Raw genomic sequence first — 115,343 nt, 5'->3', positions numbered from 1 at the left:
GATATTCGGCAGGCGATTGGACGGTTCATTGCGATTATCCTGATTATTTTAATGGGTGTCTTACTGTTTGTGGGGATTAAATCGATTGGCCCGAACTTAGAAGAGACTGTGGATCATTTTGTCACCACGCAACGCGTATCCGATTTACAGATTAGTGGGACCGCTGGCTTAACGGAACAGGACCGTGCGGTGGTCGAAAAAATGCATGGTGTCCAAGCTGAATTGGGTTATCGGATTCCGTATCGCGATGAAGCGCGGGATGTTAACTTACAATTATATAATTACCAACCAACTGCACGGCAAAATCGCTTAACGCTGACTACCGGGCGCTATCCGCAACGAACGAATGAAATTTTAGTGGATAACGCGGTCAAGACGCATTATCGTCTGGGGCAGAGGGTGACGGTTAAGAGTCAGCAGCTATTGACGCACCGGTTTAAAGTGGTCGGTTATGTGGACTCACCGCTATATATCGACCGTCAGGAACGTGGAACCGTACCGGTCGGGGATGGTCAGCTAGATGGCTTTATGTATTTGCCACAAAAGGCATTTGCACCTCAACCGTATTCGGTGATGATGGTGCGCTTTAGTGATTTGGATCGTCACAGTAGCTTTTTACAGGCTTATCGCACCGGCATTGCGACTAAAGAAACACAGCTCATGCGCCAATTAAAAGCACACACAACTCAGCCGCAGCAACAGTACTTATTAACTGCGCGCAGTGCTAATCCGGGTTTTAATGAATTTACGAGCTTGTCGGATCGCATCGATGCGATAGGGAATGTCTTTCCGGTCTTCTTTTTCTTAATCGGGATTCTAATTACCTTTACAACCATTACGCGGATGATCGAAGAAAATCGTAAGGAAATCGGGACATTGAAGGCACTAGGCTATCGTAATTGGGAAATTGCGCAGAAGTATTTACTATATGCGCTACTAACAGGTAGTATCGGCACCGTGCTTGGCACCATTTTGGGCACGAAGTTATTACCGCTAGTCGTCTATCGAATCCAAAAACCGGTCTACACCTTTGCGCATTATCCAACCCATTTTTGGACAGTTCCAATTTTATTAGCCACTGGAGCGGTCTTGATTGCGACAGTTGGGGCCACGGGGTATGTTTTAATCCGCGATTTACGCGAGAAGCCCACCCAATTACTCCGACCAAAAGCGCCGAAACCAGGCCAACGGATTTGGTTAGAAAGAATCACACCGCTCTGGCGGCGATTGAGTTTCCATCAAAAAGTAACTTATCGTAATCTTTTTCGCTATAAAGCACGGATGATTCTGACCATCTTAGGCATCGCTGGGTGTACCGGTTTAATGGTTGCAGGCTTTGGTTTAAAGACGTCAATTGGCGAAGTTGCTGACCGTCAGTTTAAGCAATTGACCCATTACCAAGCAATTGTGACGCTTAAAATACCGAATAGTACAGCCCAAACGAAGTCGATTTTAACACAGACTGAGAAGGTTCGGTCTTACTTACCGGTCACAATGACCCAGGTTAAGTTCAAGCAAAAAGGGATTACGGATCAAGCGGCGACAGTCTGTGCGGTCGCTGATCAAGCAAAACTTGCACAGTACGTCGCTTTGCAAACACCGCGAGAACAACAACGACTCACATTGCCGAAACACGGTGCGATTATTGCTGCGAACCTCGCTAAAACATATGCTGTTCAAAAAGGCGATTGGTTAACGCTACAAACGGCACAGGGGAAACGTGCTCGCATTCAAGTTGCAGGGATCAGTGAAAATTATCTCGGTAATAGTGTCTATCTCCGCCAATCTGCTCTTTCAAAAACGCTACAACAACCAGTTGCGGCTAATGCCTATCTCGTGCGCACCGCTAAGATGACTACCAAGCAAGAAAAACAGTTGGCGACCCGTTTGCAACAAACAACGGAAGTGGCGGCCACAACGTTTATCAGTGATCAAGGGGCTAAGCAAGCAACGGCTAGTGCTAATTTAGACCCAATCGTTTTTATTTTCATCGGGTTATCAGCGGTTTTAGCGTTTGTCGTCTTATTCAACCTTACTAGCATCAACGTTTCAGAGCGGGAACGTGAATTGGCAACAATTAAAGTCCTGGGCTTTTTCGACAAAGAAGTGACGGCCTATATTGTGCGAGAAAATGTAATCTTCACCGTTGTTGGGATTGTGCTTGGCTTTGGAATCGGTAAATTACTGACTTGGTTCATCATCACGATGGCCTCGTCAGAACAAGTGGCCTTTCCACTCATCATTCCAGCTAGCGGCTACCTGATTGCGGCAGGGATGACGGTGCTATTCTCACTGATTGTGATGGGGATGACCCATCGCAAGTTAAAAGGGATTGATATGATTGGTGCATTAAAGGAGAACGAATAAAAGTTTTAGCAAATAATACTTTTTTACTTGCTTGTGACGTTACGTCATCGGCTAGTATCAAGGTATGGAGGTGATATTCTATGGCGCAATATACAACAGGTGAACTCGCTAAATTATGTAATGTTTCGGTGCGGACGGTGCAATACTACGATCAGGCGGATTTGTTGAAGCCGGCAAGCTTAACTGAAAATGGACGACGGCTGTATGGGGATGCGCAAGTGCAGACGTTAAAAGTCATTCTAGGCTACAAGCAGCTAGGCTTTTCACTGAAGGCAATTCAAAAAGTGATGGCGAGTCAAGCTTCGACGGATACACTGGCATTGTTAGTCGAACAACAACTCAATCAGTTAGTCCAAAAAGAAACAGACTTAGCTAACCAGAAAGCAGCGTTGCAGTTTGTACTGCAATCGATTCAAAATACTAGCGCGGTGCCTTTTGAAATGACAATCAGCGACATAGAAGACGCAATGGCTAAAACAACACAGTTAAAAAGATTACATCGGCGAATGCTGATGTGGGGCTTATTGATTGATGGTGTGGAAATTGGCTTATTAATTCTTGGGTTTCTAAGTGGAATTTGGTGGCCAATGTGGATTGGGATACCGGTCATCATTGCGATGGCCATTTATGTGACAACATTCTACTATCAAGAAACTGTCTATCTATGTCCCAATTGCAAGACGGTCTTCAAACCACGCCTAAGTAAAATGTTCTTTGCCCGTCACACGCCAAAGACAAGACAACTAGTGTGTCCAAGCTGTGGACAAAAAAATTACTGCATAGAACAGAGTGCGTAAGCAGGCGTTCGTATTTTTAGGATTAACTGGATTTGCCGAATTGGCGACGCAATCGCTAATTTGGCAAATTTGGTTAGCCACAGAAATATGCCTGCTGAAGCACGTTTAAGAACAGAGTGCGTTTGGTCGCGGTTAGCAAATGAGCATTAAGACAAAATCACCAGTAATCCGTTTTTGGAATTACTGGTGATTTTAGCTTAAGCGGAAGTTGTTGCGACCAAAAAGCACGTTTGAACCAGGCGTGCGCATCAAACCGAAAACCATCTAAGCTGGGACGATTTCGTCTCAGTTTTTTTGAGTCAGATACTTTATAATAGAAGTATTACAAAAATAAGGAATGATGCAAATGGAAACGACAGTGATCATCTCGACGCTCTTTCGGTTGGCAAAAGTCTTCGATGACATGGGTAAGTTATTGTTCAAAGCGCATTTAGATGTGCCGTTGACGTTTGACCGTGCGCAATCGCAGGCCTTATTACGGCGCAATAACCGACTAGAATTCAGCTATCAACAACTTAAAACAAGTAAAATAAAACTATTAAATCAATTATTGGCGACGGCGGGAGCCGATCCCTATTTGTGGGCCAAGTTACGGCGACTGCAGGCATTGGATGTGGCGAGTTTGGCAGCCGTTCAAGCAAATCCGCAATTTAACCGCCAACGCAAGATTAATCGTTTGAAACAACTGATTATCAATTTACAAAATGAAAAAATCAATGAGAGTACGGTACTGACGAAGCAGGCGCTCGCCTATTTATACTATATAGCCCCTGATAAAGTGGCGGCCACGAGTAAGCCAGGACCGATACTGGCCGATCCATTTGATAGCCGCGCTTTTAAAATGGACATGATGGCTCTTAATTATTTAGATCAGTATTTTAACGTGCAGGAATTGCAATATTACGTGAAGTACCTCGTGTTTATTCATGCGCATCAAGCGGCGGAAGCGGTGATTCACTATGATGCGCGAACGGTTTTGCCGAATGCGGAACAAACTGGTTTTTCGGCAGTTGCCTATTACGTCACGCTTAATCGCCAATCGTATACCTACATTTCCTACAAGGGGACTGAGGGGACGATGGATGATCCGCGGATTAAGTCGTTTACGCAGCGGCTGGATAATTATGTCCGTGAGAGTTATCAAGATTGGAAGTATAATATTGATGCGATGCTGATTGGCAATACCGAAAATGATGAGCAACTCCAACTCGCACGGCGGTTTACGCGGTATGTGGTCCGGCGGGTGCGCCGAATTAATCCGGCAACAATCATCTATGGACTGGGTCACTCACTCGGGGGGCATTTTGTGCAGACGGTCCAATTATTGGATGAACCGTTTGATGGTGGCTATACCTTGAATGCTGCCCCGGTTCAGTTAAAACAAATAAAGCATTATCGGCCGGATCTTTTATCCGCTTCAAAATGGCAACAATTATTCGCATTGACTAAGCACAACAATACGCAAGATCCAGCTGTAGCGATGCAAGTCCACGCGATTTTGGGGCACAATTACGCTACAATTAAAAATGAATGGTTCATTAAAGATTTAACGCGGATCTATTTTGGCTTTCCGTATACGTTCTACATTGGGACGGCGCGCTATTTGAATGCTAAAAATTGGCATTACCCGTTTGTGACTGACGTAGCACCATATCTCCGAAAAGATGAGATTCAGGCGTATAGCCAGTTCTGGGGTAATCTAATTCGCTATTTGAAACGTGTTGAGACTAGAAATGGGTCGTTGATGTTGGCAAGTCTGATGACATATGGACTGCAGACACTCCGTGAAGTGTATGCCGCGATTAAAACGGAACAGGCCCAACAAATTTTTGCGGCATATGCGCGCTATTTATACGATGCGCACATTTTTAAAGACACCCCCGTTCAGGTACAGACCAATTTTGAACGGGAATTATCACGACCGCGCACGGCACTCCGTGTGTTACAAGGCGAATGGCCATTTTTAAAAAGCGTCAACAATGAGATGGTCGAAACGGTGATTTTCTTCCACACGATTGAAGGCGCTCAATACTTTACACGCTAGACAGATGGGATGTTAACTAATGGATATTTATTTGAAACAAGCAATTTTACAAGTGGTCGACCGCGAACTCGGCGATCCAATTTACTCACAACAGGTGCTAGATCTTACCAATGGGAACACACGCGACTATTTGACCAACAAGATTAAGAAATTATCGTCTGCCCAGAGTAAGACCGGCGTGCTGCGCCAAGATGCTGAGCTCGCATCTTTTCTGCGCGATGCGACAGCTGATTTTATCGGCGCTAGCCAACGCCTCGTTGAAAAATGGTACACGGTCTATCAAAAAAGTGACGATGCACCGAGTGCGGATGCGTTTGTTGTCTTGTATGAACAAGATGCGCAAGCTTACTTGGCTTTTTTGAAGGTCGATTATCATCAAGCCTTCACCCATTATGTCAATGCTGAAGAGGGACCATTGATGAATCAACTGATTATTCACCAATCGATTCTATCGAATAAAACGCAAAAGGCGGACGAAGGGTTTGCGATTAACCTCCAGACGTTTGGCTTTGAATTGATGGAGAAGAAGTACACCTTCTCCGGTGAAAAGATGACCTACTTATCAACGAACGTGATTGAAAGCGAACCAGCGCCATCGCTAGAAGAAAACGTCAAGGTCGTTAAAAAGGCCGCTGAAAAAATCGGCAAGAAGTTCGAAGTTGCCAAACACGATGTGGTCGCCAACGTCAAAGAAGCCATCTACGATACAATCGAAACTAATGGTGAAATCGACACGAGCCAGATGGCGGCGAAGATTTTTAAAGACAACGTTTCAGCCCAAAGTGAGTTCAAAACAGAAATGACGGAAAACGCGCCAGCAGCACCAGCGCCAATCTCACCAGCCGTCCGCGAAATCGCCGAAAAGAAATACGGCAAACAAAAACTCAAACTCTCAAACGGCATCGAACTAATCGTCCCAATCGACGTTTACCAAAATCCAGCGCTATTCGAATTCATCAACCACCCAGACGGCACAATGTCGGTGGAGATTAAGAATGTAGAAGAAGTGATTAGTAGATTATAGAGTGCGTAGGCAAGCGGTTATATTTTGAGCATTAACTGGATTTGCCCAATTGGCGATGTAATCGCCGATTGGGTGAATTTGGTTAAGTACAGAAATATGCTTGCCGAAGCACGTTTAGAGTGCGTTTGAAGCGGGTCGACTTTGAGGATTAACCTAAAAATGTGACTTATGACGGGTTTGGTCATAAGTCACATTTTGTAGTTAACCGGAAAAGCCAGTTTCGAAAAGCACACCAAAAAAGAGCATTTCTCTCATCCTATCGAGAAGAACGCTCTTTTACTATGCCTTTCTTTTTGCCCAGATTAAACGGATAATCTTATCGAATTCCGTGATGATTAGAATCAAGAAGCCTGCGCCGATCGAAACGCCCCATTCTAATAAGGTAAGCGGTTCGGTGTAGAAGGTTTGTTGCATGAATGGCACGTAGGTCAGGATCAATTGGAGAATAATCATCAGTGCGATAATGCCGAATGCCTTTTGGTTGGTGAAGAAAGCTTTTGAAAAGGCGAGTTTCGCAGTCCGAATATTGAACAAGTAGAAAATCTTGCTGATGACAATGATATTGACCATCATTGTGCTGGCTGTGACTTGATCGACACCGCGGCCGAGTAACCAATCGTAGGCTAACAAGCCGATTAAGGCCATCAAGACGGAAACATATGCCATTTGGAAAACATCGTGTTTATTCATCAGCGCTTGGCCGGTCTTACGTGGCTTGCGGGTCATTAAGCCATCTTCAGCTGGTTCGAAGATGAAGGCGAATTGAATCGTAATCGCCGAGACCATGTTAATCCAGAGTAACTGCGTCGCTTGCAACGGCATATCTTGTTGCATCAAAATCGTGAAGGCGATGATTAAGCCTTCCGCGAAGGAAGTCGGGAGTAAGAAGAGAATACTCTTTTTGATGTTATCGTAAATCCGGCGGCCTTCACGAATTGCGACGGACATTGTTGCGAAGTTATCGTTGGTTAAAATCATATCCGCGGAATCTTTGGCAACATCGGTTCCTTTAATTCCCATGGCAACCCCGATGTCAGCGCGCTTCAATGCGGGCGCATCATTGACACCGTCACCGGTCATTGCGGTGACTTTGCGACTGGCTTGTAAGGCTTCGACAATTTCGAGTTTGTTATGTGGTGTGGTGCGGGCAAAGACTTGGTGTTCTAAAGCGGCTTTTGGTTTTTCAGCGTCCGACAAGCGATCCCATTCCGGCCCGGTAATCGCATTAATCGTTGGTGCTAAGCCTAACTTTTCACCAATTGCTTTAGCCGTCAGTGGATGGTCACCGGTAATCATCTTGACATCGACCCCAGCAGCGTTCATTTCGGCGAGCGCTTGAATGACTTCATCGCGTGGCGGATCGATAATCCCGGCAACCCCTAAGAGTTGAATCCCTTGTTGGAGTTGTTCATGGGTAATTGTAGCAGTCGTTGTTGGCACGTCGAGATAACCGACCGCCACAACCCGTTTGCCTTGTTCTGATAAACGGGTCACATCGGCATTCCAGTCATCGATTGGGAAATCGACCATTGCCTGTTGGGCCATTGGGAATAATTTATCTGGAGACCCTTTGATATAGATTCGGTGCGTACCATCAGTTAGTTGCACGAGTTTAGCAATGTAGCGGTAATCCGAATCGAAAGGTAACATGTCAATTTCTGTATTTGTTGGTAAGTCGTCGATACCATGAACCTTATGATATAAGGTTAAAAAGGCACCGTCAGTTGGTTCACCGTTAATGGTCCAACCATTGTCGGCTTGATAAAGCGTCGTATCGTTGGCTTCATAACTAGCCTCTAAGAATTGTGTGAGGGTGGTATCCAATTCAGCAGGTTGGTCATTTAATAAAATCTGACCTTCGGGCGCATAGCCATTCCCGCTGACTTGGTAAGTCGTTTCGGCGGTGATAATTTCGGTCACGGTCATTTCGTTTTTAGTTAGCGTCCCCGTTTTGTCGGTCGCAATCACGTCGACGGAGCCCAACGTTTCAACGGCAGGTAAGCTCTTGACGATGGCGTGTTTGTGCTTGGCCATGTCGCTGACCCCCATTGCGAGGATTACGGACATTGTTGCGGGTAATCCTTCAGGAATTGAACCGACCACCATCGTGACAATCGCGATTGCTAATACTGAGAGTGAGTAATGTTCGCCAAGTAAGCCGAAGAGGAATAAAAAGACAGCCGCACCGATGACGACAAATGAAACGCCGGTCCCTAAGCCGTTGATTTCGCGAGTCAATGGGGTTGGGCGGGTTTTCGTTTCGGTGACAGCAACTGAGATTTGCCCGATTTCGGTATCAGCGGCGGTTGCGACGACCACGCCTAAGCCGCTCCCGTTAGTGACGGAAGTGGAGGCAAAGGCCATGTTGACTTGATCGGCAAGGGCAACTTCTTCTTCGGTTAAGCGTGTTGCAATTTTTTCAACTGAGTCTGCTTCCCCGGTTAAGGCTGATTCTTGAATACGCAGATTATCGGCATCAACGATTCGTAAATCCGCTGGTACACTATCGCCAGCTTCTAGGAAGATAACGTCGCCGACCACTAAGTCTTCAGTTGGGATGTCGATCCGCTGACCGTCACGATAAACGGTTGCTTCGGTTGCCAACATTTCTTTGATTCGTTCCAAAGCATCAGATGCGTTCGCTTCTTGATAATAACCAATGATGGCATTAATGATGACTACTAGACCGATGATGATGGCATCCGAATAGTGACCCATCATGAGTGTTAATAGGGCTGCGACGATTAGGATGTAGATGATTAAGTTGTTGAATTGGCGCACGAAAAGTTGCCACTTCGGGGTGTGATGGCTCTCGAGTTTATTCGGACCATTGGTTGCTAAGCGGTTAGCCGCTTCTGTTTGCGAAAGCCCCTGTTCAAAATCTTGGTGGGCATAATTGGTTTGCAGTTCGTCTAATGTTTGTTGATAAGCGTGTGTTTTAGTCATGGTAAGCTCCTTTTAATTATCGAAAGTCAAAATGCGGTCGTTCGTGATCGTTATTCTTGCCGATAATAAGGAATAATCTGATGAATTAAACAAAACGCTTCGTCCGAGCCGTCATCCAAAAATACTCACCTCCAGTTAGTTATTACTCTAAAATTATCAGGAAAAAGTAGCGATGTCAATCTAATGAACACTATTACCAATTCAACGTTTAAACTTTGCGCCCAGTGCGGCTTTGTGGTAATATTATTACATAAGTTAAAAAAACGGTTGAAGCATTGCGCGTTCAAGATTTCCTTCTTTAGGGTGGTAGAAGGGAATTTTGGCGTGCTTTTTTTATGGAGGGAAATGAATCAATGGCAACTTTAGCAATTATTTTAATCAGTACTTTATTGGCAGGACACATGAGCAAACGGATTGGAATGCCAGCTGTGATTGGGCAACTCCTGGTAGGGATTATTCTTGGACCCGCGTTGTTCGGTGTCTTACATGAAAATTCTTTTATCCACACGTTTTCCGAAATTGGTGTCGTATTATTGATGTTCATCGCTGGCTTGGAGAGTAACCTGACCTTGTTGAAGAAGTATTTCAAACCAAGTTTAGTGGTCGCCGTCTTAGGGGTGATTGTCCCGGTAATCAGTATGTATGGGATGAGCTTGGCCTTTGGCATTAGTCAGCTCGAGAGTTTATTCATCGGGGTGATTTTTGCAGCCACCTCAGTATCGATTTCAGTCGAAGTTTTACGTGAATTAAACGTGTTAGAAAGTAAAGAAGGGACGATTATACTAGGTGCTGCGGTAGTGGATGACTTACTGGCCGTAATTATCTTGAGTGTCTTGACCAGTCTTTTTGGGGCGCAACTGGCTGCAGCTAGTTCAACCCACATGAGTTTAGGGTTGAGTTTATTGCTGCAAGCTTTATTCATGGTTGCGGTCTACTTTAGTGTGAAATGGATTGTGCCATTTGTTATGCATTTGAGTCGTCGTTTGTTAGTACCATATGCGAGCGCCATTACATCGTTAATCATTTGTTTTGGATTTGTTTGGTTCGCTGAGGCCGTTGAATTGAGTGCGGTAGTGGGCGCGTTTTTCGCAGGGATTGCGATTTCGCAAACCCCGTATAAGAAAGAAATTAATCGCCATATTGAACCGATCGGGTATACCGTGTTTATTCCGGTATTCTTTGTCAGCATCGGTTTATCGATGAACTTAGCAAGCTTGAATCAACATATTCTATTTATTACGATTTTAACCGTGTTAGCTGTTTTCTCGAAGTTAATTGGAAGTGGTCTCGGTGCGCGTTGGATGAATAATTCGCCACAAGGAGCCTATACAATTGGTGCGGCAATGATTTCGCGGGGCGAGATGGCGTTAATTATCGCGCAGATTGGGTACAACGCTAAATTGTTGAGTGAACTTTATTACTCAGAGATTATTTTCGTGATTATCATTACCACTGTTTTGGCACCGCTGATTCTTAAACACGCGGTGAAACGCCAATTAGCAACTGAAATCAATTAAGAAAAATCGTCAGCTATTTGCTGGCGATTTTTTTTGCCCTTTTTTAAAGTTGACAAAAAAAGGATTGAGCAGTACTCTTATCAAGTTAAGAAAAACATGTATTTAATTACATGATATGGAGGTTTTTAAAATGACAAAACAATTTAAAGAATTAGAAGATTTCTTAGGGACGCATTTCATTTACACTTACGATAATGGTTGGGAGTATGAATGGTATGCAAAGAACGACCACACAGTTGACTACCGAATTCATGGTGGGATGGTTGCAGGTCGTTGGGTTCGTGATCAAGAAGCCAACATCGTTAAGTTAACGGACGGCGTCTTCAAGATTACTTGGACAGAACCAACTGGGACTGATGTTGCGTTGGACTTCATGCCAAACGAAAACAAGTTACACGGCATGATTTTCTTCCCTAAATGGGTTGAAGAACATCCAGAAATCACAGTGACCTACCAAAATGATCACATTGCACTCATGGAAGAATCACGTGAAAAATATGAAACATATCCTAAGATGTTAGTGCCTGAATTTGCCACAATCACTTATATGGGTGATGCAGGACAAAATAACGAAGACGTAATTAGCGAAGCGCCTTATGAAGGTATGATTGAAGATATTCAAGAAGGCCGGTATTTCGATGCTGACTATCGCAAGATTCAAAAATAGGCAATCTGCTTAACCAATCACAAGCATCTACTAATTATGACGATAAGTAAATAGTTGATTTTATAAAGCGGTTTCGTTATAATGAGGTCATGGTTAAATAAATTAACGAGGTGAACTGGACATGGCGATTCAAGTAGGTGATTTAGTTCGCGGCCAATCAAACGAAATTATGTCTGCGACGTATATCGGTAAGGTCATTGAGAAATGTGAAGAAACTGTGCATATCTTAATCTTGAACTATGCACCAACTGATCGTTTTACGGTTCACGAGTTGATGCAACGAATTCTAGTGAATTCACAACAACTTCGTGCAATTTCGTTAACGAAATAACTCCCTAATACCCATAGATTTCTCCCTATAAAAAAACGACCACTCCCAAGAAAAGGTCGTTTTTTTTATGCGCAAAAAGCGGTCTAATCACAAAGGTGGCGCTTGCATCTTGTTGCTCGCTCACTTATAGTGAAAGATAAGTGATGGCAGGAGGAATGTGCAGTGGTTGAAAAAAGAAAGTTAATTGAAACAGATGAACCAGCATTTTATGAATTAGCACAATATGCGTTTAATAAACCGGATAGTGCTAAGCGCCAAGAATTCTTCAAACAGTTGTATACACATAGTGCAGGGTTTGGCGTTTTTGATGACGGCCGGTTGGCAAGTGGCTTATTAGCGACGCCGTTTGACGTACGGCTCAATGGGCAAACCTTTAAGATGAGTGGCATTGGTTATGTCGCGAGTTACCCCGAGTTTGCGGGCAAAGGTGGGATTGCAGCATTGATGCAACTCGCGTTTGAACACATGCGTGCAGAAGGTGTGACGCTTTCGTATCTCGCGCCATTTTCATACGGCTTCTATCGTCGGTTTGGCTATGAACAAACTTTTGATCGGACGCACTTTGAAATTCAAACGGCTGACTTACCACGATTGAAATTTGCACCGAGTGCAGGACAAGTAGTACGGATGACATTGGCGCAAGCGGTGCCGTTGATTGATGCGTTCTTCAATCAGCATCCGGACAATCAAGTCGGTGGTGTGCAGCGGACTGATTGGTGGTGGCAATATGATGTTATGAAGCATAGTGATTGGGAAGTGGCGGTCTATCGAGAAGATACAGGACGGGTCGCGGGGTATATGATTTATACGCGCCAACCAGAGACGTTTGTGATTCAAGAACTGATGACCTCGACAGTTGCAAGTCAAGAACAGCTATTGAGCTTTATTCTTAAGCATCAGTCAGCTTATGCGATAATTCAGTATGAGAGTGCACTGACTGAGTCGCTAGCTGATTTATTGCCTGATCCCACAATCGTAAAGACGACAACCGTCCCTTATATGATGGCACGGATTGTGTCACTAGCTGATTTCTTCGCGCGTTATGCCTATCAAGTAGCGGAACTATCTGCGGTAACGATTGCGGTTCAAGATGATTTCTTACCTGAAAATGCCGGCTTATGGCAGTTAAGTATTCATGCAGGACAAGCTGCTGTGACAAAATTAGCAACGGGGACCGCAGACATCACCGTTACGATTCAAAATCTAACTAAGGCGATGTTGGGGTATCGCACACTTGAGAGTCAAGCACACTTTGGGCATGTGCAAGGGACACCGCAGCAAATCGCTCAACTCAGTGCTGCGTTTAGTCATACGAAACCGATGTTATGGGATTATTTCTAAATTGAACATCAAAAAAGCCAATCATCCAGGTAATATCTGAATGGTTGGCTTTTTTTGAATTAAGCAGGTTGGACAATCTGCACGTTGGCATTTAAGACACCGGCAGAGGGGATGTCACAATTTGGCATTGCGACGTCTAATTGTTGTGAGTTAGAAGCGGCAAATGTTCCGGTGTCGTTGACAACACGGTACCACACTTCACCGGTACTTAATGTGATCTTGATTTGTGAGCCGCGGGGGATAACGCCTAAGTGCGCAGCAACCCCAGCATACATTCCGCCGGGCATGCTTGTTGCACCAAGAACCGCGGGATCGTAAAAGGTTAATTTGAATGTCCCTTTGTCAATTAAGGTTGGTTCGGCAGGTGCTGGGGCCGCAACTGGTTCTGGCTCAGGGGCGGGCGTTGGTTCCTTAATTTCTGCGGAATCAGGATCTGGATGAATCGGACAGCTAACGGGTTTGTCTGTTGGTAGAACAGTTGCGTGTTTGACCAGTGACGTTTCAGTTGCTTGGGCAGGTTGCCCCGTGAATTGTTCAATGGCTTTAGATGACATCAGCTTTTGGACAGGGTGGTTCGTTTCTGGTGCTGCTTCATTGGTAAATGCGGCACGCGCGATATTCGTTGTAATTAGCATCAGCAATATAAGGCCGATAGCTAACAAGAATGGTTTGTTTTTGATAATAAAGCGTCACTCCTAGGTAAGTTTTGGAACTAGGAGAGTATATCAATGCTGCATGTCAATTAAATAGCAGTTTCTTTACAGAAATGGGGTAATTTGTCATGTTAGTCATATGTTTGTAAAATTTAGGAGCTTAATTAAAGGGCGTCACGATGGCGTTGATCGGCAGTAAGACGCGAATGGGAATGCTATCATGACGATTACTGTTAAAATGACAAAAAACAGGGCAACTATCGTAAAGATAGTTGCCCTGTTTTTAAGAATTAGATGAGAAAATAGCCGAATACCCCTAAAATGATTAAGAATAAGAAGTTCATGCCAGTGAAAACGACAAGGAACTTACCAAGGTCTTTGCCCCAGCCTTTCTTAAATCGTTTGTAAGCAATCAAGTTTGCAAGTGAGGCAAACATTGTGCCGACCCCACCGATATTGATGGCTAAGAACATTGCGTGGCTGTGGTTAGTGAAGCTTGAAAGTAAAATTTCAGTTGGGACATTTGCAATCAATTGACAACTGATAATCCCGGTGATGTAAGTTTGTTTTGCTGTTCCGACAATTGATCGCATGAATGTGGCAATCGTTGGGATGTGACTTAAATTCCCAACAGCGATGAAGAAACAGAAGAATGTGAGTAATAAGCCGTAATCGACTGTTTTGAATAACTTAGGATCAAACGCTAGAATCGCGATAATCACTAGAATTGGTGTCACCCATAATGGAATTAATGAGAACACTGCGAGGAAAACGACAACCGTTAATGGAACGAAATACCACAGTGGCCCTTTTTCAACTTCAACGGGATGTAACCCGTGAAGTTTGATGGGTTCTTTTGGGAAGAGGAAGGTCGTTGCTGCCAACATAATGACGCTGACAATCAAGACGGAAATTGAATATTCGAAGAAATGGCGAATCGTCATATGGTAAAACGAAACAAGAAAAATATTATGCGGGCTCCCAAACGGTGTTAATGAAGAACCGAGGTTAGCCGAAATCGTGATGAGCGTCACCGGTAAGATTGGTGAAAATTCAAGTTGACGCGCAATTAAGATGAATAATGGGACGAACGTTAATACCGTCATATCGTTGGTTAAGAACATCGCGCCGACAAACGTTAGTGCTAATAACATCTGCATCAAGGCTCGTTTGGAACGGCTTTTGATAATTAATTCGCGAGCGAAGTAATCAAGCACGTGGAGCCGTTGATAAACTTGAACGAGCGTCATAATACAAAAGACGCTAACGATCACGTGGAAATTAACGTAACTAAGTTGTGGGCGGTTGAAAAATGAGGTGACAATGGCTGCGATGGCAGCGGCTAAGAGTAGTTTGTCATCTAAGAAAAAATCTCGGATGTTCAAAGCAATGTTTTTCATATAGATTCAATTATCCTTCTTAATATAGTTATATTATTCAAAAAAGCACTACTACAATTCTAGACTGTTTACGGGGATAAAAACAGAAAAATTTACAATATATACACAATTTTTACAATACATAGCCTCCCATTCTAGTAAACGTGGTTGACTGTCTCGCTTGACGTTAGCGGTTTTTAATTTGAAGAATTAAGTGATTTTACTGCTTATCGCGGCTAAAATTAGGTATAATATAAATGAAATGTAAACGATTAATCATTATTAAGAAGGTGGAGCAGATGAAAGACGCCCCAAGACATACAATCATATTAGGAATAGTGGCCACGGTCATTGCGTTTATTTGTGGCATGTTAGTTTTAAAGACGATTTTGAATTTCAATTTATGGCTTGCGATTCTAATCAGTGCAGTACTAGGCTTATATGTCGGGTTTAATGCATTCTATAGTACGTATTTAGCAGAAATGATCAAAATTGAAGTGGCTAATCAAGGATTAACAAGCCAAGACTTAGCGACAATGATGCATGGTAGGGCTAAGGATTATCCAATTGTCCGCGGTGAATTGCGTCTAATCATTTCTCGGCGCAAACGCGCACAGCTGTTAGCGAAGTTGCGTGCACGGGTTAGCTAAGGCTTTTGCATGAACGATTGTTCTATGTTAGGATAGGACTAACTTATTGAAGGGTACGATTACATGTTAATTGAACGACCATTAATTATGAAGCTTCGCTCTGTATATTTGAAGATGACGCATCGTGCAGAGCCTAATATTGATTAAAAGTCATCTATAGGACATTACTGGATTTAACGACTGGTGACAGTGGTTTATTTGGGTAGTGACTATGGATGGAGTGGTCGATAGTCAATGATTGTAATCATGACAGGGGTAGCGGATGCTGCCCCTGTTTTTTATTTGGAAAGAAAGTAGGAATAAAACAATGAGTATTTTAAAAGTCGAAGGCCTAACACAACAGTTTTTAGATAAACAACTTTATGACGACGCCGGGTTTCAAGTGAATAAAGGCGAACATATGGGGATTACCGGCCAAAACGGGGTGGGTAAGAGTACGTTAATCAATATCCTCACGGGCGTCATTCTTCCGGATGAAGGAAAAGTGACGTGGCAAAAGAATTTGAAGATTGGTTATCTCGATCAGTATGCGAAGTTAGCACCAGGATTATCGATCTTTGAATTTTTGAAGACGGCTTTTGCGGATTTATATAAGAAAGAAAAATTAATGAGTCAATATTATGCGGACTACGCAGAGAGCCTTGATGACCAATTGCTCGAAAAAGCGGGTGCGATTCAAGAACTATTAGAGGCAAAAAGCTTCTATGATATTGATACACGCGTTATGCAAGTCGCCACTGGCTTGGGGATTGATGCATTAGGGATGGATCATGATGTATCACAACTAAGTGGGGGGCAACGTTCGAAGATTATTTTAGCGAAACTACTATTAGAAGAACCCGATATGTTATTACTGGATGAACCAACGAACTATTTGGACACGAACCACATTGATTGGCTGAGTGATTATCTCAATCATTTCGAAGGCGCCTTTATCACAATCTCCCATGATTATGACTTTTTGGAACGGGTGACAACCTGTATCGCCGATATCGAATTCGGTAAGATTACGAAGTATACCGGCACACTACAACAAGCCTTTCGGCAAAAGGAAGAGAATAAGGCTAGTTATTTAAAGGCCTATGAGAACCAACAAAGGAAGATTGAAAAAACGAAAGCTTATATCCGCAAGTATAAAGCTGGCTCCCGTTCGACAATTGCCAAGAGTCGTGAGAAACAATTGGCACATATGGATATTTTGACGCCACCAAGTAATCGCGTGAAGGCTAACTTCCGCTTTCCATATCATGCAACGGCCAGTCAGATTCTATTGACGACTAATGATTTGGAGATTGGTTACGATCGCGCGTTACTACCAGCGTTGAACTTTTCAATTGGTCGTGATCAGAAGGTGGTCTTGAAAGGTTTTAATGGGATTGGGAAATCAACGTTGATTAAAACGATCATTAAAGAAATTCCAGCAATCGATGGGGACTTTGAGATTGCCAGTACGGTGAAGTTTGGTTACTTTAAACAAGACTTGAAGTGGCCGAATAATATGGTAACGCCATTACAGTATCTACAAGGCGAATACCCTGATCAGAAACAAAAGGAACTACGCCAAGTTTTATCGCGGACTGGTTTAACTGCCGAAGAAGCGATGAAGCCTTTGAAACAACTTAGTGGTGGCGAACAATCGAAGGTGAAGATTGCCGAACTACTATTAACATCAAGCAACTTTCTTCTATTAGATGAACCAACGAACCATTTAGATGATGATACGAAGAATGCACTACGAAAAGCAATCCAAGCCTTCGAGGGTGGCGTACTCCTTGTTACTCATGAAGAAGACTTCTATCAAGGTGACTGGATTGATAAGATTTTGGATGTTGAATCACTCATTAAACAATAGGGATACCGTAGAGCTTTGAAGGGTTATTGGTAACGATGAAACGTTGCTGGTAACTTTTCAAAGCTTTTTTAATAAAAAGCTTGACCGCGCCTGTTAATCTTGGTAATATATAAAAGTTGTCTCGACGAGGGACGTATGGTTGATGACTCAGCGATACGAAATAAAAAAGATTTTAAAAAACGCTTGTTATTTAAACCTTATCGTGATAATATATTATATGTTGCTTACGGAGCTATAACTTCTAAGTAATAATTAATTAAAAATAGTTGTTGACAGACGATAAGTTGTGTGATATAATTAAAAAGCTGTTTCAACACAGTAGATCTTTGAAAACTGAACAAAGTTTCGACAAACCAAATGTGTAGGGTCGCCCTTCGGGGCACAAAACATATTTGCAAAGTCAATTTCGCTAGCAAATAAATTAAGTAACAAAACAAGAGCTACAAACTTTTAATCGAGAGTTTGATCCTGGCTCAGGACGAACGCTGGCGGCGTGCCTAATACATGCAAGTCGAACGCACTCTCGTTAGATTGAAGAAGCTTGCTTCTGATTGATAACATTTGAGTGAGTGGCGGACGGGTGAGTAACACGTGGGTAACCTGCCCTAAAGTGGGGGATAACATTTGGAAACAGATGCTAATACCGCATAAAACCTAGCACCGCATGGTGCAAGGTTGAAAGATGGTTTCGGCTATCACTTTAGGATGGACCCGCGGTGCATTAGTTAGTTGGTGAGGTAAAGGCTCACCAAGACCGTGATGCATAGCCGACCTGAGAGGGTAATCGGCCACACTGGGACTGAGACACGGCCCAGACTCCTACGGGAGGCAGCAGTAGGGAATCTTCCACAATGGACGAAAGTCTGATGGAGCAACGCCGCGTGAGTGAAGAAGGTTTTCGGATCGTAAAACTCTGTTGTTGGAGAAGAACGTATTTGATAGTAACTGATCAGGTAGTGACGGTATCCAACCAGAAAGCCACGGCTAACTACGTGCCAGCAGCCGCGGTAATACGTAGGTGGCAAGCGTTGTCCGGATTTATTGGGCGTAAAGCGAGCGCAGGCGGTTTCTTAAGTCTGATGTGAAAGCCTTCGGCTCAACCGAAGAAGTGCATCGGAAACTGGGAAACTTGAGTGCAGAAGAGGACAGTGGAACTCCATGTGTAGCGGTGAAATGCGTAGATATATGGAAGAACACCAGTGGCGAAGGCGGCTGTCTGGTCTGTAACTGACGCTGAGGCTCGAAAGCATGGGTAGCAAACAGGATTAGATACCCTGGTAGTCCATGCCGTAAACGATGAGTGCTAGGTGTTGGAGGGTTTCCGCCCTTCAGTGCCGCAGCTAACGCATTAAGCACTCCGCCTGGGGAGTACGACCGCAAGGTTGAAACTCAAAGGAATTGACGGGGGCCCGCACAAGCGGTGGAGCATGTGGTTTAATTCGAAGCAACGCGAAGAACCTTACCAGGTCTTGACATCCTTTGACCACTCTAGAGATAGAGCTTTCCCTTCGGGGACAAAGTGACAGGTGGTGCATGGTTGTCGTCAGCTCGTGTCGTGAGATGTTGGGTTAAGTCCCGCAACGAGCGCAACCCTTATTACTAGTTGCCAGCATTTAGTTGGGCACTCTAGTGAGACTGCCGGTGACAAACCGGAGGAAGGTGGGGACGACGTCAAATCATCATGCCCCTTATGACCTGGGCTACACACGTGCTACAATGAATGGTACAACGAGTCGCGAGACCGCGAGGTTTAGCTAATCTCTTAAAACCATTCTCAGTTCGGATTGTAGGCTGCAACTCGCCTACATGAAGCCGGAATCGCTAGTAATCGCGGATCAGCATGCCGCGGTGAATACGTTCCCGGGCCTTGTACACACCGCCCGTCACACCATGAGAGTTTGTAACACCCAAAGCCGGTGAGGTAACCTTCGGGAGCCAGCCGTCTAAGGTGGGACAGATGATTAGGGTGAAGTCGTAACAAGGTAGCCGTAGGAGAACCTGCGGCTGGATCACCTCCTTTCTAAGGAATAATACGGAAAACCTTGTACATTTGCGAAGTCGAAACTTTGTTTAGTTTTGAGAGGTCTACTCTCAAACTTTGTTCTTTGAAAACTGGATAATAAGTAATATATTAGTTTTAAAAGCCGAGAAAACATTGCGTTTTAAAGAGTTTTTTAATAGAAATATGAATTAGTTCATATCGCTAAACTCAAATAATAACCCTTTACCGTAGGTAAAGTTAGGTTAAGTTATAAAGGGCGCACGGTGGATGCCTTGGCACTAGGAGCCGATGAAGGACGGTACTAACACCGATATGCTTCGGGGAGCTGTAAGTAAGCTTTGATCCGGAGATTTCCGAATGGGGGAACCCAATACCTTTAGTCGGGTATTATCATTAAGTGAATACATAGCTTAATGAAGGTAGACGCGGGGAACTGAAACATCTAAGTACCTGCAGGAAGAGAAAGAAAAATCGATTCCCTAAGTAGCGGCGAGCGAACGGGGAAGAGCCCAAACCAAGAAGCTTGCTTCTTGGGGTTGTAGGACAGAACATTGGAGTTACCAAGTTAAGTTGTAATCGAATCAGCTGGGAAGCTGAGTCAAAGAGTGTGATAACCACGTAGATTAAACAACTTAACCTCCGTTCTGGATCCTGAGTACGGCGGAACACGTGAAATTCCGTCGGAATCCGGGAGGACCATCTCCCAAGGCTAAATACTCCCTAGTGACCGATAGTGAACCAGTACCGTGAGGGAAAGGTGAAAAGCACCCCGGAAGGGGAGTGAAATAGATCCTGAAACCGTGTGCCTACAATTAGTCAAAGCTCGTTAATGAGTGATGGCGTGCCTTTTGTAGAATGAACCGGCGAGTTACGTTTATATGCGAGGTTAAAGTGAAAAGCTGGAGCCGTAGCGAAAGCGAGTCTGAAATGGGCGAGTGAGTATATAGATGTAGACCCGAAACCAAGTGACCTACCCATGTCCAGGTTGAAGGTGTGGTAAAACACACTGGAGGACCGAACCCACGTCAGTTGAAAATGGCGGGGATGAGGTGTGGGTAGCGGTGAAATTCCAATCGAACTTGGAGATAGCTGGTTCTCTCCGAAATAGCTTTAGGGCTAGCCTCGGAATATTGGATCATGGAGGTAGAGCACTGTTTGGACTAGGGGCCCGTCATGGGTTACTGAATTCAGATAAACTCCGAATACCATTGATTTAGTTCCGGGAGTCAGACTGCGAGTGATAAGATCCGTAGTCGAAAGGGAAACAGCCCAGATCACCAGTTAAGGTCCCAAAATTTATGTTAAGTGGAAAAGGATGTGGCGGTGCACAGACAACTAGGATGTTGGCTCAGAAGCAGCCACCATTTAAAGAGTGCGTAATAGCTCACTAGTCGAGTGCCGCTGCGCCGAAAATGTACCGGGGCTAAACATAATACCGAAACTGTGGGTGGACACGTAAGTGTCCGCGGTAGGAGAGCGTTCTAAGGGCGATGAAGCTAGATCGTAAGGACTAGTGGAGCGCTTAGAAGTGAGAATGCCGGCATGAGTAGCGAAAGATCAGTGAGAATCTGATCCACCGTATGACTAAGGTTTCCTGGGGAAGGCTCGTCCTCCCAGGGTTAGTCGGGACCTAAGGCGAGGCCGAAAGGCGTAGTCGATGGCCAACAGGTTGAGATTCCTGTACTAGTTTATTTTGTTTGAACGATGGAGGGACGCAGGAAGCTAAGGAATGCACACGACTGGAAATGTGTGTCTAAGCAACAAGTCTTGAGTTGAGTGAAATGCTTGATTCTTTAAGGACAAGTTGTGATGGGGAGCGAAATTAAGTAGCGAAGTTCCTGATGTTACACTGCCAAGAAAAGCTTCTAGTGAGAAATAAACTACCCGTACCGTAAACCGACACAGGTGGTCGAGGAGAATATCCTAAGGTGAGCGAGTGAACTCTCGTTAAGGAACTCGGCAAAATGACCCCGTAACTTCGGGAGAAGGGGTGCTGACCGTCAGGTCAGCCGCAGTGAATAGGCCCAAACAACTGTTTATCAAAAACACAGGTCTCTGCAAAATCGAAAGATGACGTATAGGGGCTGACGCCTGCCCGGTGCTGGAAGGTTAAGAGGATGAGTTAGCGTAAGCGAAGCCCAGAATTGAAGCCCCAGTAAACGGCGGCCGTAACTATAACGGTCCTAAGGTAGCGAAATTCCTTGTCGGGTAAGTTCCGACCCGCACGAAAGGCGTAATGATTTGGGCACTGTCTCAACGAGAGACTCGGTGAAATTATAATACCCGTGAAGATGCGGGTTACCCGCGACAGGACGGAAAGACCCCATGGAGCTTTACTGTAGCTTGATATTGAGTGTTTGTACAGTTTGTACAGGATAGGTAGGAGCCGTAGAAATCGGAACGCTAGTTTCGATGGAGGCGTTGGTGGGATACTACCCTAACTGTATGACCACTCTAACCCGCGCCACTTAGCGTGGCGGGAGACAGTGTCAGGTGGGCAGTTTGACTGGGGCGGTCGCCTCCTAAAGTGTAACGGAGGCGCTCAAAGGTTCTCTCAGAATGGTTGGAAATCATTCGTAGAGTGTAAAGGTATAAGAGAGCTTGACTGTGAGATTGACAAATCGAGCAGGGACGAAAGTCGGACTTAGTGATCCGGTGGTTCCGTATGGAAGGGCCATCGCTCAACGGATAAAAGCTACCCTGGGGATAACAGGCTTATCTCCCCCAAGAGTCCACATCGACGGGGAGGTTTGGCACCTCGATGTCGGCTCATCGCATCCTGGGGCTGTAGTCGGTCCCAAGGGTTGGGCTGTTCGCCCATTAAAGCGGTACGCGAGCTGGGTTCAGAACGTCGTGAGACAGTTCGGTCCCTATCCGTCGCGGGCGCAGGAAATTTGAGAGGAGCTGTCCTTAGTACGAGAGGACCGGGATGGACATACCTCTGGTGTACCAGTTGTGCCGCCAGGCGCATCGCTGGGTAGCTATGTATGGACGGGATAAACGCTGAAAGCATCTAAGTGTGAAGCCCCCCTCGAGATGAGATTTCCCATTCCTTTATGGAAGTAAGACCCCTGAAAGATGATCAGGTAGATAGGCTAGGAGTGGAAGTACAGCGATGTATGGAGCGGACTAGTACTAATCGGTCGAGGACTTAACCAAAGGTGCAATGTTAGGCTTTTGAAATGAAATATTACTTATTATGCAGTTTTGAGAGAACGAAGTTCTTCTCAGTGCGCAAGCACAAAATAGTGTGGTGGCGATAGCAAGAAGGATACACCTGTTCCCATGTCGAACACAGAAGTTAAGCTTCTTAGCGCCGATAGTAGTTGGTGGGAAACTACCTGCGAGGATAGGACGTTGCCGCGCAAATATAAAAAGGTTGAGCCGAAAGGTTCAACCTTTTTTGTAGTAATTAAATAATAAGTTGGGAGAAATCAGCATGATTCAAACCGTAACAGAACAGAACATCGCAAGCTTTGTTCAAACACAACCGTTAGTGATTTTAGACTTTTGGGCGGATTGGTGTGCACCTTGTCGGATTATGACACCGATGATTACTGAACTACATGAACAATTAGCTGATCAGTTTGGCTTAGGAACCGTTGATGTAGAGGATCAAGCAGCGTTAGCTGAACAATATGCGATTCAATCCGTTCCAACCCTATTAATCTTCAAAAATGGTCAGGCGACAGAAAAGGTAACTGGCGCTTTTCCAAAAGAGAAGTTAAAAAGATACTTAGATAAGAAAATCGCTGAAATGTAATCAGCGCATTAATAGTAGCCCGCAACTTTCATTGGAGAGTTGCGGGTCTTTTTTGATAAGTAGAAATAAAATAACCCCCTTAGCTATTGTCTAAGGGGGAGATGATTATTGACGAACCATGTGGATAACACGTTGATAAAGGATTAATGCGCCAATCTCACAAAGTAAAATCAAAACAGCTAATGGAAGATAGGTATAACTGCCCATCACGCCAACTAATGGGGAAAGAAAAATGCCGAAAACATACATACCAAGTCCAAGCACTGAAGAAGCAATCCCTGCATGTTGTCCTTGGCGTTGTAAGGCCAGTGAGGTGACAACGGCATTAATTAGACCAAGTGTTGCGACCACTAGGAATAAACCAATTAAAGCTAACCAGAGACGATTAGAGCCAAAGCCACTAATTAAGACGCAGATGGCACCGATTAAACCACCAATTAAGCCGATTTTTAATTGTTGTAATTCATCAAACCAATGGATTAAAATGGTGGACATTTCAGCCATTAAGATAATCCCAATCCCATTGATTCCGTAGATTAGACTGAAAGTTGATTTAGAAAGACTAAAGACATTTTGAAGCATGAAACTGGAACCTGAAATATAACAGAACATTGCCCCATAAACGAGGCCTTGAATTAAAACAAATAGGATGAATGGGCGATCTTTAAAAATGGCTTGAATACCAAGGCGCGATTGTTGTGCCGATTGCGCGCTTGTGGATACTGTGTGTGTTTCTTTGAATCCCAAAATGATGCCTAACAATAGAAGAAGGCCAACAATCCCTAAAAAGCCGAAAATACCTTCCCAAGAGGTGAAACGGAGCAAAGCACTTCCTATTAATGGTGAAATGATGGGGAAGATACCGTTGATTGCCATGAGTAAGGCAATGAATTTTGTCAATTGTTTACCGTCAAATAAATCTTTAGCGACTGCTCGAGTAATGACCTGTCCTGCAGAGCTCGCTAACCCTTGAATAAACCGTAAAAGGAAGAATAGCCAAATATTGTGGGTGACTAACGATAATAGACACGCTGTAAAAGCAAGGGCGGTTCCGATTACGAGTGGCTTTTTACGGCCAACACGATCGCTCCAGGCACCCATGAAGATGGGGCCAATCGCAAGTCCAGCCAAACACATAGTTAGACTCAGTTGAATCATGGAAGCAGATGAATGAAAATCAGCTTCCATAATCGGAAATGCTGGTAGATACATATCCACTAGTAGGGGTCCATAAGCACTCAGTGAACCAAGTAAAACAGATAACCATAGTGTTCTTTTTTTTGTTAAAACCATGTTAATAAACCCTCCTAAATAAAAAAGTGTAAAAAAATAGCCCGTTGAAAACGTAGCTAGCGCCGAACGAATTTAATTAATTACTATTCATGTTGCTTCTTAGTTACACTAACATAAGAAGTCGGGTTTGTGGCGATATATGAGCAATTTTTAATATGTAAATGGTTTCTATTTCAGTTTAAACAAGTTATGATGGAGATAATGAAAAAAGTTGTCGAATGAGGTTTTGCCATGAAAATTGCCCAAAAAAATAAAATATTAGAAACCTGCCTAATTGCGGGACGGATTATGATTGAAAGTGGTTCTGAAATGTACCGGGTTGAAGATACAATGAACCGGATTGCTTATAATGCAGGCATTCAAAAGAGTGTTGTGTTTACGACACCGACCGGTTTATTTATCGGAATTGAAAATCAACCTTATGTGCAACTAGGCGCTGTTGCGGTGCGGACGATTAACCTTGGAAAAGTTGAAAATGTGAATACTGCTTCACGGCAATTTGCGACTAAGGAAATTACGTTGGATCAGTTAATGTTACGGTTAAAACAAATTGATCAGGATACAGCTCATTTTCCGTTGTGGTTACAAATTACAGCTGCAGCAGTCATTTCAGCGTTTTTGATGATTATTTTTTCTGGTGAATATGATTGGTTAGACATCATACCGTCAGCGGTAGCCGGTGCTTTAGGCTATGCCGCCTTTGCGGCGGTCAATCGGGTCACAACGATTCGCTTTATCGGTGAATTTTTAAGTGCGACAGTGATTGGGATAGTCGCCTATCTATTAACTAGGTGGCACTTAGGAGTCGATATCGATAATATTATCATTGGGGCTGTAATGCCATTGGTACCTGGTGTAGCGATTACCAACTCGATTCGAGATTTGCTAGCAGGGCATTTATTATCTGGTATGGCACGTGGGATGGAGGCCATCCTGAGTGCCTTTGCAATTGGAACAGGGATTGCGCTCGTATTTAGATTCTTTATGTAAAGAGAGGTTCATCAGATGCCATATTGGGTTCAGTTTATTATTCAAGCGTTATTTAGTTATATTTCAACGGTTGCGTTTGGAATTTGTATTAATTTACCAAGACGCGCATTATTATGGTGTGGCTTTGCCGGTATGGCAGGGTGGCAGGTCTATTGGATGCTCTTTAACTTTGGTAGCGGGCGGATGCTTGCTAATTTGTTGGGTGCGTTAGCTGTTGGGATTTGTGGCAATATTATGGCCCGTTATAAGCGGATGCCGGTGATTATCTTTAATATTCCAGGGTTAGTACCCTTAGTGCCCGGTGGAACTGCGTATCGTGCGATTCGGAATCTCGTGCTAGGCAACTTAAATGAAGCTTCGACACAAGGTGTTTCAGTAATCATGATTGCTGGTGCGATTGCCGTTGGCTTTATGTTAGCGCAAATTTTAGCCGATATAACACGAAAACGAGCGATTACGCCGAAATGGGTATCGCGTCACTAAAAAGTATGCTATAATAAGTTTATGCGATGAGTCGAGTAAGTCTCGGTAGGCAACTATTCTGCGAAGGCAGCTAGGAGACCCAAAGATACAGGATACCACGGTTATTCATTTAACCACTTGCCGTATTGCAAGGGTGTTTTCGCCCGCTGTGTTGTGGAGCACAAGGTGTTTATTCTTCGGAATACTGTGAAAAAAGCCCCTTCCGTCAGGAAGGGGCTTTTTTTGTGCGTTCATTTTCTTGCATGACAGCGTTACTGATGGTGCGATGGTCGACTAATTCACCAATCCGTTTTAGATGTTTGAGATGTGCATCGTAGTGTTCCGAAAAAACGAGCGCGTATAAAACATTTAATAGGAAGATGATGGAGGTATTAATGGTAAAGTTGCCGATTTTCGAGTAGAGTTTTTCACGGGTTGTAATCGGTAAAAGCAAGTGCATTCTTGCGAAAGTCGATTTTCACCGATACTGGTAATCGCAATCGTCGGGATGTTGCGGGTGCGTAAAATAGTGTTAAGTGCTAGTAAGTTGGGATTCTCGCCAGAATAGGAAATTAAAATCGCGCAAGCATCCGGACTAAGATTATAGGCATCGTAGTTTTCCTCGCCACGAACCGCAGATAGCGTAACGTTTTTTTGAATAGGCAAATTCTATAATTAATCCGAACAGAAATTAAAAAGCCCAAAGCAATCACTTACAATGGTAGTAGCTAATTCCAACCAATATAGGGAGTGATTACTTTGGGTACATCTACTTTATCACGTTTTCAACGTGGCGCACTAGCACAACTGGTCAATGAGGGGAATAAATCTTACCAAGTAATGGCTGACGCCTTAGGCGTCGCCAAAGCTACGATTAGCTATGAGTTGGACCGAGTTAAACCTTATGATCCAGAATTAGCTCAGCAAGATGCAGATCGCAAAAGGCGGAATTGCGGTCGTCGTTCGATGCTGACGGCAGCATTAGCGACTTTAATTACCAATCACTTACGATTAACCTGGTCACCAGAAACCATTGCGGCCGCTTATAACTTGAGCACTGCGTCAATTTATAATTGGCTTAATCGTGGCTGGCTCCCCTTCAAATTGACTGATCTACCCAATCGGAATGTCCGCCAGCACCGAGTGAGCGAAAATCGTGGGAAATTTACAAGTGGGACTTCCATCGAACAACGGCCAACAACTGTTAATCAACGGTTAGCTTTTGGTCATTGGGAAGTAGATACGGTGCTTTCTAGTCGAAGTGAGTCACGATCATGTCTGGTTACATTCGTAGAACGTAAGACCCGACTTCTATGGGCCATCAAAGCCCCTAATAGAACGGCTAAGGCTCTAAACACCGCCTTTGGCAAGTTTATGGGGGCCTTCGGTCCCCAAGTAAAATCCATTACTGTTGATCATGGTAAAGAGTTTGCCAATTATCAGGCCTTAGAACAGGATTATCAGATCAAAGTTTATTTTTGCCATCCATATTCACCATGGGAGCGAGGTTCCAATGAATATTTTAATAGACGGTTACGCTGGTTCTTCCCGAAAAAGACCAATTTTAGCCAAGTAACGACTGATGAGATCCTAGCAGCACTTGAACTAATTAATCAACGACCATTAAAAATACATCATCAACAGACTGCCATTGAAAGATTCCGGGCTTGTTCGGATTAAACTTGTAATTTACCATTATGAAATAAATTATGAGAATTAGGGCTTATCTAATGCAAAAATAATCACTATCGTTTACAATAAGTAAGTATTAAAAATGGAATGGGGTAAAGAAATGACAATTACATATGTCGTCATCAACATCGTGATCATGCTCATCATGTTATTTGTTTTAAACAAGATGGCCCGGATTCACGTTAAGTTTAGTCGCCGCGTTTTCACGGCATTGGGGGTCGGGATTTTATTCGGCGCACTCTTACAGATTATCTTCAAAACAGATTCAACGGTTGTCAAACAAACAGCTGATTGGGTCGGCATTGTCGGCAACGGTTATGTCTCGTTCTTAAAGATGATCGTTATGCCGTTAGTCATGGTTTCGATTATTCAAGCCATTACGAACTTGGAATCATCTAAAGGCTTAGGGAAGATGGCCGGCATGGTCATTGGAATCTTAGTCTTTACAACCTTAATCGCAGCCACAGTTGGTTCAGTGACAGCGGATGTTTTCGGCTTAAATGCGAGTGATATTCAATCAGGCCAAGTCGAAAAGGCCCGCTCGAAAGAATTACAAACGAAGCTAGGCGATGTACAGGAACAAACTGTTCCTGAAAAAATCGTTAGCTTCATTCCTGAAAATCCATTCATGGATATGACGGGTTCACGACCTACATCAACATTAGCTGTTGTGATTTTCTCAGCTTTCTTAGGAGTGGCAGCATTACAATTACGGCGTAAAAAGCCGGAACAAGCAGAAATGTTTAATAAAATCGTTAACGCCTTGTACACGGTTATCATGCGCATGGTAACTTTAATTTTACGGATGACACCTTATGGGGTGTTAGCCTTAATGACAACGACCGTAGCACAAACTAATGTTAAAGGAATTCTCAGTCTAGGTGAGTTCGTGATTGCCTCTTACGTGGCATTAATCATCATGTTCTTGATTCACTTCCTATTAATTACGTTCACGGGGTTAAATCCAATCAACTACATTAAAAAAGTGATTCCAACGTTAATCTTTGCGTTCACGTCACGGACGAGTGCGGGTTCAATTCCAATGAACATTGAAACCCAAACGAAACGTTTAGGGGTTGAAGATGGGATTGCTAATTTATCGGCTTCATTTGGGGCTTCAATCGGTCAAAACGGCTGTGCGGGTGTTTATCCAGCAATGTTAGCTGTGATGATTGCACCAACTGTTGGGATTAATCCTTGGAGCATCGGTTTCTTGGTTAAATTAATCTTGATTGTGGCAATCAGTTCCTTTGGGGTTGCTGGTGTCGGTGGTGGCGCAACATTTGCCGCTTTAATCGTACTTTCTTCAATGAACTTACCAGTCGGGTTAGCCGGACTATTAATCTCAGTTGAACCATTAATCGATATGGGTCGGACAGCCTTGAACGTTGATGGCTCAATGACTGCTGGGGTCTTAACGGCTCACTTATTAGGTAAATTGGATAAGAACAAGTTTAATGATATGAGTTTGACGGAAGATTCAGACGAAATGGCTTAATTTCAAAAAATGGAGGGTTTAGTGATGCGAACGATTATTATCGGTGCCACAGCTGCCGGAACAAGTGCAGCTGCAAAAGCAAAAAGAACGAATCCAGATTTAGACATTACGTTATACGAAAAACGGGACTATGTGTCCTTTGGGGCTTGTGGCTTACCTTATTTTGTTGGCGAGCACTTTGAAGATCCCAACCAAATGATTGCCCGGACACCTGAAAAATTTGCTCAACAAGGTATTGATATTGCGCTTGAACACGAAGTACTATCAGTTGACTTTGATGCGCAAACAATCGTGGTTCGGGATTTGAAAACCAATCAAGATCGCACAGAATCTTATGATCAATTAATGTTAGCAACGGGAGCCACAGCTGTGATGCCACCGATTAAAAATGTTGATCTCAAAAACGTCTATCATCTACGGACGATGGCAGATGGACAAGCCTTACGTGAATTAGGACAAGACCCAAAGGTTCAATCTGTAACGGTGATTGGTGCGGGCTTTATCGGGTTAGAAATTGCCGAAGAGTTCCATCAATTAGGGAAGCAAGTCCGGGTCATTCAACTAGAAGACCGAATTTTACCACTGGCTTTTGATCCAGAACTAACGGACATGTTCGCGGATGACTTACGTGATAACGGCATTGAATTACACTTATCAGAAGCTGTTCAAGCCTTAGAAGGAACTGTTCAGGTGACTGGCATTGTGACTGATAAGGGGCAGTATGCGACAGACTTAGTGATTGTAGCAGCTGGGATTCGGCCTAATACGCAATTCATCACGGATGATCGATTGAAGAAGTTGCCAAATGGTGCGATTATTGTCGATCAAGCAGGGCGGACATCGATTGAAAATGTCTATGCCGCTGGCGATAATGCAACGGTCATTAACAGCGTGACGAACCAACCGATGTATTCAGCACTTGCCACTGGTGCCAATAAATTAGGCCGAATTGTCGGCACGAATTTAGGCGGGCAAGCCGCTCAATTACCAGGGATGTTGAATTCAGCCGGTGTGAAATTAATCACGCTAGAAGCGGGCCGAACAGGTTTGACTGAAAAAGAAGCGGCAGAGGCTGGTATTGATTTCAGTACTGTTTTAATCCACGACAAGAACCAAACGAATTATTATCCAGGCCAATCAGATTTAACGATTAAATTGATTTACACCAAAACAGAGCATATCTTAATTGGTGGCCAGGTGGTTGGTCAAAAAGACGCAGTGTTGCGCGTTGATGTACTCGCAACTGCGATCCAAGCGAAGATGACAACTGAACAACTCGGGTTACTCGACCTTGTTTATGCACCACCGTTTGCAAGAACGTGGGATGCACTGAATGTGGCCGGCAATGTTGCCCATTAATTAAAAAAAAGTGACACCGCACAAACCGTGTAGTGGCGCTTTTTTTGTTGCATGCTTAAACAGTTGTTCATAGTGTTTACTTGAATGTTTACTCGGGTCTGTGCTAAAATTGCATTTAGAAATTAAATTTTTGCAAAGTTAGTTATGAATTAATTACGATGATTAAGAAAACACAAATAAAAAATTTATCGACAGGAGACAGTTTAATGAACAACACAAAGAGTTTGATTGCATTGAGTTCTGGAATTTTAGGGGCAGCTGGGATCGGTTTATTGAGTGCAGGGCAAGTACAAGCAGCAACGACAGCAACCGTCAACTACGCAGATGGTGCAACAACTGTTTGGACAAGTCCAACAACTGGTCAAACTGCTAAACGATACATCTTTAAGGGCCAATCAGTAAATCTTTTAGCATCACAAAAGATTGGCGCTGAAACATGGTACCGAATTGGAAACGGCGAATGGGTACCTGAACGTTACTTAACAACCAGTGACGCTACACCAGCTGAAACAACACCAGCAACAGAAGCACCTGCTGCTCAAAAGACAGCTCGGATTGCCTATGCCGGTGGCGCAACAACTGTTTGGTCAACAGCAACTTATACAGCCCCAACAGGCCAATACTTAGGTTATGGTCAAACCGTCAACGTTGTGAAAACAGAAACTGTTTCTGGCGAAGAATGGTATCAACTTGAAAATGGTAGCTGGGTACCAGCTCGCTTTACAGGTGATGGTAAGATTGAAGCCACACCAACGCCCGTTGCACAACCGGTAGCACCAGCACAACCTGCAACAGCGACTCCTGTCGAAACACCAGCTGCGCCAGCACCAGTTGCAACAACACCAGCGCAAACAGAAAGCACGCCTACAACACCAGCACCTGTCGCAGAAAGTGAATCAACACCAGTTGAAACGCCTGCCACACTAGAAAGTACACCAGCTGTAGCAGAAAGTAGTGCGCCTGCTCAAGCAGAAAGTACAACTCAAACACAACAACCAGCTACTCAAGAATCATCAGCTCCTGTCCAAGAAACTGCACCAGTTGAAACAACACCAGCCCCAACTCAAAAGGCACCAGTTGAAACAACACCAGCCCCAACTCAAAAGGCACCAGTTGTAACGACACCAACACCAGCCCCAACGGCACCTGCAGCAACGACTGGTAATGCGCAAGCTGTTATTAATTTAGCGATGGCTCAAATTGGTAAACCTTACGTTTGGGGTGCCCATGGTCCAAGTAGTTTTGACTGTTCTGGATTAATGGACTATGTCTTCAGAAATGCTGCTGGTAAGAGTATCGGTGGTTGGACAGTCCCTCAAGAAAGTGCCGGTTATGCTGTTTCATTAAGCAACTTGCAACCTGGCGATTTATTATTCTGGGGTTCACAAGGTAGCTCACACCACGTTGCGCTATACATTGGTGGCGGACAATATATTCATGCCCCAAAACCTGGCGAAAACGTTAAGATCGGTTCAATGCAATACTATGCACCAAGTTTTGCACGCCGTGTCTTTTAATGATTGCAATTAAGCGAACATCTCACCTAGGTGGGATGTTTTTTGTATTTTAGCCCTAAATAAGCTATGATATGTAGAGATTTAAAAAAGGACTGACGAGATGAAGATAGAAGTACAAGCATTTATCAATCAAATTCAAGATCAAACATATTTAACGGATGAATACGAGCTCCCCACGCCAGATCCTTTTGTGGCGGACGGTATTTTGGCACAGTTAAAACCCGCTATTGATAAAGCCATTGAAAAACAAGCTTTGGCCTCTTTTTCGGTGCTGACAGAATATGCTGGCGAACCCGTTAAGGTGACATTGGAAACGGGGATTGTGAATCTACCATTACAATACATTAAAAAAGTAAATCAATTTTTTGAACTCGACGACCAAGCAGAGGTGAATCTTTATTTATATGTGACATCGCCACTCATTAATCGCTCGAACATGCGGATTGACTTAATTGGGACGGTAGCTTCGTTTGAAGAATCGGCAGCTGCTAATTGGACGAAGATTGCCGACTTGCTAACAAAGGACTTGGAAGCCGTCGTAATCGGTTCACAGGCGCCTAAAGAAGAACCAGTCGAAAAGAAGGCGCCCGCTAAGAAGAAAGCCGCACCTAAGAAAATGGCAACGACTAAGAAAAAAGCGCCTGCCAAGAAGACAACAGCTAAAAAGACAGCTACCAAAAAAGCAACGACTAAGAAAACAACCACCAAAAAAAAGACTACGAAAAAAGCAGACTAATTTAGTCTGCTTTTTTGATGGCGTCTATTAAAGGCAAGTCGCCGTTAACAAACGAGAATTTCTTGTGGATTGTTTCGGTCGGATGTTCTAAGACGGTGCAAATCATCGCAGCGACATCAGCACGTGCAACTTGTCCACCAGATGGTTGCATTGTCACTAGGCCGGTAGCTTCGTCGTTTGTAAGTGTCCCAGGACGCAAGATGGTCCAATCTAAACCAGAGAATTCAAGCCAGTGATCGGCATAGTATTTTGCAGCGTAGTACGGTTTAATACTTTCAGGCCATTTAGTTCGATCCTCAACAAAGAGTGCACTGACCATGACGTAGCGACTAACTTCAGCAATCTTAGCTGCTGCCATACTCTTAACGGCGCCATCGAGATCAACCAACAGTGTTTGATCATCGCCTGTTTTACCGCCAGAACCAGCTGTAAAGACAATCGCATCATGATCGGCAAATAGTGGTGCTAAAGCCTTAGGTTGTTTGGTTAAATCGAATAAGACAGGCATGGCCCCTAGTTGTGCAAGTTCATCCGCCTGTTGTTCGACACGAATGCCGGCTGTAACGGTGTGACCGGCAGCAACGAGTTGGCTAATTAGGAGCTGGCCAACGTTACCATGGGCGCCAATAACAAAAATCCGCATAGTAAAACCTCCAATATAAATGTGTGTGCTGTCCATTATAGTAGTTATTGAACAGTGACGCAAAGATAGTGGATTTAAAAACCTGTGTTGTAGTACAATAAAATTCGGCACCTTGCGAAAAAATGAGTGTGCTTTAGGGTATATAATCTTGAAAGTGGCTGATGGCAACCTTTAAATAGGCAAAGCTAATTATGGGATTCGTTTTATAAATAAATCTAAGAATCCTCTCATTTTTTCACAAAGTTGCTTATTAGAATATCATGAAGCCGTGTTTGTTTTGTGTTATGGTACAGATATAGAGATTGTGATTTATTGGATAAGTAGTCCTATTTGTTAATGCTATCTCAGAAAGTAGGAGGAGAACATGACAAATCAATATCGGAGCGTTTTTGATATCATTGGACCGATTATGATTGGCCCTTCAAGTTCACATACTGCTGGCGCAGTTGCCATTGGACATGTTGCTAATCGTCTTTTTCATGCACCGATTAACAAAGTTATTGTGCGTTACTACGAATCTTTTGCACAAACCCACCAAGGGCACGGTACCGATTATGCAATTATTAGTGGCGTGCTAGGATTCGATCCGGCCGATCAAAGGGTACCAATGGCAGTTGATTTAGCGCGACGTCAAGGTATTGACGTTGTCTTCATTGAAGATCCAGGGAATAGTCCAGTGCACCATCCCAATACAGCGGAATTAACGTTAATCAATCGTGAGAAGGAACTAACGATTTGGGGCTGTTCAATTGGGGGCGGGACCATCGAAATCCGCCAAGTGAATTTGAATGGCATTGTGATTAAAACGGATGGCCCGTTACCATTGGTTTTTGTCGAATCGGAACAAGAAATCGGCGATGCTTTAGACCAGATATTTGAAGGCAACTATCGTGATAAGCGCATATCGGTTAAAGTGCCAGATCGGTTTTTGTATAAAATCGAACTGATTGATAAGCCGTACCCGGAACAGATTGAACAGGTCCGCGGAATGAGCCAAGACGTTATTGTGTTATAGAAAGTGGTGGGAAGATGTATACAACAATTCACGAATTAGTCGAGACAGCGCAAGAACGGCAACTACCAATCTCGGAATTGATTATCGAACAAGAGGTTGCGATGAGTCACACTAGTCGTGAAGTCATTTGGGCAACCATGGGGAAAAACTTGGATGTCATGATTGCGGCCGAAGAAAAAGGCGTGACCGGTGAAGGTGTTCAGTCTGCCACTGGGATTACAGGCGGTGAAGCGGTTCTGTTGAAGCGGTATCGGGAAAAGGGAAAGTCGTTATCAGGTGATGTGATGTTGACCGCTATGCAAAATGCGGTAGCTACCAATGAAGTCAATGCTTCAATGGGAATCATTTGTGCGACGCCAACTGCTGGTTCAGCAGGTACTTTACCTGGTGTTTTGTCTGTTATTACTGAGCGCTTGGCGCTTGATCGGGATGCGCAGATTCGGTTCTTGTTTTGTGCGTCAGCCTTTGGGATGATTGTTGCCAATAAGGCGATGATTGCCGGGGCAACTGGAGGCTGCCAAGCCGAAGTGGGGAGTGCTGCCGCGATGGGCGCCGCCGCTGCAGTTGAAGCTGCTGGTGGCACACCACAACAATCGTCGGAAGCATTCGCGATGGCGATGTCTAATCTATTGGGATTGGTTTGTGATCCCGTTGCTGGATTAGTTGAGATACCATGTGTTAAACGAAACGTGATTGGGGCCGTCGATGCCTTGACCAGTGCTGATATGGCATTGGCAGGGCTAATCAGCAAGATTCCAGCTGATGAAGTGATTGGTGCCATGAAACGAATCGGTGAAGATATGCCATCTACATTACGTGAAACTGGTTTAGGTGGATTAGCTGCTACACCAACCGGGGTTGCATTGAAGATGCAAATCTTTGGTAAGGATAAGAGCCTTAAATAAAAGCGACTTTTAGGAGGAACAATTATGCAAAAGAAACTTTCAAAATCCGCATACGGCGGTGTTTCAGGTGAGAAATATGTACCGTATGTCAACCAAGGCGACAAAAAGGTCGGCAACTTAGCGATTCTAATAATGGGGAGCATTTTAGCCATTATTTTTGCTGCTTCAACAGCTTATTCTGGGATGAAGGCCGGTTTAACCGTTGCAGCCGGGATTCCAGGTTCAATTATTGGGTCTGGGTTAGTCGGTGCCTTTGCCAAATCAAAAGGGATTTTAGGCAAGAATATTATGCAAGGGATGTCCAGTGGTGGTGAATCAATCGCCAGTGGGATGATTTATGTTTTACCAGCTATTATTTTAATTGGTGGCCACATCAACTTCATTCAAGGGGTCATCGTTGGGGTGCTCGCAATTCTTTTTTCAATGGGGACAGCCTCATTAGTGCACAACTACTTAATGGTTGAAGAACATGGTAAGTTGGTTTATCCAGAAGCCATGGCGATTTCAGAAACCTTAGTTGCGTCAGATACTGGTGGCGATTCGCTTAAATACATGGGCGTTGGCTTTGGTATCGGTGGGGTTATTACGATGCTAACTTCATCAGTGTTTGGTGTCGTCAACAACATGATTAGCTACGTTGGTTCATCATTTTATAAATGGAAATTGGACGTTGAAGTGAATCCATTACTTGCAGGAATTGGTTTTATCGTTGGATTAGAAGTGTCATTAACAATGTTTGCGGGTGCGATTTTATCCAACTTTGCGATTGCACCGTTAATCGGTTATTTCACAGATATGGCGGGCAACAGTGCGCATGTTTGGAATAACACGAGTTTAGCCGTGAATCAAATGGCCGTTAACGATTTATCAAGTTCATACGTTAAATACATTGGTGCCGGAATGATGCTTTGTGGTGGTTTAATCGGTGCGATTAAATTAATCCCAACTATCGTGACATCAATCAAGAAAACACTAGCTGCTAAAAACGTAGCAGGCGAAGAAAAGAATACACTTGGTATGATTGCCATTGTTGTTGGTGGTGTTGGGATCTTCGTTATTGGTATTATCATTGCGCAAAACTTCTTAATGGGGATTGTTGGTGCATTACTAGCAGCCATCTTAAGTTTACTCTTTGTCATTGTTTCAGCCCGGGTTGCTGGGACGATTGGTTGTTCTAACTTGCCTGTATCAGGGATGACAATTGCGTCATTAGTGATTATGACGGTAGTCTTCGTATTATTTGGTTGGACGGACAATAACCATACGCAAATCTTATTGATGTTCGGGACATTCGTTGTGACCGCCGTTGCTGTTGGTGGTGGCTACATGCAATCTCAAAAAGTAACATATGTCATTGGTGGTTCAAAATCTGAAATGATGAAATATTTCATGATTGCCGGGATTGTCGGCGTAATCGTAACTGTCGGCACAATCAGCATCTTATCACCACAATTCGTTACAGATAGTGCAACACCAGCCTTTGGGTTACCACAAGCGAACTTAATTGCTACATTAACATCTGGGATTATGACGGGTAAATTACCATGGATCATGATTATCGTTGGGGTTATGATGGCATTAGCTTTCTACTTTTTAGATTTACCAATCATGACCGTTGCAATTGGTTTTTACTTACCAATTTCAACCACTTCAATCATCTTGATCGGTGCTTTGATTAAAGTCTTTATTGAAAAAGCAACGCGTGATGAAGCGATTAAGAATAATCGGGTTCAAAGTGGGATTAGTTTATCATCCGGTTTAATTGCTGGTGGTTCAATTATTGGTTTAATCGGGATTATTCTCCACGTAACCGGTGTGTTAAAAGATCGCGTAATTACTGGTTTTGCGAATACCAATGCAATGGGGATTATCTTATTGGTTGTCATGGTTGTTTCGATTACTGTGCCACTTATGATGATTCATAAAGGAGGGGCAACAGAAGATGGGACGACAGAAAGCGGAGATTGATTTAGAACAACTCATCTATGAAAAAAATCCGCAAGTTCAGTTTAAGTTACAAGCTGGCCAGGTCACCATTATTCGGCCGCAGAATCACTGGATTCAACGGACATTACGGCGTTTGCATGTGAAGATTCCGCTAGAAACACAGCTGGAACTTGATGATTATGGTAGTTTTGTCTTTAGGCATGTGAATGGAAAACGCAGTGTCCACCAGATTGGCCAAGCACTGGCAGGACAGTATGATGAAGCCGGTGAATACCTGTATGAACGATTACTCGTGTATTTGAATCATCTAGAACACACAGAACATTTGATCCGGCGGGTAACCGACTAAGTTTTATTAATCAATTAGTGAATCACATTTTTAATAAAAAGGAGTTTTTCAAATGACAGACAGAATCGAATTATCAGCATGTACTTCAATGATGGTAGGGAAGAATGCGTCAATTGATGGCTCTACGATGATTTCGCGAAATGAGGATCGCTTCTATGCAATCCATCCTAAACGGTTCTTCGTACAACCAGCAGTTCATGATCGACATGAGACATATGTTTCAAAATATAACGGCTTAACCATGCCGTTACCGACGGACGGTTATCGTTACACATCAACCCCCAACGGCGATTTAAGTGATGGTTTAAATGAAGAAGACGGGATTAATGAAAAAAATGTCGCCCTCTCCGCAACTGAAAGTGTTTATGCCAACGAACGGGTATTAGCTTATGATCCGTTGGTCAAGCAAGGTTTAGCTGAAGATTCAATGTGTACGTTGGTTCTGCCATACATCGATTCTGCACGTCAAGGGGTTCAATTGATGGGGGATTTGATTGCTAAATACGGTTCAGCTGAAGGTAATGGCGTTCAATACAGTGATCAAAATGAAGTTTGGTATCAAGAAATTGTTACTGGGCATCACTGGGTTGCTGTTCGGATTCCGGATGATTGTTATGCAGTTGCCGCTAACCAAATTGCCATCGAAGATGTCGACTTTAATGATCCAGAAAATTACATGTAGTCAGAAGGTATTCAAGAATTCGTCAGTGAAAATCACTTGAATCCGAGTGAAGCTGAATGGAACTTCCGTAAGATTTTTGGGACGGATACTGAATTAGATCGTCACTATAACACACCACGGGTTTGGTATGCACAACGCTATTTGAACCCTGAAATCAAACAAGAACCTGAATCGAGTGACTTGCCTTTCATTCGCAAGGCTAACCGTAAAATAAGTGTGGAAGATGTTCAATATGTGTTAAAATCACATTATAACGAAACTATTTACGATCCACTTGGTAATGGGACAGAAGAACAAAAGACGATTTATCGGTCAATTTCACTTTCACGGACGCAAAACTCACATATCTGTCAGATTAGAAACAATGTGCCAGATGCTGTGCGTGGTGTTCAATGGTTAGGTTTGGGGGTACCAACATTCTGTCCACACGTACCATTCTTTACGAATGCGATGGATACGGATGAAAGTTATCGCGAACTACCAGCGAAGATGCAGTTGAAGAACGCTTACTGGTTATATGAAGCATTAGCAATGATTGTTGAATCACACTACGGGGCCTTTAAGAAAGCTGATATTGACTACCAAAAAGCATTATCAGAATGGGCAAGAACTAAGATTGCTACGGTGGATGCTGCTGTAAAGGCGGAAGCGAATGCCACTGATTTCTTAACCCAGCAAAATCATGAAATTGCTGCACATTACCATGAAGCAACAACCGATTTGTTAGCGCAATTGGTGACAGAAGGAACGCAACTTTCTAAGTTGACCTTCGTCATGGATAAGAACCTATAGCCAAGTGCGCACTTTAATCATTTGTCACACTCTTCCAAGGGGGGAGTGTGGCTTTTTTAATCGATGGAGGTGCTACAGTGATTGCTTTAAAAGGAAATTCGAAAAAAATTATTATCGCGATGGTATACGGTTTTTTGGCGGCGGTGAGTGTTAATCTGTTCTTGATTCCGGCGAAGACGTATTCGAGTGGGGTCACGGGGATTGCCCAATTACTAACCTCGTTAGTCAGCTATATGGGCGGCTCATTAAGTGTTGCGATGTTGGTCTTTATTTTGAATGTGCCATTATTGATTCTGGCATGGTTCAAGATTAATCATCAGTACGCGATTTTTAGTATCGTCGCTGTTTTTACGAGTGTCCTTTTCTTGAAGGTCATTCCAGTACCTGTTCACCCAATTGTCACCGAACGATTTGCAGGTGCCTTGTTCGGGGGCGCATTGATTGGTTTAGGGGTTGGCTTGTGTTTTAAAGCGGGTTTTTCAACTGGTGGCACGGACGTCATTGTGACGTTAGTTGGGCGCTTAACTGGCAAACGGGTTGGTGTTGTGAATAATATCATCAACGGAATGATCATTCTTGCAGCGGGCATCTTCTTTGGTTGGGGTGCTGCCTTATACAGTATCGTCGAAATCTTTGTTTCAAGCTTGTTGATGGATTATATCTATATTCAACAACAAAAGGTGACTGTGACGATTTTTACCAAGCGACCTGAAGAATTGAAGAAGCGAATGCGTGACTTTATTCATGGTGCGACTGAATTAGATGGAACTGGTCTGTATACCAACCAAGAAACAACAGTGATCATGACAGTTGTTTCAAAATACGATCTAACGGAATTAAAACGGGTCGTTAAGGATGCCGATCCGAATGCCTTTGTTAATATTCAATCCACAATGAACTTGTGGGGTAAATTTGAAAACGTCGAATAATAGTAGCTATCCTCTGGAACTAAAAAACGGTCCTTTCAACAACGCTAAGTTGTGAAAGGACCGTTTTTTTTATGTGGTTTGGCGGAGTTGACCGTCTTCGATACGCCAAACGTGATCGACGAGATCTAAAACCCGTTCGTCATGTGTTACCATGACAGCTGTGCGTTTTTGTTCATGAACTGCATCGCGAATTAAGTGGACAATTTCACGACCACGTTGCGCATCTAAACTGGCGGTTGGTTCGTCTGCTAAAATGAGTGCAGGTTGATTGATAAGTGCCCGAGCAATGGCAACCCGCTGCTTTTCACCACCAGAAAGCATAGCGGGATAACTATGTAATCGATGGCCTAATCCAAGTTGTGTCAGTAATTGTTCAGCGGCGGATTGATCGCGATGACGGGCGATTTTTTGTAAAAAAGTCAGCTGCTGAGTGACCGTTAGATAGGGAATTAATTCTGAACTCTGAAAAATAAAACCAATTGATTCGCGGCGGATTTGTGTTTGACGATTACGATTGAGTGTTGCAAGTTCTTGACCGGCCAAGGTAACACGACCGGCTGTGGGTTGCAAGAGCGCGCCCATAATCGTCAACAAAGTACTTTTACCAACACCGCTGGGACCAACGATGGCGCTAAATTCACCTGGCTGAATCGTGAAGGAGATATCTTTTAAAATGTGATTAATTTGATCACCATCGGGATAATCTTTGGTGATGTGTTCGAGTGTTAAAATCGGTGCTGACATATTAATGACCTCCAATAGCTGTGATCGGGTCAATCCGAATCACTTGAATAAGGGATAATAGGGCGCTTAGGATGGCGACGGCTAAAAATAGAACGCTGGTGCCGATGATCGTTGGTGCTGTGAGCATAAACGGCATGCTGGCAGGCATTGACTGGGCGATGACACTAATGATACCGCCAGCCAAAAGAATCGCCACTGCCGTTAACAAGCCAATCTCAGAGATGATGTGCTGGCTGAGATAGCGTGTGGTTGTGCCCAATGCTTTTAAGGCCCCAAAGTCCCGTAATTTCTGTAGGGTAATGATATAAAAGAAAATTGCGAGGACAAACAGTGAGATGACGTATAAAAAGCCGATCATCAAGTACAATGAACTTTGTTCTGCAGAGTAGCCAGGGATGTTATCAATCAAGGTTTGTTTGCTGATCACTTGGTAGTGCTTGTTAACCGACAAGGGCCGTTTGCTAGCAAACGCGTTATAGGTCGTCTTTTGCGTTGGAAAAATGGTTTGCCACTGGTGGTGGTTTAAATAAATAACAGGCGTATGGGCATAAGCCATCTGCTTGCTAAAGCCGCCGATTTTAAATTGCTGACCAGTGGTACTGTCTTTAAAGGTGTCGCCTAATTGGTAACCATTGGCTTGTAACTTGCTGCTGACCACCACTTTTTGGGTGGCTTGGTTGGACAGCTTTTGACCTTGGGTGACTTTGGGTGTCATGAAGCTCGTAGCGTCAACTGCAATGTAGGCAATGTCAGTTTTTGTTTGTTTTTTAGGCCGCTCGATGGTGGCTTGGGTGACGTTGATGGGTGTCAGTGATTGGTGTTTGAGAGCTTGCCAATCAGATTGGGTGAGTGCCGAGCGACTCAACCGACTTTCCGAACCGGCTTGTAAAACAAAATGCGTCGCCGGCGTATTTTTAATAGCCGCGCCACTATCGTTTGCTAAACCGGCAGCTAGTCCGGTGATGAAGAGTACTAGGAAAACGATTAAAAAGATGATAAAACTCAGTGCGCCAAATTTTAACTTATTACGGCGTAATTCTTGGATTGTTAGAAACATATGCCGACCTCCGATGACTTGTTATTAAGGCTACTATAACGATGGTTAGTTGATTCAACAATAATCAATCTAAGTGTTTCTGTGTTATAATGCACACAAGTTAGTCAATTGTGATGTAAATGGAGGCTGAAAGATGGTTAATCTGCAAGACAGACGGGTTAAACGGACACATAAGTTAATTCGCACAAGTTTTATTGAGCTCCTGCTAAAACACCCAATTAATGAGATTACAATTCAGATGATTGCCGACCGGGCTGATATTAATCGGCGGACGTTTTATTTGCATTATACGGATATCTACGATCTTTTAAGCCAGACAGAAGATTTTACCTTAAATGAGTTCAGCCAGTTGCTAGAACGTTTTGAGTTGCCTTCTGAACCACAGATTGTTGGCCAAACTTTCTTTAGATGGGTCTTGTCATATGTGCAAGACAACGAGTCTATGTTACGGGTATTGTGTCGTAATCCCGATTCACAGTTAATGAATAAATTAGTTGCGTTGACCGTGACTCACGGCAAGCGGGTGATTCCATTTCAGCAGCCGGAAAACGCTGATTATATTTTGAATTATTGTTGTTGGGGTCTAATCGGTGTTTTGCACACTGCATTGTTTAAACCAGCGTTTGACGCCCAGCAATTGGCGCTCGTTGCTGAACAGTTATTGAATGCTTCTTTACAAGTCAGCGAAATTAAAGCATAGAAAAAAGCCCACCGGTAAATAAATGTCGGTGGGCTTTTTTCTATTTTATTTTGCTTTAGCAGCTTTTAATTGCTTGAGGTTAACAACGATCTTGTTGTTTAATTCCGAAACGTTGGCCTTGTCGGCTGCATCGAAATCCGTAATGCTAATTAAAGCGGAGTTTTCATATACTTTTTCAACAGTTCCTGTAAATGCACCATCTAGGTCTTCGTTCACTTTGCCGGTTACTAAATCACCGATATTGAGATTTTCTTTATCCATAGCCAAAAACTCCTTCAGACATTATTAAAATTACCAAATAAGGTGATAATAAACTATGTCATGGTAAATAGCAAGACTTACTGCTATAAATTAATCGTTTGATTGTGAATGAAACGAAATTGGCTATTTAATTCCCCATCTAAATACGCTAAAACGAAGAAGTGTTACCGGTTACAAATCAAAATTGAGGGGAATTCATATGGAACCTTACTTAGTTTTTTCAGATATTGATGGAACGTTGGTCCTTGACCATCAAATCGTGACACCTTTGACCAAACGCGTGATTCGAACATTACAAAAACGCGATGTGATTTTCTATATTGCCACCGGCCGAATGTACAATCTTGGCCGGGTAATTTCGCGGCAAATTAACGATGATGTCCGGATTGTGGCTTCTAACGGTGCTGTCTTTGAAAATGGCCATCAGATGAACAAGCATTATTTAGGTAAAAAAGCGCTCAAAGCTGCTTACGAAGCATGTTTAGCAGATCCCAATTTATCTGCGCACTTTTTTACCACTGACACAGCTTACTATACCCAAGAAATCCCCAAGTTTGTTGCGCGCGATGCGGGGAATTTATTGTTGAATGCCGATATTGATAATCAACCGGTGACTGATTTAGAAATGTTGTTGAATTTAAGTGATCAGATTACTAACGGGATTATCATTGGTCGCGGTCATCCAGAGAGTTTAGCAGCCGCTAAACAACGATTAATGGATCAAGCTGTGATGAGCTTGTCTTCTTCTGGTCCAGACAACATCGAGATGATTCCAACCGGGATTGATAAAGCCACTGCAATTCGCCAGATTCAAATGATTCATGGCATTGATGCCGATCATACAATTGTCTTTGGGGATGGGCAAAATGATTTGGGAATGTTGCAATCAGCGAAGTACAGTGTTGCGATGGACAATGCCTTACCAGAGGTCAAAGCGGCTGCAAATTATGTAACAGAAACGAATACGAATGACGGGGTCGCTAAATTCTTACAACAACATTTTGAATTAGCACTTTCTGATACAGAAGTTGGTCTCTAGGGGCTTGACCCGCTTTTTATTTTTCGATATACTTATATCACGGTTGTTAATCAACCGTGAAATGCTGTTTTAGCTCAGTAGGTAGAGCATCACCATGGTAAGGTGGGGGTCGTCGGTTCAAATCCGATAAACAGCTTAAAAAAAGAGTGTGACTCGAACTGGGTAGGCTTTGAGGATTAACAGAGAAAAGGGCATTATGGCGGGACTTGCCATAATGCCCTTTTTGCAGTTAACCGGAGAAGACTGTTCGAGGAGCACGTTAAAAAATGAGTGCATTCAAGCTTGGTCAACTTTTGAGCATTAAGTCGAGAATAAAAGGCGGACAACATTTCTAACATGTTGTCCGTCTTTTTTAGGCTTTTCTGGTTAATAAACGTTCAGTTAATTGTTGTAGCGTTGTTTTTGCGGGCATGTCGGGTAGTTTCGCAAGACCAGCGAGTGCGCGGTTTGTGTAATCTTGTGCGAGTGCTTGGGCTTTTTCGACACTTCCAGATTGACGGACGATGCCTTGAACAGCGTGCACATCGGCATCAGTCATAGCTGCTTGTTTTTCCAAGTAGGGTGCTAATGTTTGGCGATTGGATTGCAGTGCCATGATTAACGGAATCGAGTAGACGCCGCGTCGCATGTCATCGAGAACTGGTTTGCCAAAATCGACATCGGTCTGAGTGTAATCTAAGATATCGTCCAGAATTTGGAAGGCGAGACCGATATTTAAGCCGATTTTCTCGGCTTGGCGGGCAAACTTCAAGCCCTTTTGGCTTTCGTAAGCACCGATGAAGCAACTGAGCGCGAACAGTTGGCCGGTTTTACCGTTAATTTGTTGTAGGTACTGTTCGGGGGTTAAATCGAGATTATATCGGGTTGTCATCTGACTGAGTTCACCGTCAAGAATTTGATCCATCGTTTGGCTGTTAAATTGGATGCTCTTCAAATCGCTCGCATAATTGGCTAGTAACTTGAAGCAGACAACGAATAAGTAATCGCCAGCGTAAACGGCGACATCTTTGCCGAAACGGGCTTGAATCGATTCTTGATGGCGACGTAAATTGGAATCATCAACGATGTCGTCATGAATTAATGTCGCAGTGTGTAGCGTTTCAACAGCGGCGGCTAATGCGATCATCTTCTGTCGATCGACTGCATTAAACTGTGAAAATAATAAGCAGTAAGCAGGGCGGAGCAACTTGCCGCCAGCACTAATCATCTTTAAAATGGCGTCGGTGACGGCTTGATTTTTGGTGTGAATGTTGTCTTCAATGAGCGCAAGACTTTGCGCAAGTTCGGTTTCGATTTCTGGATAGTTCTGCCACATGGCATGTACTTTCGCCATAATTAACTCCTTGTTAAATTAAATTTCGTGTTGGGCTTTTAAAAAAGTCAGGGTTTTGACATGTTCGAATAAAAAATTCGCGGCTACGCCGACCGCAATTCCGGCGAGAATACCGAGAAAAGCAAGCACTGGTAGATAGAGGAGGACTTGCCAACTCTGGGCAATGAAACTCGCGACGCAGAGTTGACCGACATTAAAGAGCAGACCACCAGCAGCTGAGATGCCAATCATACTCATAAAGCGGCGGCTAAATTGCTTGAGGAGTACCATGCCAAAGAAACTTAGCGTTGCCCCAGCAATGCTATACATAAAAGTAGAGAGGGTTCCCCCTAGCAAGGCGGATAAAACAGTTCGCATCACCATCAATAAAAAGCAGTCGCTGACCGGTAGGGTAAATAACGAAATGATGGTAATTAAATTGGCTAGTCCCAACTTAGCACCCGGGGCTACGGCAAATGGAAATGGAATCGCGCGTTCGACAAGGCCAATAATAATCCCTTGAGCGCACAAGAGTGCAATATAGATGTATTTACGCGTTTGATCGTTAGTCATCGCTGTACTCCTTTTAAATCAGGCAGAAACCATCCCGCCCGTGTCGGTCCCATCCTTGGCTTTAATTTCAATCAGTAACTTGTGTGGTAAGCAAACAATGGTTTGGCCTGGCTTAGAAATTTTGCCACGCTTAACATCAATCTGATTGAAGCAATTGGCTTCAGTGACCTCAATGGCATGATCGGTTACCTTAATTTTGTTGTAATCACCGCCGGCATCGCGATAAGTGAAGTGGCTAACACCATGGTGGGTGGTTAGGTTCACTTTGTAGACGGTTTTGCCATCGTGTTTGACGTAGGCCGTCAATACCTGCGCGTTTGAATCCGCTGCTTGCGTCGTTTGCCATTCGTGCCAACTAAAAACAGCAACTGGGGCAAACGATAGAATAAACAGGCCGATGACTACTATTATATCACCAGGGCGAATCATTTTGATGTAACGGTTAGCGCGAATTTGTTTAAACATAGGCGTCAGTCTTTCTCTCTAAAATAGCAATAAAAGGGGTTATGACAAAAGCCTGTCTGTCATAACCCCCTCCTTTTGATAGCTGTGAATTGCTTTTATAATGTGCTTTCAAAAGCATTCTATTGCGTTTAGCACTATTAGCCAAACAACTAGCTACGCTAGTTATTCGTCTAATTTTGCTAATCCGCATAGAATAAACGCTTTTGACGCACTCAGTTTTATAACGTGCTTTGAAGTTAACTTTCTGCGTTTAGCGCTGTGAATCAAATCATCGACTATGTCGCTAATTCGCTTCCCTGTGCTAATGCTTAAAGTCAAACCGTTTCAAACGCACTCATTGATTTTTGTATAGTGCACGTTGTTGGCCGTAGCGCCAGTGACCGAGATGTTTTTGTAAATATGGAACAACCCATTTATCTAATCCGAAGGCACGGCCTGAACCGTTCATGCAGGCGAGGGCCATTGGAATAATCCAAATGTTAACCCAATAGAACATCCCTGAAAGGCAGAATGTGATAACCATTGCAACGGTTACTGCGCTCGTTAACCAAGTGAAGAGACCAGCAATTAAAGCTAAGCCAATTAAAATTTCAATGATGGTCATTGTTTTTTGCATGAAGAAGGCGACTTCTTGGTTTGGAATCAAGACCTTCGTGATGCTGTAGAACCAGTGGGGCATCTTATCGAAGACGGGCATTGGATCATGACCGAATAAGTAAGAAAGGCCGAATGTGACTTTAGCAGTTGCTGGTTCAGCAGCCCCGCCTGCAGCGGCACCGCTAGCAGCACTTGTTGCATCCGCCGCTTTAGAAGCACCGCTGGTGACAGCTGGTTGAAGCCAGTCAAAAGGTAACCGGAGCTTATTGGTGAACCAAGAACCTTCACCTTGAACCTTGTCCCAACAATCAACAAGCCACATTGCGCCTAAGAAAATTCGCGCAGGAACTGTCCATAAAACATTACCATACCGTGAAATATGACCGCGCATCAAGTTGCGATCGTTCTTCGTTCTGAAGAACTCATTCATTGAATAGTGGAATAAATCGTAGCCAGAATAAATCTGAACAAAATAGAGCATGTTGACTAAATGTTTAACTAATGTGGCAAAGAACCCACTGAGATGGAAGAAATTCATCAAGTTGGCAACCGCATAGCGAGAACCAATTGAAACCATGAAGCCGGAATAGCTCCCTTTGTATGGGACTTTTGCTTTACCTTCTTCAGTTGCGATGATGTTCTTTAGGGCTGTTGCAGCAGATGCTTCGGCGCCTTGAACAATTTGGGGTTGACCGCGGCCGTCATCAGTTTCATCGAAGAAAGCCACATCGCCGACAACGTAAATCTTGTCATCGTCAACAGATTGCATGAATTCGTTTGTCACGATTCGGCCGGCTTTACCGGTTGTTAGGCCAAATTGTGCCGTTTGTGAGGAAGCTTTGACACCAGCTGTCCAGATTAGAGTGGCAGTTGGGAAAGTTGAACCATCATTTAAATCAACATGCATTTCGTGAACACCTGTAACACCGGTATTCTTGCGAACATCAATTTTTTGTTTAGCCATGTAGCGTTCTGCTTTGGCTGCATCGTTGCGGTCGAGCATGTTCATGATGGTTGGTGCCATTTCCATCATTGTAAATTGGATTTCTTCGGGATCAATCTTGTTATCAGCTGCTAGTTCATCACGCCAGTCGCGTAATTCGCCGATAGTTTCAGTTCCGGTAAAGCCAGAACCAACAACCACGATATTCAAAAGGGCCCGGCGTTTTTCTGGGTCGTGTTCAATTGCCCCACGACGAACAACATCGATAATATGTTGCTTCAATTCAACAGCCTGTTCCCATGAACCTAAAGTGAAACCATGTTCGGCAACCCCAGGTGTGCCAAAGTCGTTAGGTTCACTCCCAATCCCCAACATAACTTGATCATAGGCGTAGCGTCCATGTTCAGTAATGACGGTTTTGTTTGCTTGATCGATGCGGGTTACCGTATCGGTCACCAACTTAACGTTTTTGCGGCGACAGAAGAGATGTTGCAAATCGTGTTGAACGTGGTCTTCTGGCACGCGGTTAGCAGCTACTTCGTGTAATTCCGTTAAATACGTAAAGTAGGAATGTTTGTCGATTAATGTAATTTGATAATCTGGATTCTTCTTGTAATATTTCGCAAGTTTTTTAGTCGCATAGATCCCGGCAAAACCGGCACCGATGATGACGATGTTTTTTTGAGCCATGATGAGCCACCCCTAAATGAAATAAATGCGTTTTCAATCAGTATCCATTATACAGAATAAACTAAAGATTGTCTATTTATTCACGGATAAGATTAATGGGATTGATGACTATTAAGGAAACCGTTTTAAATTGTGTAAAACCAAAGTTAATCGCCGTAAAATAAGTGATTTAAAAGACTTGAACTTTTTACATAAAAAAGATAAACTGACTTTGTGTGAAGGTTGATACAAACTATATGATTATTTATGAAAAGGGCGGGAAAATTATGAAATTAAGTAAAGCATTAGCTAGTTTATCAGTTGTTGCAATGTCAGCAATGGTATTAGCAGCTTGTGGTAATAGTAATAACGCTAAAGATTCATCTTCAAAAGAGGCAAAATCTAGTTCAGTCAAAGAATCATCAAGCAAAAAAGCAACCGCTAAGAAACAAGTTGCCGGCGGTGAATTAAAAGACGGCACTTACAACTTAGAAGAAAAGAACTACGAAAATAATTATCGCGTTAAGATGTCAATGACCGTTGCCGGCGGCAAAGTGACAAAGACAACTTACGATTACGTTGATAAAGATGGCAAGTCAAAACAAGATGACAAGACATACAACGAAAAAATGAAGAAAGTTTCAAAAACAAATCCTAAAGAATATATTCCTAAGTTGAACAAAGAATTTACAGATAAAGGTGCAGATGTTTCAAGCATCGAAGTCGTATCAGGCGCAACTCATAGCTCAAATTCATTTAAGAATTACGCACAACAATTAGTGCAAGCTGCTCAAGCTGGCAACACTGAAACAATCGAAATCGACAATGGTGCTAAGATGCAAGATGGCACATATAAGTTAGAAGAAAAGAATTACAGCCATGACTATCGAACAGTTTTCACAATGGTGGTTAAAGACGGTAAAATCACTGAATCTAAATTCGATAACATCAATAAAGATGGCAAGTCAAAAGCTGACGATGCTGCATACAACAAACAAATGAAGAAGATTGCTAAGACTGATCCTAAGGAATACATCGCTAAGTTGAATTCTGAATTCGTCAAAGCACAAGAACCAGGCAAAGTAGATGTTGTTTCTGGTGCAACAGAATCATCACACAGCTTCGTCAACTATGCTGAACAATTAGTCAATGCTGCACAAAAAGGAAATACAGCAACGATTACAGTTGATAACATCGTTTACGGTGAATAAAACGGGACTTCGGCAGTCAGCTGCCAATGAATTAATGGGTAACTGTCTGCTAGAAGGTACGATGAAGCTAGGACAAGTCAATTTGTCCTAGCTTTTTTAATGGAAGGAAGTCCGAGATGTCTTTTAAAACGTTTTTAGAATTTGTCCGGATTGAGGTCAAGACAGCGAGTGTCTTGCCTTTAATCTTAGGGATTGTTTATTGTTGGTACGTTAATGGCCAGCTGAATCCAGTGACGACAGTTGTTTATTTTGTCGCCCAGTTTTCGATTGCATTATTTGTGACTGGCTTTAATAATGTGATGGATTACTACAAAGCAGTTGATCTGGATTATCGGGCACAGACGAATATCATTGGGCGCAAACATTTGTCGCCAACCAAGGCACTGCATTTAATGCTCTATTTTTTATTGTTCAGCATGGCGGCTGGAATTTGGTTGGTTTGGCAAACGAATATTTTATTACTATTAATCGGTGGCGCCTGTATTTTTGTGGCCGTCTTTTACACGTTCGGGCCAGTTCCGCTGTCGCGGATGCCGGTTGGTGAATTGTTGAGTGGTGTGACAGAATCATTTGGTGCATTTTTTATCATGGTCTATGTCAACGTACCAAGCGACAGCATCATGGCGCTCCATTTTGATTGGCCAACGTTTACCCTTAAAGGTCAATTACCAACATTGCTTAGTCTATGCCTAATCGGTGTGATTATTGCAATCCCTACTTCGAACATTATGTTGGCGGATAATATCTGTGATCTAGATCAAGATCGGCGCAATGAACGTTATACACTGCCGCATTATTTAGGAACAACCTGGGCGTTGCGGTTGTATAATACGTTGATTTGGTTCTCACTAGTGGCCGTTGTTGTGGCAGTGATTACGAAGGTCTTACCGATTGAATCGTTACTATTGTTATTATTGATTCCTGTCATTTTGCGCAATAATCGCCGGTTTAATACACGGCAACTGAAGGATATCACCTTTATTACCGCGATTCAAAATGCGATGGCGATCAATATTAGCTTGATTGTCAGCTTGTTATTAGCGATTGTCCGCACGACCTGGTGGGGATAATCCACCACATTGACAGTTTGGTCAACACATGATAAAGTAAATGGGATAAACGTCAATTAGAGAGGGGCTTTTCATATGGGTGTTAAGAAAGTCGCCTTAGCCTGTACTGTCTGTGGCTCACGTAACTACTATGTTGCTGAGAACAAGAATCGGACAGAACGTCTAGAGTTAAACAAATTCTGTAAACATTGTGGGCAATACTCACAACACAAAGAAACGCGCTAATTAGGAGGAAATAAGATGATTAAGTTTTTTAAGAGTGTTGGTCAGGAAATGAAAACTGTTAGTTGGCCAGATGCCAAACAAACACGTAAAGATACATCAACAGTCGTCATGACCTCCGTTTTATTCGCCATTTTCTTTGGCGTTGTTGATTTTGCAATCTTAAAAGTACTACAATTATTTATCTTTTAGAACTGGCTTAATTAAGTCGGATTTGCTATACTGATGGCAAGCAAAAAACTTCGCGTGGTCGGAGTTTTTTTATTTTGGTATTTAAAAGGAGAATTCACATGGTTGAATCAATCGAAAAAAGTTGGTATGTCTTACACACATATTCAGGTTACGAAAATAAAGTGAAGGCAAACTTGGAATCGCGTGCCCAATCAATGGGGATGGAGAACAATGTTTTCCGCGTTGTGGTGCCTGAAGAAGAAGAACATGAAATCAAAAACGGTAAGGAAAAAGTCGACATGAAGAAGACTTTCCCAGGCTATGTTTTGGTTGAAATGGTGATGTCAGACGAAGCTTGGTTCGTTGTGCGGAATACACCAGGTGTGACAGGCTTCGTTGGTTCACACGGTGCCGGCAGTAAACCAGCCCCATTATTAGACGATGAAATCACACAAATTTTGCGTCAACTTGGCATGAGCACCCGTCATTTGGATGTTGAGTTCAAAGTCGGCGAATCTGTGAAGATTATCGAAGGGGCTTTCGCTGGCCTTGTTGGTCAAATTACAGAAGTTGACGATGAAAAGATGAAATTAAAGGTTAACATCGACATGTTCGGTCGTGAAACAGCAACAGAATTAGACTACGACCAAGTAGACGAACTAGTTTAGAGTGCGACTTCAGGCGGGATGACTGAAGGAGCACGTTTCGAAAAAAGAGTGCGTTTGAAACGGATTGACTCTGAGCATTAACCTAATTTGGCGAATTGGTGCTACAAGCGCCGATTTGACAAATGTAGTTAAGCGCAAGAGTCAGTTTCAAAAAGCACGTTTCAACAATTAAAGTAGGGGCTAGGATTTGTCCCAAGCCCCAACAAGATAGGCGGCTGAGACGAAAGATGATTTGTCTCAGCCGCTTTTTTTGAATAATCAATAGTGTCTATTTCGAAAGAATGATGTGATGACGATGTGGTATATCATTGATCAAATATTAATTGCAGTGGGCTTAGTCATTTTTTTGTTAGTCTTACTGGCAGGACTGGATTTTTACAAATTAATCCGGGTTTCGGCACATTGGCGGCCGCGCGCACGTTTATATACAAAACAACCAACGCTATTCATTCATGGCTATCGGGGGAATCGCTATTCATTCGGTCACTTACTCGGGCGCCTACAAAAAGCCGGAATTGCTAAGAAGAGCATGGTCATTTGGGTGGGCAGAAACGGTCGATTGCATGTGGATGGAGACGCAGCGTTGCAGGCTAATAACCCAACGATTCAAGTCTTATTTGCTAATAACCGCGCCGATGTGCAAGATCAAGTCCGTTGGTTAGCTACGATTATTGAACACCTAAAAGAAGCGTATGGCGTTACGCAAGTTAATTTAGTAGGGCATTCGATGGGCGCAATTACGGTGTTGCGTTATTTGTTGACATCAGACCATGCCGTGGTGGACAAAGTGATATTGTTGGCAGCGCCAGTTAATGATCCATCAATTGGTCCGGATACACCACTTGTTTTTTGGAGCGAGTTAACCAGTCGTGGACCAGTTAAACGAACACGTAATTATAATTATTTAGCCGTGCGGGCCAAGTATTTTCCAACTGCGATCAGTGTCTTAAACATTGCTGGCGAGTTACTAGGAACTAATCGACACGATGGTTCGGTAGCAGTCGATAGTAGTTTTGCATTGCGTAGCCTATTAAAAGGACACGTGCGCCATTACCAGGAGATGTTAGTTCGTGGACCGGGTGGAGCACATAGCATGTTGCACGAAAATCGTTTAGTTGATCAAGCCATTGATGATTTCTTGTGGCGCGATTAATGGAATCGCCTTGCTTTTTCGGCAATTGCTTGGTATATTATTAAGGTATGTTTTCATACACTAGTGGGAGACCAAATATAATGGCCATCTTAACCACATCACGGACTTAAGGAGGTATGTTTCGTGGCTAAAAAAGTAGCAAACATCGTTAAACTTCAAATTCCTGCAGGTAAAGCAACTCCAGCACCACCAGTAGGTCCAGCTTTAGGTCAAGCTGGTATCAACATTATGGGCTTTACAAAGGACTTTAACGCTCGTACAGCTGACCAAGCTGGTTTATTAATTCCAGTTGTGATCACTGTTTATGAAGATCGTTCATTCGACTTTGTAACAAAGACACCACCAGCAGCAGTTCTCTTGAAGAAAGCTGCCGGTGTTCAAAAAGGTTCTGGCGAACCAAACACTAAGAAGGTTGCAACTGTAACTAAAGCTCAAGTGCAAGAAATCGCTGAAACTAAAATGCAAGACCTAAACGCTGCAGACGTTGAAGCTGCTATGCGCATGGTTGAAGGTACTGCAAGAAGCATGGGATTCACTGTCGAAGGTTAATTCATGCTTGACACTTTCAGTCGGATTTTCAATGAAAGTTGAAAAATCAAGTGGGAGGTCAAAAACCGTTCACCACAATTGCAAGGAGGAAAACCCTAATGGCTAAAAAAGGTAAAAATTATTTAGAAGCTGCAAAGCAAGTGGATGCTACTAAAGCATACACTGTTGAAGAAGCAATCGACTTAGTAAAGAAAGTTGATTTTGCAAAATTCGATGCATCTCTTGAAGTTGCATATCGTTTAAACGTTGATCCTAAACAAGCTGATCAACAAATTCGTGGTGCTGTCGTACTACCAAATGGTACAGGTAAGACACAACGCGTGATTGTTTTCGCTCAAGGCGAACAAGCAAAACAAGCTGAAGCTGCTGGTGCTGACGTAGTCGGTGCAGAAGATTTAGTTGAAAAGATCCAAGGCGGCTGGTTAGACTTTGACGTTGCCGTTGCTACACCACCAATGATGGCTCAAGTAGGTCGTTTAGGCCGTGTCTTGGGACCTAAAGGCTTAATGCCTAACCCTAAGACTGGTACAGTTACAATGGACGTTACTAAAGCAGTTAACGACATTAAAGCTGGTCAAGTGGCATACCGTGTTGATAAAGCTGGTATCGTTCACGCACCAATCGGTAAGGTATCATTCGATGCTGCTAAATTAGTAGAAAACTTTAAAGCGATGCAAGACGTGATCATCAAAGCTCGTCCTGCTTCAGCTAAAGGTCAATACATTACAAGTTTATCAGTTAGCTCAACATTTGGCCCTGGTGTCAAAGTTGACGTTGCTAGCTTCTAAGTTGGTAATGCAAAAAGCGCTCATCCGAAAGGATGAGCGCTTTTTTTGTTGCTATAATTAAGCATTAATGTCGATAATTTCGAATTTTGTGACATCCACTAAACCTTTATCTGTAATCCGCAAGTTCGGGATGACGTCGAGTGGCATTGCGCCGAGCTTCATAATCGGATCGAAGTGAGCGGTGACGTGGAGTTTATCGTGGCAAATAGCATTGAAGGCCTTTTGATGTTCAATTAAAGTGTCGATGGGTTCGTTACTCATTAAGCCGCCGATGACAAATGGTAATGTTGCGATGACTTGGCCATCCCGAATGGCAACGCCACCGCCTTGGCTTTCTTTGAGCGCTTCGATGGCAACGACCATGTCAGCATCGTTGGTACCGACTACTACGAGGTTGTGGCTATCGTGGCCGATGCTGGTGGCAATCGCACCGTTCTTGATGCCAAAGCCGTTAAGCAGGCCAACGCCGACATTACCAGTGAGATGATGTCGTTCAACTACGGCCACTTTAGCGATGTCTTCGTCAGGATGATATTGGAAATCACCGTCTGCAGTGTGAGCGACCGGTAAGACGAGATTTTGTGTCCGACTGATGCTTTGTAAGCCGATCACGTGGGCTTTATCGCTTGTGAGGTTGAGTTTTAATTGGTCAGCGGTGAATGTATCGAGGTGTACGGTTTGTAACAAGTCATCAAAACCAGTAACTGAATCTTCAGTTGTTAGTAGGTATTCGCCGCTAGCAGCAACTTTTTGACCATTGATAAAGGTTTGATTCACACTGAATTGTTCGAGATCATCAACCAATAGGAAATCGGCCTTCAAACCAGGTGCAATCCCGCCGCGGTCAGCTAAGCCGGTACATTGGGCAGTGTTGATGGTGGCCATTTGGATTGCCATGATGGGGTCGATCCCGTTTGCGATAGCAACGCGGATACTTTCATCCAAGTGGCCAGTTTCACGGAGGGTTACGGATTGTAAGTCGTCACCGCAGAGACAACAGAAACGTGCGTTTTGCGGCGTCACGCCTTTCAAAAGGGTTGGCATATTCTTAGAGACGGTGCCGTAGCGGAGATAAACATACATACCGCGACTGATGCGATCGAGCATTTCATCGACTTGGGTACATTCGTGATCGTTACGAATACCAGCAGCGGCATATGCGTTTAAGCCTTGTTCTTTTAAAGTGGGTGAGTGACCGTCGATGAGTTTATTTGCGTTGAGTGAAACGAGTAATTCGTCTAAAACGCCATCATCAGCATTGACAACACCGGGATAATTCATGAATTCGGCAAGGCCGTAAGTGAGATTGCGGTCGTAAGAATCTTGGATTTCAGCAGCGGTAATCACAGCACCAGATGTTTCGAGGCTTGGATTAGCAGCAGGCACACACGAGGGCATGGTGTACTTGATATCAAGTGCTGTCTTTTTGGCAGATGCGACCATGTATTCAAGCCCCCGCATGCCAGCGACGTTCACGATTTCGTGTGGGTCAGCCAAGATCGTCGTTGTGCCATGTGGTGTTACAAGTGATCCGAAGACAGCGGGTGAGACATTGGCAGATTCGATATGAATATGCGGATCAATCAAACCTGGCACAACATATTGGCCGCGTGCATCGATAACTTTTGGTGCAAGGTAGTCGTCGCTGATACCGAGGAAGCGACCATTACCAATTGCGAGTGTGCCTTCAATAATGCGGCCATTATAGACATCGACGACCTTTGCATTTTTAATGACCATGTCGGCAGCTTGACGGCCGGCAGCTTGATCAATTAGTTGTTTTAAAGTTGGTTTATCCATGAGTAATCTCCTTTATTTAGCAGGTAATTCGTGCATTGTGAAGAGTAATAATAGGAATAAGAGCGCAGCGACATACATAATCGGATGCACTTTTTTACCTTTGCCAGCAGCAATCATGGTGATGGGGTAAGTGATCAGCCCGAATGCTAAACCGTATGAGATATTATAGGTTAATGGGACGCACAGAATAATCATGAAGGCTGCAAAAGAAGTTTCGAATTCTGACCAGTCGATGTTGGCAATTGACTTCATCATGAATGAACCCACGATGATTAAGATTGGGGCAGTCACTTGCGACGTCACAACGGCCAGTAAAGGTGAGAAGAATAAGCTTAAGACGAACATGATGGCGACGACCACGGCGGTGAAACCAGTCCGACCACCAGCAGCAATCCCAGTTGATGATTCGATGTAACAAGCAGTTGGGGTTGAACCGAAAACGGAACCGGCAATCATTGAGGTTGAATCGGCGAAAAGGGCTTTGCCGACTTCCTTAGGCATCTTGTTGCCCTTGATGAAACCAGCTTGTTGAGCAAGTCCGATTACCGTTCCAGTTGTATCGAAGAAGACGCTGAAGAAAAAGACGAGAATTACGACGGCCATTTGAACATTGAAGACGTTGTGGATGTTCATGATTGAGACACCGAAAGTGGGTGCTAAGCTTGGAATTGAAGCGATGATGCTGTGAGGCATTGCGATTAGACCAGTCACGACTCCCATGATGGCTGTGGCCGCCAAACCGATGAATAAAGCGCCAGGGACTTTGCGGGCTAATAGAGCAACGGTGACGATTAAACCGAAGACGGTCAACCAAACGTGCGGATCTGACCAACTCGTAATGGTGACGAATGATTTAGCACTACTGACGACGATGCCCCCTTGTTTTAATCCGGTAAAGGCGATGAATAACCCAATCCCGACGGCCATGGCGGCTTTTAAATTAGCGGGAATCGCGTTAATCACGACTTCGCGGACTTTTAAGACCGTGACAAGCATGAAAAGGAGGGAAGCGACGAAAACACCGGCAAGTGCTGTTTGCCAAGGAATTCCCATGCCTAAAACGACGGAATAGGCGAAGAAAGCATTGCTGCCGAGTCCGGGTGCAACGGCGATTGGGTAGTTGGCGATGAAGGCCATGGCTAAACAGCCGACCACTCCAGTTAATGCGGTGGCGACAAAGACGGCCCCCTTATCTAGGCCGGCGTCGCCTAATATAGTTGGGTTGACGAATAAAATGTATGACATCGCAATAAAAGTGGTAATTCCGGCGATGATTTCGGTTTTAATGGTCGACCCACTTGCTTTAATTTTGAATTGACGTTCGAACCAGTTCGTTCGTGATTCTGTTGCAATATCAATATTTTTATCCATTATGCACCTCTGAATTAGTATTTTAAGAACCTTGGCATTATTGTACAACAAAACAATCGTGTTTTTAAGAAAAATGTGAAAAATATTTATTATTTTGTAAATATCGTTCGTGATTTGGTGATGAAAAGGGTTTATTTTATCAAAAAAGAGCCATTAGCGTGAAAAACGCTAATGGCTCTCTCATAATTCGCGATTAATTTAGATGGTTGCTAGGACGTGATTAGCAATCGCTAATTCTTCGTTGGTTGGGATCATCAAGACTTTGATAGTTGAATCGGGGGTACTGATTTGACGGGCACCTGAGCCGTTTTCGTTCAATTCAAGATCGATTTGAACGCCTAAAACAGCCAGCTTGGCACAGATATCAGCACGTAAACGGGCGTCGTTTTCACCGATGCCGGCTGTGAAAGTGATGACGTTCGCACCACCGAGTTCAACGTGGTAGCTCGCGATGAACTTCACAGCAGAAGTGATGAACATGTCGTAGGCGAGTTTAGCCCGTGGATTGGTAGCGCGTGTTGATTGAATATCGCGCATGTCAGCGGAAACGCCTGAAACGCCGAGAATCCCTGATTTGGCGTTCAAAAGCGTGATGACGTCATCGGCACTCTTATCCAATTCGTTCATTAAGAATGGGACGATGGCCGCATCTAATGAACCAGCGCGAGTGCCCATTGGAACGCCTTCTAACGGTGTGAAGCCCATTGATGTATCGACAGGCTTACCATTTTGGCTGGCCGTAATTGAAGAACCGCCACCCAAATGAAGTGTAATTAATTTTAAATCGGCAACGGGTTCTTTCAAAAAGTCAGCTGTTGCTTGTAAGATATAGCTGTGACTAATGCCGTGTTCGCCATACTTGCGGATTTGATAGTCTTGGCTGTATTCATAAGGTAAGCCATAAAAACTAGTTTCATCTGGCATATCGAGATAGAATTGACTATCAAAGACAGCCACTTGAGGGACATTAGTTGGTAAAATATGCATCAAGGTTTCAATGCAGTCAACTTGCACGGGATTGTGTAAAGGTGCATACTTGTCGAGTTGTTTTAATGTATCTAAGTTGGTGCGATCAATAATGGTTGGTTTTTCGAACGTGGTAGCACCGGCAACGACCCGGTGGCCGACTGCAATGATGTCTGCGGGTGAATGAATGATGCCATTGTCTTCAAGTTGTTTCAAAAGTCGAAGAACACCATCTTCATAGGAAAGATTAGCAATGGCGACTTGTTCTTTTTGACCTTGGAACTTGAAGGTGAAGCTAGCTTCTGGTGTGTTCATGCGTTCCATGAGCCCGCTTGCCAGTAAGGTTAAATCAGATTGTTGGAATAGTTGCCATTTCAATGATGAACTACCCGCGTTAACGACTAAAATATTATTCAAAAAACTGCACCTCTTACGATTAATTTTCTTGATAGTCTCAATTTTAAACCGTTTTTTCAGAAAAATAAAATAAGTAAAACGTAATGCTAGGATAACTAAAATTAAGTGCCGATAATGATTGACGCTTTATGGAATCCATGCTATATTTGTAGTTGGTTATTTATGCTACCGAAGACTCAGGTGCCAATAGGCTTAATATCCTGCCGAGGAAGATACGTTGAAATCCCTCTCTATGTCTTGGTGGACATGGAGTTTTTTATTTTTATAAGGAACTCTTGACCACAAGTTTTACAAATCTAATGGAGGTGAATCAATTGAGCGAAACAATCATTGCAAAAAAAGCACAAATTGTTGACACAGTTGTTGAAAAATTCAATAGTGCTGTTTCTATCGTCGTTATGGATTACCGTGGCTTAACAGTAGAACAAGTAACTGAATTACGTAAACAATTACGTGAAGCTGGCGTACAAATGGAAGTTGTTAAAAACACTTACTTGCGTCGTGCAGCAGACAAAGCTGGTTACGAAGGTTTGGATGATACATTCACAGGCCCTACAGCAGTTGCATTTTCTAACGAAGATGTTGTTGCACCAGCTAAGATCATCGCTAACTTTGCTAAGAGTGCTGATGCACTTGAAATCAAAGGTGGTATGATCGAAGGTAAAGTGGCAACACTTGATGAAATCAATGCCTTGGCTACATTACCAAGTCGCGACGGTTTATTATCAATGTTACTTTCTGTATTACAAGCACCAGTCCGCAATGTCGCATATGCTGTTAAAGCAGTTGCCGACAGCAAAGACGAACCAGCTGCATAATTTAAAATTGTGTAGTTAAAAGTGTTATCAAAAAATATTACCCACAAAATGGAGGAAACAAAAATGGCATTAGACGTAAATGCAATTGTTGATCAATTAAAAGAATCATCAATCTTAGAATTAAACGACTTAGTTAAAGCAATCGAAGAAGAATTCGGTGTTTCTGCAGCAGCTCCAGTAGCAGCAGCAGGTGCAGCTGGCGCAGACGCAGCAGCTGAAAAAGACAGCTTTACTGTTGAATTATCAGAAATCGGCCAAGAAAAGGTTAAAGTTATCAAAGCCGTTCGTGAAATCACAGGCTTAGGCTTGAAAGATGCTAAGGGCTTAGTTGATAACGCTCCTTCAGCTCTTAAAGAAGACGTTGCTAAAGACGAAGCAGAAGAAATGAAAGCTAAATTAGAAGAAGTTGGCGCTGTCGTTAACTTGAAATAATTTAAATAGAGCGCCCTTGGCGCTTGTTTAGATTTTGAGCACTAACCTAAAATCGGGCATCGCGGCGATCTAAGCCATGATGCCCGATTTGTAGTTAAGCGCAGAAATCTAGCGCCAATGGCACGTTTCAAAATAAAGTGCGTCATTAACGGGTTGTTTTTGAGCATTTGCCTAATCAGCCGGTGATTTGACTAATGTAGCAAAGCGCAGAAAGCAGTTAATGAAAGCACGTTTTATTTCTAAAAGAACCCCACTAATGTGGGGTTCTTTTTTTACATATTTTTTTGTAAAACATAAATGGCGAGTTGCACAAAATAACACGATGCTAAATATGGATTCCATATCTTAAGCGACAGCCATTGCTGTTGAGAATTAAAAAGGCAATCAGAGGATATTGATTGTCGGGTGAACGGGAATCGGATTGTGCTCCGGGTAAGTAATAAGCGAAAATCATAATCTAACAGCCATCTAACATAATTGTCATTTTACTGTGTTTTGCCTTGGGATAGCTTATAATTAAATTAATTAAGTTAAGGAGCGGTTGATATGCGAAAATGGGGCAAACACATATATGAAGGAATTCAGCGACACCTAACGTTGTTAAAAGGCATCTTCATCCTTTCGGTGATGGTCTTTGTTATCCTAGAAGTCGGCCGGATTTTCCGGGACTTGAACGGGGAACAATTGAAAGCGAGTTTAACGACACAAAGTCCGTGGACCTTGCTAGCGATGCTGGTGATTGGGTTTGTGGCGGTCTTGCCAATGCTCAATTATGATTTCGTGATTGCGGAGTTGCTGCCGGAGGACTATTCATTCTGGTATAAAGTCAAATCTGGTTGGATCGTCAATACGTTTACGAACATTGCCGGATTCGGGGGCTTCTTAGGTGCGAGTTTACGGGCCAATTTCTATGGTAAAAAAGCGTCACAAAAAGAAATCTTAATTGCGATTTCAAAAATTGCGCTGTTCTTATTAGCCGGCCTGTCAATCTGGTGTCTGATTAGTGTCGTTTTGATCTTTGGCTTTGGTATTGGTGGGATGTATGCCAACTACTGGTTATGGCTAGTGGGCGGTTCGTTGTATTTCCCTGGTCTGATGATTAGTACGCGCTTTAAAAATGCGGCCTTTTTCAAAGATCTTTCGATGCAACGCGTTTTACGCCTAACATTAGGGTCTTTCTTAGAATGGGGTTTTGCGGGCGGCTTTTTCTTAACGATTGGTTATTTCTTAGAGATTAAGGGTGACTTATTACAAGTCTTACCACTTTTCATGATTGCCAACATCATTGGTGTTATTTCGATGGTACCAGGGGGCTTAGGAACGTTTGATTTGTTCATGATCTTTGGTCTGAGTGCAGTCGGCGTTCAAAATGCGGACGCCGTTGTCTGGTTGTCATTTTACCGAGTCTTTTATTACATCGTGCCGTTTTTAGTCGGCGTTGGTTTATTTACTCACGATGCAGGCAGCCGGTTAAATCATTATTTACAGGGCTTACCTCGGCAGGTGATGCAAAAAATCGCTCATCACTTCATTGTTTTCTTCCTTTATATTTCAAGCATCATTCTATTATTAGTAGCAACTGTCCCGAACTTTGCGATTACCAACACAGTGATTGGACAGCTCTACCCATACACGTTCTTCTTCTTAGATCGTGTGACAAACATCATTGTAGCGTTTGTCATGTTGGCCTTAGCCCGCGGCGTTGCCAACCGCGTTCAAAAAGTTTTCTGGCCGTTGATGGTGCTATTGGTGATTGCGATTACCAATACACTATGGCGGGATTTCTCAATCAAACTCGCTGTCTTTTTAACTTTTGTGCTCGTAGCTAGTTTCTTATTGAAACGCGAATTATACCGTGAACGGATCGAATTTTCATGGAATGATCGGATTGTGGATGGTGTACTTTTCGTGGGCGCCTTCTTGTTATACGGCTTTGTTGGGATTGCCAATTCGCCACACTTACGGCATCGAAAACCCGTACCAACAGCGCTTTTATTTCCATCCGAAAGAGTCTGGTTGGCTGGTTTTATCGGGATGTTGGTTGCCGCAGGGACCTTATATCTCGTCTACCGTTATCTCAGTCGAGGGGGCCGTTCAATAGCAGCGCCATATGATGAAGCACGAATTGCTAACGTGATTAACACTTACGGCGGCAATGAGGTCAGTCATTTGGCATACTTACGGGATAAATCAGTTTATTTCTATCAGGAAGAAGGAGAAGATCAGGTATTCTTGCTTTATCGTAAAAAAGCGGATCGCTTAATTGTAATGGGTGAACCAGTCGGAAATCCGGCTAAAATTTTACCGGCAATTGAACAGATGATGCACGACGCTGATTTGATTGATTGTCATTTAGCGTTCTACGAAATTTCAAGTGAATTAACGATGCAACTGCATGAAATCGGGTTTGACTTTATCAAGTTTGGTGAAGAAGGCTACGTCCGTTTGGCGGACTTCACGATGACTGGTAAGAAACGGCGGGCTGAACGCGCCTTAATGAATAAGTTTGAACGTGAAGGCTATCAATTTGAAATTTTAAACCCACCATTTAGTGCCGAATTAATGGCAGAACTCAAAGCGGTTTCTGATGATTGGTTGGGTAGTCGCGTTGAAAAAGGCTTCTCGTTAGGCTTTTTCGATGAAGCATACCTCCAAAAAGCCCCAATTGCAGTTGTCTATAATGCCGATCACCAATTAATTGCTTTCGCTAACGAAATGCCAACAGGAACCAAAGAAGTCGCAAGTATTGATCTAATGCGTCACAGACAAGACGCGCCATCTGGTATAATGGATGAGATCTTTATTAACCTCTTTGAACAAAATCGAACGGATGGCTACACGTACTTCAACCTCGGCATGGCGCCTCTTGCAAATGTAGGGACTTCCGAGTTTAGCTTTATTGAAGAACGAATCGCTCATCTGATCTATGAATACGGCTATCACTTCTACGGATTCCAGGGATTACGGACCTATAAGAAGAAATATACGACGGAATGGCGTTCGAAATATATCGCTTATCAAAAACGGACCTCATTAATTTTCACGATGGTTCAAGTTTTAATGGTCGTTAATCAACGGGTTGCGGATCAACCGCATCCTGGTGGCTTGCTAGGTCGTTTGATGAAGTCAGTTCAAATTGGGAAATTTTCAGATAACTAACGACAAATGAGGAAAAAAGATGACAGAGTATTACTATTCTAAAAATCCAGACGTTGAACACGCTGAGCGGCAATGGACGTTTGAATTACGCGGCTTTAATTTTAAATTTATAACGGATAACGGGGTATTCTCTAAAAGCACTGTTGATTACGGTTCACGGGCATTGCTAGCAGCGGTCGATCTGAGTGAAGCGCCAGCTGGTCCAGTGCTTGATATGGGGTGTGGATACGGGCCAATCGGGATGACGATTGCTAAGCTCGCACCAGAGCGCCGAATCGACATGGTCGATGTGAATGAACGGGCATTGGATTTGGCACGTAAGAACAGTGAATTGAATCAGATTACCAACGTTACTGTATTCGAATCAGCTGAATATCAAAACGTAACGGATCAATACGCCGCCATCTTCACCAACCCACCAATCAGAGCGGGAAAAGATGTGGTGCAAAATATTTTGACTGGTGCCTATGATCACTTATTACCAGATGGTGAATTGAACGTTGTGATCCAAAAGAAACAAGGTGCCCCATCAGCGAAGAAAACGATGATGAGCATTTTTGGCAACGTGCAAATTATTCACAAGGATAAGGGGTATTACATTCTCCAAAGTATTAAATTAAAGTAAGGACCGGGGTTGAAAGCGGTAAATTCAGGCGAATTGTGCTAAACTATGATTAAAGTACAAGGAGGTTGATACGATGAAAACCAGATATAAAATTTTAATCGGCGTAGGGGTGACTGCAGCAGTTGGCGCAACGACCGCTTTTGTCGGTTCTAAGGCAGTAATCGATAAAGTATCGCGCTATCGCAAACGATTAGCAGTTAAAAGTTTTGTAAAAGACAAATTACATGGTAATCAAAAGGCGTTAGAGTTGGTCGATCAACTCTCCGATGCGGATGTGAATAACTTGTTGACTGCGGCAGACAGGTTAACCCAATTAAAAGATAAGCTCGGAGAACACGCAGACAATCTACCAGATATGATGGATGATTTGCGCCAAACACTAATGGCTTACGCAACAAAGGTGAAAGAAAAACTATAGAGTGCGACTCGAGTTGGTCAGGCTTTGAGCATTAACAGTGAAATGAGCATTATGGCAGTCCTTGCCATAATGCTCATTTTGCAGTTAAACGGAAGAGGATGGCTTATGGAGCAATTAAAAATGGTATCGACAATCCGTCGGCACCATTTTTAATTGCTCGACTAGCGCGACTGTGTTTTAATAGTTGAGAAGTAAAATAAAGGGGCGACTAACGCGTGAGTGAAACACAACAAGAGATCGATCAATGGATGCAAGCCGCCATCGATGAAGCTAACCAAGCACGCATCATTGGCGAGGTACCGATTGGCGCCGTGATTGTTAAAGACGGACAAATTATTGGACGGGGGCATAACATTCGCGAACACGCGCAAGATGCGACGTTACATGCTGAAATTCTCGCGATTCAAGAAGCCTGTATGGTTGAAAAGAGTTGGCGTCTGGAAGATACCGCGATTTATGTCACGTTAGAACCATGCCCAATGTGTGCAGGCGCGATTATCAATAGCCGGATTCCCAAAGTTTATTTTGGCGCGAGTGATCCTAAGGCTGGTGTGACCGGCACGTTGATGAATTTATTAACTGACAAACGGTTCAATCACCAAGCTGAAGTGGTTGGCGGGGTGCGAGAAGCTGAATGTGCGAGTTTATTGCAGACTTTTTTTAGAAAGATTCGCGAAAATCGCCGTAAAAAAAAGAAAATGGCTGGTAATTAATGCTTGAATCAGGTAGAATAGGAATTGCCGAAAGGCCTTGAGACAATGATGAGCCTACGAATCGTGTCAGGTTCGGAAGAAAGCAGCACTAAGTTTGTTTTATCATGTGTCTTAAGTTTTGTGAAAATTAACCAGACCCAACGGACAATTAATTTTGTCGGTTGGGTCTTTTTTCATGCAACGCAATCAAAATTGACGGTAAAATATGCTAAAATGGAACAAGTAGTTTTAAATGAATCGGACTTTAAATTGCAAAGGTGGAGGTCATTAAATGAGCTATCAAGCTTTATACCGGGTTTGGCGCCCGCAGCGTTTCGATGACGTGATTGGGCAAGAAACAATGACCCAAACATTGAAAAATGCCATTATGACGCACCAAACAAGTCATGCTTATTTATTTACAGGCCCACGTGGAACAGGGAAAACATCGGCTGCCAAGATTTTTGCCAAGGCAATTAACTGTCATTATCAAAAAGATGGCGAACCATGTAATGAATGTGAGACATGTCGGGCCATTACGGCTGGCGCCCTCAATGATGTGATTGAAATTGATGCGGCGTCTAATAATGGGGTCGAAGAGATTCGTGATATTCGGGATAAGGCCAAATATGCGCCGACCCAAGCTGATTATAAAATTTACATCATTGATGAAGTCCACATGTTATCCACTGGTGCGTTCAATGCACTGTTGAAGACGTTGGAAGAACCACCAACAAATGTGGTATTCATCCTCGCAACAACGGAAGTTCACAAGGTGCCAGCAACCATCATTTCGCGGACGCAACGCTTTAATTTTAAGCGGATCACGGCCGCTGATTTATTTAAGCGAATGGCTTATATTTTAGATCAAAAGGAAATGACCTATGATCCAGCAGCTCTGAAAGTGATTGCCAAAGCTGCTGAAGGTGGGATGCGGGATGCTTTAAGTATTCTCGATCAAGTGTTATCCTTTAGCGACAATCACGTCACGTTGGATAATGCGTTGGATGTGACAGGCAGCTTAACCGAAGCGTTGTTGGCGGATTATGTCCAAACAATTCAGGATAATGCGCCTAAACAAGCGTTGCAATTGTTGCAACAGATTTTGGCTGAAGGTAAAGATGCCCAACGTTTTGTGGAAGACTTAATTGAATATGTGCGCGACTTACTGTTGTATCAACAAGCACCCGAATTAGTCGCCGCAAGTGAAATGGATCTATTGGATGAACACTTCAAAGCGCTCAGTGCAGCGATGCCGGCTGACCGTTTGTACGGGGTGATTGATATCCTGAATGAAACGCAACAGCAATTGCGTTTCACGAACCATCCAGAAATCTATCTGGAAGTCGCAACGGTCCGCTTGACGCAAGTCCAGACAGCCCAAGTAACGACTACGATGGTTGCCGCACCAGCTGCTGATAATGAACAAGTCGCAGCGTTGAGTCAACAAGTTGCACAATTACAAGCGGCGTTACAAAAATTGGAAGCGGCGGGACCAGTGAGTGCTCCAGCTGCCAAGCCTGCTAAGAAGATTAGTAAAAAGGTCAACCGTAAGGCGATTTATCCGGTATTGGCAGATGCGACGCGGACCAATTTGGAGAATCTCAAAGAAGTCTGGCCGGATCTGTTGAATATGTTGGACGTTACCAAGCGCGCCGTGATGAAGGTTTCCGAACCGGTTGCAGCGAGTCAAAGTGGCGTTGTCGTCGCGTTTAACTACGCGATTTTATTCGAGCGAGCTAGCAATGATCAAGATCTTTTGAACATTTTAGAAAACGGCTTGAATCGTTTGACTGGCAACCCCTTCAAGGTGGTTTTAGTGCCCCACGGTGTTTGGCCAGAAATTCGCCAGGAATATTTACAGAATCACGCAGTACCAAGTCAACAGGTAACAACTGATGACGAAGCAGAAGCAACGCCGAAACCAGAACAAAAACCGGCCGTTGTCGAACAAGCACAAGCTTTGTTTGGCGATGCGGTGGTTGTTAAAAAAGATTAACGTTTAAATTTGAAAGGAAGTAATGAAGATGCGCGGAATGGGTAATATGCAAGGTATGATGAAACAAATGCAAAAGATGCAAAAAGAAATGGGGCAAACACAAGAAGCCCTCAACAATACAGAATTTGTCGGCAAAGCAGCCAACGATTTAGTCGTGGTCACAATGACTGGCGACAAGAAGATGAAAGACATTGCCATTAAACCAGAGGCCATCGATCCAGATGATGTTGATATGTTACAAGACCTCATTATCATGGCAACTAACGAAGCGATGACTGAAATCGATAAACAAACACAAGCCCAAATGGGTAAATTTACTAAAGGCCTCCCATTTTAAGTGAGACATTAAGGAAGTGCATTAATGCAATATCCAGAACCAATTGCGAAGCTGATCGAAAGCTACATGAAGTTACCTGGGATTGGGAACAAGACCGCAACCCGATTAGCTTTTTACACGATTGATATGAATGAAGACGATGTGACGAATTTCGCCAAGAACTTAATTTCGGCACGTCGTGATCTGCATTATTGTAGTGTCTGTGGCAACATTACGGATGAAGACCCGTGCGAAATTTGTCGCGATACAACGCGGAGTCAAGACATGATCTTAGTGGTTGAACAACCGAAAGATGTCATGTCGATGGAACGGATGAATGATTATCATGGGCTCTACCATGTCTTGCATGGGGTGTTATCACCGATTGAAGGCAAGGGGCCCGATGATATTAACATCGCCAATTTGATTAAACGATTGCAAAAAACACCGGCTAAAGAAGTTATCATTGCTACTAATGCAACACCTGAAGGGGAAGCAACGGCAATGTATATTTCGCGGTTGATTAAACCAGCTGGGATTAAAGTGACGCGTTTGGCGCACGGTTTATCAGTCGGTAGCGATATTGAATACGCAGATGAAATGACGTTGTTAAAAGCGGTTGAAGGGCGTCAAGAAATTTAAGAATGGTGGGTTTGCGATGTTTGGTAGAAAGAAACCGACATTAAAACAATTAGGTGATCAAGCCTTATTGGATTTAGTGTACCAAGTCAAAGATAAGTGGCAGATGGCCCAAAAGACGCAAGACAACGTCCGCGGACTCGATGACCAATTAGAGATGGAAAGTAAGATTCAACAAGCAAAGTTTGAATTCTTATTCCGCCAAGCCCGCCAACGTAAAGTAGCAGGTGAAGCAGTTTCGAAAGAAGCAGCAACTAGAAATACATTTAGATAGCGCGGGCATTCAGATGACAGCCGCAGCGTGAAGACAAGGTCGAGTGACTTTGTCTTTTTTTATTTCAAACGTCTGCTGTCGCACGCTAAACGCAAGAACATAACCGCCGGATACGCACTCTTCCCTTTACGTCTTTTGTTGAATCAAGTAAAATGGAAGTAACTCTATGGATGAAGAAGGTTGTTTTGTGGTAGGAAAATTAATTACGTTTGAAGGGCCGGATGGTGCTGGTAAGACAAGTGCGTTGATGGCTGTTGTACCGCTACTTGAATCCAAGTGCAACCAAGACATCATTGTTACGCGCGAACCAGGTGGCAATCCGATTGCCGAAAAGATTCGCAATGTCATTTTAGATGTTGAAAATACGGCAATGGATGACCGCACCGAAGCACTGTTATACGCTGCCGCTCGGCGACAACACATTGTTGAAAAGATTGAACCAGCGTTGGCTGATAACAAAATCGTGATTTGTGATCGATTTGTGGATAGTTCAATCGCTTATCAAGGGGCAGGTCGTGGCATCGGTGAGGAAGCCGTTGCGCAAATGAACTTATTTGCCACTAATGGATTAGCGCCCGATTTAACGTTATACCTTGATGTACCATCTGAAGTCGGTTTACAACGGATTAAACAGAATCGACAGGATCAATATGATCGATTGGACCAAGAGAAGTTGGCTTTTCACCAAAAAGTTCGGCAATCCTACTTACAACTTGCGCAAGATAATCCAGAGCGGATTCAAACGATTGATGCGACCGCAGACTTAGACATAGTTGTTGCCAAATGTCTGCAAGTGATTGAACAACGATATCCAGACTTATTCACAGCATAGAAAAGGGGAGATTGAAATGAAATTACTTTTAGCAATTGTTCAAGATAAAGATAGCAACTTATTAAGCAGCGAATTAATCGATGCCAACATTCGGGCAACCAAGTTGTCAACGACTGGTGGCTTCTTAAAATCTGGGAATACAACGTTTATCGTCGGAATTGAAGACGAACGGGTTCCTGAAGCGCTTAAGATTATTGAAAAAACGTGTCAGGCACGCGAACAATTCATGACACCGCCTGTTAATATGGATGCCACGATGGATAGCTCAATGTCATATCCGATTGAAGTGCAAGTCGGTGGGGCAACCGTCTTTGTGATGCCGATTGAACAGTTCCACCGCTTCTAATCGATGGCCAGTTTAACAATTGAACAGCTTCAACCCAAACTTGTGGCCCAGTTTGCCCAGATTATCGCGCGTGGACAGATGGCGCATGGTTATCTATTAGCTGGTGCACAGGGATTGGGGAAGACACAATTGGCACAGTGGTTGGCACTGCGTCTGTTCTGTCAACAAGTGACACCAGATGGGCAACCTTGTCGGACATGTCCGGAATGTCAGCGGATTTTGACGCATAATCATCCGGATGTCATTGAAATTAAGCCGGAAGGTAAGAGTATTAAGATTGCCGATATTCGCTATTTGAAACAAGAAGTGGCTAAGAGCGGGATGGAATCCAGTCAACGCTTATTCATTATTGAAGCTGCTGAAACGTTAACCGCCAGCGCGGCTAATAGTTTGTTGAAGTTCTTGGAAGAACCGGCGCAAAATGTTTACGCGATTTTATGTACGAGTAATAAAAATCAAATGCTCCCCACGATTTTATCACGGCTTCAAGTGATTGATCTGGCAGCATTGGCACCACAAATGGTGCAACAACAGTTTGAAGCAGCTGGTATTTTGCCACAACAAGCGCAGTTATTGGTGCATTTGACGAGTGACTTAGCTGAAGCACAGACCTTATTGGCGGATGATTGGCTATTACAAGTCAGTGCGAAGCTTGCCGCGTGGGCACAAAAAGTTGAACAACGTGATTTAGAAGCATTTGTGCAGATTCAGACGCAAATTTTACCATTATTAGTTGATCGCCAACAGCAGAAGACCTTTTTAACTTTGGTGGGCTTATGGTATCAAGATTTATTGAATTACCGCTATGAATTAGGTGCCACACCTTGTTTTGGTGCGTACGAAAGTCAGTTAAATCAGGCCAGCGCCGCGTTGACTACCACGCAGTTGGTCGCTCAGACGGAATATGCTTTACAAGCACAACGCATTTTTGAACAAAATATTAGTTGCCAAAACGTCTTAGAGAGTTTAACGTTAAAGTTAATTGCATAGTAAAACGCATAACCAGCGTATCGGGAGGATATCAACGGTGAGTAAAGACTTATATGAACAGTTATCAGACATTGAACAGCAAGCTAAATTGACGTTTGAGGGGCTCAGTGAAATGAAAGCAGTCCTTGCCGAAGTCCTTGAGAAAAACGCTGAATTAAAGATTGAAAACAAGCACTTGCGGGAACATTTGCAAGAATTGGAACCATCAGCCACCCCGCAAACGGGTAAGGAAGGGGCTCAAGCCCTTTCGAAATCAAAACAAAACTTGCAGAATCTTTACGAAGAAGGCTTCCATATCTGCCCGTATTTTTATGGGTCACGACGCGAAAATAACGAGCCTTGCGCATTTTGTAATGATGTCATCTACGGCGAACGAACAAACGATTAAAAAAGGCAGGGCAAAAGGGATGCTTACTTTTGGCCTGTCTTTATGTCATTATTGATGCATCTTGAAAGGATAGAACATGCAAACACAATCAAGTTTTAAAACGACGGAAACGGGAACTTTATTTTTAGTACCAACCCCCATCGGGAACTTAGGCGATATGACTTACCGGGCAATCGATACATTGAAATCGGTCGCACTGATTGCTGCTGAAGATACACGAAATACGCAGAAGTTATTGAACCACTTTGAGATTGAAACGAAACAAATTAGTTTCCACGAACACAATACGCAACAACGGATTGAAACGCTGATTGAAAAATTAGAAGCCGGTGACGATATTGCACAAGTTAGTGATGCGGGGATGCCATCGATTAGTGATCCCGGTCATGAGCTCGTTAAAGCTTGTATTGAAGCGGGCATTTCAGTGGTGCCATTACCTGGAGCCAATGCCGGGATTACAGCGTTGATTGCTTCGGGCATCACACCACAACCGTTTACGTTCTACGGTTTTTTGCCTCGTAAAGGCAAGGAGTTAACGGAAGCCGTAACGACGTTGGCACAAAAGCCTGAAGCACTTATCTTCTATGAAGCACCGCATCGTTTGAAAAAGACGTTGCAAGCTTTGCTCAGTACGTTTGGCGCCGACCGCAAAGTCACCTTGGGGCGCGAACTCACGAAGAAGTTCGAAGAATTCATTCGTGGCGACCTAGAAGAAGTGCTTGCTTGGGCGACTGAAACAGAATTACGTGGTGAATTTGTGATGATAGTTGCTGGAAATCCAGCACCAGATGCAACGGTCAGTGCAGTTGCAACGGAATCGCTATCCCTTCCTGAACAAGTGGAAGCCCAGATTCAACAAGGAGCAAGCCCCAACGTGGCGATTAAGACGGTCGCTAAGGCAAATGGCTTGAAAAAGCAAGTCGTTTATAATGCCTACCACGAATTAACAGAATAGAGGTCACGCCATGCCAGGAAAGCAATATTCAGAAAACTATCAAATTCCGTATTTCGAAACGGATATCAAGGGCGAATTAACGCTTGCATCCTTGGTGAACATTTTAATTTTAGCATCAGAGCATCAACTTAATGCGCTCAACGTCGGTGAAGCGACAATGCATGCGCTCAATCTTGGTTGGGTGGTCACGCAGTATCAAATGAAGATTACGCGGATGCCGAAGGTGGATGAAAAAGTTAAAATTGTGACTGAAGCTGAGAGTTACAACAAGTATTTCTGTTACCGGAATTTCTGGTTATATGATGAAGCCGGCAACGAATGCGTCTTCGTCCAAAGCATCTTCGTGATGATGTCGTATGAAACACGGAGTATGGTGCAAGTTGTGCCGGAAATCATGGCACCATTCGAGTCAAGTGAGATTAAAGGTAGCAAACGATTCCCACGGATTAAGAAGATTGATCCCGAACAAGTGACGACCAAAGAATATCGTGTGCGTTATTTCGATATTGATGGTAATCAACACGTTAATAACGTCCATTATTTTGAATGGATGTTGGATGCGCTCGATTATGACTTCTTGACGACACACCGCGTAGCAAGTGTCAACATCCGCTACGGCCACGAAATTCAATACGGTGAAATGACCCAAAGCATGGTCGAACAACTCACAGTTGATGATATAATCACAACACGGCATAAAGTCGCCGTGGATGACCTAAGTGCAGCAGAAGCGGAAATTACGTGGAAAGAGCGCTGAGTCGAACGGGTTAGCTTTGAGGATTAACGGGATAATCCCAATTATTCAGTTAACCGGAAAAGGCAGTTCGAGGAAGCACGTTTAAACGAAAGAAAGCCCCATTCACAGATAAAGTTGTGATGGGCTTTCTTTTGTTATCTTCGAATATTTATTGAAACGTGCTTTTTGAAACAGCTCCCTGCGCTTAACCCAATTTACCAAATCGGCGATTTCATCGCCAATTCGGCAAATCCAGTTAATGCTCAGAAGCTAACCGTTTCAAACGCACTCTATCGAAAACGTGTTTTCATCAACAGCTTCCTGCGCTTTGCTACACTTATCAAATCGGCGCTTACAGCGTCAATTCGCTAAGTTAGGCAAGTGCTCAGAAGCTAACCGTTGATGACGCACTCTATGATGTTGCGTTGCTGACAAATTCTTTTAATGCTGCGCCTGTTTTGCCTGCGCTGAGGCCGACTTGTAGTTTGAGGCGTGCTTTTGGTCCATTGAGGCCTTGGCAGAAGGTGACGCCCATTTGTTTAAGCTTTACACCGCCGCCTTGGTAATCGTAGACGTCTTCGGCAATCCCGTTGAAACAGCGAGAAACAAGTACGATGGGGATGTTGCGATCTAATAGCGCTTGAACAGCGGGTAAGGTTGCTGGTGGTAAGTTACCAGCCCCGAGTGCTTCGATAACGAGCCCTTTGGTGTTGGGTTGGTTGATGGCGTCGAATAAAGTCCCATCCATGCCAGCGTATGCTTTTAAAAGATAAACAGGTTCGACAAGGGTTTTGATGTCGCAAATTTCAGAACGAATTAATTCTTGGAAGAAATTCGCATTGTGTTTGCTGACCAAACCGATGGGACCAAAAGTTGGCGTTCTAAAGGTTGCGACGTTCGTCGTGTGCGTCTTCGTGACATACCGTGCTGTGTGAATCTCATCGTTCATCACGACTAGCACACCTTTATCATGAGCATCGTCAGAAGCGGCTGTCCAAACGGCACTAATCAAGTTGTGTAATCCGTCTGCGCCGATTTCATTCGACGAGCGCATCGCACCAGTCACGACGACGGGGATATTGTTGGGAAGTGTCAAGTCTAAGAAATAGGCGGTCTCTTCGAGGGTATCCGTCCCGTGTGTGACAACAACACCATCAATCCCGTCTTCTTCAGCTTGTTGAATTCGATTCTTAAGGTTTAACATCACAGCGGGTGTGATGTGTGGTGAAGGCAGATTGGCGAACTCTTCACTTTCAATGATTAATTGATTATCGAACAGCTTTTCAAAGCCGGCCATTGGATTTTGATCTGTGGGTGCAACCGCGCCATCTTCGTCCGCAGACATTGCGATTGTGCCACCAGTATGGAGGACTAAAATTTTCTTCATGTTTAATGAACACCTTTCTTTAAATCCGAATTACTCATCTGTAAGTATAGCAAATTTTCTGCAAGAGTTGCTGAAAAATGAAAATCAATTGCTTGTAATTAAATAACGTTAGTGATACATTTAAGGGGTTCTAAAAATTCGGAGTAGGACTGAAGCGTTAAGTGCTGGTGGAACGGAATGTGGACACCAGACGAAAAGCAGCAATGCTTGCGATTTCAGTACCGCATTCGCCGCAGTATTATTTGTGGCAGCTCCAAAAGGGAGATGCTTTTTATGGTTAATGGTCAGATTTTTGGTGTTAAGCTAGACACTAGACGCGTTGTTTTACTAGCTGTTTTAATTGCTTTACAATTGGTGGTTGCACGCTTTGCAATTTCACTAACGATTTTCAGAATTAGTTTTGGATTCATCGTCACCGCCTTAATGGGGTGGTGGTTTGGCCCAGTTTGGGCGGGACTTGCCGCCGTTATTGGCGACCTCATCAATAGTTTGATGATTGGGGTCCCAGGTGGTTATTTCCCAGGCTTCACACTTTCAGCGTTTCTAGGGGCTTTCATCTATGGGTGTTACTTCTACCGACAAAAGATTACATGGTGGCGCGTGATTGCCGCCGTTGTGACAGTTGTGCTAATCGTTAACCTCGGTTTGAATTCATGGTGGGTGTCGATTATTAGTCATACACCATTTGGGTTCCACTTTACGGCGCGGGCCATTGGGGAAGCTGCCACATTAGTGATTCATCCGATTATTCTATACATCGTGATGCATTTCGAACCGATTATTAGATTAAAAGATAGAGTATTATAAATGAGTAGGTGTTATCTATTTGAAGATAACGCCTTTTTTTGTGGAAACCGGCTTTTTATGCTAGAATAACAAGGATTATAAGCAGAAGAAGGATGAAATAATGAAGCTATTGGCAATGGATACCTCGAATCAAGCGGTGAGTGTGGCACTCCTTGAAGATCATCAAATTTTAGGCGAAATGACTGTTAATATTCGTCAAACACATAGTCAGACGTTACTTCCAATGATTGATCAACTATTAAAACAAACAAAAACCACCATTGAAGATATCGATCGCTTTGTCGTTGCAGAAGGTCCGGGTTCATACACGGGATTGCGGATTGCGGTGACAACGGCTAAGTCTTTTGCTTGGACGCTTAATAAGTCATTGGTCGGGATTTCGAGTTTAGCATTGCTAGCGGCCAATGTGATGGATACGACCGCCTTGATTGTACCGCTGTTTGATGCACGCCGCGACAATGTTTTCGCGGGGATTTATCAGTGGCAAAATGGGACATTGCAAACCGTTGTGGCCGATCAACACGTTTCACTAGAAGCACTACTGGCACAATTACAATTATTGGCAGAACCTGTTTATTTTGTGGGGAATGACGTTGCACACTTTAACGAACAGATTCAAGCTGCATTAGGTAGTAACGCGCATTTCGTGTCCGCCAACCATAATTTACCGCACGCCAGCGTCTTGGGTGAATTAGGCTTGATGGCTGAACCTGTCGCGGATATCCATGGCTTCGGACCCGTTTATTTACGCAAGACGGAAGCAGAAGTTAACTGGGCAAAAACGCATGATGAGCGAGGCGCTGATTCGTATGTGGAACAAGTTTAGGGAATACCTCAAACCCCAGATTTGGGTCAAGAAAGAAATGCCTTACACAACTCGGCGCGTTGAAATTGATGAGACGACATTTTACTTAGCACGCGCGAGTCAAAATGATATTACGGCATTGTTGGACATTGAACGGTCGGTCTATGCCGGTCAGACGCCGTGGGATCGTTGGACCTTCACTAGTGAGTTGAGCAAGCGCAAGACATCGTTGTATCTGGTTTTATGCCAAGGGACTGAAGTCGTAGCGTTTGTCGGTGCATGGTTTTCAACCAATGAAGCTCATATTACGAATATCGCGGTGCGGCCAAGTTATCAAAAACGTGGTATTGGCCACTTTTTGGTGCACGAAATGGTTAGTTTAGCCCACGATTATCCCAGTCAAAAAATTACACTAGAAGTACGCGCCAGCAACACAAGCGCTCAAGCCGTTTATCAGCGATTGGGTTTTACAGTGGTGCGGACGCGTCCCAATTATTACATTCAGGAAAAAGAAGATGCATTCAGTATGTGTCGGATATTGAGTCAATAGGAGTCAGTCATGTCGGAAAAACGAGAATTAATTTTAGCATTTGAATCCAGTTGTGATGAAACGAGTGTGGCCGTCATCGAAGACGGTCATGTTATTTTAAGCAACATCATTGCTACCCAAATTAAGAGTCATCAACGTTTTGGTGGGGTGGTACCCGAAGTGGCCAGTCGCCATCACGTTGAACAAATCACAGTTTGTACACAAGCGGCTTTAGAAGAGGCCGGGGTTACTTACGCTGATTTAACGGCGGTCGCAGTCACTTATGGCCCTGGATTAGTCGGCGCCTTATTAATTGGCGTGACAGCTGCCAAAGCGATTGCTTACGCACACCACTTACCATTGATTCCAGTCAATCATATGGCGGGGCATATTTATGCGGCGCGGTTTGTTAAGCCTTTAGAATACCCATTGTTAGCTTTACTGGTTTCAGGTGGCCATACTGAATTGGTGTACATGCCAGCCGCCGGCGAATTCGAAATTATCGGTGATACACGGGATGACGCAGCAGGTGAAGCCTACGATAAAATTGGTCGCGTCCTCGGGATTCAATACCCAGCCGGTAAAGAAATCGATCGGCTTGCCCACTTAGGTCAAGATACATTTAAATTCCCGCGTGCGATGCTCAAGGAAGATAATCTTGACTTCAGCTTTAGTGGTTTGAAGAGTGCCTTCATTAACACAGTGCACCATGCCGATCAAATCGGTGAGACGCTGAACCACGAAGACTTAGCCGCTAGTTTCCAAGCGAGTGTGGTCGAAGTGCTCACCACTAAAACGATGCACGCCGCGCGTCAATTAAACGTGCGCCAACTCGTTGTGGCCGGTGGGGTGGCTGCCAATCAAGGTTTACGTGAAGGTTTGGCGACAGCCATTAAGGCATCCGGAATGGATTTAGACCTCATCATGCCACCACTTCGATTATGCGGCGATAACGGCGCCATGATCGGGGCCGCAGCGCATATCGAATTACAAAAACAACAATTTGCTGATCTAAGTTTAAATGCAGTCCCTGGTTTGGATTTTCCATACGGTGCATAAAATACGAATTCAAAAAGCCTGTCGATAATTTCGACAGGCTTTTTTGCTTAAATGGATTGCTTAGTTGATTGTAAGGTAGTATAGATGTCCGTCGGCAGTGCCACTATCAACGGACTGAGCTGATCCACGCCAATCAGTGTTAAATCGTGCATAGCACGTGTGACGAGTGTGTAGAGGAGATCTACGTCTGATTGTGCGCCGAAGGTCTTCTTAGAGATGTCGTAGCCAATCACAGCGTCGAACTCGAGCCCTTTGGCTAAGTATAATGGAAGGATTAGGATGCCTTTGGGTAAACTACGGGTTGTTTCACCGATGAGTGTGACGTGTTCATCAGGTGTTAAACTAGCGTAGAGTTGGTGGGCAACTTGTTGGTTCTTGGTGAGGATCGCAACGGTCGCGTGTTCTGCCTGGAGATGGCGGATTTCTTGGGTCAGTGTAGCGAGCGCTTGGTCGTTTGGCGTCTCAATGACGCGCGGTAGGCGCCCGTCACGGCTGAAGGCTTGGAGGGCTGTTTCTTTTGGCAAGAGTGCCTTGGCGAAGTTGGTGATTGGGGCGGTCGCGCGGTAACTCTTGGTTAAGCTAATTTGGTTGATTTTTAAGCGGGGAAAAGCAGCGGTCAGTTGATCGATGAAGTGGCCGGTTTGGTAGGTCGCCGTGAAGACATCCTGTGCGTAATCGCCGAGAACGGTTAATTTCGCGTTGGGAAAGGCGTGGTGGATGTAGACGAACTGAGCGATGCTGTAATCCTGCATTTCATCGATGAAGAGGTACTGAATGCCGTGATTTTGGCCGCTGTCAGTTAATAAGTCGCGCAGGTATAGAATTGGGGCGGCGTCACTGAGCCCGACGATGTGGCGTTCATTGTTATCCGCGACTTGGCGAATCATGGCGTCCCAAACCTTCGTAGGGATGTCGGCAGGGCAAGCACCACTTAAGAAGTGTTGATATTCTGTGGATTCATCTAGGAAATAATCATTGTAGATTGATTCATAGAGTGGGGCGAAATAACTTTGAACGATTTCACGAGCGATGAAAGCTTGTTCATCATCGCCAGAATCGAATTCGCGGTCACCGACAATCGTCCGGTAAGCATCATCGGTTAAGGTATCGATTTTTTCAGCGACCCAGTCGAGATGAACTTCGAGGTTGATTTGGCGTTTAAGCCGTTTGATGAGCGTGTTTTTAGTGGCGAGGAATTTGTCGCCGGGTAACATATTTGCGGGGAGCGCGAGATAAATCTGATTCATCTGGTCTTTAGTAAAAAATGGGCGGTCTTCGAAGTATAGATCGTTGAATGCCAACGGTTGGGTTGAGGCTTGTTTAACGTAAGCTTCAATTACGTGCATGAACGCTGCGCTTTCTTTATACCGGCGCATGGCTTGTGTCATTTCAGGAAAACTGGCTTGATCTTTTTCGAAGCGGTCGAAGAGGTTCTCAACCTGTAAGCCTGAGAAGCGATGACTTAAGAACTCGGCCATCGTCACTTGGCGCATGTTTTTCTCGCCTAAACTAGGCAGGACTTCTGAAATATAATGGCTGAATAAACGGTTGGGTGAGAAGAGCACCATTTGGTCGGCTTCGAGCTGACTGCGGCTGTGATAGAGTAAAAAGGCGATGCGTTGCAAGACAGCTGAGGTTTTACCACTACCGGCGACCCCTTGGACAATCAGTAAGTCAGCGGTTGTATCGCGAATGATATCATTTTGTTCTTTTTGAATCGTGGCAACGATGTTTTGCATATATTCGTCACTTTGTTCACCGAGGACGGCTTGTAAGAGTTCATCGCCGACAGTTTCGTTCGTATCAAAGACGTGTTCGATTTGACCGTTTTGAATCTTGAATTGGCGTTTGAGTTTGAGGTCAACTTTGACAGGGCCATTTGGCGTCTCATAAGTCACTGGACCGAGTGTCCCATTATAGTAGATACTCGAAACAGGGGCGCGCCAGTCGTAGATTAAGAAATTGTCTTGGTCGTCGATAAAAGTGGCGGTCCCGATGTAGAGTGATTCCGTTTCACCATCTTCGGTGATGTCAATCCGACCGAAGTAAGGGGAGTTGACGAGATCGGTCAGGCGTTCTTGTTGGCTAGTCAGTAATTTTTCGTTTTCGACAGCGGCGGCGACCAATTGCTTTTGTTGTTGGACCGCGGCGTTGGTTTCCATGCGGTCATCGACTTCGGTAATGTTGACTTTCGTATTGTCGCCGTAACGTTGTTCGATGTCTTTGGTTTCATTGTAGGCGTTGGCCAATTGTTGGTTAATCACTGTGAGGCGTTGGTCGACCTGTATAACTGTGCGGTCAACGCGCGCTTGTTCTTGTTGTTTTGTGTCTTCGTGTAACATAGCAGCCTCCAATTGTTAGTTGTTATATTATAAGCGTCTTGGGGTAAAAAAGCGACCGATTGACATTCATTTTAAAATCCGTTAGTATGACAGTAATTCAACAGACAAAGTGAAGGATAAGTAGCAACTGATATTTTCTTGAACAGGAAGCGGCGGGACTGAGAAGTCGTCAAGAAGTTGGTTGTGAATTGGACCTTCAATCGGGAATTAGTGAGTAACTAATTCGGGTAGCACCCTTATCGCGTGAGTGGCACGGATGATTTTCGTGCAATTTAGGTGGTACCACGTAGAAGCGTCCTAATTGTTTAATCACAATTAGGGCGCTTTTTTTGAGTTGATAAATTAAATTGGAGGGTATTATTATGAACAAAAAAATTATCTTAACCGGCGATCGACCAACCGGTAAATTACACATTGGGCATTACATTGGTTCATTACGCAACCGGGTAGCGATGCAAGATTCAGGCGAATACGAAACATTTATCATGATTGCCGATCAACAAGCTTTAACCGATAATGCGCGTGATCCTGAAAAAATCCGGAACAGTCTCTTCCAAGTGGCTTTGGATTATTTATCAGTTGGGATTGATCCCGCTAAAACAACCGTCTTCGTGCAATCACAAATTCCTGCTTTGAGTGAATTAACGATGCATTATTTGAACCTTGTGACGGTTTCGCGTTTACAACGCAATCCAACCGTTAAAGCTGAAATCCAACAAAAGAATTTTGAACAAAGTATTCCAGCGGGCTTTTTAATTTATCCAGTCAGCCAAGCTGCTGATATCACGGCGTTCAAAGCAACGACAGTTCCTGTTGGTGATGATCAAGAACCAATGTTGGAACAAACCCGTGAAATCGTACGGACGTTTAACAACGTTTACGGACAAGAAATTTTAGTTGAACCAGAAGGGGTCTTCCCACCAAAAGGCGAAGGACGCCTACCTGGTTTAGATGGGAACGCCAAGATGAGTAAGTCATTAGGCAATGCGATTTACCTATCAGACGATGCCCAAACGCTTGAAAAGAAAGTGATGTCAATGTACACTGATCCATTGCATATCAAAGTAACCGATCCTGGTCACATTGAAGGCAACACAGTCTTTACCTATTTAGATGCCTTCGATGATGATCGTGAAAAAGTGGCTGAACTCAAAGCGCAATATCAAGCTGGTGGTTTGGGTGATGTGAAGATCAAACGTTACTTGAACGAAGTCTTACAAGCGAAGTTCGCACCCATTCGTGAACGTCGTGCTGAATTTGAAAAGAATCCAGAAGCCGTTTATAAGATGTTAGAAGAAGGTAGCAAGAAGGCCAATGCTGTTGCAGAACAAACCCTTAAAGAAGTGCGGGATGCAATGGGGATTAATTACTTTAACTAATCCTATTCAAATTAAAAAAACAGTTAAACAAGTCGCTGAATGACTTGTTTAACTGTTTTTTTATAGACTAATATAGTGGAATAATAGATGCTTTTTGATGGTACTTTAAAGTTGAATATGAGAGACTTAATTCAATTTAAGACAGATGTAAACGCTGTTTTTGGTGTATAATTTGAGAAGTTATCAACATGGAGCAAAGGAGAATTGATATGCATGATTTAACTAAAGGTAATCCGTTGAAATTAATTATCTTATTTACCGGCCCATTATTGATTGGGAATATTTTTCAGCAACTCTATAGTGTCATCGATACCTTAATCGTTGGGCGGACAATTGGTGTTAATGCGTTAGCAGCAGTTGGCTCAACGGGTGGATTGAACATGCTGATTATCGGTTTTTGTACAGGGACCACGGCTGGGTTGTCCATCTTGACAGCCCAACGCTATGGTGCTCAAGACTATCGCGGCGTTAAGCGCAGCTTTGCGACGAGCATTCTGATTAGTTTGGTGATAACCATCATTTTGACAGTTATTAGTCTATTATTTGCTCGACATATTTTGGTCATGATGAAGACGCCGGCCAGCATCATTGTTGATGCTCAACGGTTTATTATGATTATCTTTGGTGGGATTTTTGCCTCGATGGCGTTTAACTTACTTTCGAATATCATTCGCGCACTTGGGGATAGTCGAACCCCCCTCTTTTTCTTAGTAATTGGGGTCATTGTGAATATTGTGTTAGATTTTATTTTTATTTTAGGCTTTCATATGGGCGTTGAAGGGGCCGGGTTTGCGACGGTCTCTGCACAAATAATTGCGGCTGTGTTATGCTTACTATATATTTATCGCCGCATTCCGGTCCTCGTTTTACGGCCGAAGGATTTTCGCGTGACGCGCAAAGATGTCATGGATCATCTCAAGGTTGGATTACCGATGGGCTTTCAATCGTCAATTATTGCAATTGGCTCAATCGTGATCCAAATCATGTTGAATACATTGGGTGCTAGCGCGGTTGCTGCTTACACAGCGGCTGGGAAGATTGATCAATTAGCAACTCAAGTTGGGAATTCATTTGGGATTACCTTGGCGACATATTCCGCACAAAATTACGGTGCACGTGAATTTGGACGAATCAGTAAAGGGGTCCGCCAGACACTAATGGTGTCAATCATCTTTAGTTTAGTGATGGGCGCGTTGATCATTGCCTTTGGACGACCACTGGTTAACCTGTTTATCGGGAACAATCAACCGCACGTGACGGATTTAGCACAAATCTACTTCCGCTTTAACAGTAGTTGTTACTTTATTTTGGCAATCTTATTTGCCATTCGCTATACCTTGCAAGGTTTGGGGCAGAGCTTTATTCCAACCTTAGCGGGGATTGCGGAGTTGTTCATGCGGATTTTTGCCGGGATCTTCCTCGTGCAGCAATTCGGCTTCATGGGCGCAAGTTTAGCCAACCCACTCGCTTGGATTGGTTCATGTTTGGTGCTATTGAGTTCCTATTTCAAGACAATGCACCAACTGAAGCGTCGTGAAGCAGGTAAGAATAGGGAGGAACAGGATGTTTAAAAAGTATTTATTGGTCGGCTTATCGTTGACCATGTTGGCGTTGGGTGGCTGTCAGGCGACACAATCTAGTCAACCAACGCACGAGAATGCACCAACAATTGCAAATAAAAAACAAGTTAAAAAAACAACGGCAATCTTGACTGAGAAGACCTTTAAGTCAGGCGACAATGCCTATTTAGAAGTGAACCATAATAAATCAACGTTGGATGTCCGTCAATGGCAAACCGAACGGATCAAGTATGGTGCGTTGGATGGTTTAAATCGGACAACGACTAATACGGCTTTCTTATCGAAAGAGACGTTAGGCCGTTCAAACACACGCCATCGTCAAACGTGGCAACCAACCGGCTGGCATAATCAACCCGTGATGATTGATGGCCAACGGGTCTTTCCTGAAAGTCGCGGCCATTTGATTGCATACGCGATTTCGTTTAATTTCAACCGAGATGGTGTTTTCCAAAAAGGGGAACTCGGCAGTAGCAATAATCCGAAGAACTTAGCGACACAAACGGTCTTCAGCAATCAACGTACCATGCAGATTTTTGAAGACCAGGTTCGCCAAGCACTAACGCAAAATAAAAAGGTGATTTACCAAGTGACAACTGTGTTCCGTGGAGATGAATTGATGCCCCGCGGTTACTGGGTTCAAGCAATCTCAACAGATAAGAAGTTGAACTTTAATGCGTATGTTTGGAATGTACAACCTAAGATGCAATTTGACTATGCAACCGGTCGCGGCCATTACGATGGATCGATGGCGGTGGTGGATCAGTATGCAGGCAATCCTTATCAGAATTAAGTAGAACCAAAAAAAGCGCCGTCTCAAGATTAATTGAGACGGCGCTTTTTTTGCTTAATGCACAATTACTACTTACTTAGAAACTAACCGTTTTAAACGTACTTTAAACATGCTTCGATAGCCATAACCTTCCGGTTCACTACACAACAAAAATCATGGCCGGAAACCACCATAATTCCTGGTGATAGGCTAATCTTCAAGTGATAAACGGCTATCTCAGCACTTTATGGCAGGTCATTGCCTGCTGCCAAGTATAGGTCGTACCATTCTCTTCTGGTGAGGGTGACTTTGTCTGCTTCGCAGATTTGTGCTAGGCGGCCGGGGTTCATTGTGCCGACAACGACTTGCATGCTGGCTGGAATTCTGAGGAGCCATGCGCTAGCAATTGCGTTGACGTTGGTGTCATGTGCCTTGGCAACTGATTGGAGTGCTGCGTTTAATTCTGGAAATTTCGGATTATCGATGAAGACCCCTTCAAACATGCCGTATTGATAAGGACTCCATGCTTGAATGGTCATATTCGTGAGGCGTGAGTATTCTAATAAACCACCATCGTGATGAATGCTGCGCGCGTCTTGCATATTGGTATGCACGCCGGCATCAATCATACCAGTGTGCATCAAACTGAATTGGAGTTGATTAGCAATCAATGCTTGCGGCACTGCTTGTTGGAGTAAGTCGACTTGACCGGGATTGAAGTTGCTGACCCCGAATTGGCGGACTTTACCACTATTTTGCAATTTTAAGAAGGCTTCAGCGATTTCATCCGGTTCCATGAGTGGATCAGGTCGGTGGAGCAGCAAGGTGTCAACATGATCAAGTTGTAATCGGTTGAGGCTGGCTTCAACACCTTCGATGATGTGTTCCTTTGAAAAGTCGTACATTTTTTTGCCAATGCCGACTTTGGTTTGAACGAGCACTTGATCACGGTCAATATGACTGGCCTTAAGGGCGTTCCCGAATTTAATTTCGGAAGCACCATCGCCGTAAATATCAGCGTTATCAAAGTAATTAATCCCATGTTCATAGGCGGTTTCGAGCATTGTCAGGGCTTCTTGGTCGCTCAGTTGTGGGATGCGCATGACACCCCAGACAATTGGCGAAGCCATTAAGCCGCTGCCACCAACATTGATTTTTTGCACTATCAATCACTCCTTTTATTTGATGCTTTTAACCTACCACAAAGTACCATTAATGAAAAGAAAAGGCTTTCCTGAATTTCAGGTCGTCACTGGCGACAATTTTCGGTATACTAATCACAATAGACAGGAGACAGTTAGATGACAGATAAGAAAGCACAGGCACCGCGGCTAAATCCACAACTTGAGACGGTACAGCTTACTGCGTTTGAACCAGATGAGACTTATGAAGGTTTGTTTTTCGAAGAACTAACGTTGAAGCAAACCGAAGTTGAGATGTTATTCTTTAAAGGCTGTTTATTTAAAAATTGTCAGTTTGAACAAGTCGACTTTAATAACTGTGATTTTCAAGATGTGCAATTCGAACACTGCGCGTTGTTAAACTGTTCGTTGACGAATGATCCCTTCCAACGAGTCGCGTTTAATGGTTGCCAGTTGATTGGTTCCGATTTTGCAGAGGCTGGTCTGAATGATGTCACGTTCGACACTTGCCAAGCGGATTACACCGGCTTTAACTTTGCGCGGATGCGGCATGTCGACTTTAAAGATTGCAGTATGCAAGAAGTCTCACTCGGGCAAGTTGATTGGCAGTGGCTAACAATGGTCGGGAATCGTTTGAACGGCATGGATATGACTGGCACGAATTTGAAGAATCTCGATATCAGTCAGAATCAATTCGAAAAAGCGACTTTCACGCTCGAATTATTACGTGGGGCGACCATCAGCACAGAACAGACGCTCGTGATTATGAGCGCGTTGCGAATTAACGTCCGCTAGCTTGCCGGTTTTTAAAGGCAATTATCAGACAACTGATTGTTGCGATGAGCATCACAAGCACAGCGAAGAAATCTTGGTGCAACAGCTGGCAGAGGCCGCTGATACATAAAGCGATGAATAAAATAAGTGGGATTTTAAGGTTGGCTTTCATTGGTCATTCCCCCGTACTTTAATCTGAAAAGGCAGCGACAAAATATTGTGGCTGCCTTTTCGTTTGATTTTTAATAATTAATCTTGTATGTCAATTCAACAAAATGACCGATTTGACGGCTATTGATAAGTTCCAATGGCATATCGGTTAAGTGCGTGCTGACCAGTGAAATGCCGTCACCCAGGAGAACTGGCGCAATGGTGATGATGAGTTCATCGACTAACTGGGCTTTAAGCAATTCGGTAAAGATTTCTGCACCACCCACAAGCCAGATATTGCCGCCATCTTCTTTTTTTAATTGACGCATGAACTCAGGAATATTCCCAGCAACGACATGTGTTCGATCTTCTGTATCATGTAACGTTTTCGAGAAGACATAGCCGTTTTTATCTTGGTAAGGATAGGTGCCGGCTAATTTAAGACTTTGTTCATATGTCTTACGCCCCATCACAACGGTATCGACGGTGCGTTGGAAAGCTTGAATTGCAGCGTCTGATTCGGATGAATCGAGTGCAGCTAACCAAGCAGTACTACCATCTTTTTCAGCGATGAAGCCATCTAGACTCTGAGCAAGGTATAAAATTACTTTTCGCGAATTTGGTTCTGTCATAGTCAACACGTCCTTTAAATTAAGATTACCTTTATTATAACAGTTTTAACCGCTTTCATACATTCTAAACCGTTGGTAATTTAACTGGATTTGGCTTATCATGAAAAGCAAAGCTGTTTACTCAAAGGAGACCAAAAATGACAACTACTGAATTTTCTCCAGAAATCCAAAGTTTAATTGACCAAGTTCAAAAGAATTATCCTCAACCCATTAAGATCCGGGTCGCAGACGCAGCGTCTGGGATGTTAAAACATGATCAGGCACAACGCGTTTTAAATAACGATGGCAGCTTGGCAATCTTAATTACCGATGCGACAGCGGCCGATTATGCTTTATCACATGAATTATTACACTTACTATTATTATCAATCGGTTTTCCACAAATCATGACCGATGTCACCACGCAGGATGCGCAACTCGATGAACAATTGGTTGCGACCGGCACAACGTTGTACAATGCTGCTGTGCATATGGTGATTCAAAAAGAACAAGAATCCCATGGCTTTGTGGATGTTGAAACTAAACAAGCCTACCTTGAAGGTCTACGAGATAATCTGACCCCGGAAAAAGACGATCCCGAAAATAGATGGGTGATTTTCCGCGTATTAACGCTGTTAGATGCCCTCGTCTTCTTTGATGGTGGCAACCAACAACTGTTAAAACAGTGGACGGCTGATTATCCAATTGCGTTTGCCCAAGCCGAAATTCTCTATCATGTGTTGGTACGCAAAACAATTGATTCACCATTCACGTTACGGCGGGCTGTGATTAACTTGTGGGTTGCGTTTGATCGCGTGTTATCAACCCTAGGATTTGCTGAAACGAACCTCCAACAACTCTTGACATTGACGCCGGTATTAAGTGAACGGCAACTACGATTAGAAGTGCGCCAAGTCTACGATATTTTACATTCCGAAAATCTATTTGCGACCGCAACGAACCAAAAAGCGTATGTTGGAATTGGTAAGAGTGATCAACAAAATGCTTTTGTCTTAGGGATTCCAGAAGACAAGGCAACACCGGAATATTTCAAACGATTGTATGATTTATCAGTGCAAACCTTCTTAGATGAAATTGGAATGCCGTATTCATTAAGAAAATGAGTGCGTTCAAGCTGGTCAACTTTTGAGCATTAGCACAGGGAAGCGAATTAGCGACGCAGTCGATGATTTGATTCACAGTGCTAAGCACAGAAAGTTAGCTTGAAAAGCACGTTAAAGAACAGAGTGCGTTAATTCGCGGTTAGCTTTTGAGCACTTGCCTAATCAGACGGATAAGCGCCAAAGGCGATTGGCCGACCGATGTAGCAAAGCGCAGAAAGCTGCGAATTAAAAGCACGTTAAAAAGGAGTGATGGTGATGACTTTTAAATCAATGTTGCATGCGGCACAGCATGTTGTTTTCTTGACGGGTGCGGGCGTGTCAACGGCTTCTGGCATTCCAGATTATCGATCGAAAACGGGGTTGTATCATCAGCAAGCCAATCCAGAATATTTATTAAGTCACACGAATTTAATCACTAATCCAGCCAGTTTTTATGAATTTGTCACGCAGCAGATGTATTTTCCTGAAGCAAACCCAAATGTCATTCACCAAGTGATGGCGACGATTGCGAATCAAAAGGGGCAGATTATCACCCAAAATGTTGATGGGTTGCACACAAAAGCGGGCGCGCGGGATGTGATTGAATTTCATGGTAGTTTATACCGTGTCAGCTGCCAAAAGTGTAGCCAAGCAGTGCCTTATCAGGCCTATTTAAAGGATATGCATCATCAAGATTGTGGTGGGATTTTGCGGCCAAATATCGTTTTATATGAAGAACCGATTGATCCGACGGTGATTGAACGGTCGATTCAGGCGATTGAAGCGGCGGATTTAATTGTCGTGGTCGGGACGTCATTTCGTGTTTACCCATTTGCGAGTTTAATTGAATATCGCCGTCCAGATGCCCAATTAGTAGCGATTAATCAAGAGGCATTACAATTTGAAATGCCAGTCACTATGATACAAGCGGATGCGACAACCGTTTTTGCCGCACTAGCAACTAAGGAGTGAGCCCATGTTAACTGAACACTATCAAAAAATTGATGCAATTGATGCCCAATTGGCGGTTTTATTTGAAGAACGCATGCAAGTCACCAAGCAAATTGCAACAATCAAGCATGAACAAAAAATCGGCTTGACGGACATCCAACGCGAAAAAGCGGTGATGGATGCGCGCCTTGCTGCGGTTAAAGATCCAGCACTCGCAGATTACGTAAGGGATTTATACCAAACGTTAATTTTAATTTCGAAACAATATCAAGTAAAATTAATGAAGGCGATGAAAGAAGCAGAAGAAAAATAATGTGGAAAGAGCGAAACGGAGACGGAGCGCTCTTTTTTGATGGAAACGTGCCGAGTCTGCCATATCTTTCCGGTTAGCTACGTATCGCAAACAATCGACTTCGTCGCTCATTCACGATGCGCTGCTAATCCTCAAGATATAACCGGCAGATTCAGCACTCTGATTTGAAACGTGCCGATTCGAACTGCCTTTTCCGGTTAACCTAAAAATGGCAATCATGGCTGAAGAGCGCCATAATCCCCATTTTTTTGTTAATCCTCAAAGCCAACCCGTTCGACTCAGACACTCTAAACGTGCTTCCTGTCGCAGTAATTTCCGCTTAATCTAAAAATGGTATTAATCCTAAACCCCTGGATTAATACCATTTTTGAATTAATGCTCAATTACTAACCGCGACAGTCAGCACTCTTTTGCTTAATATGCTAAAATGAAACTAATTTATGAGATGTGAGGCTATTGAACTGTGACTAAACGACGCTATAATTTAGCGGTAATTCGCTATCGCGGGACTTTACTATTATTGAATCGGATTAAGCCCCCATTTGCTGGGCTTTGGAATGGCATTGGTGGCAAAACAGAACCCGATGAGACGCCAATCAGTGGTATGCAACGGGAGTTATTTGAAGAAACGGGTTTACAAACCAACCAATACACACTCCAAAATGCGGGGTGGATTGATTGGCACATCGACGGTGAAACGATTGCACCGATTGACATTTTTTTAGTCGATATTTTACCAACGGTGCAACTACCACTTTATCCGGTCGGAATGCGCGAAGGCGTGCTTCAATTATTTGAACCAGAATGGGCACAAGCTGCTGATAATCAAGGAATTGTGGCAGACTTACAGGCCATTTTACCAACTGTTTTAAGTGGTCAGCTCAATCGGTATGATACGGATTTTCATGCAGATCAGATGATTTTCTTTGAAGCAATTCCCATTACTGAACCAAGAGAAGGAGAGGAAGCACTATGATGACAAAGGACCAAACGATGATGGTCTTGATGGTTTTAAAGAAGAAGTTGCAAGGGATTCGTTTTTTTAGAGTCGTCGAAGAACTGTTCTCGTTATACATTATTTTTAAATTCTTAACTGCAACGGGCCAGGTACAGCTTTTAGGGGTGGCGTTTTCTGAGGGGCGCGCCATTAGCTTAATGTTGCTGCTGCTAGTCATCGACTTTAGCCTATCGCGGATTCGGTTAAATTATAAACGCATGGGACAACAATTAATTGTCACATTGAAGGATTTAACGGAACAAGAAGCTTTGTTCATTCAACAATTCCAACGGTTCTAGAGGTGTGGATATGATAACAATTGGATTAACTACTTGGTCAGAACATCAGTCATTAATGCCCAGCAAAAAGCAGTTAACGTTAAACGACTACGCGCAATTTCTGCCAGTGGTGGAGGTCGATAGTTTTTATTATGGCTTACGCGCACCAACCGTCAGCGCAAACTGGTTGACGCAAGTACCAGCCAGTTTTCAGTTCATTGTTAAAGCACACCAAGCAATGACCCGCCAAGAAGACTACGCCGAGTTTACGAGTACTGAAAAAGAATTGTTTGTGCGGTATCGCCAATCAATTGAACCGCTAATTAAGGCCGGCCAATTACAGGCGGTCTTATTTCAGTTTCCGCCATTTTTTCAACTGAATCAGGAAAATAGTCAGTATTTACGACAAATTCGCGCGTGGTTACCGGATGTGCCAATTGCTGTCGAATTCCGGCATCAATCCTGGTACGATGACGCCTTTAAACAACAGATGTACGCCTTTTTGAAACAGTTAAATATGACGCACGTCATCACAGACGAAGCACAAACACCGACGAACAGTGTGCCGTTTGAACCGGTTGTCACCAATCCGGCGTTTGCGATGTTGCGCCTGCATGGTCGTAATATGGCCGGCTGGCAGAATCCGGGTGCCCAATGGCGGAAGCAACGAACATTGTATCGCTATAATCAAGATGAATTGCAATTTTTTGCGGATGCTGTACGGCAGATTAAAAATCAAGCGGAACAAGTTGCCGTGATTTTTAACAATAATTCTGGTGGGGATGCAGCGGATAATGCTTTGCAATTACAACAATTACTTGGGCTAGAATTTCCTGATTTAGCCCCGAAAGCACCTGAACAGATTGATTTATTTTAATGAAGGCTTAGTGTGAGTTGTCGTTTAAATGACTGCTCTTTTGTGCTATACTTTGATTACTTATATGGCATTATTTAAGCAAGTCGAGAATTGTTAAGATTCTCGTTTTTTTAATTAAGGAGCGAACCTAATGGCAGAGACAAAACCAACATTTTACGTAACGACCCCAATCTATTATCCATCTGGTAAATTAACGATTGGTAACTCATATACAACAATCGCCGCCGATGTCATCGCGCGTTACAAACGCTTGATGGGCTTTGATGTCTTCTTCTTGACGGGGACGGACGAACACGGCTTGAAAATCGAACAAAAAGCAGCTGAAAAGCATTTAGCTCCACAAGAATATGTTGATGGCATGGCTAAAGACATCAAAGCATTATGGCAAACTCTTGAAATTTCAAATGACAAATTTATTCGGACAACGGATGAATACCATGTCAAAGCGGTTCAAAAAATCTTCGACAAGTTATTAGCGCAAGGCGATATCTATCTTGGTAAATACGAAGGTTGGTATTCTGTTTCTGATGAAGAATACTTCACTGAATCACAATTAGCAGAAGTTTATAAAGACGACGATGGCAATGTGATCGGTGGGAAAGCCCCATCTGGTCATGAAGTTCAACGGGTCGCTGAAGAAACTTACAAGTTTAAGATGAGCAAGTATGCTGATCGCTTATTGGCTTATTATGAAGAACACCCAGATTTCATCGAACCGGCATCACGGCGTAATGAAATGATCAATAACTTCATCAAACCTGGTTTGGAAGACTTATCGGTTTCTCGAATCTCATTTGACTGGGGAATTCACGTTTCAAGTAATCCGAAGCACGTGGTTTACGTGTGGTTAGAAGCGTTATCAAACTATATCACAGCGCTTGGATACGGTTCAGACAACGACGAATTGTTTAATAAATACTGGCCTGCTGATGTGCATCTAGTTGGGAAAGAAATCGTACGATTCCATACGATTTATTGGCCAATCTTCTTGATGGCTCTAGACTTACCATTACCAAAACAAATTTTTGGTCATGGTTGGTTGTTGATGAAAGACGGTAAAATGTCTAAATCAAAAGGCAACGTAGTTTATCCTGAAATGTTAGTGGAACGTTATGGTCTAGATGCTTTACGTTACTATTTAATGCGTGCGATTCCATTTGGTAACGATGGTACCTTTACACCGGAAGACTTCGTTAGCCGGATTAATTACGATCTTGCCAACGACTTAGGAAACTTGTTGAACCGGACCATTGCGATGATTAACAAGTACGACAATGGCGCTGTGCCAGCTTACCAAGCTGACGTGACACCGTTTGATGCTGACTTACAAAAGACAGCCGCACAAACCATCGAACAATATACCAGCTTAATGGATCAATTGAAGTTCTCTGATGCCTTAGATACCGTTTGGCAATTAATCAGCCGGGCGAATAAGTACATCGATGAAACAGAACCATGGGTCTTGGCAAAAGATGACAGCCGCAAAGCGGAACTCGATAGTGTCTTAGCCCACTTGGCTGAGAGTTTACGGATTGTTGCGCTCTTATTACAACCTGTGATGACGCATGCACCACGTGATATGTTTGCACAATTAGGGCTTGATTTCGATCAAGTTGCGCAACGTGAATTGGTTTATGGGACATTCCCAGCCAATATTCAAGTGGTTGCTAAAGGGACCCCAATCTTCCCACGTTTAGACTTGGATGAAGAAGTCGCATATATTAAGGATCAAATGGGTCAAGCGCAAAAAGCGGGCTTAGTGAACGAAAAAGTGAAGGCTAAGCAACAAGCAGCTGAAGCCAAAGCTGAATTCGATCCAAAAGCAACAACATTAGTCAGTGAAAAGGACGCCATCAAGTTTGAAGATTTCGATCAAACCGAAATTCGCGTTGCTGAAATTAAGGCAGTTGCCAAGGTTGAAGGCGCTGATAAACTATTGAAATTCCGTCTAGATGCTGGGGATCAAGGTGATCGCCAAATCGTTTCCGGCATTGCTGAATTCTATCCAGACTATGAAGCGTTAGTCGGTAAGAAAGTCTTAGCCGTCACGAACTTGAAACCACGTAAATTGCGTGGCGAATTGAGCCAAGGGATGTTGTTATCAGCAGAACATGACGGACAAGTTGAATTAGCAGTTGTGCCAAACAACTTGGTGAACGGCTCACAAATCGGTTAATTTAAAATAACAGAAACGTCAAAAGGGCTAAAAGGCATTTACATTCTGTAGGCCTTTTAGCCTTTTTAATGGAAAAGAGTGTGTTGCCAGTGGTTAGCTTTTGAGCATTTGTCTAACTTGGCGAATTGGCGATGGAATCGCCGGTTTGAAAGTGTAACAAAGCGCAGAAAGCTACTGGCAAGAGCACGTTTTAACTGTCAGAATGAGGACACTAAAAGGAGATTGAAATGCAAATTTTTGATTCACATACGCATTTGAATGATACCCCATATGCAGGGCAAGAAGCTGATTTTATCGCGCAAGCCGCTGAACTCAGGGTTGTTGAAATGGCGATTGTTGGTTCAGATACGGTATTAAATGAGGGCGCTTTGCGCTTAGCGGCGCAATATGAACCTTTATCAGCCATTATCGGCTGGCACCCTGAATCAGCCAAAGATTATCACAAGGCAGAAGAAACCGTGCTGATTGACCAATTACAACGACCAGAAGTAGTGGCGCTAGGTGAAATTGGTTTGGATTATCATTGGGATACTTCGCCACGTGATGTGCAACAAAGCGTTTTTGCACGGCAAATCGAGATTGCTAAATCCTTGCATATGCCAATTTCAGTGCACACGCGGGATGCGTTAGAAGATACGTACAAGATTCTAAAAGAAACAGATGTCCGTGATTGTGGGGGGATTATCCACAGTTTTAATGGCGATGTTGAATGGATGAAACGGTTTATGGATCTTGGCATGCAGATTTCGTTCAGCGGTGTGGTCAGTTTTAAAAATGCGCATGAAGTCCATGAAGCAGCTAAAGCATGTCCATTGGACGTGATGTTGGTTGAAACGGACGCACCTTATTTAACGCCGACGCCTTATCGTGGTAAGCAGAATCAACCAGGCTACACACGGTATGTGGTAGAAGCGATTGCTAAACTCAGAGATGTGGCACCAGAAGAAATTGCGGCAGCGACGTATGCGAATGCCCACCGGATTTTTAAGTTAGGAGCACTATGAAAAAAACAATTCAAGAAGTGATTGTTGTTGAAGGGCGCGACGATACGAAGCGGTTACGGGAAGTTTTCCCAGATGTTTCGACAATCGAAACGCGCGGTTCAGCAATCAATGAAGAAATTATCGAAAAAATTGCGCTCGCTCAAGAAAAACGCGGGGTCATTGTCTTTACCGATCCCGATTTTCATGGCGAGAAGATTCGTAAAATCATCTCTCAAAATGTACCGGGCGTCGAACACGCCTTTTTACCACGGACAGAAGCACGTCCGGAAAAAGCAGGCGGCAGTTTAGGCATTGAACACGCAAAACCAGCGGCGATTGTCCAAGCACTTGAGCATCTATTAACACAAGATGAAGAAGCAGACGAACAAATCAGTCAATCGGATTTATTAACGGCGGGCTTGATTGCGGGGGCTGATTCAAAGCGACGGCGCGAATTACTCGGCGAAATTTTGCACATTGGTTACACCAACAGCAAACAACTTTACAAGCGTCTCAAGATGTTCCAAGTGACGCAAGCTGAATTTGGCGCTGCACTATTACAAATTAAACAGGAATTAGGAGATTAATATGGAAGATATTGCAAATCCCGAGCGTACCCGGAAAATTCTCAAACGTTACGGCTTTAAGTTTAAAAAGAGCTTAGGCCAAAACTTCTTAACCAACATCGCCATTTTGAAACAAATTGTTGAAGCTGGTGATATCACCAAAGATGACGATGTGATTGAAATCGGCCCCGGGATCGGTTCTTTAACGGAACAAATTGCCAGAAAAGCGCATCAAGTATTAAGTTTTGAAATTGATGAACGGTTAATGCCGGTCTTAAAAGATACTTTGAATCACTACCATAACGTCACGATTTTAAACCAAGATATTCTTGAAGCGGATTTAAAAACGATTATCGCCGAACAATTTGATGGTAAGCATAATCTCAAAATCGTTGCGAACTTACCCTACTACATCACAACGCCGATTATGTTGCACTTACTAGAAGCAGGCTTGCCAATTGATCGCATGGTCTTAATGATGCAAAAGGAAGTGGCAGAACGAATCAACGCTGAACCAGGTTCAAAGGCTTACGGCTCATTAAGTATCGCCGTTCAACTTCATTCAGAAGTGAACTTAGCCTTTATTGTGCCCAAGACAGCCTTTATGCCACAACCGAATGTTGATTCAGCGATTGTTGAATTAGTGGGGCGCAAAGCACCACTTGTAACGGTTGATAATCAAACCTTATTTGATCAATTGGTTCGTGGCGCATTTGCACAACGCCGAAAGACATTATGGAATAACTTGCAAAATCAATTTGGTAAACAAGATGAAGTCAAAGCAGCTTTAACAACAGCCTTAGAAGCAGTCGAGATTGCACCGAGCGCTCGTGCTGAACAATTGAGTATCCAACAATTTGCCCAATTAAGCGATGCGCTGAATAATCAGCCAATTTTTGCTAAAAAAGCTAAGTAAGTAATTGCCAAATCGTTGGTACAATGGTATAATTGCAAATTTTTCGTTTATATGGTATACTATCCCTCGAAGAGGTGAAGCATAATGCCAACCACACTTGCCAATATTAAGAACGGTCTCGATGGGCATATCGGAGACAAGTTAATGGTTGTCGCTCAAGCTGGGCGCAAAAAAGTTACAAAGCGAAAGGGAATTCTTAAAGAAACCTTTCCAGCAGTATTTGTAGTCGATTTAGATCAGGATGAAAATGCTTTTGAACGTGTTTCATACAGCTATGCTGATTTGTTAACGAAATCGATTGAGATTGAGTTTGATGAAGAACCAATTGTCCTATAGTTTAAAATAGAAGAATAGAGTAGCACTCAACCAACTGGTTGAGTGCTTTTTTTGTTCAAAAAGCAGATTGACGAATCGCCATATACTTCACGTGGTTGATTAGATGTTGACATTCGTTTGATAAAACAATATCATATAGAATGTTTATGACGTATACAAAAGGGAGAAAGAATATGTTTGGCAATTGGAGAGAGAATAAAGTGAAGTTAGGTGGGTTCATTATTATGATCTGCTTAATTCCGATTTTACTATTACTAATCACATTTAATTTTATTAAGTACGAACAGACCACTAATATTAAACATATGAAAGTCGCGGTTGTGAATCAAGATCAATCCGCAACATTTAAAGGGAAAAAGGTGGCAGTTGGGCAACAGGTACTAAAAACGTTGCGCAATGATCACCGGGTCGATTGGCAATTTGTCAGTGCTAAGGATGCAAAAGCGAACTTAGCTAGCGGTCGATACGCGATGCAGGTTGTCTTACCGAAAGACTTTTCTAAAAATGCGACAACCGCGTTAGATAAGTCACCTAAAGTCAGCTTGTTAAAAGTTGAAACGTCTAAGAAAAATAACTACATGGCCGGCATGATTACAACCCAAGTCGTGAACCAAATGAAGGGCAGTGTCGTTCAAAAAATTCAAGAAGCTTATAATCAAGCCTTGCTTGGTGCAATCGGCACGCTAGGCAGTGGCGTACAAGAAGCTAGCAATGGCGTTAAAAAGTTAAACACAGCAGCCGGTCAATTATCAAATGGGAGCCAACAAATCTATGATAATTTAAATGTGTTGCATAGTGGGACACAACAATTGGCAGATGGTAGTGCGCCATTGGCAAGTGGCGTGCAACAATTAACAACTGGATCAGGTCAGCTTTCAGATGGCTTACAACAATTATCTGACAAAACCGGATCTGGTGTCCAACAACTTGTTACTGGTTCAGGACAACTTTCAGGTGGCTTACAACAATTAGCTGGCAAAACAGCCCCACTTCAAAGTGGAGTCCAACAATTAACGACGGGTGCTGGGCAACTTTCAACTGGGCTTGGAGATTATACAGCTGGAGCAGGTCAAATTAATGCTGGTTTAAACCAATTAGCAGCCAATAACCAAACAATTTTAGCTGGTGGGCAACAAATCAATGGCGGTGTCGACCAATTAACTGATGGCACCAAGCAGTTGAGCGAAAAGTTGACTGCGGCAGCTGATGAAATCGAAGCGAGTCTTGATGGTAATAAAGAACAATTAACACAATTGAAGGCTGGTTTAGGCGCTTTAAATGCTGGTATTCAAGAGTTAGATCAAAAAGTGAATCATTCCAATAATGATAATTCCGAAATTATCAATGCAGACTTATTAAAGATTGCGGATAATACAAAAAATACAGGGGATTTGTTACAAGATAGTGGGTCTAATCTAAGTCAAGTTAACGATAAGGTTTACAATACCGCTAAAACGGATAGTGTCGCGAGCAGCTTACAAGATGCTGGTGCACAATTACAGAAGTTAAACGATCTAGCCGAAAACAATCCGACATTTAAAACATTCTTGGCTGATAACCCTTCTATCGCGTTGAGAGTAATAATGATTGGCGGTGCAGCTAAAAAAGACTTACTCAATGCTGGTAGCCAATTAGAATCTTCAGGAAAGAACATGCAAGCCATTCAAGCCAACTTAGGCATGATGGGCAATAATATGAGTGATACCGGCGTTCAATTACAAGCAGTATCCGATGAATTAACGAAGACCGCTGATAATATGGCGCAATTAAAAGCAGGCATTGCCAAGATGGCAAGCGAAGATCAAGCGCCATTAGCGCTAAATGGTGCCACACGGGCCATTGATACCTTAACATCGGGATTAGCTAAAGTTGATACTGGATTAAAACAAAAAGGAAATACGCCGGATACAATGGGCGGGATTCAAGCCGCTGACATGATTCATGATGGATTAGTTCAAATCCAGGAAGGATTAAAAGGTAAGGTAGGACAACCTGGATTGATGCCGGGATTGACAACTTATCTGAATGGCGTTTCAACCGCAGCTACGGGGAGCAATCAATTAGTTGCTAATAACAATCAACTTAACAATGGTGGTCAACAATTAAAAGCTGGTCTACAAACATTAAATGGGCAAACACCAGCTTTGGCAAGTGGTGTGCAACAACTCAATGATGGTGGACAACAATTGAATAATGGATTGCAAACACTACAAAGTCAACTTGGCAGTGGCGTCCAACAGCTCAACAATGGTAGCCATCAATTAGCAAATGGTCTACAAGAATTAAACCAAAAAGCACCAACGCTTGTTTCTGGCATTACACAAATTAACGAGGGTTCAGGCTTATTGGCAGATGGTGCTGGACAATTAACGACTGGCTTAGGCCAAGCGGGTGCTGGGATTAGCTTATTAAACGTCAAGTTAATCGATGGTAGCAAGCAAGTTGCCAATCTTTCAACAGGTTCCGCAAATGTAGAACATTTCGTGCAACCAGTCAAAGATCAATTACTATCAGATACAAATCATGGCGCATTAATTAATACCTTCTCGCCATTAGTCTTAACACTTGTCTTCTTTGTTGGGGCAATGTTGACGCAATTAACACTTTATCGCTATGGTGAAACATTAGCACATAGTGGACTTAAGCAACGGATGTTGGTTGTAGCTGGCGTAGTTGTCGCACAAGCCTTATTAATTGATATCTTTGCAAACCTTTTTGGATTGACGATTGCACAACCGTTCGCATTCTTCGTCTTAAGTATGATGACGAGTGCGGTCTTTACCCTTGCATGTTTAGCATTGGATAAACTCTTTGGAACGATGGGAATTTTAATGGCCTTCGGGTTATTGTTCTTACAACTCATCATTACAGGGGGACTCTTCCCGAATGACATGCTTTCAGGCTTCTATCGTGGTGTGGCAATCTTCTTGCCAGGGACTTACACGATTAGTGGGTTCGAACAAGTTGTCAACGGCAATGGTTCACAACTTTGGTTAGTCTTAATCGTCTTGGTGATCTTTTGTGCAGTGTTCTTCGCCGGTTTGTTCGGCGGAGAGTTAAAACAAAAGTTAACGCAAACACCAAATAGTCAAGCTTAAAGATTTGTGGTACAGTTAAGAAATAAATAAAAAGGTGGGAAATATTGTGAAAGATAGTCAATTGTTGGATGAATACGTTGAACTTTACATGTCGGCGATTAAATATGTCGAAGACTTGGTTTCTGAACCAACGCAAGCTTACCAATTGTCTTTTGAACAATATCTGATTATGAAAGAGATTGCTGATGATAATTCAGTGAGTCTAATTGATATTGCTAAAAAACGAGGCGTAACACGCGGTGCAATTTCTCGACAGATTCGTGTTTTACTTAAATTAGACTATATTACACAAGAAATTGATCCCGATGATCGGCGCCGGTTGATTTTAAATTTAACGCCGTCTGGTCAAAAAACAGTTGAAGAATTAAATCCGAAGATCCATAATCGGTTTGCCTCGTGGATGGAGACGTTTGGTAAGGAAAATGCCAAGCAGATGCTTGATTTAATGAATGAATTTAGACATAAGATTATGGTAAAAGATAATCAATAATATCGACTGAAGAGCACTGACAGATGATTGTCAGTGCTTTTTTGGATGCATTGTTAAAAGGTTGGTTTTTACAAGCAGATATGAGTATAATGAAACAATTAAATGCTAGGTAAAAGGTGAATGTGATGCAACGAATTGAAAAAGCACCTGCTAAAATCAATCTCAGTTTAGATGCACTCTTTCTACATGACGATGGGGAACCCGAGTGGCAGATGGTGATGACGTCGATTGATTTGGCAGACTATGTTCAGATAACATTACGCGATGATCCCGCAATTGAGGTCCGCACATCAAGTGGCTTTTTGCCAGAAGATCAGCGTAACCTGGCCTACAAAGCAGCTCAATTATTACAACACACCTATCAGATTCCAACCGGTGCTTTAATTGAAATTGATAAGCATATTCCAGTTGCGGCTGGCTTAGGCGGCGGAAGTTCTGATGCAGCCGCTGTTTTACGGGGGTTAAACGAACTATGGCAACTTGGTTTAACGCGCGAACAATTGGCGCGATTAGGGCTACAAATTGATTCGGATGTGCCATATTGCGTATATGGAGAAACCGCCCTTGTCACTGGCAAAGGCGATCAGATCAAACCACTCGGATCATTACCGAATTTTTGGGTCGTTGTCGTGAAACCGGAAGTCAGTGTTTCGACGCCGCGGATTATTCGTGCATTGGATTGCGACCAGATTCAACAGCATCCACAAACTGAGGCGCTGGTTGCAGCCGTTGAAGCTGGAGATTTAAATGCAATGACTCGCAATATGGGGAATGTTTTAGCACCGATTACGACTGAACGTTATCCAGTTATCAAGCAATTAAGTGAGCGGTTATTGCAGTTTGGTGCGGATGTTGCTCAGATGAGTGGTAGTGGTCCAACGGTATTTGGTATCTGTAGTCAGTATTCACGGGCTCAACGGATTTATAATAGTATGTCCGGATTTTGCGCTGAGGTATATCTGGTTAAACCATTGAAACCATAATAAAACGCCGACAATCAAATGGTTGAGGCGTTTTTAATTGGCGTAGGAATCGCTTTAATGGGATAAAAGCGAACAATTAAGCTCTTTTTTTAAAAAAGACTAGGATTTAACCGAAGATTTCTATATAATTGATTGGTAGACAGTTTTTTTCGGAAATAACAGTAAAGTAATATATAGAGGGGTATTCAACATGAAAGTTAGAAGAAGCGATCGATTAATCGATATGACACGCTATTTATTAGAAAGACCACATACGTTGATTCCATTGACATTCTTTTCAAACCGTTACGAATCAGCTAAGTCATCAATCAGTGAAGATTTATCAATTGTGAAGCGGACCTTTTTTAATCGTGGCACAGGGATCTTAGAAACGGTTCCGGGCGCTGCTGGTGGTGTGCGCTACATGCCAATGATTAAACAAGATGAAGCAGAAGCTTTTATCGCTGAGATGGCACAACGGCTTTCAGAAAATGATCGCTTATTACCTGGTGGTTACGTCTATTTATCAGACTTACTTGGACGTCCAGAAGTATTACGGCAAGTTGGGCGTTTAATCGCCAACCAATATGTGGGTAAAGAAGTGACGGCTGTTATGACCGTTGCAACAAAGGGAATTCCAATCGCACAGAGCGTTGCGATGTACTTAAATGTGCCATTTGTAATTGTGCGCCGTGATTCAAAAATTACTGAAGGTTCAACGGTCAGTGTGAACTATGTTTCTGGTTCATCAGCTCGCATCGAAAAGATGGAACTTTCAAAGCGCAGCTTACCTGAAAATTCCAAAGTCTTAATTGTCGATGATTTCATGAAAGGCGGCGGCACCGTCAATGGGATGAAGAGCTTGATTGAAGAGTTTGATTCTGAAATGGTTGGCATTTCTGTCTTTGCTGAATCAGATTTCGAAGGCAATCGGATGGTTGATGATTACACATCAATCTTGAAGGTTGATAAAGTTGATATTGAAAATAAAACGTTAAGTGTCAGTTATGGTAATTACTTAACAAAGAATGCAGATCGCTTAGCTTAAACGATTTGATAGCACCCGGACAGGTTAATTGTGCGGGTGCTTTTTTTATTTGAAGTGCTTTCGGACAGTTTCCAAGCTTTGTCCGTTGCATAAATGACAGCGGTAACATAGACTGAAGTTATATTTAAGAGGAGGTTACTATGAAAAAAATAATGAATGATCCAAGCCAAATTGTAACGGAGATGGTCCAAGGTTTAGTGCGGAGTTATCCAGACCAACTCAAACAAATTCCAGGAACAGAAGCAGTGATGAAAATCGCCGATTTAAAACATCGGCCACAAGTCGGGATTGTCAGTGGGGGCGGTAGTGGTCATGAACCAACGCACGCTGGTTTTGTCGGCGATGGCATGTTGACGGCCGCTGTGTGCGGACAAGTCTTTACATCACCAACACCTGATCAAATTTATGAAGCAATTAAAGCAGCTGACGCGGGCCGTGGTGTGTTCTTAGTCATTAAGAATTATTCAGGCGATGTGATGAATTTTGAAATGGCGAAGGATATGGCGGCTATGGATGATATTGACGTTCGCTCAATCGTTGTTGATGACGACATTGCTGTTGAAAATAGTACGTATACGCAAGGACGCCGTGGTGTTGCGGGGACAATCTTCGTCCACAAGATTCTGGGTGCTTATACCCGTCAAGGTGCTGGTATCGAAGCAATTGAAGAATTAGCGCACCAAATTACACCGAATATTAAGACAATCGGGGTCGCCTTATCTGGCGCAACCGTTCCTGAGGTCGGAAAACCGGGGTTTGAATTAGCGCCTGATGAGATTGAATATGGTGTAGGGATTCACGGTGAACCAGGTTATCGCCGTGAAAAATTACAAGATTCGAAACACCTAGCAACTGAATTAGTCGGCAAGTTAAAAGAAGCCCACCACATGACGGCCGGCGAACATTTTGCGGTAATGGTAAATGGCTTAGGTGCAACACCACTGATGGAACAATACGTCTTTATGAATGATGTCTTGGACCTCTTGGCCGCTGAAAATGTTGAAGTCGACTTCACAAAAGTCGGCAATTATATGACCTCTTTAGATATGGCCGGTGTGTCATTAACAATTATGAAATTAATTGAACCTGGTTGGGTTGCTAAATTAGATGAACCAGTCACAACGATTGGTTGGTAAAGGAGAGATACCATGTTAACAGTTGAAAATACATTGAAATGGCTTGAATTGTTTGATGCAAAAATTCAAGCTGAAAAAGATTATCTAAGTGAACTTGATACACCGATTGGTGATGGTGATCACGGTAATAACATGTCGCGGGGCTTGTTAGCTGTGCATGAAGCATTGACCAAGCAACAGCCAACCGATGTACAAGGTATTTTGAAAACGACTGCGATGATGCTCATCAGCAAAGTTGGTGGGGCTTCTGGTCCACTCTATGGGACAGCCTTTTTAGAAATGGCAAAACTAAGCAGTACGACACTTGAAGTCGGCCCATTATTGGCAGCCGGTTTAGAAGGAATTCAAAAACGCGGGCATGCACAAGTTGGTGAAAAGACGTTGATCGACGTTTGGGCTCCCGTTGTCAAAGCGGTTGAAGATGGTACTTTAGATGTGGCTGCAATTGAAGCTGCCGTCGAATCAACCAAAGATATGCAAGCAACCAAAGGTCGGGCATCTTATGTCGGTGAACGCTCAATCGGACATGTTGATCCAGGGGCGGCTTCTAGTGGGTATTTATTTACTACAATGTTAATGGCGGGGGTATTATCATGAGTGAATATGGTGTTGTGATTGTTTCTCACGTACCAGAAATTGCGGCCGGTGTAGCGCGTTTAATTAAAGAAGTTGCCGCTGATGTTTCAGTAACGACTGCTGGTGGCACGGACGAAGGTGGTATTGGGACTAGCGCAATGAAGATTCAAAGTGCTTTTGAAGCCAATGCAGGGCAAGAATTGTTAGCCTTCTACGACTTAGGGAGCGCTAAGATGAACCTCGAATTGGCCCAAGAACTAACGGATAAAACGGTGCATCTATACGATGTTGCTTTAATCGAAGGTTGCTATACGGCAGCGGCATTGTTGCAAGCAGGGACGGATTTAGCTGCAATTGAAGCCCAATTAGCACCGTTGAAGATTAAATAAGAAGTAAAAACTGCTTAAAATGATGTCTGTTTTGGAGACTGAGTTTAAGCAGTTTTTTATATAGAATAATATTCAAAAGGCAAATTACAAGTTTAATCCGAACAAGCCCGGAATCTTTCAATGGCAGTCTGTTGATGATGTATTTTTAATGGTCGTTGATTAATTAGTTCAAGTGCTGCTAGGATCTCATCAGTCGTTACTTGGCTAAAATTGGTCTTTTTCGGGAAGAACCAGCGTAACCGTCTATTAAAATATTCATTGGAACCTCGCTCCCATGGTGAATATGGATGGCAAAAATAAACTTTGATCTGATAATCCTGTTCTAAGGCCTGATAATTGGCAAACTCTTTACCATGATCAACAGTAATGGATTTTACTTGGGGACCGAAGGCCCCCATAAACTTGCCAAAGGCGGTGTTTAGAGCCTTAGCCGTTCTATTAGGGGCTTTGATGGCCCATAGAAGTCGGGTCTTACGTTCTACGAATGTAACCAGACATGATCGTGACTCACTTCGACTAGAAAGCACCGTATCTACTTCCCAATGACCAAAAGCTAACCGTTGATTAACAGTTGTTGGCCGTTGTTCGATGGAAGTCCCACTTGTAAATTTCCCACGATTTTCGCTCACTCGGTGCTGGCGGACATTCCGATTGGGTAGATCAGTCAATTTGAAGGGGAGCCAGCCACGATTAAGCCAATTATAAATTGACGCAGTGCTCAAGTTATAAGCGGCCGCAATGGTTTCTGGTGACCAGGTTAATCGTAAGTGATTGGTAATTAAAGTCGCTAATGCTGCCGTCAGCATCGAACGACGACCGCAATTCCGCCTTTTGCGATCTGCATCTTGCTGAGCTAATTCTGGATCATAAGGTTTAACTCGGTCCAACTCATAGCTAATCGTAGCTTTGGCGACGCCTAAGGCGTCAGCCATTACTTGGTAAGATTTATTCCCCTCATTGACCAGTTGTGCTAGTGCGCCACGTTGAAAACGTGATAAAGTAGATGTACCCAAAGTAATCACTCCCTATATTGGTTGGAATTAGCTACTACCATTGTAAGTGATTGCTTTGGGCTTTTTAATTTCTGTTCGGATTAATTATAGAATTTGCCAAAAGAAAAGATGATTTTTAATAATGTAACTAGTAATAACTTTAAAATATTGTTGAGGACGGTAATGTGATTTTAAAATACGGTAAGCTATGTATTAAATAGATATTGCTGTTATATTTAAATAAATTAAGAATGAATACTATGATTAACATATTATTAGGAGGATTCAGGTTGAAAAATATTATTGTTACTGGTGGGGCCGGCTTTATCGGTTCTAACTTCGTGCATTATGTGGTGAATAACCATCCAGAAGTTCACGTGACGGTTTTAGATAAATTAACTTACGCTGGCAATCGCGCTAACTTAGCCGGTTTACCAGCAGACCGTGTGGAATTAGTTGTTGGCGATATCTGTGACGCTGAATTAGTCGATAAGTTAGTTCAAAAGACAGACGCAGTGGTACACTATGCTGCCGAAAGTCACAACGATAACTCTTTGAAAGATCCTTCACTCTTTATTCAAACGAACATTATCGGCTCATATACGTTGATTGAAGCATGTCGCAAGTATAATGTGCGTTATCACCACGTTTCAACCGATGAAGTATACGGTGATTTACCATTACGTGAAGACTTACCTGGTCATGGCGAAGGCGTTGGTGAAAAATTCACTCCTGAAACCCGTTATAACCCAAGTAGCCCTTATTCATCATCAAAGGCGAGCTCAGACTTGTTAGTCCGGGCATGGGTGCGTTCATTCGGCCTACAAGCAACCATTTCAAACTGTTCAAACAAATTATGGCCCTTACCAACACATTGAAAAATTCATTCCTCGTCAAATTACCAATATTTTAAGTGGGATTCGACCAAAACTTTACGGTTCAGGACAAAACGTGCGTGACTGGATTCATACGAATGATCACTCAAGCGCCGTTTGGGCAATTTTAACCAAAGGCAAAATCGGTGAAACCTACTTAATCGGTGCCGACGGCGAACAAAATAACAAAGATGTTTTGGAATTAATCTTAGAATTAATGGGGCAACCCAAAGATGCTTACGATCAAGTTAAAGACCGTCCAGGTCATGACTTACGGTATGCCATCGATTCAACGAAATTACGGGAAGAATTAGGCTGGCAACCAGAATTCACTGATTTTAAATCAGGCTTACAACATACCATCGACTGGTATCGTGACAATGAAGACTGGTGGCAAGCAGAAAAAGCAGCTGTGGAAGCCAACTACGCTAAGAATGGTCAATAAATATGAAATTAAATTTTGATGGGATTATCTTATAATTACCGTTGTTCATATAAGTGTCCTGTACGTAATAATAAACCGTTAATTGTATCAGTTAATGTCATTTTTAGGGCAGTGATTACTTTTGAAACTGATTGGGGATGACGACTGCGGAGCCATTCAGCGGTGTAAGCAACTAATGCGTTGGAAAGAAAACTAAGTAAAAAGGCTTGGTAGTCGGTGGATAACGTAATGTGATGGGCGCTAGCAAGATCTTGAATAATCCGATTAATCAGTTGGTGGACGTGATGAATAAAATGGCGTTCGAAGGCGTTTTGCCCTTCAATCGACAAAGCATTTTGATAGAAGGCGCGGTTAGCATCGAAGTAGTTAAATAGTTGCGCCAACACCTGTGTCCAATGAATATAGTTGAGATGCTCGTCGATGTAGACACCGATTTCTTGATCGTAAATCCAATCTAATAACGCATATTTATCAGGGAAATAATCATAAAAGGTTTGGCGTCGAATGCCAGTTTTATTCATGATGGTGGTGACGCTAATTTTATTAAAAGGTTGTTCAACCATTAACTGTTTAAAAGCCGTGGCAATCGTTTGTTGGGTTGTCTGAGTCATCAGGGCATCTCCTTTTGAACGTTATTAAGTAAAAAGTCGTCATTCAAGCTAGTGAATGACGACTTTTGTATTATATGGAATTGCGGTATAGAACCATTGGGCATCAGCTACTGATAAACGGATACAGCCGTGTGAATTAGCTTTTTTGCCTAATTGCTCTGCTTCTTCTGGAATGAAATTGCCAGCTTCATCTGTGGGCACACTGTGAAAAAGATAAATACCATGATCTAGGAAAGAGCGCCAATATTTGGCACCTTCCCCGGAATTTGCATTGAAAAATGAGTCGCCGTGTTCAGCTTCGATATAGAAGGTACCAGTTGGTGTGGGTGACTCAGGAGAACCGGTCGAAGCATGCATTATGTACAAAAGATCATTGCCATTTTTAAGGTAGACACGTTGCTGTGCAATTGAAACGTCGACCCATAAATCGGGTTGTTCGTCTAAATTAGGGTATGGTTTGTTTTCGGAAGGCGCACGCCAGTCAATTGGTGTCGGGTGAGTCGTTTTTTTTGATTTTATCGGTGGTTGCCTCGCATGCGATTGTGATTTGGTAGAGGACGTGACTGCGGCTTGGTGTGTTTGATGCCGAGCTGAGGTAGACCAATACCCACCAATTAGTAAGGCAATGGCAACAATGATGCTGCCGAGCATTAATCGAATGTTGTTTGTCAGTTTTGGCATGGCCGACTTCCTTCTGCAATAAAGTACCTCCAGTATACGGGATAAAGCGCTAAACTTCAATACGGATTAGCTTGCTCTAGCCTAGTATTTAAGCTAAAATAGACCAGTAATCACGAATGACGAGGAGCTTATGATGGTTAATAAAAATGCAATTATTTTAGCAGCGGGTAAAGGTACTCGCATGAAGTCAAAATTATATAAAGTATTACATGAGGTTTGTGGTCGACCAATGGTAGATCATGTTTTAACCCAAGTTGAAAGAACGCACCCAACCAATGTGGTCACAATTGTTGGGCACGGCGCTGAAAAGGTGAAAGATTATCTCGGCGACCGGTCACAATATGCATTACAAGCTGAACAATTAGGGACTGGCCATGCGGTTTTACAAGCTGAAGCTTTACTGAAAGATGAAGATGGCATTACGATTGTGGTCAGTGGCGATACGCCACTTTTAACCGCTGAAACCTTTGAAAAATTATTTGCATACCATCATGATAAAGGCGCTAAGGCAACGATTTTAACAGCAACGGCCCCAGACCCAACAGGTTACGGCCGGATTATCCGGAATGATATCGGGATTGTCGAAAAAATCGTTGAACAAAAAGATACTAATGATAAAGAAGCGGCTGTTAATGAAATTAATACGGGCGTTTATTGCTTTGACAACAAGACCTTATTCCAAGCTTTGCACGAAGTGACGAATAAGAACGCACAAGGTGAATACTACTTAACGGATGTGGTTGAAATCTTGAAGAAAAAAGGCGAAATTGTCGCTGCTTACAGAATGCCAAACTTTGAAGAATCAATGGGTGTTAATGATCGAGTTGCTCTTGCTGCAGCAACAAAAGTGATGCGTAAACGCATCAATACAGAACACATGCGTAATGGTGTGACATTAATTGATCCAGAAAATACTTATATCGAAGTGGGCGTTCAGATTGGTAATGATACAATTGTTGAACCTAACGTCGTCTTAAAAGGGAACACAACAATTGGTTCAGATTGTTTCGTTGGTGCTGGCTCAACTATTATTGATTCAACAATTGAAGACAACATTCAAATCACAAGTTCAACGATTGAATCAGCTATCATGCACACGGGGTCAAACATTGGGCCTAACAGTCATTTACGCCCAAACGCTGAAATTGGTGAAGACGTCCATGTTGGGAACTTCTGTGAAGTGAAGAATGCTAAAATTGGCGATCGCACGAAGATTGGCCATTTAAGTTATGTTGGCGATGCCACATTAGGCACTGATATTAATGTTGGCTGTGGCGTAGTCTTTGTTAACTATGATGGCGTGGCTAAACACCACGCAAATGTTGGCAGCCATGTCTTCATCGGTAGCAACTCAAACATTGTCGCACCGGTTGAAATTGCAGATCACACCTTCATTGCAGCTGGCTCAACCATCACGGATGATGTCCCAGAAAAGGCAATGGCCATCGCCCGTGCCCGTCAAACAAACAAAGAAAACTACTGGGCAAAACTACCAGTAGCAAATGACGAAGAATGGCAATAGAGTGCTGGCTGTGGCGGTTAGTAATTGAGCATTAATACGATGTTAGATTAAGCGGAAATTACGGTGACAAGAAGCACGTTTTGGATTAAAGTGTGTTTGTGACGATTAGCTTAGTGTTGTAAAGCACATCTTAAAATAAAAATCGTCCGTAATCTTATTTTTGAGATTACGGACGATTTTTTTGATATTTGTAGTTATTTTAAAGTTGAGAAATAATCGCGTATTAAGAAGGCGATTAGAAAAGCGGGCCAAATCCAAATTGAACCACTTGAAAATAAGATTAGAAGAAGTATGATAAGACACCCAACAGCGGTGGTTGCCCAGCCCATTTTTGTAATGCGATAATTTTTAGGATTGTAGTTTGGGTGACTGGGGTAGAAAAAATGATACTGATAAATCAAAACGGCAACGAATAGAATAAGACCAAGAATAAAATAGGGCATGCTGAGGTGAAATAAGCGATCGGAAGTAATAATAATTACCAGAATTAAAAGATAGAGATTATTAAAAATAGTGTATTTAAGGCGGGTCATAGTAACCGCCTTTTTCAATGAGTGTACCTTGTCTTGCACTAAATGACAATTTAATCCATAATCCAAAATAATCAAGCATTTTTGGGGATTTAATGGGATACTAAACGGGAGGTTCGATGGTAATCGCTATTAACTTTTTCTTTTTCTCTCACGTTTCTAATGAACAGCGCTTACTTTACAACATTTGTGAACTTTTTAAGTTTTAATCTTGATTTCCGGGGTGAAAATGCCTAAACTTTAAATAGATACTAACATAAATTTTTTGGAGGCTGACATGTCTGAACAATATTTCGACCCTAAGTTGAAAATCTTTGCTTTGAACTCTAATAAGCCCTTAGCTGAGAAAATCGCGGCTGAAGTTGGGGTTCCTTTAGGAAAATCTTCTGTTAAACGTTTTAGTGATGGTGAAATCCAGATTAATATTGAAGAAAGTATTCGTGGCGACGAAATTTTCATTATTCAATCAACATCTGCACCAGTTAATGATAACTTGATGGAAATCATGATTATGATTGATGCATTGCGTCGTGCATCTGCTAAAACAATCAATGTTGTGTTACCTTATTATGGTTACGCACGTCAAGATCGTAAGGCTCGCTCACGTGAACCGATTACCGCTAAATTAGTGGCTAATATGTTAACGATGGCAGGGGCTAACCGAATTTTAGCATTAGACTTACATGCCGTACAAATCCAAGGGTTCTTCGATATTCCAGTGGATCACTTGATGGGTGCTCCTTTATTGGCTGATTATTTCTTGAGCAATGACTTGGCTGAAAATGCTGTTGTTGTTTCACCCGATCACGGTGGGGTTACACGTGCTCGTAAATTAGCTGATTTCTTAAAGACACCAATCGCAATTATCGACAAACGTCGCCCAAGACCGAATGTTTCTGAAGTGATGAATATTATCGGGAATGTTAACGGTAAACGCGCAATCATCATTGATGATATGATTGATACTGCCGGCACAATTACGTTAGCTGCGCAAGCATTGAAAGATGCTGGTGCAACAGAAGTATTCGCATGTTGTACACATCCAGTATTGTCTGGCCCAGCTATTCAACGAATCGAAGATTCAGTGATTAAGCAAATGATTGTTACAGATTCAATTAATCTTCCAAAAGAAAAATTAATCGATAAAATGGTACAAGTTTCTGTCGGGCCACTTATTGGGGACGCCATCAAACGAATCCATGAAAACAAACCAGTCAGTCCATTATTTGAAAACAGATTTAAAAGATAAGCGTGCTAACTTGAACGGGTTAGCTTTGGGGAAGCACATTTCAATAAGCTAACAATTAAAAACGCCTGAACAATTTGTTCAGGCGTTTTTTTGTGACTTTATTTTTCTTTGTTAGCTAATAAATCGCGAATTTCTTTTAAGTAAACTTCTTCTTTCGTTTCGACTACTTGTGCTTCTTCTTCTTCGGTCTTCTTGCCCATGTCACGAAGCTTGTTGAATCCTTTGACGATTAAGAAGACAACAAATGCGATGATTAAGAAGTTAATCACATCGTTTAGGAAGTTCCCGATTTTAAAAACGGCCTTGGTGCCTGGAATGGTAAGCGCAATACCGGATAGATCAACTTGTCCAACGAATAATGAAATGATTGGATTGATTAAGTTCTTTGTTAATGAGTCCACGATGCTTTTTAAAGCAGCCCCCAAAATAACCCCGACAGCCATATCTAGCACATTACCACGCATAATAAATTCTTTAAATTCTTTAATCATGAAAACGACCTCCATTACTATTATTAATTATTGCTACAAAAAGTATACCGTATTTCCAGAGCCTATAAAATAAAAATGCTGTGCTAGTTACATAATTAACCAATAAATTTGTTATTTTCATGAAAAATCGTTAAGATAGTCACAGGAATTAAATAACAGAAATTAGAGATAGAGGAACCTTAGATGAATTGGATTGTACAATTGTATCAACCATTCTTTGAACTGAGTAATTGGCAAACTGTCATTACGTCGTCCGAAGATTGGCTTTTAATTTTAACGTTAGTGATTATGGAATGCTTACTCTCAGTAGACAATGCTGTTGTATTAGCGGCACAGACACAAACATTACCTACAAAAATTGAGCAAGAAAAGTCATTGGTGTATGGCTTATGGGGCGCTTATGTTTTCCGCTTCATTATTATTGGTGTCGGCACCTATTTAATTCATTTGTGGGAAATTAAAGTTGCCGGTTCATTGTATTTAATTTACTTAGTCATTGCTTATTTCAGAAAGAGTGGGCATCCGAAGCAGGCTAAAACACCGGAGGCGGGTTCTAAAATCAGTAGTCCGCATCGGTTCTGGCGCACAGTTGCTTCGATTGAATTGATGGACATTGTTTTTTCAATTGATTCCGTATTAGCGTCTTTAGCGATTTCTAGTAATCCGGTGATTGTTTTAATTGGGGGAATGATTGGGATTATCTGCATGCGGGGGATTGCCCAACTCATCGCCCAATTGATGAAGAAAATTCCGGAATTAAATCCGATGGCTTACATCTTAATTCTCTTCATCGCGATTAAATTATTCTTGTCGATTCCAGCCATTGACTATGAAATTCCTAACCTAGTGTTTGCTGGAATTGTGTTTGGCGTTATTCTACTGACGCTCATTATTCATTATGTCCGTGCAGCACGGGCTAAATAGGCGTCATAAAAAAGCCGTTGTGGACAAATTGTCCACAACGGCTTTTTACGTTACATATGATTGAGTAAAACAGTTAAGGCTGCAAATGCGACACTTGCAATTGCGACTAAAATGAATTGATGCTGTTTCATTTTGAGAATTGCAATGAATTCACGGATGATTGCATTTGGTAAGAAGTAACGCGATGTTTTAGCGCCAATGCCATCTGCTTTCAAACGGGCTTGCTTTGCAAAAAGCCCAGCGCGGAATGTGTGGTAATTATTGGTTGCAAAAATAATTTTAGGATTCGTTTTAGTGGTATCAGCCATGATAATGTCTTTTGAAAATTGCATGTTTTGTAAAGTGTTGACTGATTTTTCCTCGGTGAGGGTGTCTTTAATCGGAATCCCTTGCTCAATGGCGTAACGTTGCATGGCAACTGATTCAGGCAGCTTCTCATCCGGACCTTGGCCGCCAGAAAAGACCAGTTTTGGTGCAGGGCGGCCTTTTTTGACTTGTTTATCATAAAATCGAATGGCGCGATTAATCCGACTGGCCAGTAACGGTGGGACGAATTGACCATCGATTAAACCGCTACCCAAGACGATGATGTAATCTTGTTGATAACGGGGGCGGTTGAATTGATAGATAATCAGTGAGGTTAGATATAAATAGAAGAACAATGGAATATACAAAAGAAAAACCGATACAATCGTGCTGACAAATAATTTAACATCGGCGGGAATGTGTAACAAGCGCGTGATGATTGGGATGAAAAATGAGCCAATGATGGCTAACGCAATGAGGAGGGTCAGCATGTTGGATAACGTGTGACTTTCTTTTTTCCAGACAATATACGCGTTCCACAGCAACAAGACAATACCGAATAAGTAGAAGAACATGACGATTAGAACGACAACAATTGCAGCAGCAATTGCAATGTTATTCAGCGTTTCGTTATTGAGGCGAATCACAATGAGCGCAGCATCCATTAATGCGCTGAAGAGGAAAAAGTTAAACACAATGCCGTTGATTAATCGGCGTTTTTCAAATCGCTGTAAACCAATAAATAAAATCAAAAAGAAAAGGGGGGACGCGTAAACGAGATCAATTAACGTAGTCATAATAACTCCCCTTATGATTAGGCTTGGCTTTCAAAGGCGTATGTTTCAATGGCGTATGCCACGCCATCTTGGCCTTCATGGTTACTCTTAGTAACAACCTTAGCAATTTTTTTCAATTCAGGAATGGCATTATCCATGGCAACTGGGAAACCGGCGTATTCTAGCATCGATAAATCGTTACCTTGATCACCAATGGCCATCACTTCAGATTGATCAATATTTAAGGCATTTGCTAAATCACGCAAACCATTTCCTTTACCGGCGTTCTTGTTGAGTACTTCGAGGAAGTAGGCTTCACTTTGAACAAATTGATAACGATCGAAAAAATCAGCAGGAATCTTGGTTTTGGCTTCAGCTAAGACGGCGGGTTCGTCGATTAACATCACTTTTGAAAAGGCCTTGTTAGGTGCGATTTCATCGACATGGCGGAAACGAACAGGCATGTTGACGAGGGCACTTTCACCGACTGTATAAGGACTGATATCGCGATTGGCGGTGTAGATGAATTGATCGTCTTCAGCGTGTAAATGAGAACCAATTTGGCGGGAGAGGGTTTCAAGTTCAAGATATTGGTCATGCGCAAGAGTGTGACGCACTAGAATTTCACCAGTTGCCGTATTTTGAACCAAAGCACCGTTGAACGTAATCACATAGTCAGTGGCTTCAGTTAAACCCAGTTCTTTTAGAAAAGGCGTGACCCCGGTGAGTGGTCGCCCAGTACATAGCACAACTTTAACGCCATGTTTTTTAGCAGCTTTGACAACTTTGATTGTTTTAGGGCTAAGGATGTTATTTTCATTTAATAGGGTGCCGTCCATATCGACAGCGACAAGTTTGATTGACATTATAAAAACTCCTTTTTAGTGGTTAGGATTGATTGCACCGTTACGCAAGTATGCTTTGAACTGGCGGTATATTGGTGCGAAGACTTCGATATCATTTTCGTTGAGCATTTCTTTAGGGAAATAGAAGCGTTCATCGCCGCTAAAACGGCCTGAGATGGCGGCCACCAAGTCACTTAATGATGATAACTCTTCAAGTTGACCATCAGATTGCATAATTTCAATCTGAGTTTTGGGTGATTTAGCGGAGGGATCATAGGCGTCATACGGCAAATCGAAACTGTTATTAACAGCAGTGTAATACTCACTGTTATAACCAGCTTGCTCGGTTAGCGCCCGTAATTCTGGTAAAACACATTGGGTCTGTTGGCTAAAGGCAACCGATTTGAGTGGGCGGCGGCTTAAAAAGCGGTCGGCCAAATCATTGAGCACTGAATCCGGATAGTCTAACCAGTATAGAAAATAGGTATTCAAAACGCCATCATCTAATTTTAAATAGTCTTGTAGGGTGAAGTTCTGTTCGAAAAATGGAATCAATAATTGCGGTGCGAGACTCTGATGATGGTCAGGCTGTTGATAAAGAACTTTCGCACGTTGCAAGAGCTTTTGCAAGACAACTTCCATGCCGCGTGAAACAGGATGGAAATAAACTTGTTGATACATCTGGAACCGACTGACGATGTAATCTTCAACGGCATGCATCCCGTTTGCTAAAAAGGCAATGCCCTTATCGTAAGGCCGCATGACTCGTAAAACACGCGTCAAATCGAATTCTCCGTATTTAGTCCCAGTATTGTAAGCATCCCGTAATAAGTAATCCATGCGATCAGCATCAATCTGGCTGGAAATCATCTGGACAACTTGTGGATTCGGATAAGAATGATCGATTACACTAGCGACTTTCGCAGGGAAATCATCCGCAACTTGGGTTAAGACGCGATTAATGGCTGTCTCCGGGTTGGTGATAATTTGGCGCGTAATCAATTCATGATCAGTATTGAAGATGTGTTCGAAGGTATGTGAATAAGCGCCATGGCCGATGTCGTGCAATAAAGCCGCACATAAGGCGACTAACCGTTCATCATCGTTCCAAAGTCCATCACCGGCAACTTGACTAGGGTAGTTAAGTTGGAATTGATCACAGATTTGGCGTGTGATTTCATAAACACCTAATGAGTGGGTGAAGCGGGAATGTTCAGCGCCTTGGAAAACAGAGGAAGTCGTGCCAAGCTGTTTAATCCGCCGAAGACGTTGAAATTCGGGGGTGTCAATTAAATCGAGAATCACTTGATACTCGACGCGAATGTAGTTATGCACAGGATCACGGAATACTTTTTCACGCGATAGTTTAATAGCGGTGTTAGTCACAATATAATCTCCTTTTTGAGGCCCGTTAAACTTGATAACGGTGGAGTGCTGTTTGGTTTTTAAGTAGTAGTTGTTGATAAGCTTTCGTTTGTAATTGTGGTGTGAGGTCAACTAGTTGTGGTTGTTGAACCAACCGGCTAAAAGCGGTCTGTAGGTGCGTAATGGCTGTTGCAACAGTCATTGGTTCGTTTAACAGATCAGATAGGTTGGCCATGGTGTCCGGGATGACCGCTGGGAAAGTCCACCGCGTTTGGCTTTGTGCTTGGCCAGCAGTGTAAAAACTGTGCATGAGTTTGCCACGCGCCTGTTGATTGCCTGTAATGCTGGCATATAAGAGTACGGCAATTCCGTTTTTGGCACGGCGTTGGGCAATACCGGAAAATTTTTGACCATTGATGCTGAGATCGTATTCGCCAGGGCAATAGGAGTGAGTGACTTCGAAATGGTCAATCGTGACGGGATAGTCTGCAAAGGCAGTTGTGAACAATTGGTGCATGAGCGCGTAAGCAGCATTAATGCTTAGGTGATCCGCCATATCAGGAAGATAGAAGCTGACGTTCAAAACGCCGGCATCCGTCACAATCCCCAAGCCACCAGCGTTACGCACGAAATGGGCATAGTGTGCAGCCTCTAATGTGGCAACCGCTTGTGGATAAGCAGGTAACTTTGTATCC

The 115,343-nt window shown here is 43.1% G+C and carries 107 protein-coding genes, 1 tRNA gene, 3 rRNA genes, 1 other RNA gene, 2 pseudogenes, 1 riboswitch and 1 other annotated feature (2 of these 116 cut by a window edge); of the genes and pseudogenes, 85 read left to right on the top strand and 29 right to left on the bottom strand.

Annotated features, from left to right (window positions below):
- From LCU_RS06870 to LCU_RS06855, 4 genes are all read left to right on the top strand, one after another.
- Positions 1 to 2,367 carry the 3' portion of an ABC transporter permease gene (locus LCU_RS06870; RefSeq protein ID WP_128486123.1) on the top strand. It extends 36 nt beyond the left edge of the window, so the window shows 2,367 of its 2,403 coding nt (coding positions 37–2,403); its start codon lies beyond the left edge, outside the window; the stop codon is at positions 2,365 to 2,367.
- An 80-nt stretch (positions 2,368 to 2,447) separates the two neighbouring features.
- Entirely contained in the window at positions 2,448 to 3,164 is a 717-nt protein-coding gene (locus LCU_RS06865) for a MerR family transcriptional regulator (protein ID WP_128486122.1), read from the top strand.
- Positions 3,165 to 3,510: 346 nt separating this feature from the next.
- On the top strand, positions 3,511 to 5,208 hold the full coding sequence (locus LCU_RS06860; protein WP_056967106.1) for a DUF6792 domain-containing protein: 1,698 nt from the start codon (positions 3,511 to 3,513) through the stop codon (positions 5,206 to 5,208).
- 19 nt (positions 5,209 to 5,227) lie between these two features.
- Complete coding sequence (locus LCU_RS06855; protein ID WP_056967104.1) at positions 5,228 to 6,232, top strand: nucleoid-associated protein; 1,005 nt, start codon at positions 5,228 to 5,230, stop codon at positions 6,230 to 6,232.
- 279 nt (positions 6,233 to 6,511) lie between these two features.
- On the opposite strand, the gene LCU_RS06850 is transcribed toward LCU_RS06855, so the two are convergent.
- On the bottom strand, positions 6,512 to 9,178 hold the full coding sequence (locus LCU_RS06850) for an HAD-IC family P-type ATPase (protein ID WP_039098394.1): 2,667 nt from the start codon (positions 9,176 to 9,178) through the stop codon (positions 6,512 to 6,514).
- 353 nt (positions 9,179 to 9,531) lie between these two features.
- Here LCU_RS06850 and LCU_RS06845 point away from each other — a divergent pair, with 353 nt between their 5' ends.
- The 4 genes from LCU_RS06845 (at position 9,532) to LCU_RS06830 (ending at position 13,034) form a co-directional block, all read left to right on the top strand.
- A complete protein-coding gene (locus tag LCU_RS06845) occupies positions 9,532 to 10,695 on the top strand; it encodes a cation:proton antiporter (protein ID WP_054644286.1) in 1,164 nt (387 codons plus the stop codon).
- Between the two features lie 130 nt (positions 10,696 to 10,825).
- Positions 10,826 to 11,362, top strand: coding sequence for a phenolic acid decarboxylase (locus LCU_RS06840; protein WP_056966694.1), 537 nt, complete (start codon positions 10,826 to 10,828; stop codon positions 11,360 to 11,362).
- Between the two features lie 121 nt (positions 11,363 to 11,483).
- Entirely contained in the window at positions 11,484 to 11,693 is a 210-nt protein-coding gene (locus LCU_RS06835) for a hypothetical protein (protein ID WP_004270610.1), read from the top strand.
- Between the two features lie 162 nt (positions 11,694 to 11,855).
- Positions 11,856 to 13,034, top strand: a complete 1,179-nt coding sequence (locus tag LCU_RS06830; protein ID WP_056966692.1) for a GNAT family N-acetyltransferase — start codon at positions 11,856 to 11,858, stop codon at positions 13,032 to 13,034.
- 59 nt (positions 13,035 to 13,093) lie between these two features.
- On the opposite strand, the gene LCU_RS06825 is transcribed toward LCU_RS06830, so the two are convergent.
- Positions 13,094 to 13,669: a hydrolase gene (locus LCU_RS06825; protein WP_128486120.1), complete on the bottom strand. Its 576-nt coding sequence runs from the start codon at positions 13,667 to 13,669 to the stop codon at positions 13,094 to 13,096.
- A 308-nt stretch (positions 13,670 to 13,977) separates the two neighbouring features.
- Positions 13,978 to 15,087: an SLC13 family permease gene (locus LCU_RS06820; protein ID WP_128486119.1), complete on the bottom strand. Its 1,110-nt coding sequence runs from the start codon at positions 15,085 to 15,087 to the stop codon at positions 13,978 to 13,980.
- Between the two features lie 236 nt (positions 15,088 to 15,323).
- Here LCU_RS06820 and LCU_RS06815 point away from each other — a divergent pair, with 236 nt between their 5' ends.
- The 6 genes from LCU_RS06815 (at position 15,324) to trxA (ending at position 23,333) form a co-directional block, all read left to right on the top strand.
- Positions 15,324 to 15,716 (top strand): hypothetical protein, encoded by a 393-nt coding sequence (locus LCU_RS06815; protein ID WP_235805424.1) that lies wholly within the window; start codon positions 15,324 to 15,326, stop codon positions 15,714 to 15,716.
- Between the two features lie 307 nt (positions 15,717 to 16,023).
- Positions 16,024 to 17,568 carry an ABC-F family ATP-binding cassette domain-containing protein gene (locus LCU_RS06810; RefSeq protein ID WP_128486118.1) on the top strand — a complete coding sequence of 515 codons (1,545 nt, stop codon included), beginning with the start codon at positions 16,024 to 16,026 and terminating at the stop codon, positions 17,566 to 17,568.
- A gap of 450 nt (positions 17,569 to 18,018) precedes the next feature.
- Positions 18,019 to 19,588, top strand: a 16S ribosomal RNA gene (locus tag LCU_RS06805).
- A 222-nt stretch (positions 19,589 to 19,810) separates the two neighbouring features.
- Positions 19,811 to 22,729 (top strand): 23S ribosomal RNA (locus LCU_RS06800).
- 90 nt (positions 22,730 to 22,819) lie between these two features.
- Positions 22,820 to 22,936: ribosomal RNA gene (gene rrf, locus LCU_RS06795) — 5S ribosomal RNA — on the top strand.
- Together the 16S, 23S and 5S rRNA genes form the textbook arrangement of a ribosomal RNA operon.
- A gap of 73 nt (positions 22,937 to 23,009) precedes the next feature.
- The gene (gene trxA, locus LCU_RS06790) at positions 23,010 to 23,333 is read left to right on the top strand and encodes a thioredoxin (protein ID WP_004270591.1); all 324 of its coding nucleotides are present in this window, start codon (positions 23,010 to 23,012) and stop codon (positions 23,331 to 23,333) included.
- Positions 23,334 to 23,438: 105 nt separating this feature from the next.
- Here trxA and LCU_RS06785 read toward each other — a convergent pair whose 3' ends face one another.
- Positions 23,439 to 24,626: a multidrug effflux MFS transporter gene (locus tag LCU_RS06785; protein WP_056967066.1), complete on the bottom strand. Its 1,188-nt coding sequence runs from the start codon at positions 24,624 to 24,626 to the stop codon at positions 23,439 to 23,441.
- A gap of 231 nt (positions 24,627 to 24,857) precedes the next feature.
- Here LCU_RS06785 and LCU_RS06780 point away from each other — a divergent pair, with 231 nt between their 5' ends.
- On the top strand, positions 24,858 to 25,616 hold the full coding sequence (locus tag LCU_RS06780; protein ID WP_004270592.1) for a threonine/serine exporter family protein: 759 nt from the start codon (positions 24,858 to 24,860) through the stop codon (positions 25,614 to 25,616).
- A gap of 15 nt (positions 25,617 to 25,631) precedes the next feature.
- On the top strand, positions 25,632 to 26,099 hold the full coding sequence (locus tag LCU_RS06775) for a threonine/serine exporter family protein (RefSeq protein WP_054644724.1): 468 nt from the start codon (positions 25,632 to 25,634) through the stop codon (positions 26,097 to 26,099).
- A gap of 205 nt (positions 26,100 to 26,304) precedes the next feature.
- On the opposite strand, the gene LCU_RS09970 is transcribed toward LCU_RS06775, so the two are convergent.
- Complete coding sequence (locus LCU_RS09970; protein WP_056967068.1) at positions 26,305 to 26,538, bottom strand: hypothetical protein; 234 nt, start codon at positions 26,536 to 26,538, stop codon at positions 26,305 to 26,307.
- Positions 26,448 to 26,744: an SIS domain-containing protein gene (locus tag LCU_RS06770; protein ID WP_235805452.1), complete on the bottom strand. Its 297-nt coding sequence runs from the start codon at positions 26,742 to 26,744 to the stop codon at positions 26,448 to 26,450. The genes LCU_RS09970 and LCU_RS06770 overlap by 91 nt, the downstream gene beginning before the upstream one ends.
- A gap of 93 nt (positions 26,745 to 26,837) precedes the next feature.
- Between LCU_RS06770 and LCU_RS06765 the strand changes: the two genes are divergently transcribed.
- The 5 genes from LCU_RS06765 to LCU_RS06740 all read left to right on the top strand — a co-directional run bounded on the left by LCU_RS06765 (position 26,838) and on the right by LCU_RS06740 (position 32,880).
- Positions 26,838 to 27,758 carry an IS30-like element ISLsa1 family transposase gene (locus LCU_RS06765; RefSeq protein ID WP_011373852.1) on the top strand — a complete coding sequence of 307 codons (921 nt, stop codon included), beginning with the start codon at positions 26,838 to 26,840 and terminating at the stop codon, positions 27,756 to 27,758.
- A gap of 112 nt (positions 27,759 to 27,870) precedes the next feature.
- The gene (locus LCU_RS06760) at positions 27,871 to 29,268 is read left to right on the top strand and encodes an L-cystine transporter (RefSeq protein WP_004270587.1); all 1,398 of its coding nucleotides are present in this window, start codon (positions 27,871 to 27,873) and stop codon (positions 29,266 to 29,268) included.
- A gap of 24 nt (positions 29,269 to 29,292) precedes the next feature.
- Entirely contained in the window at positions 29,293 to 30,627 is a 1,335-nt protein-coding gene (locus LCU_RS06755) for a CoA-disulfide reductase (protein WP_054644191.1), read from the top strand.
- Positions 30,628 to 30,833: 206 nt separating this feature from the next.
- Positions 30,834 to 32,144, top strand: coding sequence for a C40 family peptidase (locus LCU_RS06750; protein ID WP_054644192.1), 1,311 nt, complete (start codon positions 30,834 to 30,836; stop codon positions 32,142 to 32,144).
- Positions 32,145 to 32,244: 100 nt separating this feature from the next.
- Positions 32,245 to 32,880, top strand: a complete 636-nt coding sequence (locus LCU_RS06740; RefSeq protein ID WP_056966632.1) for a hypothetical protein — start codon at positions 32,245 to 32,247, stop codon at positions 32,878 to 32,880.
- Between the two features lies 1 nt (position 32,881).
- Here the strand turns inward: LCU_RS06740 and LCU_RS06735 are convergent, their stop codons facing one another.
- Complete coding sequence (locus tag LCU_RS06735) at positions 32,882 to 33,523, bottom strand: SDR family oxidoreductase (protein ID WP_054644195.1); 642 nt, start codon at positions 33,521 to 33,523, stop codon at positions 32,882 to 32,884.
- A gap of 364 nt (positions 33,524 to 33,887) precedes the next feature.
- Between LCU_RS06735 and sdaAB the strand changes: the two genes are divergently transcribed.
- From sdaAB to LCU_RS06705, 6 genes and pseudogenes are all read left to right on the top strand, one after another.
- Positions 33,888 to 34,538 (top strand): L-serine ammonia-lyase, iron-sulfur-dependent subunit beta, encoded by a 651-nt coding sequence (gene sdaAB, locus LCU_RS06730; RefSeq protein ID WP_004270582.1) that lies wholly within the window; start codon positions 33,888 to 33,890, stop codon positions 34,536 to 34,538.
- 14 nt (positions 34,539 to 34,552) lie between these two features.
- A complete protein-coding gene (gene sdaAA, locus LCU_RS06725) occupies positions 34,553 to 35,443 on the top strand; it encodes an L-serine ammonia-lyase, iron-sulfur-dependent, subunit alpha (RefSeq protein WP_004270577.1) in 891 nt (296 codons plus the stop codon).
- Positions 35,444 to 35,467: 24 nt separating this feature from the next.
- On the top strand, positions 35,468 to 37,411 hold the full coding sequence (locus LCU_RS06720; RefSeq protein ID WP_056966630.1) for an OPT/YSL family transporter: 1,944 nt from the start codon (positions 35,468 to 35,470) through the stop codon (positions 37,409 to 37,411).
- Positions 37,386 to 37,739, top strand: coding sequence for a PqqD family protein (locus tag LCU_RS06715; protein ID WP_004270588.1), 354 nt, complete (start codon positions 37,386 to 37,388; stop codon positions 37,737 to 37,739). The genes LCU_RS06720 and LCU_RS06715 overlap by 26 nt, the downstream gene beginning before the upstream one ends.
- 52 nt (positions 37,740 to 37,791) lie before the next feature.
- Positions 37,792 to 39,213, top strand: a pseudogene (locus LCU_RS06710) (C69 family dipeptidase).
- A gap of 77 nt (positions 39,214 to 39,290) precedes the next feature.
- On the top strand, positions 39,291 to 40,142 hold the full coding sequence (locus LCU_RS06705) for a YitT family protein (RefSeq protein WP_089541914.1): 852 nt from the start codon (positions 39,291 to 39,293) through the stop codon (positions 40,140 to 40,142).
- A 69-nt stretch (positions 40,143 to 40,211) separates the two neighbouring features.
- Here the strand turns inward: LCU_RS06705 and LCU_RS06700 are convergent, their stop codons facing one another.
- Both LCU_RS06700 and LCU_RS06695 read right to left on the bottom strand, forming a co-directional pair.
- Complete coding sequence (locus LCU_RS06700) at positions 40,212 to 40,886, bottom strand: ABC transporter ATP-binding protein (protein ID WP_056966626.1); 675 nt, start codon at positions 40,884 to 40,886, stop codon at positions 40,212 to 40,214.
- A gap of 1 nt (position 40,887) precedes the next feature.
- Complete coding sequence (locus tag LCU_RS06695) at positions 40,888 to 41,943, bottom strand: ABC transporter permease (protein WP_056966623.1); 1,056 nt, start codon at positions 41,941 to 41,943, stop codon at positions 40,888 to 40,890.
- A gap of 133 nt (positions 41,944 to 42,076) precedes the next feature.
- Between LCU_RS06695 and LCU_RS06690 the strand changes: the two genes are divergently transcribed.
- Complete coding sequence (locus LCU_RS06690) at positions 42,077 to 42,643, top strand: TetR/AcrR family transcriptional regulator (protein ID WP_004270585.1); 567 nt, start codon at positions 42,077 to 42,079, stop codon at positions 42,641 to 42,643.
- A gap of 45 nt (positions 42,644 to 42,688) precedes the next feature.
- Here LCU_RS06690 and LCU_RS06685 read toward each other — a convergent pair whose 3' ends face one another.
- A complete protein-coding gene (locus tag LCU_RS06685; protein ID WP_004270858.1) occupies positions 42,689 to 42,904 on the bottom strand; it encodes a DUF2187 family protein in 216 nt (71 codons plus the stop codon).
- Between the two features lie 199 nt (positions 42,905 to 43,103).
- On the opposite strand from LCU_RS06685, the gene LCU_RS06680 reads away from it, so the two are divergent.
- Positions 43,104 to 43,943 (top strand): HAD family hydrolase, encoded by an 840-nt coding sequence (locus LCU_RS06680; protein ID WP_056966620.1) that lies wholly within the window; start codon positions 43,104 to 43,106, stop codon positions 43,941 to 43,943.
- 63 nt (positions 43,944 to 44,006) lie between these two features.
- Positions 44,007 to 44,079 (top strand) — tRNA-Thr (locus LCU_RS06675).
- A 216-nt stretch (positions 44,080 to 44,295) separates the two neighbouring features.
- On the opposite strand, the gene LCU_RS06670 is transcribed toward LCU_RS06675, so the two are convergent.
- The 4 genes from LCU_RS06670 to LCU_RS06655 all read right to left on the bottom strand — a co-directional run bounded on the left by LCU_RS06670 (position 44,296) and on the right by LCU_RS06655 (position 48,523).
- Positions 44,296 to 45,276: a polyprenyl synthetase family protein gene (locus tag LCU_RS06670; RefSeq protein ID WP_056967136.1), complete on the bottom strand. Its 981-nt coding sequence runs from the start codon at positions 45,274 to 45,276 to the stop codon at positions 44,296 to 44,298.
- 18 nt (positions 45,277 to 45,294) lie between these two features.
- Positions 45,295 to 45,828, bottom strand: coding sequence for a Gx transporter family protein (locus LCU_RS06665; protein ID WP_056967134.1), 534 nt, complete (start codon positions 45,826 to 45,828; stop codon positions 45,295 to 45,297).
- 18 nt (positions 45,829 to 45,846) lie between these two features.
- Positions 45,847 to 46,293, bottom strand: a complete 447-nt coding sequence (locus LCU_RS06660; RefSeq protein WP_004270852.1) for a NusG domain II-containing protein — start codon at positions 46,291 to 46,293, stop codon at positions 45,847 to 45,849.
- Between the two features lie 334 nt (positions 46,294 to 46,627).
- Entirely contained in the window at positions 46,628 to 48,523 is a 1,896-nt protein-coding gene (locus LCU_RS06655; protein ID WP_056966993.1) for an NAD(P)/FAD-dependent oxidoreductase, read from the bottom strand.
- 266 nt (positions 48,524 to 48,789) lie between these two features.
- Here LCU_RS06655 and pplA point away from each other — a divergent pair, with 266 nt between their 5' ends.
- From pplA to rplA, 8 genes are all read left to right on the top strand, one after another.
- Positions 48,790 to 49,713, top strand: a complete 924-nt coding sequence (gene pplA, locus LCU_RS06650; protein WP_004270850.1) for an extracellular electron transfer flavoprotein PplA — start codon at positions 48,790 to 48,792, stop codon at positions 49,711 to 49,713.
- A gap of 116 nt (positions 49,714 to 49,829) precedes the next feature.
- Positions 49,830 to 50,783, top strand: coding sequence for a UbiA family prenyltransferase (locus LCU_RS06645; RefSeq protein WP_056966995.1), 954 nt, complete (start codon positions 49,830 to 49,832; stop codon positions 50,781 to 50,783).
- A 75-nt stretch (positions 50,784 to 50,858) separates the two neighbouring features.
- Positions 50,859 to 51,008: a 50S ribosomal protein L33 gene (rpmG, locus tag LCU_RS06640; RefSeq protein ID WP_004270843.1), complete on the top strand. Its 150-nt coding sequence runs from the start codon at positions 50,859 to 50,861 to the stop codon at positions 51,006 to 51,008.
- 15 nt (positions 51,009 to 51,023) lie between these two features.
- Positions 51,024 to 51,197 carry a preprotein translocase subunit SecE gene (gene secE, locus LCU_RS06635; RefSeq protein WP_004270855.1) on the top strand — a complete coding sequence of 58 codons (174 nt, stop codon included), beginning with the start codon at positions 51,024 to 51,026 and terminating at the stop codon, positions 51,195 to 51,197.
- A gap of 98 nt (positions 51,198 to 51,295) precedes the next feature.
- Positions 51,296 to 51,844 carry a transcription termination/antitermination protein NusG gene (gene nusG, locus LCU_RS06630; RefSeq protein WP_056966997.1) on the top strand — a complete coding sequence of 183 codons (549 nt, stop codon included), beginning with the start codon at positions 51,296 to 51,298 and terminating at the stop codon, positions 51,842 to 51,844.
- A 295-nt stretch (positions 51,845 to 52,139) separates the two neighbouring features.
- Positions 52,140 to 52,997 (top strand): alpha/beta fold hydrolase, encoded by an 858-nt coding sequence (locus LCU_RS06625; RefSeq protein ID WP_244924701.1) that lies wholly within the window; start codon positions 52,140 to 52,142, stop codon positions 52,995 to 52,997.
- A gap of 123 nt (positions 52,998 to 53,120) precedes the next feature.
- Entirely contained in the window at positions 53,121 to 53,546 is a 426-nt protein-coding gene (gene rplK / locus LCU_RS06620) for a 50S ribosomal protein L11 (protein ID WP_004270859.1), read from the top strand.
- 98 nt (positions 53,547 to 53,644) lie between these two features.
- Positions 53,645 to 54,334, top strand: coding sequence for a 50S ribosomal protein L1 (gene rplA, locus LCU_RS06615; protein ID WP_004270847.1), 690 nt, complete (start codon positions 53,645 to 53,647; stop codon positions 54,332 to 54,334).
- Positions 54,335 to 54,391: 57 nt separating this feature from the next.
- Here rplA and ade read toward each other — a convergent pair whose 3' ends face one another.
- The 3 genes from ade to LCU_RS06600 all read right to left on the bottom strand — a co-directional run bounded on the left by ade (position 54,392) and on the right by LCU_RS06600 (position 58,888).
- On the bottom strand, positions 54,392 to 56,134 hold the full coding sequence (gene ade, locus LCU_RS06610) for an adenine deaminase (RefSeq protein ID WP_054644206.1): 1,743 nt from the start codon (positions 56,132 to 56,134) through the stop codon (positions 54,392 to 54,394).
- A 12-nt stretch (positions 56,135 to 56,146) separates the two neighbouring features.
- A complete protein-coding gene (locus LCU_RS06605; RefSeq protein ID WP_056966436.1) occupies positions 56,147 to 57,505 on the bottom strand; it encodes an NCS2 family permease in 1,359 nt (452 codons plus the stop codon).
- A 198-nt stretch (positions 57,506 to 57,703) separates the two neighbouring features.
- A complete protein-coding gene (locus tag LCU_RS06600; RefSeq protein ID WP_054644207.1) occupies positions 57,704 to 58,888 on the bottom strand; it encodes an acetate/propionate family kinase in 1,185 nt (394 codons plus the stop codon).
- Between the two features lie 150 nt (positions 58,889 to 59,038).
- Positions 59,039 to 59,156: a sequence feature (ribosomal protein L10 leader region), on the top strand.
- 46 nt (positions 59,157 to 59,202) lie between these two features.
- Here LCU_RS06600 and rplJ point away from each other — a divergent pair.
- The 17 genes from rplJ to LCU_RS06515 all read left to right on the top strand — a co-directional run bounded on the left by rplJ (position 59,203) and on the right by LCU_RS06515 (position 72,528).
- Positions 59,203 to 59,706 (top strand): 50S ribosomal protein L10, encoded by a 504-nt coding sequence (rplJ, locus tag LCU_RS06595; RefSeq protein WP_004270854.1) that lies wholly within the window; start codon positions 59,203 to 59,205, stop codon positions 59,704 to 59,706.
- Positions 59,707 to 59,769: 63 nt separating this feature from the next.
- Entirely contained in the window at positions 59,770 to 60,138 is a 369-nt protein-coding gene (rplL, locus tag LCU_RS06590) for a 50S ribosomal protein L7/L12 (protein ID WP_004270851.1), read from the top strand.
- Between the two features lie 546 nt (positions 60,139 to 60,684).
- Positions 60,685 to 63,297, top strand: coding sequence for a bifunctional lysylphosphatidylglycerol flippase/synthetase MprF (gene mprF / locus LCU_RS06585; RefSeq protein ID WP_056966434.1), 2,613 nt, complete (start codon positions 60,685 to 60,687; stop codon positions 63,295 to 63,297).
- Between the two features lie 19 nt (positions 63,298 to 63,316).
- A complete protein-coding gene (locus tag LCU_RS06580; RefSeq protein WP_054644209.1) occupies positions 63,317 to 63,922 on the top strand; it encodes a class I SAM-dependent methyltransferase in 606 nt (201 codons plus the stop codon).
- A gap of 73 nt (positions 63,923 to 63,995) precedes the next feature.
- Entirely contained in the window at positions 63,996 to 64,340 is a 345-nt protein-coding gene (locus LCU_RS06575; protein WP_004270262.1) for a hypothetical protein, read from the top strand.
- A 215-nt stretch (positions 64,341 to 64,555) separates the two neighbouring features.
- Complete coding sequence (tadA, locus tag LCU_RS06570) at positions 64,556 to 65,053, top strand: tRNA adenosine(34) deaminase TadA (protein WP_004270259.1); 498 nt, start codon at positions 64,556 to 64,558, stop codon at positions 65,051 to 65,053.
- A 29-nt stretch (positions 65,054 to 65,082) separates the two neighbouring features.
- Positions 65,083 to 65,179: signal recognition particle sRNA small type (gene ffs / locus LCU_RS06565), an RNA gene on the top strand.
- A 145-nt stretch (positions 65,180 to 65,324) separates the two neighbouring features.
- Positions 65,325 to 67,031, top strand: coding sequence for a DNA polymerase III subunit gamma/tau (gene dnaX / locus LCU_RS06560; RefSeq protein WP_056966432.1), 1,707 nt, complete (start codon positions 65,325 to 65,327; stop codon positions 67,029 to 67,031).
- A 28-nt stretch (positions 67,032 to 67,059) separates the two neighbouring features.
- On the top strand, positions 67,060 to 67,368 hold the full coding sequence (locus LCU_RS06555; RefSeq protein ID WP_004270281.1) for a YbaB/EbfC family nucleoid-associated protein: 309 nt from the start codon (positions 67,060 to 67,062) through the stop codon (positions 67,366 to 67,368).
- Between the two features lie 24 nt (positions 67,369 to 67,392).
- Entirely contained in the window at positions 67,393 to 67,989 is a 597-nt protein-coding gene (recR, locus tag LCU_RS06550; protein WP_039098216.1) for a recombination mediator RecR, read from the top strand.
- A gap of 16 nt (positions 67,990 to 68,005) precedes the next feature.
- Entirely contained in the window at positions 68,006 to 68,260 is a 255-nt protein-coding gene (locus LCU_RS06545; RefSeq protein ID WP_004270283.1) for a YaaL family protein, read from the top strand.
- Positions 68,261 to 68,447: 187 nt separating this feature from the next.
- Positions 68,448 to 69,092, top strand: coding sequence for a dTMP kinase (gene tmk, locus LCU_RS06540; RefSeq protein ID WP_054644227.1), 645 nt, complete (start codon positions 68,448 to 68,450; stop codon positions 69,090 to 69,092).
- A gap of 16 nt (positions 69,093 to 69,108) precedes the next feature.
- A complete protein-coding gene (locus tag LCU_RS06535) occupies positions 69,109 to 69,438 on the top strand; it encodes a cyclic-di-AMP receptor (RefSeq protein ID WP_004270268.1) in 330 nt (109 codons plus the stop codon).
- Positions 69,439 to 69,441: 3 nt separating this feature from the next.
- A complete protein-coding gene (holB, locus tag LCU_RS06530) occupies positions 69,442 to 70,428 on the top strand; it encodes a DNA polymerase III subunit delta' (RefSeq protein ID WP_054644210.1) in 987 nt (328 codons plus the stop codon).
- 37 nt (positions 70,429 to 70,465) lie between these two features.
- Entirely contained in the window at positions 70,466 to 70,816 is a 351-nt protein-coding gene (locus LCU_RS06525; protein ID WP_004270274.1) for a DNA replication initiation control protein YabA, read from the top strand.
- A gap of 76 nt (positions 70,817 to 70,892) precedes the next feature.
- Complete coding sequence (gene rsmI, locus LCU_RS06520) at positions 70,893 to 71,771, top strand: 16S rRNA (cytidine(1402)-2'-O)-methyltransferase (protein WP_004270286.1); 879 nt, start codon at positions 70,893 to 70,895, stop codon at positions 71,769 to 71,771.
- Positions 71,772 to 71,781: 10 nt separating this feature from the next.
- Positions 71,782 to 72,528 (top strand): acyl-[acyl-carrier-protein] thioesterase, encoded by a 747-nt coding sequence (locus LCU_RS06515; RefSeq protein ID WP_054644211.1) that lies wholly within the window; start codon positions 71,782 to 71,784, stop codon positions 72,526 to 72,528.
- Positions 72,529 to 72,919: 391 nt separating this feature from the next.
- Here LCU_RS06515 and LCU_RS06510 read toward each other — a convergent pair whose 3' ends face one another.
- Positions 72,920 to 73,894, bottom strand: a complete 975-nt coding sequence (locus LCU_RS06510) for an asparaginase (protein ID WP_004270264.1) — start codon at positions 73,892 to 73,894, stop codon at positions 72,920 to 72,922.
- 137 nt (positions 73,895 to 74,031) lie between these two features.
- Positions 74,032 to 74,129, top strand: a riboswitch (THF riboswitch).
- Positions 74,130 to 74,167: 38 nt separating this feature from the next.
- Between LCU_RS06510 and LCU_RS06505 the strand changes: the two genes are divergently transcribed.
- The 4 genes from LCU_RS06505 to tsaD all read left to right on the top strand — a co-directional run bounded on the left by LCU_RS06505 (position 74,168) and on the right by tsaD (position 77,094).
- The gene (locus LCU_RS06505) at positions 74,168 to 74,701 is read left to right on the top strand and encodes a folate family ECF transporter S component (protein ID WP_004270284.1); all 534 of its coding nucleotides are present in this window, start codon (positions 74,168 to 74,170) and stop codon (positions 74,699 to 74,701) included.
- A 100-nt stretch (positions 74,702 to 74,801) separates the two neighbouring features.
- Positions 74,802 to 75,527 carry a tRNA (adenosine(37)-N6)-threonylcarbamoyltransferase complex dimerization subunit type 1 TsaB gene (gene tsaB, locus LCU_RS06500; RefSeq protein ID WP_054644212.1) on the top strand — a complete coding sequence of 242 codons (726 nt, stop codon included), beginning with the start codon at positions 74,802 to 74,804 and terminating at the stop codon, positions 75,525 to 75,527.
- On the top strand, positions 75,511 to 76,056 hold the full coding sequence (rimI, locus tag LCU_RS06495) for a ribosomal protein S18-alanine N-acetyltransferase (protein WP_065825317.1): 546 nt from the start codon (positions 75,511 to 75,513) through the stop codon (positions 76,054 to 76,056). The genes tsaB and rimI overlap by 17 nt, the downstream gene beginning before the upstream one ends.
- Positions 76,057 to 76,065: 9 nt before the next feature.
- On the top strand, positions 76,066 to 77,094 hold the full coding sequence (gene tsaD, locus LCU_RS06490; RefSeq protein ID WP_004270280.1) for a tRNA (adenosine(37)-N6)-threonylcarbamoyltransferase complex transferase subunit TsaD: 1,029 nt from the start codon (positions 76,066 to 76,068) through the stop codon (positions 77,092 to 77,094).
- Between the two features lie 47 nt (positions 77,095 to 77,141).
- Here tsaD and helD read toward each other — a convergent pair whose 3' ends face one another.
- Positions 77,142 to 79,436: an RNA polymerase recycling motor HelD gene (gene helD, locus LCU_RS06485; protein ID WP_056966242.1), complete on the bottom strand. Its 2,295-nt coding sequence runs from the start codon at positions 79,434 to 79,436 to the stop codon at positions 77,142 to 77,144.
- A gap of 362 nt (positions 79,437 to 79,798) precedes the next feature.
- Between helD and trpS the strand changes: the two genes are divergently transcribed.
- The 3 genes from trpS to LCU_RS06470 all read left to right on the top strand — a co-directional run bounded on the left by trpS (position 79,799) and on the right by LCU_RS06470 (position 83,185).
- Positions 79,799 to 80,815 carry a tryptophan--tRNA ligase gene (gene trpS, locus LCU_RS06480; RefSeq protein ID WP_004270272.1) on the top strand — a complete coding sequence of 339 codons (1,017 nt, stop codon included), beginning with the start codon at positions 79,799 to 79,801 and terminating at the stop codon, positions 80,813 to 80,815.
- Between the two features lie 209 nt (positions 80,816 to 81,024).
- Positions 81,025 to 82,386, top strand: coding sequence for an MATE family efflux transporter (locus tag LCU_RS06475; protein ID WP_004270282.1), 1,362 nt, complete (start codon positions 81,025 to 81,027; stop codon positions 82,384 to 82,386).
- Positions 82,379 to 83,185 (top strand): DNA/RNA non-specific endonuclease, encoded by an 807-nt coding sequence (locus LCU_RS06470; RefSeq protein WP_056966241.1) that lies wholly within the window; start codon positions 82,379 to 82,381, stop codon positions 83,183 to 83,185. Before LCU_RS06475 ends, LCU_RS06470 begins: the two co-directional genes overlap by 8 nt.
- Before the next feature lie 224 nt (positions 83,186 to 83,409).
- Here LCU_RS06470 and LCU_RS06465 read toward each other — a convergent pair whose 3' ends face one another.
- Complete coding sequence (locus LCU_RS06465; RefSeq protein ID WP_004270373.1) at positions 83,410 to 84,327, bottom strand: aldo/keto reductase; 918 nt, start codon at positions 84,325 to 84,327, stop codon at positions 83,410 to 83,412.
- A 138-nt stretch (positions 84,328 to 84,465) separates the two neighbouring features.
- Between LCU_RS06465 and LCU_RS06460 the strand changes: the two genes are divergently transcribed.
- Entirely contained in the window at positions 84,466 to 85,101 is a 636-nt protein-coding gene (locus LCU_RS06460) for a pentapeptide repeat-containing protein (RefSeq protein WP_056966239.1), read from the top strand.
- Between the two features lie 221 nt (positions 85,102 to 85,322).
- Here LCU_RS06460 and LCU_RS06455 read toward each other — a convergent pair whose 3' ends face one another.
- Positions 85,323 to 85,862, bottom strand: coding sequence for a dihydrofolate reductase family protein (locus LCU_RS06455; RefSeq protein WP_004270362.1), 540 nt, complete (start codon positions 85,860 to 85,862; stop codon positions 85,323 to 85,325).
- A gap of 137 nt (positions 85,863 to 85,999) precedes the next feature.
- Here LCU_RS06455 and LCU_RS06450 point away from each other — a divergent pair, with 137 nt between their 5' ends.
- The 18 genes from LCU_RS06450 (at position 86,000) to dhaM (ending at position 103,036) form a co-directional block, all read left to right on the top strand.
- The gene (locus LCU_RS06450; RefSeq protein WP_054644215.1) at positions 86,000 to 86,965 is read left to right on the top strand and encodes a hypothetical protein; all 966 of its coding nucleotides are present in this window, start codon (positions 86,000 to 86,002) and stop codon (positions 86,963 to 86,965) included.
- A 252-nt stretch (positions 86,966 to 87,217) separates the two neighbouring features.
- Positions 87,218 to 87,916 carry an NAD-dependent protein deacylase gene (locus LCU_RS06445; RefSeq protein WP_100069778.1) on the top strand — a complete coding sequence of 233 codons (699 nt, stop codon included), beginning with the start codon at positions 87,218 to 87,220 and terminating at the stop codon, positions 87,914 to 87,916.
- A 4-nt stretch (positions 87,917 to 87,920) separates the two neighbouring features.
- Entirely contained in the window at positions 87,921 to 88,208 is a 288-nt protein-coding gene (locus LCU_RS06440) for a chorismate mutase (protein ID WP_004270383.1), read from the top strand.
- Between the two features lie 463 nt (positions 88,209 to 88,671).
- Entirely contained in the window at positions 88,672 to 89,184 is a 513-nt protein-coding gene (locus LCU_RS06435) for an NUDIX domain-containing protein (protein ID WP_056966537.1), read from the top strand.
- Positions 89,181 to 89,504, top strand: a complete 324-nt coding sequence (locus LCU_RS06430) for a hypothetical protein (RefSeq protein ID WP_004270369.1) — start codon at positions 89,181 to 89,183, stop codon at positions 89,502 to 89,504. The genes LCU_RS06435 and LCU_RS06430 overlap by 4 nt, the downstream gene beginning before the upstream one ends.
- Before the next feature lie 10 nt (positions 89,505 to 89,514).
- Positions 89,515 to 90,360, top strand: coding sequence for a DUF72 domain-containing protein (locus LCU_RS06425; protein ID WP_056966536.1), 846 nt, complete (start codon positions 89,515 to 89,517; stop codon positions 90,358 to 90,360).
- A gap of 130 nt (positions 90,361 to 90,490) precedes the next feature.
- Positions 90,491 to 92,536 (top strand): methionine--tRNA ligase, encoded by a 2,046-nt coding sequence (metG, locus tag LCU_RS06420; protein ID WP_056966534.1) that lies wholly within the window; start codon positions 90,491 to 90,493, stop codon positions 92,534 to 92,536.
- A gap of 227 nt (positions 92,537 to 92,763) precedes the next feature.
- Positions 92,764 to 93,540 (top strand): TatD family hydrolase, encoded by a 777-nt coding sequence (locus LCU_RS06415; protein WP_054644217.1) that lies wholly within the window; start codon positions 92,764 to 92,766, stop codon positions 93,538 to 93,540.
- Positions 93,537 to 94,106, top strand: coding sequence for a ribonuclease M5 (gene rnmV, locus LCU_RS06410; RefSeq protein ID WP_004270377.1), 570 nt, complete (start codon positions 93,537 to 93,539; stop codon positions 94,104 to 94,106). The genes LCU_RS06415 and rnmV overlap by 4 nt, the downstream gene beginning before the upstream one ends.
- A gap of 1 nt (position 94,107) precedes the next feature.
- Positions 94,108 to 95,001 carry a 16S rRNA (adenine(1518)-N(6)/adenine(1519)-N(6))-dimethyltransferase RsmA gene (gene rsmA, locus LCU_RS06405; RefSeq protein ID WP_004270351.1) on the top strand — a complete coding sequence of 298 codons (894 nt, stop codon included), beginning with the start codon at positions 94,108 to 94,110 and terminating at the stop codon, positions 94,999 to 95,001.
- 84 nt (positions 95,002 to 95,085) lie between these two features.
- Positions 95,086 to 95,337, top strand: a complete 252-nt coding sequence (locus tag LCU_RS06400; RefSeq protein WP_004270360.1) for a Veg family protein — start codon at positions 95,086 to 95,088, stop codon at positions 95,335 to 95,337.
- 173 nt (positions 95,338 to 95,510) lie between these two features.
- Positions 95,511 to 98,435: a YhgE/Pip family protein gene (locus LCU_RS06395; RefSeq protein WP_164905624.1), complete on the top strand. Its 2,925-nt coding sequence runs from the start codon at positions 95,511 to 95,513 to the stop codon at positions 98,433 to 98,435.
- A 46-nt stretch (positions 98,436 to 98,481) separates the two neighbouring features.
- Positions 98,482 to 98,925: a MarR family winged helix-turn-helix transcriptional regulator gene (locus LCU_RS06390; RefSeq protein ID WP_100069776.1), complete on the top strand. Its 444-nt coding sequence runs from the start codon at positions 98,482 to 98,484 to the stop codon at positions 98,923 to 98,925.
- Between the two features lie 125 nt (positions 98,926 to 99,050).
- Positions 99,051 to 99,908: a 4-(cytidine 5'-diphospho)-2-C-methyl-D-erythritol kinase gene (gene ispE, locus LCU_RS06385; protein WP_054644223.1), complete on the top strand. Its 858-nt coding sequence runs from the start codon at positions 99,051 to 99,053 to the stop codon at positions 99,906 to 99,908.
- A 190-nt stretch (positions 99,909 to 100,098) separates the two neighbouring features.
- Positions 100,099 to 100,935 carry a pur operon repressor gene (gene purR / locus LCU_RS06380; protein WP_004270382.1) on the top strand — a complete coding sequence of 279 codons (837 nt, stop codon included), beginning with the start codon at positions 100,099 to 100,101 and terminating at the stop codon, positions 100,933 to 100,935.
- Between the two features lie 140 nt (positions 100,936 to 101,075).
- Positions 101,076 to 102,071, top strand: coding sequence for a dihydroxyacetone kinase subunit DhaK (gene dhaK / locus LCU_RS06375; protein WP_056966527.1), 996 nt, complete (start codon positions 101,076 to 101,078; stop codon positions 102,069 to 102,071).
- A gap of 12 nt (positions 102,072 to 102,083) precedes the next feature.
- A complete protein-coding gene (dhaL, locus tag LCU_RS06370; RefSeq protein WP_054644225.1) occupies positions 102,084 to 102,668 on the top strand; it encodes a dihydroxyacetone kinase subunit DhaL in 585 nt (194 codons plus the stop codon).
- Positions 102,665 to 103,036, top strand: coding sequence for a dihydroxyacetone kinase phosphoryl donor subunit DhaM (gene dhaM / locus LCU_RS06365; protein ID WP_039099616.1), 372 nt, complete (start codon positions 102,665 to 102,667; stop codon positions 103,034 to 103,036). Before dhaL ends, dhaM begins: the two co-directional genes overlap by 4 nt.
- Positions 103,037 to 103,128: 92 nt before the next feature.
- On the opposite strand, the gene LCU_RS06360 is transcribed toward dhaM, so the two are convergent.
- Positions 103,129 to 104,049: an IS30-like element ISLsa1 family transposase gene (locus LCU_RS06360; protein ID WP_011373852.1), complete on the bottom strand. Its 921-nt coding sequence runs from the start codon at positions 104,047 to 104,049 to the stop codon at positions 103,129 to 103,131.
- Between the two features lie 269 nt (positions 104,050 to 104,318).
- Here LCU_RS06360 and rfbB point away from each other — a divergent pair.
- A pseudogene (gene rfbB / locus LCU_RS06355) lies at positions 104,319 to 105,348 on the top strand (dTDP-glucose 4,6-dehydratase).
- A 35-nt stretch (positions 105,349 to 105,383) separates the two neighbouring features.
- Here the strand turns inward: rfbB and dhaS are convergent.
- Together dhaS and LCU_RS06345 are read right to left on the bottom strand one after the other, a co-directional pair.
- Positions 105,384 to 105,959, bottom strand: coding sequence for a dihydroxyacetone kinase transcriptional activator DhaS (gene dhaS, locus LCU_RS06350; protein ID WP_054644396.1), 576 nt, complete (start codon positions 105,957 to 105,959; stop codon positions 105,384 to 105,386).
- A gap of 48 nt (positions 105,960 to 106,007) precedes the next feature.
- Positions 106,008 to 106,640, bottom strand: a complete 633-nt coding sequence (locus LCU_RS06345) for a L,D-transpeptidase (protein WP_056967125.1) — start codon at positions 106,638 to 106,640, stop codon at positions 106,008 to 106,010.
- Positions 106,641 to 106,773: 133 nt separating this feature from the next.
- Here LCU_RS06345 and glmU point away from each other — a divergent pair, with 133 nt between their 5' ends.
- A complete protein-coding gene (gene glmU / locus LCU_RS06340; protein ID WP_128486115.1) occupies positions 106,774 to 108,162 on the top strand; it encodes a bifunctional UDP-N-acetylglucosamine diphosphorylase/glucosamine-1-phosphate N-acetyltransferase GlmU in 1,389 nt (462 codons plus the stop codon).
- 807 nt (positions 108,163 to 108,969) lie between these two features.
- Positions 108,970 to 109,941, top strand: a complete 972-nt coding sequence (locus LCU_RS06330) for a ribose-phosphate diphosphokinase (RefSeq protein WP_004270350.1) — start codon at positions 108,970 to 108,972, stop codon at positions 109,939 to 109,941.
- 98 nt (positions 109,942 to 110,039) lie between these two features.
- Here LCU_RS06330 and mscL read toward each other — a convergent pair whose 3' ends face one another.
- Complete coding sequence (mscL, locus tag LCU_RS06325; RefSeq protein ID WP_004270361.1) at positions 110,040 to 110,432, bottom strand: large conductance mechanosensitive channel protein MscL; 393 nt, start codon at positions 110,430 to 110,432, stop codon at positions 110,040 to 110,042.
- A gap of 183 nt (positions 110,433 to 110,615) precedes the next feature.
- Here mscL and LCU_RS06320 point away from each other — a divergent pair, with 183 nt between their 5' ends.
- Entirely contained in the window at positions 110,616 to 111,356 is a 741-nt protein-coding gene (locus LCU_RS06320; protein ID WP_004270354.1) for a TerC family protein, read from the top strand.
- Positions 111,357 to 111,406: 50 nt separating this feature from the next.
- On the opposite strand, the gene LCU_RS06315 is transcribed toward LCU_RS06320, so the two are convergent.
- The 4 genes in view from LCU_RS06315 to LCU_RS06300 are tightly spaced (at most 25 nt apart) and all read right to left on the bottom strand, a layout consistent with a single transcriptional unit that may run on beyond the window.
- Positions 111,407 to 112,459, bottom strand: a complete 1,053-nt coding sequence (locus LCU_RS06315) for a YdcF family protein (RefSeq protein WP_056966657.1) — start codon at positions 112,457 to 112,459, stop codon at positions 111,407 to 111,409.
- Between the two features lie 17 nt (positions 112,460 to 112,476).
- On the bottom strand, positions 112,477 to 113,304 hold the full coding sequence (yidA, locus tag LCU_RS06310; RefSeq protein WP_056966659.1) for a sugar-phosphatase: 828 nt from the start codon (positions 113,302 to 113,304) through the stop codon (positions 112,477 to 112,479).
- A 15-nt stretch (positions 113,305 to 113,319) separates the two neighbouring features.
- A complete protein-coding gene (locus tag LCU_RS06305; protein ID WP_128486114.1) occupies positions 113,320 to 114,669 on the bottom strand; it encodes an HD domain-containing protein in 1,350 nt (449 codons plus the stop codon).
- A 25-nt stretch (positions 114,670 to 114,694) separates the two neighbouring features.
- On the bottom strand, positions 114,695 to 115,343 hold the 3' portion of the coding sequence (locus tag LCU_RS06300) for a lipoate--protein ligase family protein (RefSeq protein ID WP_054644393.1). It continues 182 nt past the right edge of the window; only the last 649 of its 831 coding nucleotides appear in the window; its start codon lies off the right edge, out of view; its stop codon occupies positions 114,695 to 114,697.

This window comes from Latilactobacillus curvatus JCM 1096 = DSM 20019 (assembly GCF_004101845.1).
Lineage (GTDB): Bacteria > Bacillota > Bacilli > Lactobacillales > Lactobacillaceae > Latilactobacillus > Latilactobacillus curvatus.
Note: the sequence above shows the minus strand (reverse complement) of the source record. Positions and strands in the feature narration are given on the sequence as shown.

What these genes read in the sequence shown, in the direction of transcription:
- yidA (WP_056966659.1), bottom strand. Translation starts at nt 113,304, where the DNA reads ATGTCAATCAAACTTGTCGCTGTCGATATGGACGGCACCCTATTAAAT.
- LCU_RS06670 (WP_056967136.1), bottom strand. Translation starts at nt 45,276, where the DNA reads ATGGCGAAAGTACATGCCATGTGGCAGAACTATCCAGAAATCGAAACC.
- LCU_RS06690 (WP_004270585.1), top strand. Translation starts at nt 42,077, where the DNA reads ATGGTTAATCTGCAAGACAGACGGGTTAAACGGACACATAAGTTAATT.
- LCU_RS06470 (WP_056966241.1), top strand. Translation starts at nt 82,379, where the DNA reads ATGTTTAAAAAGTATTTATTGGTCGGCTTATCGTTGACCATGTTGGCG.
- LCU_RS06695 (WP_056966623.1), bottom strand. Translation starts at nt 41,943, where the DNA reads ATGTTTCTAACAATCCAAGAATTACGCCGTAATAAGTTAAAATTTGGC.
- LCU_RS06665 (WP_056967134.1), bottom strand. Translation starts at nt 45,828, where the DNA reads ATGACTAACGATCAAACGCGTAAATACATCTATATTGCACTCTTGTGC.
- tsaB (WP_054644212.1), top strand. Translation starts at nt 74,802, where the DNA reads ATGAAGCTATTGGCAATGGATACCTCGAATCAAGCGGTGAGTGTGGCA.
- LCU_RS06685 (WP_004270858.1), bottom strand. Translation starts at nt 42,904, where the DNA reads ATGGATAAAGAAAATCTCAATATCGGTGATTTAGTAACCGGCAAAGTG.
- rplA (WP_004270847.1), top strand. Translation starts at nt 53,645, where the DNA reads ATGGCTAAAAAAGGTAAAAATTATTTAGAAGCTGCAAAGCAAGTGGAT.
- dhaL (WP_054644225.1), top strand. Translation starts at nt 102,084, where the DNA reads ATGTTAACAGTTGAAAATACATTGAAATGGCTTGAATTGTTTGATGCA.
- rnmV (WP_004270377.1), top strand. Translation starts at nt 93,537, where the DNA reads ATGAAAAAAACAATTCAAGAAGTGATTGTTGTTGAAGGGCGCGACGAT.
- sdaAA (WP_004270577.1), top strand. Translation starts at nt 34,553, where the DNA reads ATGTATACAACAATTCACGAATTAGTCGAGACAGCGCAAGAACGGCAA.
- dnaX (WP_056966432.1), top strand. Translation starts at nt 65,325, where the DNA reads ATGAGCTATCAAGCTTTATACCGGGTTTGGCGCCCGCAGCGTTTCGAT.
- LCU_RS06720 (WP_056966630.1), top strand. Translation starts at nt 35,468, where the DNA reads ATGCAAAAGAAACTTTCAAAATCCGCATACGGCGGTGTTTCAGGTGAG.
- LCU_RS06440 (WP_004270383.1), top strand. Translation starts at nt 87,921, where the DNA reads ATGTTAACTGAACACTATCAAAAAATTGATGCAATTGATGCCCAATTG.
- rplL (WP_004270851.1), top strand. Translation starts at nt 59,770, where the DNA reads ATGGCATTAGACGTAAATGCAATTGTTGATCAATTAAAAGAATCATCA.
- LCU_RS06645 (WP_056966995.1), top strand. Translation starts at nt 49,830, where the DNA reads ATGTCTTTTAAAACGTTTTTAGAATTTGTCCGGATTGAGGTCAAGACA.
- LCU_RS06785 (WP_056967066.1), bottom strand. Translation starts at nt 24,626, where the DNA reads ATGGTTTTAACAAAAAAAAGAACACTATGGTTATCTGTTTTACTTGGT.
- LCU_RS06315 (WP_056966657.1), bottom strand. Translation starts at nt 112,459, where the DNA reads ATGACTACGTTAATTGATCTCGTTTACGCGTCCCCCCTTTTCTTTTTG.
- LCU_RS09970 (WP_056967068.1), bottom strand. Translation starts at nt 26,538, where the DNA reads ATGCACTTGCTTTTACCGATTACAACCCGTGAAAAACTCTACTCGAAA.
- LCU_RS06775 (WP_054644724.1), top strand. Translation starts at nt 25,632, where the DNA reads ATGCCATATTGGGTTCAGTTTATTATTCAAGCGTTATTTAGTTATATT.
- trpS (WP_004270272.1), top strand. Translation starts at nt 79,799, where the DNA reads ATGAACAAAAAAATTATCTTAACCGGCGATCGACCAACCGGTAAATTA.
- LCU_RS06535 (WP_004270268.1), top strand. Translation starts at nt 69,109, where the DNA reads ATGAAATTACTTTTAGCAATTGTTCAAGATAAAGATAGCAACTTATTA.
- LCU_RS06460 (WP_056966239.1), top strand. Translation starts at nt 84,466, where the DNA reads ATGACAGATAAGAAAGCACAGGCACCGCGGCTAAATCCACAACTTGAG.
- LCU_RS06580 (WP_054644209.1), top strand. Translation starts at nt 63,317, where the DNA reads ATGACAGAGTATTACTATTCTAAAAATCCAGACGTTGAACACGCTGAG.
- LCU_RS06850 (WP_039098394.1), bottom strand. Translation starts at nt 9,178, where the DNA reads ATGACTAAAACACACGCTTATCAACAAACATTAGACGAACTGCAAACC.
- LCU_RS06835 (WP_004270610.1), top strand. Translation starts at nt 11,484, where the DNA reads ATGGCGATTCAAGTAGGTGATTTAGTTCGCGGCCAATCAAACGAAATT.
- LCU_RS06840 (WP_056966694.1), top strand. Translation starts at nt 10,826, where the DNA reads ATGACAAAACAATTTAAAGAATTAGAAGATTTCTTAGGGACGCATTTC.
- LCU_RS06425 (WP_056966536.1), top strand. Translation starts at nt 89,515, where the DNA reads ATGATAACAATTGGATTAACTACTTGGTCAGAACATCAGTCATTAATG.
- LCU_RS06780 (WP_004270592.1), top strand. Translation starts at nt 24,858, where the DNA reads ATGAAAATTGCCCAAAAAAATAAAATATTAGAAACCTGCCTAATTGCG.
- LCU_RS06395 (WP_164905624.1), top strand. Translation starts at nt 95,511, where the DNA reads ATGTTTGGCAATTGGAGAGAGAATAAAGTGAAGTTAGGTGGGTTCATT.
- LCU_RS06575 (WP_004270262.1), top strand. Translation starts at nt 63,996, where the DNA reads ATGAAAACCAGATATAAAATTTTAATCGGCGTAGGGGTGACTGCAGCA.
- rimI (WP_065825317.1), top strand. Translation starts at nt 75,511, where the DNA reads ATGTGGAACAAGTTTAGGGAATACCTCAAACCCCAGATTTGGGTCAAG.
- secE (WP_004270855.1), top strand. Translation starts at nt 51,024, where the DNA reads ATGATTAAGTTTTTTAAGAGTGTTGGTCAGGAAATGAAAACTGTTAGT.
- LCU_RS06505 (WP_004270284.1), top strand. Translation starts at nt 74,168, where the DNA reads ATGGTTAATGGTCAGATTTTTGGTGTTAAGCTAGACACTAGACGCGTT.
- rpmG (WP_004270843.1), top strand. Translation starts at nt 50,859, where the DNA reads ATGGGTGTTAAGAAAGTCGCCTTAGCCTGTACTGTCTGTGGCTCACGT.
- LCU_RS06750 (WP_054644192.1), top strand. Translation starts at nt 30,834, where the DNA reads ATGAACAACACAAAGAGTTTGATTGCATTGAGTTCTGGAATTTTAGGG.
- LCU_RS06345 (WP_056967125.1), bottom strand. Translation starts at nt 106,640, where the DNA reads ATGCCAAAACTGACAAACAACATTCGATTAATGCTCGGCAGCATCATT.
- LCU_RS06700 (WP_056966626.1), bottom strand. Translation starts at nt 40,886, where the DNA reads ATGTCAGCACCGATTTTAACACTCGAACACATCACCAAAGATTATCCC.
- purR (WP_004270382.1), top strand. Translation starts at nt 100,099, where the DNA reads ATGAAAGTTAGAAGAAGCGATCGATTAATCGATATGACACGCTATTTA.
- ispE (WP_054644223.1), top strand. Translation starts at nt 99,051, where the DNA reads ATGCAACGAATTGAAAAAGCACCTGCTAAAATCAATCTCAGTTTAGAT.
- LCU_RS06810 (WP_128486118.1), top strand. Translation starts at nt 16,024, where the DNA reads ATGAGTATTTTAAAAGTCGAAGGCCTAACACAACAGTTTTTAGATAAA.
- recR (WP_039098216.1), top strand. Translation starts at nt 67,393, where the DNA reads ATGCAATATCCAGAACCAATTGCGAAGCTGATCGAAAGCTACATGAAG.
- LCU_RS06510 (WP_004270264.1), bottom strand. Translation starts at nt 73,894, where the DNA reads ATGAAGAAAATTTTAGTCCTCCATACTGGTGGCACAATCGCAATGTCT.
- holB (WP_054644210.1), top strand. Translation starts at nt 69,442, where the DNA reads ATGGCCAGTTTAACAATTGAACAGCTTCAACCCAAACTTGTGGCCCAG.
- LCU_RS06755 (WP_054644191.1), top strand. Translation starts at nt 29,293, where the DNA reads ATGCGAACGATTATTATCGGTGCCACAGCTGCCGGAACAAGTGCAGCT.
- LCU_RS06455 (WP_004270362.1), bottom strand. Translation starts at nt 85,862, where the DNA reads ATGACAGAACCAAATTCGCGAAAAGTAATTTTATACCTTGCTCAGAGT.
- LCU_RS06820 (WP_128486119.1), bottom strand. Translation starts at nt 15,087, where the DNA reads ATGAAAAACATTGCTTTGAACATCCGAGATTTTTTCTTAGATGACAAA.
- LCU_RS06855 (WP_056967104.1), top strand. Translation starts at nt 5,228, where the DNA reads ATGGATATTTATTTGAAACAAGCAATTTTACAAGTGGTCGACCGCGAA.
- LCU_RS06430 (WP_004270369.1), top strand. Translation starts at nt 89,181, where the DNA reads ATGATGACAAAGGACCAAACGATGATGGTCTTGATGGTTTTAAAGAAG.
- LCU_RS06605 (WP_056966436.1), bottom strand. Translation starts at nt 57,505, where the DNA reads ATGGATAAAAATATTGATATTGCAACAGAATCACGAACGAACTGGTTC.
- metG (WP_056966534.1), top strand. Translation starts at nt 90,491, where the DNA reads ATGGCAGAGACAAAACCAACATTTTACGTAACGACCCCAATCTATTAT.
- LCU_RS06545 (WP_004270283.1), top strand. Translation starts at nt 68,006, where the DNA reads ATGTTTGGTAGAAAGAAACCGACATTAAAACAATTAGGTGATCAAGCC.
- LCU_RS06330 (WP_004270350.1), top strand. Translation starts at nt 108,970, where the DNA reads ATGTCTGAACAATATTTCGACCCTAAGTTGAAAATCTTTGCTTTGAAC.
- LCU_RS06400 (WP_004270360.1), top strand. Translation starts at nt 95,086, where the DNA reads ATGCCAACCACACTTGCCAATATTAAGAACGGTCTCGATGGGCATATC.
- LCU_RS06825 (WP_128486120.1), bottom strand. Translation starts at nt 13,669, where the DNA reads ATGCTAATTACAACGAATATCGCGCGTGCCGCATTTACCAATGAAGCA.
- sdaAB (WP_004270582.1), top strand. Translation starts at nt 33,888, where the DNA reads ATGACAAATCAATATCGGAGCGTTTTTGATATCATTGGACCGATTATG.
- dhaS (WP_054644396.1), bottom strand. Translation starts at nt 105,959, where the DNA reads ATGACTCAGACAACCCAACAAACGATTGCCACGGCTTTTAAACAGTTA.
- LCU_RS06450 (WP_054644215.1), top strand. Translation starts at nt 86,000, where the DNA reads ATGACAACTACTGAATTTTCTCCAGAAATCCAAAGTTTAATTGACCAA.
- LCU_RS06475 (WP_004270282.1), top strand. Translation starts at nt 81,025, where the DNA reads ATGCATGATTTAACTAAAGGTAATCCGTTGAAATTAATTATCTTATTT.
- dhaM (WP_039099616.1), top strand. Translation starts at nt 102,665, where the DNA reads ATGAGTGAATATGGTGTTGTGATTGTTTCTCACGTACCAGAAATTGCG.
- dhaK (WP_056966527.1), top strand. Translation starts at nt 101,076, where the DNA reads ATGAAAAAAATAATGAATGATCCAAGCCAAATTGTAACGGAGATGGTC.
- LCU_RS06320 (WP_004270354.1), top strand. Translation starts at nt 110,616, where the DNA reads ATGAATTGGATTGTACAATTGTATCAACCATTCTTTGAACTGAGTAAT.
- mscL (WP_004270361.1), bottom strand. Translation starts at nt 110,432, where the DNA reads ATGATTAAAGAATTTAAAGAATTTATTATGCGTGGTAATGTGCTAGAT.
- LCU_RS06555 (WP_004270281.1), top strand. Translation starts at nt 67,060, where the DNA reads ATGCGCGGAATGGGTAATATGCAAGGTATGATGAAACAAATGCAAAAG.
- LCU_RS06415 (WP_054644217.1), top strand. Translation starts at nt 92,764, where the DNA reads ATGCAAATTTTTGATTCACATACGCATTTGAATGATACCCCATATGCA.
- LCU_RS06845 (WP_054644286.1), top strand. Translation starts at nt 9,532, where the DNA reads ATGGCAACTTTAGCAATTATTTTAATCAGTACTTTATTGGCAGGACAC.
- LCU_RS06655 (WP_056966993.1), bottom strand. Translation starts at nt 48,523, where the DNA reads ATGGCTCAAAAAAACATCGTCATCATCGGTGCCGGTTTTGCCGGGATC.
- LCU_RS06815 (WP_235805424.1), top strand. Translation starts at nt 15,324, where the DNA reads ATGAAATGTAAACGATTAATCATTATTAAGAAGGTGGAGCAGATGAAA.
- ade (WP_054644206.1), bottom strand. Translation starts at nt 56,134, where the DNA reads ATGGATAAACCAACTTTAAAACAACTAATTGATCAAGCTGCCGGCCGT.
- LCU_RS06740 (WP_056966632.1), top strand. Translation starts at nt 32,245, where the DNA reads ATGAAGATAGAAGTACAAGCATTTATCAATCAAATTCAAGATCAAACA.
- helD (WP_056966242.1), bottom strand. Translation starts at nt 79,436, where the DNA reads ATGTTACACGAAGACACAAAACAACAAGAACAAGCGCGCGTTGACCGC.
- LCU_RS06860 (WP_056967106.1), top strand. Translation starts at nt 3,511, where the DNA reads ATGGAAACGACAGTGATCATCTCGACGCTCTTTCGGTTGGCAAAAGTC.
- trxA (WP_004270591.1), top strand. Translation starts at nt 23,010, where the DNA reads ATGATTCAAACCGTAACAGAACAGAACATCGCAAGCTTTGTTCAAACA.
- rsmI (WP_004270286.1), top strand. Translation starts at nt 70,893, where the DNA reads ATGCAAACACAATCAAGTTTTAAAACGACGGAAACGGGAACTTTATTT.
- LCU_RS06680 (WP_056966620.1), top strand. Translation starts at nt 43,104, where the DNA reads ATGGAACCTTACTTAGTTTTTTCAGATATTGATGGAACGTTGGTCCTT.
- nusG (WP_056966997.1), top strand. Translation starts at nt 51,296, where the DNA reads ATGGTTGAATCAATCGAAAAAAGTTGGTATGTCTTACACACATATTCA.
- rsmA (WP_004270351.1), top strand. Translation starts at nt 94,108, where the DNA reads ATGGAAGATATTGCAAATCCCGAGCGTACCCGGAAAATTCTCAAACGT.
- mprF (WP_056966434.1), top strand. Translation starts at nt 60,685, where the DNA reads ATGCGAAAATGGGGCAAACACATATATGAAGGAATTCAGCGACACCTA.
- LCU_RS06865 (WP_128486122.1), top strand. Translation starts at nt 2,448, where the DNA reads ATGGCGCAATATACAACAGGTGAACTCGCTAAATTATGTAATGTTTCG.
- LCU_RS06735 (WP_054644195.1), bottom strand. Translation starts at nt 33,523, where the DNA reads ATGCGGATTTTTGTTATTGGCGCCCATGGTAACGTTGGCCAGCTCCTA.
- LCU_RS06515 (WP_054644211.1), top strand. Translation starts at nt 71,782, where the DNA reads ATGCCAGGAAAGCAATATTCAGAAAACTATCAAATTCCGTATTTCGAA.
- LCU_RS06760 (WP_004270587.1), top strand. Translation starts at nt 27,871, where the DNA reads ATGACAATTACATATGTCGTCATCAACATCGTGATCATGCTCATCATG.
- LCU_RS06625 (WP_244924701.1), top strand. Translation starts at nt 52,140, where the DNA reads ATGTGGTATATCATTGATCAAATATTAATTGCAGTGGGCTTAGTCATT.
- tsaD (WP_004270280.1), top strand. Translation starts at nt 76,066, where the DNA reads ATGTCGGAAAAACGAGAATTAATTTTAGCATTTGAATCCAGTTGTGAT.
- pplA (WP_004270850.1), top strand. Translation starts at nt 48,790, where the DNA reads ATGAAATTAAGTAAAGCATTAGCTAGTTTATCAGTTGTTGCAATGTCA.
- glmU (WP_128486115.1), top strand. Translation starts at nt 106,774, where the DNA reads ATGGTTAATAAAAATGCAATTATTTTAGCAGCGGGTAAAGGTACTCGC.
- LCU_RS06660 (WP_004270852.1), bottom strand. Translation starts at nt 46,293, where the DNA reads ATGTTTAAACAAATTCGCGCTAACCGTTACATCAAAATGATTCGCCCT.
- LCU_RS06715 (WP_004270588.1), top strand. Translation starts at nt 37,386, where the DNA reads ATGGGACGACAGAAAGCGGAGATTGATTTAGAACAACTCATCTATGAA.